We start from the raw sequence: 89,721 nt of genomic DNA on the forward strand, positions 1-89,721 counted from the left end.
CCCATGGCCATTGTAGGGCGACGAAGAGGATTTTCTCCCAGGCGAGAATCTTCGCATTCATCGGTCGCAACAACCCGTCGCGTTTCAGCCCCCGCACGATCACAAGCGGGATCAGCGCCATCGGGAAACCATGGGCGATAAAGGACGGGTACGTGACATCGGCATAAGTGAAATCGAACAGCACCGCCAGAACCGGCGCGACATAGGCCATGGCCATGGCGAGCGCGAAGAACACGTACCAGAGCTGGCAGAGCAGGAAGAGCGCTTTGAGCCGGAGCGGCAGCTTCGGAAGGTAATCGGGCGTATAGCGCAGCAACAGCGAGACGAGCGAGCGCGACCACTGGAACTCCTGCGTCACCAGATCGGGCAGCGTCGCCGGCCCGTCGCCCAGCGCGAAGGCGTCGATGGCATGAACCCCACGCCACCCCGCCGCCGAAATCAGCATGGTGGTGGAGTGATCCTCCGCCAGCTCCGGCCCGAGACCGCCCGCCTCTTTCAGCGCCCTGGTGCGCACCGCATAATGCGAGCCGATGCACATCGGCGTCAGAAGCCGGGTATAGCCCGCCTGAAAGATGCCATGGAAGGCCGCCTCGACATAAAGCCTTGTGCGTGCCGCCCAGTGGCCTTTCGCATTGGCGCCACAGATCGAGGGGGCGGAGACATAGCCGACCTCCGGATCGGCAAAAGGACGCACCATCTCGCGCAGGTATCCCGGCGCAGGGACATGATCCGAGTCGAGCTGGGAGACGATGTCGTAAAGCCGATAGCCCCATGTGTCGTAGAAATAGGCCAGATTGCCCTCCTTGCAGCGCGTCCGGCGCGGCCATTCCTTTTGATGATACGCCTCGAGATCCTTGCGCGAGGAGATATGCACCCCATGGGCGGCACACCAGTCGGTGACCTCGGGCGTCGGGGCTTCATCGGCGAGCCATGTGTCATGCGGATAATCTTGCGCCAACATCGCTTCGAGCGTGGGCCGGATCACCTCGAAGGGTTCCGAGGGCGTCTTGGTCACGATCATCGCCACCCGGTACTGCCCCGGCTCGGGATCGGGCGCGGCGGAGCGATGCGCCGCAAGGAAAATCACCATGAAATAGGCCTGCATGCTCCAGACCCAGACCAGCCCGAGGGTGATCAGCGCAAACCGCCCCACCCCGCCGATATGCGCGGGTTGGAACCACCAAGTCCAGAACCACAGCGAGGCGAGAAACCACAGCCCCGCCAGAAAGCCGTACCAGAGCCTGCGCCGCCGCGAAAACAGCGGGGTCAGCATCGACCGGGGCGCAAGCGCCGGATGACGGCACACACGGCGCTTCGCCTTCGGGGCGACTGGCTTTTCCCTCACGGGCTGTTTCACCACAGGCTTGGTCATCACTCAGGCGACCTTCGGCGCCCCCACGGGCCGTTCGGCAAACCACGGTGCAGCATGGCCGACGATCTCGTCGATATTGGTCCATTGCGCCTCGAAGCCCAGCGCCTCACGCGCCCGGGCCGGGTTGGCCACAAGTTCCGGCGGATCGCCCGCGCGCCGCGGACTGTCGATATGCGGCACCGCATGTCCGGTCACCCGTTCGACCGCATCGAGGATCTCCTGCACGGATGTGCCCTTGCCGGTGCCCAGATTGAGCTTGAGCGGTCCCGCCCCTGCCCGCAGTGCATCCAGCGCCAGCACATGGGCCCGCGCCAGATCGCCGACATGAATGTAATCGCGCACACAGGTGCCGTCGGGCGTCGGGTAATCCGTCCCAAAGACCTGAAGCGGCGCGCCCGTGCCTTCGGCAGCCATCAGCGCCAGCGGGATGAGATGGGTTTCCGGATCGTGACGTTCGGAAAGCTCGAACTCCGGGTCCGACCCCGCCGCGTTGAAATAGCGCAGAGCCGCATAGCTCAGCCCCCAAGCCGTGGCGGCGTCCTCCATCATCCATTCGCAGATCAGCTTCGAACGCCCATAGGGGTTGATCGGCGCCTGCGCCATGGTCTCGTCGATCGGCATATGCGTCGGCACACCATAGGTGGCACAGGAGGAAGAGAACACCAGCGTCTTCACGCCCATCTCCTGCATCGCCCCCAGCAATGCAATCATGCCGCCGACGTTGTTGTCGTAATACATCTGCGGCTCATGCACGCTCTCGCCGACATAGGCGAAGGCCGCGAAATGGATCACCGCGTCGATGCGCTCGTCCCTGAGCACCTGCACGAGCCGCGCACGATCCCGCAGATCGCCCTTCATGAAGGCCCCCCAGCGCACCGCATCGGCATGGCCGCGCGACAGGTTGTCATAGACCACCGGCACCATCCCTGCACGGCTCAGCGCCTTGCAGCAATGCGACCCGATATAGCCCGCGCCACCGGTGACCAGCACGCGTGCGGGTCTGGACGGAAACTGTGTCATGCCGCACCTCCCCCCGCGATCAGGTTGACGACATTGCCCGCATTGGTATGCGCCTGGGACAGTTCCAGTTCCTTGCTGAAATAGCTGACCGTCGGCACCAGCCCCACGCGCAACGACACTTTGGGTTCCCAATTCAACAAGGTGTTCGCCCGCGTGATATCGGGACGGCGTTGCCGCGGGTCGTCTTTCGGCAGATCACAATACACCGCGCCGCCATGTTCCGGGATCATCTTCTGCACCAGACGCGACAGCTCGTTCATGGTGAATTCGCCCGGATTGCCGAGATTGACCGGCACCGCGCCGCAGGTTTCGCATTCCATCAGTGTCATCAGCCCGTCGAGCATGTCGTCGACATAGCAGAAGGAGCGCGTCTGTTCGCCCGTACCGTAAATCGTCATCGGCTCACCCTTGAGCGCCTGCACGATGAAGTTGGAGATCACCCGCCCGTCCTCCGGGTCCATCCGCGGCCCGTAGGTGTTGAAAATCCGCGCCACGCGCACATCGACGCCGCGCGTCACATGCATGTCGTGGAACAGGGTCTCGGCGGCGCGTTTGCCCTCGTCATAGCAGGAGCGCGGCCCCATGGTGTTCACCAGCCCGCGATACTCCTCGTTCTGCGGCGAGACATCCGGGTCGCCATAGACCTCGGACGTCGAGGATTGCAGCACGCGCGCACCTTTTCTGGACGCCAGTTCAAGCAGGTTGAGCGCCCCCATGACCGAGGTCTGGAAGGTGTGGATCGGGTCTTTCTGGTATTTCGGCGGCGAGGCCGGGCAGGCCAGATTGTAGATCCGGTCGACATGCCCCTTGATGCTGAACGGTTCGACGATGTCATGCAGGAAAAACCGGAACTCCGGCTCCGGCATGAGCGCGCCGATATTCGACAGCCGCCCGGTTTCGAGATTGTCGACGCAGATCACCCGATCCCCTTGCGCCAGCAACCGCCGACACAGGTTGGACCCGATGAACCCAGCTCCCCCCGCGACCAGAACGACCTTTTGCGCAGCACGATTTTCATTGGATGCAAGACTGAATTGCGGATCGAACCGCTTCACGTTGGAGCCCATCTCCCCCTCCTAACCCCTGATCCCTATAAAGCCCCCGCAGCAGAGAGATCAGAGCCATTTGTGTTAAACGTCTATATTTTACATCATAGCCCAAAAATCGACGTTGATGTGTCTCAATCTAACCATAATTTGAAATACACCTTTCTGGTTAACATGCTGCAAAGCAGCGTAAAATGGCGCTGCACCGCGTCGAAATTCCGTCGTGAAACCCCGTCCCGGCCCCTTGGTCGCAGCAGGTCCGGGATCGTTCGCGGACCACCCAAAGCGCCCCTCAAAGATTGAGCCAACTCTGTTCCACCACAGCCTCCATGGCAACGTAGCTCGTGGTCGAACTGATATGCGGCAGGGCGGAGATTTTCTCGGCCATGATCTCGCGATAATGTGCCATATCCCGCGAGCGCAACTTGATCTGGTAGTCGAACCCCCCGGCAATCATGTAGCATTCCTCGACCTCGGGAATGCTTCGCACCGCCGCGTTGAAGTCTTCCAAAGCCTTTTGGCGCGTATCCGACACCCGCACCTCGATATAGGTCACATTGGTGAGCCCGAGCTTGAGCGGAGAGAGGATCGCGCGATAGCCGGTGATCAGCCCGACATCCTCCATCTGCTTGATGCGATAGGTGACGGGGGTCTTTGACAGACCTACCTTTTTAGACAGTTCCGTGATCGGGATCCGGGCATTGGCGACGAGTGCCTCGAGAATTTTCTGATTGGTGGCGTCCAATTCGAAATTCATACTAAACTTCCCCTGAATTTAGGTCATATCGTCTATCCATATTTCAAAATTAGAGCCTTCGTCTACAGATTACCCGGTATATGTGGCGAAATTCCAGTTCCAGAGGTCAACATGGCTCTTCCCTCCTTCCCTGCCCTTGGCTTTGCCGCGAAATACGCTTCTGAGAATCAGTTGCTCGATCGGCTGATCGAAGAGGCCGCAATTTCGCCACAAACCCGTGCCGCGATTTCCACCCGCGCCGTCACCCTCGTGAAACGCATCCGCACCGAGGCCAAGCCGACACTGATGGAGCATTTCCTTGCCGAATACGGGCTCTCGACCCGCGAAGGCGTGGCGCTCATGTGTCTGGCCGAGGCGATGTTGCGCGTGCCGGACAGCTTTACCATCGACGCGCTGATCGAAGACAAGATCGCGCCGTCGGAGTGGAACAAACACATCGGCACCGCCGCCTCCTCGCTGGTGAACGCCTCCACCTGGGCTTTGATGCTCACCGGCAAGGTGCTCGACGACAATCAACCCGGTGTGGCGGGAACGCTGCGCGGCGCGGTCAAACGTCTGGGCGAGCCGGTCATTCGCGCCGCCGTCGGGCGTGCGATGAAAGAAATGGGCCGTCAGTTCGTCTTGGGCGAGACCATCGACAGCGCGCTGAAACGTGGCGAAACCCGCGAAAAACAGGGGTTCACCTATTCCTTCGACATGCTGGGCGAAGCGGCCCGGACCAAGGCCGATGCGGATCGCTACGCCAAGGATTACGCCGACGCCATTACCGCCATCGGCCAACATGCCGCTCATGACACGATCGTCGAGAACCCCGGCATTTCGGTGAAATTCTCCGCCCTGCACCCGCGCTACGAAGTGGCGCAGGAAGCGCGCGTGATGTCCGAACTGGTGCCGGTTCTGACCCGTCTGGCCCGTCAGGCGAAAGACGCGGGTATCGGGTTCCATGTCGATGCAGAGGAACAGGACCGTCTGGTCCTGTCCTTCAAGGTGATCGAAGCCGTGCTCTCCGACGATTATCTCGCCGGATGGGAAGGGTTCGGCGTGGTGGTTCAAGCCTATGGAAAACGCGCCGCCCCGGCGATTGATGCGCTTTACGACATGGCGAAACGCTATGATCGCAAGATCAACATCCGTCTGGTCAAAGGCGCCTATTGGGACACGGAGATGAAACTCGCGCAGGTCACCGGCCAGCCGGGCTTCCCGCTGTTCACCTCGAAAACCGCCACCGATGTGTCCTATGCCTGCCTCGTCCGGAAACTCTTCGGCATGGGCGATCACATCTTCCCGCAATTCGCCACGCACAACGCCCATACGGTTGCGACCATCATGGAGCTTGCCGAGGGCCGTCCCTTTGAGTTCCAGCGCCTGCACGGCATGGGCGAGCGTCTGCATGACATCGTGCTGAAGGAAACCGGCGGGCATTGCCGCATCTATGCACCCTGTGGCGCGCACCGCGACCTTCTGGCCTATCTCGTCCGTCGCCTGTTGGAAAACGGCGCGAACTCCTCCTTCGTGCACCAGATCGTCGACGAAAACGTGCGCCCCGAAGACATCGCCAAGGACCCGTTCGACGCCATTGCGACCGCCAAAGCCCCCTCGGGCCTTGTGCATCCGGCGCAGATCTTCGGCGGCGACCGCGTCAATTCGAAAGGCTGGGATCTCACCGACGATGGCGTTCTGGCAGAGATCTTCGCCGCCCGCGATGTGGCCCTGCCCAATGCGCACCCGCTCACCGTCGCCGCCCCCTCTGGCACGGCCCAGCCGGTGACCAACCCGGCCACGGGCGAGACCATCGGCGAGGTGATCGAGGCCGACAAAGCCACCGTCGAGGCCGGCTTGGACAACGCCCGCCCTTGGACCGCCCCCGCCGCCGAGCGCGCCGCCGTGCTGCGTCGTGTCGCCGATCTCTATGAGGCCAATTACGGCGTGCTCTTCGCCATTCTCGCGAAAGAAGCCGGGAAATCCCTGCTCGACGCCGTTGGCGAACTGCGCGAGGCGGTCGATTTCCTGCGCTACTACGCACAGGAAGGCGAAACCAGCCCCCGCAGCCCGCGCGGCATCTTCACCGCGATCAGCCCGTGGAACTTCCCTCTGGCGATTTTCACCGGTCAGATCGCTGCCGCGCTGATGGCCGGGAATGCCGTGCTCGCCAAACCCGCCGAACAGACTCCGATCATCGCCACCAAGGCGGTCGAGCTAATGCATGAGGCCGGTGTGCCGCGTGAGGTTCTGCAACTGCTGACCGGGCGCGGGGCGACCGTCGGTGCGGCGCTGACCTCGGACAAGCGCGTCAAGGGCGTGGTCTTCACCGGCTCCACCGACACGGCCCAGCGGATCAACCGCACCATGGCCGAGCATCTCGAACCGGGCACGCCGCTGATCGCGGAAACCGGCGGGCTCAATGCGATGATCGTCGACTCGACCGCTTTGTCCGAACAGGCCGTGCGCGATGTCGTCGCCTCCGCGTTCCAATCCGCCGGTCAGCGCTGTTCCGCGCTGCGCTGCCTCTACCTGCAAGAAGACAGCGCGCCGCATGTGATCGAGATGATCAAAGGCGCGATGGATCAGCTCACAGTTGGCAACCCGTGGGACCTGACCACGGATGTCGGCCCAGTGATCGACCGCGAAGCACGCGACGAGATCGCGGGCTATGTGGCGCAGAAATCCAACAGCATCATGCACCAGATCGCCGCGCCCTCCGAGGGCACGTTTGTGGCGCCGACGATGCTTAAAGTTTCGGGCATCAACGATCTCGAACGCGAGATTTTCGGCCCGGTTCTGCACATCGCGACCTTCAAGGCCCGCGATCTCGACAAGATCGTCGCCGAGGTCAACGCCCGTGGCTTTGGCCTGACCTTCGGGCTGCACACGCGGATCGACGACCGCGTGCAGAACATCTCCGAGGCGATCCATGCCGGCAACATCTACGTCAACCGCAACCAGATCGGCGCGGTCGTCGGCTCCCAGCCTTTCGGTGGCGAAGGCCTCTCCGGCACGGGTCCGAAAGCCGGTGGTCCGCTCTACCTGCCGCGCTTCTTCGCCCCGGAACCGGGTCTTGCCGAAGCCGGTCGGTTCGAACGCGGGGCCGATCTCAAGGCGCTGCGCGAGGCGCTGGCCAACCCGGTCGAGACCAAGCTCGAAGAGCGTCTGATGCCCGGGCCGACCGGCGAGATGAACCGTCTCGCCTTCTACACCCGCCCGGCCGTGCTCTGCCTCGGGCCGGGGGCGGAAGCGGCCAAGGCGCAGGCTGCGGCGGTCAAGGCTCTGGGCGGGATCGCCATCGCTTTTGGCGGGACGCTTTCGGCGAAAGACCTTGCCGCGCTCAATGGCTTCTCCGCCGCGCTCTGGTGGGGCGATGCCGAGACGGCACGGGGCTTGGCCAAGGCGCTGGCCTCGCGCGACGGGGCGATCCTGCCCCTGATCACCGCGCGGCCCGACAAGGCCCATGTCGCCCATGAACGCCACCTTTGTGTGGACACCACGGCGGCGGGCGGCAACGCAGCCCTTCTGGCGGGTTGAGGCTTTCAGGATTGGAAAACGGAAAAAGAGCGCGGCCCCCCGCGCTCTTTTGATGTTCAGGGTCCGGATTGTCAGCCTCTGGATTGTCAACGACGGGCGAAATAGCCCCCGGGGTCCATCACCGTGATCCGCACACTGGCACGACTGTCGCAAATCGCACTGAGCCGCACCTGCAGGCGCTCGGCCACATCCTCAAGCACCTCGGGGCCGCGCTCCGCCTTGCCCAACACCCGCAGATCGGCATTGACCTGTGACTGATCCGGCAGGCCGAAGACCGGCACAACCGTCAGATGCGCGAAATCCGGCGCGACCGTGAGCCGTTCGCAGAGCATGGCGCGCAGATCGGGCAAGGCCGCCATCAGCGCCTCCTGCCGGGCCTGCCAGAGCGCGTGGTCAATGGCGATGGACAGCAATGGCATCGCACCCTCCTCAGTCTGCAACCATGACGAAATCGAAGGGCGACCGCCACTCCGTCTCGGCTTTGACATGCTCGAACGGCGCGACCAGCGTTTCCTTGACGCCGAACACGCTGTCGTCGTTCAGATAGCTGTCATCGCCCACGAAGGTGTGGGTGACGATGGTCTTGAAGCCGGGGGCCGTGACCATGAAATGCATATGCGCCGGACGGTAGGGATGCCGCCCGAGCTGGCCCAGCATCTTGCCGACCGGCCCGTCATCCGGGATCGGATAGCTCACCGGTTTGATACCGACAAAGCTGTAGGCCCCGTCCGCTTCCGTGATGAACCGGCCCCGATTGTTGAACGCGGGCTGGATGTCGGGCTGCTGCACATCGTAATACCCGTCGGCATTGTCGGACCAGACATCGACACAGGCGCCTTCGATCGGCTCTCCATGAATGTCGATGACCTTGCCGAGGAAGAGGCAGCTTTCCCCCTTGCCGTCGAGAGAAATATTGTCCCCCATCTTGCGGATCGGCGCATCGGCGACGTGGAACGGACCGAACACGGTGTTTTCGGTCGCCCCCGCCGGGCGGCGGTTGTTGATCGCATCGACCAGCATGGAAAAGCCCAGCACGTCGGACAAGAGGATGAACTCCTGCCGCTCCGGGCTGCAGATCTGGCCGGTCTGGGTCAGGAAGTCGATGCCGAAGTCCCATTCCTCCTGGGTCAGGTCGACCTCCTTGGCGAAGGCGTGCAGATGCTTGACCAGCGCCCCCATCACGGTTTTCAGACGCGGGTCGATGTCAGCCCCCATACGGGCATTGACGGCCTCGACGGAGCCTTCCTCGGTGAAATAATCGGTCATGGGTTTCCCCTTTTTCTGTTACAGGATTATCAGGTGTCGGAACGCGGCAGCGCTCTGTGCCGCAGCGGCAGAAGCTCGATCCCCGTCTTTTCGGTGAACATCCCCCAAAGCCCCTTGCGCGCGAACAGCATGATGACGATGCCGATGAGGCCCAGCACGATCAGATAGACCGTGCCGTAATCCGCGAGCGCGCGTTGCAGGATGTAGAAGACGAGCACCCCCACGACCGGGCCGGGCAAGGTGCCGATGCCGCCGATGACGGTGATGAAGATGACGAAGGCGGTCCAGTCCACGACCGAGAACGCCGCATCCGGGCTGACCCGCGTGATCTGGATGAACAGAAGCGCGCCGCAGAGCCCGGTGCCGAAGGCGGTGAGCACGAAGACCAGCGCCTTGAGCCGCAAGGGGTCGACCCCCACCGAACGTGCCGCTTCGACATTGTCGCGGATCGCCTGAAGCCCCAACCCCATGCGCGAGCGCAGGAACAGGTACCCCGCCAGAAGCGTCACCGTCGCCAATGCCAGCGCCAGCCAATAGGTCAGCGCATCGGACGCCGCCGAAGACGAGACCCCCAGAAGCTCCTTGATCTGCGCCACGCCGAGCATGTCCTTGGTGGTGCCCTTGGGCAGAGAGGTGCCGGTGCCGCCGCCCAGTGCTTTCCACTGGGCCAGAGAGAGTCGGACGATTTCGGCCGAAACCCATGTGCCAATGGCGAAATAAGCCCCGTTCAGGCGAAAGGTGAAAAACGCAATCGGAAGCGACAGGAGCATCGCAGCCAGCCCGCCCAGAAGGATCGCGGGCAAAGGGTCCCAGCCCCAGAGGATCACGCCACCGAACATGGCATAGGCACCGACGCCGACGAAAGCCTGCTGCCCCACGGACACGAGCCCCGCGAAGCCCGCCAGCATGTTCCAGTTGAGCGCCAGCACCAGAAGGGTGAGCACCATGAACAGGTCCTGCACCATGGCGCGCGAGCCGATCACCGGCACGCAGACGAGCGCCACGAAAACCAGCGCCATGAACGCGCGTGTCAGGGTGATTTTGGAAGAAGTGGTCATCGTGAACCCTCAGTCATTGGCGCGCGGGAACAACCCGCGGGGACGGATCAGAAGAACGAGCACGAAGGCGACATGGCCCGCGAGGATCTGCCATTCGGGATTGACGGCGGCGCCCAGCGCCTGCGCCACCCCGATCAGAATGCCCCCCGCGAGTGTGCCCCAGAGCGAGCCGAGACCGCCGATGATCACCGCTTCGAAGGCGTAGATCAGCCGTGCCGGACCGATGGAGGGATCGAAATTCGCCCGGATGCCGAGGTACAGAGCCGCGATGGTGGCGACGACCATGGCAATGCCCGTGGCGATGGCAAAAACATTGCGCGGACGAATGCCCATGAGCCCCGCCGTCACCGCATCGTCCGAGGTGGCACGAAAGGCGCGGCCCAGTTTGGTGCGGTAGAACAACCGGTTGAGAGCAAAGATCACCACCACGGCGGAGATCAGCGTCAAAAGCGGCATGACTCCCACGGTGATCGGGCCAAGTGGCAGGGAAGCCGCCTCGATGGGACCGGCGGACAGCTTCTGGCTGTCGGCGGAAAAGCCTTCCAACAAGCCGTTCTGGATCACCACGGACAGTCCGAAGGTCACAAGAAGCGGCGGCAGGATGTCGTCGCCCAGCACACGGTTCAGCACATAGGTCTGAAGCGCCCAGCCGATGGCGAACATCACCGGCACCGCGATCAGCACCGCCACGAACGGCGACAGGCCCAGAAGATTGACAACCGTCAGGATGAGAAACGCCGCCAGCACGATGAGATCGCCATGTGCGAGGTTCACCAGTCGCATGATCCCGAACACAAGGCTCAGCCCCGCCGCGAACAGCGCGTAAAGCCCGCCCAGAAGGATGCCCTGAACAATGGTATCGACCCAGATCATGCGCTCACTCCGAAATAGGCGTCGTGGATCGCATCGCGCGACAGATCTCCGGGTGCACCGCTCAGTGTGATCCGGCCCTCCATCATGCAAAAGACATGATCGGCGACCTTGAGCGCCTGCCCGATGTCCTGTTCGACCACGATGACCGACGCGCCGCTTTCGCGGATGCGCGGGAAAGCGGCGTAGATGTCACGGATGATCACCGGGGCGAGACCCAGAGAGATCTCATCGCAGAGCAGCACGTCCGGGTTGGACATCAGCGCCCGCCCGATGGCGACCATCTGCTGCTGCCCGCCCGACAGGGCCGTGCCGGGATTGTGCCGGCGTTCCTTCAGGACCGGGAAGAGATCGTAGATCGCCTCCAGCGTCCAATAGCCATTGCCAATACGGCTGTGTGCGCCGATCAGGATATTTTCCTCGACCGTGAGCGACGGGAAAAGCCGCCGCCCCTCCGGCACCATGGAAATGCCGGCCTCCAACACCTCCGGCGCCGACAGCGCGCCGATGGGCCGGTCCTTCAGCGTGATCGCCTCGGCCGGGCTCGGCAGAATGCCGGTGATCGCCCGCATCAGCGTCGATTTGCCCGCACCATTGGCGCCGATGATTGCCAGCGCCCGACCGCGTCTCAAAGTCAGATCGACCCCGAACAAGGCCTGAAAATCGCCATAGAAGGCGGTCAGATTTCGGATGGAAAGCACAGTGTCGGTCATACGTCGATCCCCAGATAAATCTCCTTCACCTCGGGCGAGGCCATCACCGCATCCGGTTCGCCGATCATCAGCATCTTGCCGAAATTCAGCACCATGAGCCGTTCGACCACGGAGGTGAGCGCATGCAGCACATGTTCGATCCAGATGATCGCCGTGCCCTCTGCGTGAATGGATGTGATGGTCTCGATCAGCGCGCCGCATTCCGCCTCGGTCAGCCCGCCCGCGATCTCGTCGAGCAGGATGAGCTTGGGCGAGGTCGCCATGGCACGCGCCAGTTCGAGCCGCTTGCGTTGCAGAAGCGACAACCCGCCGGAGGTGGCATCCGCCACACCGCCAAGCCCGGTGCGCTCGAGAATATCCATGCAGAGCGCCGCCGCATGGGGACCGTGATGGCCGCCGCCGAAATTGGCTGCAACCAGAAGGTTTTCGAACACGCTCAGATGGCTGAACGGCTGCGGGATCTGGAAAGACCGCCCGATGCCCGCCGCCACCCGGCTCATCGGCGGCTTGCGCGTGACATCCGCACCGTCGAACAGGATGCGCCCCGCATTGGGCGCGATATTGCCGGTGATCAGGTTGAACAACGTGGATTTCCCCGCGCCGTTCGGCCCGATGATGCCCAGGGCCTCGCCCGGCGCAACCTCGAAGGAGACCGCGTCGGCGACCTTGAGCGCACCGAAGGATTTCGACACACGGTCGAGTGTAAGAAGGGACATGTCTTGCCTCATGTGGGCCTCTTGTGGGAGGGCTGGCGGTCGAAACCACCAGCCGGTTCCGTCTCGGGTCGGGCTCAGCTCAGGGTCTCGAGCGCGCCGGTCAGCGCGATCTCGGGCGCAAGCCCGTTCTCCACGATCACAAGATCGAACCCGCCATCGTCCTGCATCCGCCACTGACCGCCCACGAGCGGGGTTTTCGACACATTGGCCTTGGCGAAAGGCGGCACGTTGTCCCGGCCCCACTGGATTTTGCCCACAGCGCTGTCGATGTTTGTCGTCCCGATCAGTTCCGCCATCTCATCGCCGTCGGTCGGATCGTCCGCGCGCCTGATCGCATCCATCGCCACTTCGAACAAGCTGTGGATGAAGCCCAGCGGCTGGGTCCACTGACGGCCCGCATAGTCTTCGAACTCGCCCGCCAGATCGGCACAGCTCTGACCGGTCAGGGACGAGGTGAACGGGTGCATCGGCGACCACCAGACCTCGCAGGTCAGATTATGCGCTAGCGGCCCGAGGGCGGCGACGCTTTCCGGGAACAACAGCGCCTTGGCGACCGAGACCATCTTCGGCTGGAAGCCCTGCTGTTTTGCCTGAGTCCAGAAGGTGGTGAAATCCGGCGGGATCGGAATTCCGGTCAGGATCTGCACGTCATTCTGTTTGAACGCGTTGATCTGGGCGGAAAAATCGTCCGTCAGGTTCTGATAGCGCCCGGTGTCGGTGAGCGTGTACCCCGCCCCTGCCAGCGCCGGCGGCATCCCCACGTCGGAGGCCCAGGCATTGCCGTCGCCGTCATTGGGCCAGAGCGCGCCGACGGATTTGTTGCTGTCGATCATGTCCCACATGTTCATGAAGACCTGGACGTTGTCCTCGAGCCCCCAGAAGAAATGATGGACGTAATCGAAGTCCTGCCAGCTCGCCGGATCGGCGGGATTGCCCTGCTGCCCGATGAACCACGGCTGCCAGGGTGCGACGGTGGAGATCACCGGCACCTCTTCGGCCTCGGCGATGGTACAGACCGGGTTCGTCGTTTCCGGCGTCGAGGCGACGCAGATCAGATTGACCTCGTCGCGCACGATCAGCTCGCGGGCGACCTCGGCGGCCCGGTTCGGGTTCGACTGGCTGTCCTTGACGATCACCTCGACCTCGACGCCCTGCGCCCGGGCGGTCTTGACGAAAGTCTCGATGACATAGGCATCGGCCGCCGCGAAACCGCTCAAGGGCCCGGTCTGCGGGCTGACATAGCCGATCTTGATGGGGCCGCTTTTGGCCAGCGCCGGCATCGCCAGAGCGCCCGCCGCCGTGGCCGCCCCGGTTTTCAGGAATGTGCGTCGTGAAAGCATGTGTCTCCTCCCTAAGGTTTATGCTTTTCTTATCTTTTTGTTATGTCCCGCTCTCGGGCGGCACCCCCTCCCAGGCCCGCCCCAGAAGAGCCCGGATCGCGTCCCGCTCCACCGGGCGCGGATTCCAGTAAGGGTTCTGCACCGCGAGATCCGCCGCACGGTCGAGATCGGTCTCCTCCAGACCGAGATCGCGCAGGGACATGGGCGCGCCGAGGTCTTTGGCAAACTGCCAGAGCCCCGCTCCCAGATCGCCGCCGAACAGATCGGCGAGCGGTTGCAGGGCCGTCTTCGCGGCCCCGGCATTATAAGCCGCCGTGTGAGGCAGCATGACCGAATGGGTCTCCGCATGAGGCAGATCGAAAGACCCGCCCAGCGTGTGACAAAGCTTGTGATGCAGCGCCATGCCGACGGAGCCCAGCACCGTACCGCAAAGCCAGGCGCCATAAAGCGCAGCGCCCCGTGCCGCCGCATCCGCAGGCGTCCTGACGATCGCCGGCAGCGCATCGCGCAGCGCCCGCACGCCCTCGACGGCCATCATCGCGGCGATCGGATTGCGGTCCTGCGCATAGACGCCTTCGACCGCATGAGCCATGGCGTTGAGCCCCGATGTCACAGACATGCCGACCGGCAGGCCAAGCGTCAGATCGGGATCGTAGATCACCGTTTCCGGCAGGATCGACCCTGCACGCACCGTGGTTTTCACGCCGTTTTCGGTCTGGCCCAGAATGGGCGTCACCTCGGATCCGGCATAGGTCGTCGCCACCACGAGCTGCGGGCAGTCGTTGCGATAGGCGATGGCCTTGCCCAGTCCGATGGTCGAGCCGCCGCCGAGCGCAACCACCCCGTCGGCCCCCGCCGCCGCATAGGCTGCCATGGCGGTTTGCGTCACCTCGACCGGCGTGTGCATGGCCGCATGGGCGAAGACCCCCGCGGCCAGAGCCCCCAGTTCCGCGGCCAGAGCCTCCGCATCCGCCTTCTGAAACGGGGTCGACAGCACCAGCGCGCGGGTCACGCCGAGCCGGTCGAGTTCGGAGGCGACCGCACTGCGTTTGCCAGCCCCGAACACGATGCGCGCCGGGTTAAGCGCACAGGTGAATGTCGTCATGTGATCTGTCATGTTTCGGTCCTCTTCCCGCACTGACGATAGAGAGAAAATCCGGGCAATGGATCGCATGCGCTCAGAATTACATAACATAATGTTAAGTATTCAGACACATATTCCTGACCTCCGAAAGCCCGGTTTTCCGCTATTGCGCCGCCAGATCCAGCGCTCCGACGCCCCCCATCAACCTCATGATATTGCTGAATTTATCCTGCAAATCATCGACATCTCGCGCGGTCAGGGCGACGTAGAAATCCGGCCGGATCAGCACGTAACGTGCCCCGATCGCATTCAGCCATGTTGCGAAGCGACCTTCGGCATCGACCACATCCGCCGCCCCGCCCTCGGCCACCAGCGTCACGCACCTACCGCCGAGCCGGTCGAACTGTGCCCTCTGCGCTGCGCTCAGCCCCGCCGCCGGGTCGGCCTCATAACCGAGGAGCAGCCAGCCCTGTCCGACGACCTGATCGAAACGATCGCGCCGCCCCGCATGTTCGACGATGCCCTGCACCGACAATTCTCCGGCATAGGCGCTGCCCTCGTCCCAGAGCCCCTGCCCGAGCTGGCAGATGTCGGTCGGCACCGGTGTGTGACCGCGCGCCTCCAGATCGGTGATCATCCGGGCGTCGCGGGCGGCGGCCTGCGCCGCGTCGTCGATACAGATGATCTCGCCCAGCATCTGGCTGAAGTCGATGTAATGCCGCACATGCGCCATGCGTTCCGTGGTGTAGCTGGCGAGCACATCCATCGGCAGGCGCCCCTCCAGAATGCCGTTCAGACGCCAGGCCATCGCCACCGCGTCGCGCAGTCCCGCGCACATGCCCTCGCCCGCGAACGGCGGCATGAGATGGGCGGCATCGCCCCCGATCAGACAGCGCCCCTTGCGCCAGTCCCGGGCCCAGCGCGCCTGGAACCGGTAGACGGCAGCGCGCTCCAGTTCGGCATTCTCCGGCGTCAGCCCCCAGGGCGCCATGAGCTTCCACGCCTGCTCCGGCTGTTGCAGCGCCTGCCCGTCCTCGCCGGGCAGCACCATGAATTCCCAGCGTCGCCGGTCCGGCCCGCCGCTCACCGGCCCCGGGCCGCCCGGCACCACGGTGGTCGGCCGCGCGGGATCGCAAAGTTGCCATTGCGCCGGTTGCTCCGGATGGGCGGCGACGTAATCGAACTGCGGGATCATGTCGAGGATCAGCCAGTCGAAGTAATAGCCCTTGTCCTCGCTCTCCAGCCCCAGAGCCTCGCGCACGAAACTGTTCGCGCCATCCGTGCCTGCGACGAATTGCGCCCGAACCTCGCAGGTCTCGCCCTCGGGACCGACTTCCTCGGGGGTACGGCGCAGGGTCAATGTCACGCCCTCCGCGTCCTGCTCAAGCCCCACCCCGCTCCAGCCACGCCGGATCGTCACCTCCGGCAATTCGGCCGCAATCGCCAGAAGCCGCTTCTCCAGCTCCGGCTGATTGAACCAATAACGCACCCGCCAACCGGAGGCCGACTGGCTCTGCCAATCGACGATCTGGATGTTTTCCCCCGCGCGGTTGCGCCAGTAATACAGCTCATCGTGGTAATTGATCGCCGGATCGTTCTCGGCGTCGATGCCGAGGGTGGCGAGAATGCGGGCGATCTCGTGGTCGAAAGTCACCGCGCGCGGCAACGGGTAGTGCTGCGACCAGCGTTCGATCAGCGTGACCCTCCTGCCAGCCTTGCCGAGCAGAATGGCCAGAAGCGTGCCCACAGGCCCCGCCCCCACGATAGCGACATCGGTCCGAAGACCGACCTTTTGGGTCGATGCGGTCATGATTTCCTCCCTGAAGCGGTCTCCCGCTGCGGCCTATGCCGAAATGCGATTTTCCTCCGCCGGCGCCCCGTCCTCCCGTGGGCTTTGCCGACCTATGCCTTTAGCGTTGCAAGAAAATGAATATTCGTCAACTTTGAGTTTTCGTCATTTACTTTCACAACCAGAGGCTTGATCACATTGAGATTTTACCGGCCACGAGGTGGTCGAGACGCGCACCGGAGGCTGCGCCCCGTGTTGAGCGCCGTGTTGAGCCCGGAGGCAAAAGTGAATATGATTCGATTATGAACGGAGAGAGCCGATGCCCGAGACAGACACCGCATCCCCAACGGCCCCGAAGGCAGAGGGCCGCGTTGCCCGACGGCAGAGGCGCAACCGCGCCGCGCTGATCGCAGCGGCACGCGCGATCATGGCGGAAAAAGGCGTCGACGCGGCGACCATGCTGGAAATCGCAGAGCGCGCCGATGTGGGCGCAGGCACGGTATATAACTATTTCAAATCCAAAGATGAACTTGCCCTCGCCGTGCTCGAAAGCCTGATGCAGGAACTGGCGATGCGGATCGAGACGGTCACCGACACGTTCGAGGATCCGGCACAGGTCTACGCTTTCGGCATTCGCACCGTGCTCGACACCGCCACGACCGATCCGCGCTGGCAACAGATGCTGCCGCGCTCCGAGGTGATCGCGGACGCGTTGTTTCGTTGCATGGGGCCATTTGCGATCCGCGATCTGACCAATGCCGTCGCCGCCGGGCGATTTCGCGCCACCGATCCGGCGCTGGTCTGGCGGCTGAGTTGCCATGCCATCATCGGCGTCAGTCTTGCCATCACAGAAGGCCGACAGAGCGCGGACAGCAAGGTTCCGATCATCGCCCGGCTGCTCGCCATGGCAGGGATCGAAGGCGACGGGGCGGAGGAACTGGCCGCCCGGCCCCTGCCCGATTTGCCGTCCATTCAGGCCCTGCCCGTCGGATCGGCACCCTGATCAGGGACGGCGCCTGGAAAGCTGGTTTTCCCGCTCCATCCGCCGTTCCAGATGGTCGCATTCCGAGGCCAGGAATTTCACCAAAGCCTTCCCCACCGGCGCGAGGTTTTCGCCCTTGCGCGTGAGCACGCCAAGAGCCCGGTCCGGGTGTTCGACCTTGATCGGAAGAGAGACGATATTGCCCTGCCCCTGCATCAGGTAGACCACGGAATAAGGCAATACCGTCAGACAGTTGGAACGCGCCAGAAAGGACGAGATCGAAGCCAGCGTGCCGCCCGAAAAGGTGAACTGGAAGTTCTCGCTGCCGATGGAAATGATGGCGCGCTTCAGGTCGCGGAACAGCGGGCTGTCGGCGGGCGGCGCGACCCAGGAATAGGCGTCGATCTCCGACAGGGTGATCGGCCCGCGACGGGTCAGCGGATGGCCCTTGCGACAGGCGATGACATTGCGGCCCTCGAGCAGCGGCTGGAAATCCAGATCGAGCGGCACATGCCGGACCTGCATCGGCAGGATTGCCAGATCGAGCGTCTTATTGCGCAGCTTGGTCACAAGGCTTTCGAAATAGCCATAGGTCTGTTCGAACTGCGCGCCGCCGATCCGGTCCTGAAACTCGGCCAGCATGGTGGTGATCACCCCGTCCATGAACAAGGGCGTGCCGCCGATGCGCAGATGCCCGGCGTGGCCTTTGCGGAAATTTTCGGCCAGCACGCTGGCCTCGCGGTTCAGATTGTGAATCCGCCCCCCGATCTCGGCCAGGCTTCGCCCAAATTCCGTCGGCGTCAGGGGCCTCCGCCCCGGTTCGAACAACGGCATGCCGAGCCGCTTCTCGAAATTGGAAATGGTTCGCGACACGGAAGGTTGGGACTTGCCCATCGCCTCCGCCCCCTCGGTCAGACCGCCTTTTTCGACGATCATGGCCAGGATTTCGAGATGTTCACTGTCTATCTTCATAACAAAATGAGATATTATCCAGATGCAGATTAAAAGCCACAGAAATTTTGCACCCCTAATCTGGCCATAATGAGGTGGATCGACGCTTTCCGGGAAGAGGAGCCCAACCGTCACGAAGGTCCACACCTGTCGCACACCAGCCGCGCATCAGAACCGCACAGACGTCACTTAGGGAGGAGACGCATATGCCCGATTACGAAACGGATGTCCTCATCATCGGCACCGGACCCGCCGGCTCGGCCACGGCCGCGCTGCTGTCGAGCTACGGCATCGAGAACATGGTGGTGAACCGCTACCGCTGGCTCGCCAACACGCCGCGCGCCCATATCACCAACCAGCGCACCATGGAGGTGCTGCGCGATCTCGGGCGCGAGGTCGAGGACGAGGCCTATCTGCACGCCACCCACAAGGAGTTGATGGGCGAGAACATCTTTTGCGAAAGCCTTGCGGGCGAAGAAATCGGCCGCATGAAGGCCTGGGGCAATCATCCGCTCTCGGCGGCGGAGCACAAGATGTCCTCGCCCTCGACGATGAACGACCTGCCGCAGACCTTCATGGAACCGATCCTGTTCAAAACCGCCTGTTCGCGCGGCACGCAGGCGAAAATGTCGACCGAATACCTGCGCCACGAACAGGACGATGACGGTGTGACCACCACCTGCCGCGACCGGCTGTCGGGCAAGGACATCACCATCCGCTCGAAATATCTCATCGGCGCGGACGGCGCGAAATCGCTGGTCGCCGACCATCTCGGCCTGCCCTTCGATGGGCAGATGGGCGTCGGCGGCTCGATGAACATCCTGTTCAAGGCGGATCTGTCGAAATACGTCGCCCACCGGCCCTCCGTGCTCTATTGGGTGATGCAGCCCGGCGCGGATGTCGGCGGCATCGGCATGGGTCTGGTGCGCATGGTGCGGCCATGGAACGAATGGCTGATCGTCTGGGGCTATGACATCAACGCCCCGGAACCCAAAGTGACCGAGGAGATGGCCACCGACGTGGCGCGTCAACTGATCGGCGACCCGGAACTGAAGATCGAACTTCTCAGCGCCAACACCTGGACGGTGAACAACTATTACGCCACCGAACTGTCGAAAGGCCGCGTGTTCTGCATGGGCGACGCCGTGCACCGGCACCCGCCCTCGAACGGGCTCGGGTCGAACACGTCGATTCAGGACAGTTTCAACCTCGCATGGAAACTCGCCATGGTGCTCAAGGGTCAGGCCGGTGAAGCGCTGCTCGACAGCTACACCGCCGAACGGGCGCCCGTGGCGAAACAGATCGTCACCCGCGCCAACAAGTCGATCGGCGAGACCGGCCCGATCTTCGACGCGCTCGGCATGAGCGAAGGCGTCGACCCGGTGCAGATGCAGAAGAACCTAGAGGCCCGGTGCGACGGCACCTCGGCGGCGGAAAGACAGCGCGAGGCGATCCGCAAGGCCATCGCCTTCAAGAAATACGAATTCGATGCCCATGGCGTGGAGATGAACCAGCGCTACCGCTCCGGGGCCGTGCTCACAGACGGTCAGGTGGAGCCGGATTTCGAACTCGATGCCGAGCTGCATCACCAGCCGACGACCTGGCCCGGCGCCCGCCTGCCGCATGCCTGGCTCTATGCCACGGACGGGGCGGAAGTGTCTTCGCTCGATCTTTGCGGCCACGGCAGGTTCACCGTGCTGACGGGATTGGGCGGCGAGGCCTGGTGTGCGGCGGCAGAGGAGCTTTCCTCCGAACTCGGCTTCGAAATCGCCTGCCACGTCATCGGCCCGCGCCGTCCCTACATGGACCACAGCGGCGACTGGGCCCGCGCCAGTGAGATCACCGACACGGGCTGTCTTCTGGTGCGCCCCGACCACCATGTCGCCTGGCGCAGCCACAAGCTTGCCAAGGAACCGAAGGCCGAACTGAAACGGGTTCTGAGCGCGGTGCTCGCGCGCTGACGAAAGACGGCGCCGGGCCTTCCGCTCCGGCGCCTCCCCATTCCACACACACGACGAAGCTGCCCGATCGGCAGAAGCGACGGATGTTTTCCGGGAATTTCGACAAAATTTTCACCAGAGACGCTTTTGAAATCACTCTTGCGAGATCGGGGAAACCATGCTTGTCTCAAGTTTGAGACAACACGTTTGCCGTGTCTTTCCGATCCGGCACGAGACGGTCAGGCAGATTTCAAGCGAGTTCAGAGTGGAAGACACCCAAATCAATTTCCAAGACATCGGCGCACGGCTCAAGGCCCATCGCCTCGGGCGCAACCTCTCGCCGGAAGAGCTTGCGACCCGGCTGAACATTTCCCGCGCCGCGCTTTACCGGGCCGAGAAAGGTGAGATCGCCAAGATCGACATGCTCGCGGCCATCGCCCATGAGCTGCATATGTCTCTGCCGAGCCTTCTGGGCGTCGGCATCGAATATGTCGACAATGCCGTGAGCTTCTTCGAGCGCATGCGTCAGATCGAAGAAGATTGCGAGCAGATCATCGGCCTGTTCAGCCCGATCTCCTATCTGGTGACGACCGGACGCTACGACGCCGTGCTCAAGGATGTTCTGGGCGAATCCGTGCCTGTCTCGGAACATCAGGACATCGACAGAATCCTTGAAATTCTTGAGAGAAGAAAACAGCGTTTTGCGCAAAGGCGGCCTTTGCTCGCCTCGATCATCTCGGATGCGGATATTCGCAAATTCCTGCGTGAGGGCCTTGAGGGACGCCCGGAATTGCCGCAGGAAATCCGCGCACAGCGCCGCAGGATGGCGCTCGCCGAGGTGCGGCACATCGTCGAGATGCTGCGCGCGCCCGACATCGGCATCCAGATCGGCGTCGCCCGCGAACCGATCCCCTCCACCTCCTTTCAGATCATGCGCCAGGCCGGGCGCTCGATCCTCACGATCAGCCCGTTTCGCCTCGGCCACAATCCGAACATTCGTATCGGCGTCGGCCTGATCACTTCCGCCCCGGAAGCGCTCGAACTGCACGAGGGCATCGCGGAGCGGCTGTGGGCCAGCGCGCTCAAGGGGCGCGAGGCGGCGGAACATGTCGAAGACCTGATCGCACGCGAGGGGATCTGACCCGGATTTCAGCCTAAAATTTCATCCAAAAAATAAATCATCTGGTCAAAATCGAATTTCGTCTCATTTTTTAGACTTTTTTATTGACCTGACCTCCGCTTTCGGGAGTCTATGATCTCGAGAACCAAACCAACCGGGAGCGCTACATGTCTCAATCCACCCCCTTTCTGTCCGCCCTGCTGCTGGCCGGGCTCGCCATGGCCAGCCCCGCGCTCGCGCAGGATTACGTGGCCCGCATCGGCCATCTCGAAAGCACACAACAAAGCCGCCACATCCACCTCGAGAAGGTTGCGGAACTCGTCTCCGAGCGCACCGACGGCGATGTGGAATTCCAGATTTTCCCGCAAGGCCAGCTCGGCAACCAGCGCCAGATGAACGAGGGTGTTCAGCTTGGCACGCTTGAGGCGACCGTCGCGCCCGCCGCTTTCCTCGGCGGCTTCAACCCGCTGGTGTCGATCCTCGACATCCCCTACCTCATCCCCGAAGACCCCGACAAAGCCGCCGCCCTGCGCGACGGTCCCTTCGGTCAGGCACTGCTCGACAGCTTCTCCGACAAGGGCATGGTGGCGATTGATCTCTGGCCCAACGGCAAGAAACAGTTCACCTCCAACGAACCGCTCGACACGCTTGGCGATTTCGCCGGTCAGAAATTCCGCGTCATGGACAGCTCGATCCTGATCGAACAATTCAACGCACTTGGCGCCTCCGCCATCGCGCTGCCGTTCGGTGAGCTCTACACCTCGCTGCAAACCGGCGTTGTCGACGGCGAGGAAAACCCGCTCGACACCATTAAAGCGATGAAATTCTACGAGGTGCAGAAGAACCTCGTGGTGTCCGACCACGGCGCGATGGAGGATGTGATCCTCTTCAACCCGATGTTCTGGGACAGCCTGCCGGAAAACTATCAGACGATCATCAAAGACGCCTTCGCCGAGGTGATCCCGGAGCTGACCGCGCATAAAGCCGCCGCTGTCGAGGGCGCGCTTGAGACCATCAAGGAAGCAGGCACCAATGTGCGTGTCGCCGACGAGACCGAGCGTGCGGAATTCCGCGATGTGATGTTTGGCCCGGCCTCCGCCGCCTATGTCGCCAAGACCGGCGACGCGGGTCAGACGCTTCTGGACATCTACACCGAAGCCTACGGCAAGCTCTGAGACCTGACGGACCCGGTTCCCCTTCCGGGTCCTTCCGCTCCGCATTCGCCTCAAACCGGATGCGGAGCCACTTCTTCCACGGTGATCGAAAGCCCCCTCATGCACGCCCTCACTCTGCTCCGAACGGTCGAAAGAACCGTTCTCATCGCCCTTTTCCTGATCATGGTGTTTCTCTACACCGGCTCGGTCGTGACCCGAGAAATCGGCGGCACATTCGCCAGCCGCTTCGCCTGGATCGAAGAAGCGGTGCGGATCATGAACCTGTTTCTGGTGTTTCTGGCCCTCGGGCTGGCTTTGGAGCGAGGCAAACATGTGGGCATCACCAATATGCGCGATCGCCTGCCCGCGCCGGTGTTGAAAGCGCTCTTGAAACTCATTGATCTCGTTGGGCTTTGCGTGAGCCTTTATGTGGCGTGGCTGGCGCTCGATCTTGTGCAATTCGTGCTCAAATCCGGCCAGAAATCCCCCACACTCGGTGTGCCGATGGGCGTGATCTACCTCGCTCCCGTCGCGGGCTTCCTGCTCCTGGGCCTGCGTTATGGACTCAGCCTTCTGGGACTCATCGACCGCTATCAGGAGGCCGCCGAATGATCTTCGCCCTCATCATCCTCCTCGCCGTGATCCTCCTGGTCGCGGGCTTCGAAATGCTCCTCGTGCTGAGCATCCCCGCGCTGGCCTATAAGGAAGCCTTCTACGCCCGCCTGCCCGACGCGGCCGTGGTGCAGAAGATCGTCGGCGGGATCGACCATTCGACGCTTCTGGCGATCCCGTTCTTCATCTTCGCGGCCAACCTCATGGGTTCCGGCCAGATCGCACGGCAACTCATCTCCGTCGTCAAGGCGCTCGTCGGCCACACCAAAGGCGGCATGGGCCATGTCGTCGTCGGCGGGTCCATGGCCTTTGGCGCGGTCTCCGGCTCCGCCCCCGCCACGGTGGCCGCCATGGGCCGCATGGTTTACCCGGAATTGCGTCGCGCAGGCTATTCCGACAAATTCAGCCTCGGGCTTTTGGTCTCCTCCGCCGAAACCGCGCTTTTGATCCCGCCCTCGATCACGCTCATTGTCTATGGCTGGATCACCGGCACTTCGATCTCGAAACTCTTCGCAGGCGGTCTTGCCGTCGGCGTTCTGCTGGGCCTCGCCTTCTCCGTCTATGTCCGCATCCAGGCCGCGCGCGATGGCGTCACGCACGATGAGCGCCTGCCCTGGCCCGCGCGGTTCAAAGCGATCTGGGAGGCGAAATGGGCGCTCGGCATGCCGGTGATCATCCTGGGCGGCATCTATTCCGGCTTTATCACCCCCACAGAGGCCGCCGCCGTCAGCGTCGTCTATGCGATCCTCGTCGAGATGTTCGTGTTCCGCGCCCTTGATCTCAAAGGCCTCGCCAAGATCACCGAAGACAGCGCGGTGAACACCTCGATCATCTTCGTGCTTCTGGCCATGGGCGGGCTGATTTCCTTCTTCGTCACGCTGGCACAGGTCCCGAACGAGATCATCGCCTTCCTTGAGGCGACAGGCGCGGGCAAGATCACCTTCCTCATCGCCGTCAACGTACTGTTCTTCGTGGCGGGCATGTTCATCGATCCGAACTCAACGCTTCTGGTGCTGGTGCCGCCGCTCTACCCGGTCGCCATGAGCTTCGGCATCGACCCGGTGCATTTCGGCATGCTGGTGACGCTAAACGTCAGCCTCGGGATGATCACGCCGCCCTTCGGTCTCGACATCTTCGTCGCCTCCTCGACGCTGAACAAACCCGTGGCCGACATCATCCGCGGCGTCTGGCCCTTTGTGCTGGTGAACCTGATCGTGCTCTTGCTGATCACCTATATTCCGCAAATCTCCCTCTTCATTCCCAAGCTGATCTACGGCTAACCCGAGGCAGACAAATGACCCACATTCCGACCACCGTGTCCGTCCCTGTTCCGCAGGGGCTCCGGCCCCGCTGTGCCGAAGCCACCTGTGTCGTGCGCTCTAATACCCCTGTGAACGGCGAATATCGCCTGCTCACTCTGGATGCGCCCGAGGCCATTCTCGATTGCCAACCGGGGCAGTTTTTCCAACTCTTGTGCCCGGCACCCGAGGGGGAATCCCCCTTCCTGCGCCGCCCGATGAGCATCTACGGCTATGACAAAGCCGCTGGCCGTCTGGAATTCCTCTACAAGATCGCGGGCGCCGGCACGCGCGGCCTTGCCACGCTGCGTCCCGGTGATGCCTTCAACGTGCTCGGACCCTTGGGCCACGGGTTCTCGATGCCCGAAAACTGGCAAAATCTCATGCTGGTCGCGCGTGGTGTGGGCCTTGCCACCCTCGCGCCTCTGGCCCGCATGGCGCAGGAAAAGGACCGCAAGCTGACCGCGATCTGTTCGGCGCGACGTCCGGACTTGGCCATGTCGGTCGATCTGTTCGAAAGCTACGGCGCCGAGGTGATCGTGGTGCATGACGAGGACGGCAGCTCCACCCCCGAGGCCCTGCGCCCGCTGATCGAGGCGCGTATCGCCAAGGGCAAGGTCGACGCCTTCTACACCTGCGGCTCCTCGCGGCTTTTGCGCCTGTTGCAAGACCTCGGCAACGCCCACTCCATCCCCGGCGAGATCGCCATGGAACAGCAAATGGCCTGCGGCCTCGGCATGTGTCAGGCCTGCGTGCGCAGCTTCCGGGTCGGCGACCGCATCATTCAACGCCGCGTCTGTCGCGAAGGCCCGGTGTTCCCGATTTCGGAGGCGATCTAATGAAAGACCTGCACACTCCTGATCTTAGCGCCCGGATCGGTGCGCTGACGCTCAAGAACCCGATCATGCCCGCCTCCGGCACGTTTTCCGAAGACCTCGCCGATGTCTTCGACCTCGATGTGCTGGGCGCGCATGTGCTCAAGACCATCATGCACGGCACCCGTGCGGGCAATCCGACTCCGCGGGTCTGTGACATGCAATCGGGCATGATCAACGCCATCGGCATCCCCTCCAAGGGCATCGACTATTTCCGCGATGAGATGCTGCCCTATTGGGCTGGGTTCAAAGCCCCTCTCGTGGTGTCGATCTCGGCGCATTCCATGGATGAGTTCGCAAGACTGTGTTCCGCGGTCAGCCTGCCGGGCGTCGCCGCGATCGAGGCGAATATCTCCTGCCCGAATATCGAAGCCGACGGCAACGCCTTCGCCATGCGCCCGGACACCACGCATGAGGTCGTCACCCGTCTGCGGGCGGAGACCGACCTGCCGCTCTGGGCGAAACTCACGCCCAACACCGGCGAGCCGGTCGAGGTGGCCCGCGCCGCCGAAAACGCGGGCGCCGACGCGCTTGTCACCGCCAACACCATGCTGGGCATGTCCATAGACATCGGCACGCGTCGCCCGCGTCTCGGCAATGTCATGGGCGGCATGTCCGGCCCCGCGATCAAACCCATCGCGCTCAGGATGACCTATCAATGCGCGCGCGCCTGCGAGATCCCGGTGATCGGTTGCGGCGGGATTTCCACGCGCGACGATGTTCTGGAATTCCTCATCGCAGGGGCGCGCGCGGTGCAGATCGGCACGGCCACCTTCCAGTCTCCGACCGTCATGGCCCGCCTCATCACGGAGCTTGGGGACTGGATGACCGCGCAGGGCATCTCTTCTCTCGATGAGATCATCGGCTGTATCGAAGCCCCCGAGGCCGGGGTGTTCGAATGAAACATCACCGCACAGAGGAGCTTTCGATCTTGGCGGCCGAGATGTTCGAGGACATCCGCGCACTGTCCCGCGACAAGGCGGGCGTCAGCCGCCCGGCCTTCTCCGAGACCGAGACCAAAACGCTGGACTATCTCGCTGCCCGCGCCCGGGCGGAAGGCTTGTGCGTTACAGAAGATGCAGGCCGCAACCTGTTGTTTTCCCTTCCGGAACATGAGATCGCCAAAAGGTTCACGGTGATCGGAAGCCATGTGGACAGCGTCCCCATGGGCGGGAATTACGACGGGCTCTCGGGCGTGATCGCCGGGCTGATCGTCCTCATTGCCGCGCGCCGGGGGCAGCGCCACCTGTCCCGCCCGGTCAAGGTTCTCGCCATGCGCGGCGAGGAAAGCGCGTGGTTCGGGGCCTGTTACATCGGTTCGAAACTTTTGACCGGCACTCTGCCCGAGGGGGAATTCAACGCCGCACATAAAGGCGACGGTCGGCCACTCAGCGCGCATCTCGAAGACCTCGGCATCGACACAGCACCGGTCAAGGCGCATCGGCCGCTCTGCGATCTGAGCCGGATCGAAGCCTATCTTGAACTGCATATCGAACAGGGTCCGCTTCTGGTCGAACGCAACATCCCCGCCGCCGTCGTCACCGGCATTCGCGGCAATTTCCGCTATCGCGACAGTCGCTGCATCGGTCAGGCCGGGCATTCCGGCGCCGTGCCGCGCGCCTATCGCCATGACCCGGTGCTGGCCTTTGCCGAGTTGATGCACCGGCTCGACGGCACCTGGCAGCACCTGCTCAACACCGGTCAGGACCTCGTGCTGACCTCGGGCGTCGTCGGCACAGATCCGACCCGCCATGCCATCGCACGCATCCCCGACGAGATCGGATTTTCCCTCGACATCCGCTCGCAGGATACCGAAACGCTCGACCGGATGCGCGCCTATCTCAAGGGTGAAATGGCCGACATCGCGCGCTCCCGCGGCGTACGCTTCGAGCTTGGCCCGGAGGTCGCCGTCGCCCCGGCGCTCATGGACCCGACACTGGTCAAGGCGCTGGAAAAGGCCATGGCGCGGGTCAGCGGCGAGGCGTTTTCCATGGCCTCGGGCGGCGGCCATGACGCGGCGGTCTTCGCACAGGCGGGCGTGCCCTCCGGCATGGTCTTCGTGCGCAACCGCAACGGCTCACACAACCCCGACGAGGCGATGGAAATTGCCGATTTCATGGTGGGCGTGGACATCCTCGCCACCTGTCTGGAGGCCACCTCATGAAGGACCCGAAATCCATGCCGCCACATATGCCCTTGAGCCCCGAAACCCGTGCCGATTTCGCCCGGCGCACGGCACTTGCCCTTCTCGACATTCGCGCCGTCGAAATCGCGGGGGAGCGACCTTTTATCCTGTCATCGGGCATCGCAAGCCCGGTCTATATCAACGTGCGCAAAGTCATCTCCGTCCCTGCCGTGCGCGAAAAGCTTATGGGATTTGCCACCGAGGTGATCGACGCGGAGATCGGGCGCGACCGGATCGACGCCATCGCAGGTGCCGAAACCGCCGGCATTCCCTTTGCCGCCTGGATCGCCGCCGAGACCGGCCTGCCGATGCAATACGTTCGCAAACGCGCACAGGGGTTTGGCCCCGAAGCGCAGATCGAAGGGCTGTGGGAGACCGGTCAGCGCGTGCTTCTCGTGGAGGACCTGACCACCGACGGCGCCTCGAAACTGCGGTTCTGCGAGGCGCTTCGGGCGGCGGGGCTGGTCGTTGAGGACGTCTTCATGCTGTTTCAGTACGACATCTTCCCCGAAACCCGCGATGCGATGGCACGCGCCGACATTCGCCTTCATGCACTCGCCACCTGGAAAGACATTCTCGACGTGGCCCGCGCTCATGACCGTTTCACCCCGGAACAACGCGATATTATCGCCGAGTTTCTCGATACCCCGCTCGACTGGTCTGCCGCCCATGGTGGCGCACGCAGCCTGACGTTCTAACCCTCTGCGATGTTTTAAGGAGACACCGAATGTACACTTTCCTCCTCGATCTGATCACCGAAAAAGGCCGTGGCATCCACGCCTATGCCGCCGCTTCGAAAGCCGCCTTCGCGCGCGCGCTCGAGGAACCGGATCATGCCACAGCCTTCTATTTCCTTGCCACGACGGCAGAAAACTTCGTCGAGCGGCACGAGCGTCAACCCCTGTCGGGCGAAGAACTCGACCGGAATTTCACCGCCTTTCAGGACGACATTCGTGCTCTGGACGCGGTGGCGCAGGCCGACAAGGCCAAGCAACTCGAAACCCTCAACACCGTCGTGACGGCCCGCATCGCCCGCAACCTCTGAGGGGCGTCAGCGGCGCTCAGGCCTCGGCAATTGCGGCAAAGGCCCCGGCAAGATCGGGGCCCGACAGCCCCTTGCCCAGAAGAGCCGAGAGCAGCAGGCGCGCCTTTACTGCGGAAAGATCCCCCGCCAGAAGCGCGCCTTGGGCCACCAGCATCACGCCACCGCTGTCCTTGCCATAGATCGCCTGCGTGCGCCCCTCGTGACAGCGGGACGCCACCACGACCGGGCATCCCGAGGTGACGAGACGCGCCGTGGCATCGCCAAAGCCTCTGGGGGCATTGCCGCGCCCGAAGGCGGACAACACGACCCCCGTCGCGCCCGCCTGCCCCGCCAGTTCCATCAGCCGGGGCGAAGTCCCGAGGCCCAACCCGATCAACTCGACATCCCGGTCGAGCGCAGGGGTCTCCAGCACCACGCGGGCCTTGGCCGGACGGGTGTAGAGATGGACGATCCCGTGATCGACCTCGCCGAATTTGCCCAAGCCCACGGAGCGGAAGGTGTCGACGCGGGAGGTATGCGCCTTGGTCACATAGCGCGCGCCATGGATGTCGCCCTCGAAGAGGATCACGGCGCCGACACCCGTCAGATCGGCGCAGCCGGCGGCACAGATCGCGTCATGGATGTTGCGCGGGCCGTCTGTGTCTGGCTGACCGGCATGGCGCTGTGCGCCGGTGAAGACCACGGGCTTGTCGCTTTTGACCAGAAGCCAGGCGAGAAACGCGCTTTCCTCCATCGTGTCGGTGCCATGGGTGACGACAACGCCGTCCACATCGTCCCCGGCGAGCACCTCGTCGATCCGGCCACAAAGCCGGTGAATGGTCACCAGATCGAGCGCATAGCTGCCCGCCGCCTCGAAATTCTCGACCGTGACGGAGATGCCTTCAAGCGGCTGGTGCAGGCTTGCCAGCAAGGTTTCACCGCTCAGCCCGGCATTGACGGCACCGGCGGTTTTATCGGCGGCGGAGGCAATGGTTCCGCCCGTGGCGATCAGGACGACATGTTTCATCGGTGTCTTTCCGTGTTCAGAAATTCCAAGAGAGATGCGCTAACTGGCGCGACGTTGCGCACGGCCTTTCGCGGCGGCCAGATCGACCAGCTCGTTCCAGCGGCGCACGACGTAATTATGTTCGTCCATGGTCGAATTCCAGATCGCGATGTGATGCGCGCGGTCCCTGCGTGACCCGCCAGAGCGGGTTTCACCCGCGCGGATCGCCGGACGCCCGGCCACGTCAACAAGGTCTTGCGATGCCGGAAGGCCCTCATACCAATAATCCCATTCCGCCTCGGACATATGGGCTTTCACGCGGTCCGGCACGGACATGTAATAGCCCTGACGCGCCACGACCGACCCCGCGTAGCCATCGAGATACCAGTTCAGCCAGTCATAGGCCCGGTCGAGTTTGTCGTCCTTCAACAGACGCGACAGGCACATGCCGCCATGCCAGGCGCGGTAGCCTTCGAGCGGGCGGGCCTGGCGCACATGAATGCCGCGGCGTTTCATTTCGACAATCGTCGGCGACCAGATCGAGGCGAGTTTCAACTCGCCGCTCATAAACCGCTCGACCGGTTCATCGGCGCGCAGCCAGAAGGGGCTCAAATGTCCGGCATGAATGAGGCTCTTGCCATGCTCAACGAGGGCGTCGATTTCCGCCACGGACATATTGCCCATGTTCTCGAATTCCATCTGCCCCGAGGCCGACAGAGCCAGCGCCAGATCGAAGAGACCGATCGCCGGCTCATCGACCAAAGAAACCCGCCCCGCCCATTGCGGGTCCAGAAGCGCCGCCCAGCTTCGGATGTCGCGGTCGACGTCCAGCCCTTCGGTCTCCACCCCGAAACTGTCGAAGTTGTAGAAAGTCGGCAGCATGGAAATCCGCCCACTCGGGCTGTCCGAGAGCGTCATGTCGTGCTGCACGAAGAGGCGCGAAGCGGGCACATCGCCCAGCGCCTGACGCCCGCTTGTCCCCATGATCCGCGACAGCTCGTCGAGATCGTCCCAATGGGTGATCCGGCGGGTGTCGATGGCCTGCACAGCGCGCCAATACCAGACGATGTCGAGGTTGTGGAAACACTGATCGTAGACGTCATAGCGTGACGGATCGAGCGCGGCCGTGCGTTGCGCACTGTTGAAATCCATCTCGATGAATTCGAGCGGAAAGCCCAGATCCGCCTCGGCGCGGTCCTTGAGAAAGCGCCAGGGCTGAATTTCCGTGGTGAGAATGCGAAGCGGTTCCGTCATCACGCGGCGGCCCGGACGCCGGAGAGCCCCATGAACGCGGCAAAGCTGCGACGGATCTGTTCGGGCGACAGCCCTTCGAGAATAAAGACGATGCGCGACTGGCGCGGCCCGTCCGGCCAGTGCGTCATATGCGTGGGCGCATGCACAAGATGCTGCACGCCGTGAATCGCGATCGGTCTGTCTTCGCCTTCGAGCGCCAAAATACCCTTCACCCTGAAAATCCTATCGCCATGCTTATGCAGCAACAGTGTAAGCCAGGTTCCGAACATAGTCCAATTGATCTCATCTTCGATGACGAGAGAAAAGCTTGTCACGCCAAGGACATCGTCATGATGATGCGCCGCGTGAGACGCATGGTGGTGATGGGCGTGATTGTGGCTCTCATGACCACAGTCCGGCCCGCAGATGTGACCATGTGCTTCCCTGCCGACCAGCCCCTCGGCAAAGGCCGCCGGACCAAAGCCGCCAAGGATCTCCGCCACCGGCGCCTCGCTGTTCACGATCCGCGCCGCCGGGTTGATCCGGGCCAGACGGTCGCGCAGCGCCTGATCCTGCCCCGGTTCCGCCAGGTCGGTCTTGGTCAACACAATGCGATCCGCCGCCGCGATCTGGCGGACGGCTTCGGCGCGATGCTCGACCTGAAGCCGCGCATTGACGGCATCGACCGTGGTCAGCACGCCGCCATTGGTGAAATGCGAGCGCAGCACCGGATGTGCGGTCAGGGTCTGCAACACCGGATAAGGATCGGCCAGCCCGGTGGTCTCGATCACCACGCGGTCAAAAGCGATCTCGCCCCGCGCCCGCAGGCTGTCGAGATTGCCGAGCGCTTCGGCCACCTCGCCGCGCACGGTGCAACAGATACAACCGGATTTCAGCAGGATCACATTGTCGTCGATCCGATCCAGAAGATGGTGATCCAGCCCCACCTCACCGAATTCGTTGATCAGCACCGCCGCCCCCGCCATAGACGGGTCTTGCAGCAGACGTTGCAACAGCGTGGTTTTGCCGGAACCCAGAAAGCCGGTGAGCAGAATAACAGGCGTCATGCGTCACCTCGCGCTTCCATCCAGGAAATCAACGCATCATCAAGCGGATCAAAGTCGCGGCCTGCGAGGGCTTCGGCCTCGGGCCAGAGATGCGACAGCGCCTCAAACACGCTCGACGCCCCGGTCGGAGAGGTCACGACATAGGACCGCCCCTGCCAGACATCGAGTTTGACACGGCGGTAAGAGAGAATGTCATTCGCGGCTTTCATGCGCCGCGCGGCCTCGGCCCGACGGGCGGGCATATCGTGGTTGCGTGTGTAGACGCCCGGCCGCGCAATCGCGTTGGTCCAGTGATCGTCACACCCGAGAATACCGCACAGGGAACACATGCTCCGCTCCTCTCAAAACCGTCGAAAAAGTCGGACGGCACAGGGGTGGCCGTCCGCCCAGTGAACCCACGAGGAGTCAGCCGCGTGGGAATTTCGCGTCGTAATTGTCCGCCATCTCGTTCATGGTGACAAATTTGACGCCCTCATGCGAGGCCATATGCTTGAACAGACGTTCGAGCATCAAAAGCACCTGCGGACGGCCGGAGACGTCGGGGTGGATGGTGATCGGGAAGACCGCGTAATCCATGTTTTCATAGACCCAGTCGAACTGGTCCTGCCACATCTGTTCGATGTCGCGCGGGTTCACAAAGCCATGCGAGTTCGGCGATTTCTTGATGAACATCATCGGAGGAAGGTCGTCGAGGTACCAGTTGGCCGGGATCTCGATCAGATCGGTTTCCTCGCCACGCTCCAAGGGCTTCATCCAGTCTTCCGGCTTGCCCGCGTAGTCGATCTTGGTCCAGCTGTCGCCCACGCGCACGCGGTAGGGTTCGAAATCCTTGTGCATCAGCGAGTGGTCATACTTGATGCCTTTTTTCAAAAGCAACTCGTTGGACACAGGCGAGAATTCCCACCACGGCGCCACATAACCGGTCGGACGTTTGCCGGACAGCTCGGTGATCAGGCCGATGCATTTGTCGAGAACCGCCTCTTCCTGCTCCGGGGTCATGGCGATCGGGTTTTCGTGGCTGTAGCCGTGAATGCCGATCTCGTGGCCGCGTTTGGCGACCTCTTTCATCTGCTCCGGGAAGGTTTCGACGGAATGGCCGGGGATGAACCACGTCGTCTTGATGCCGAGCTTGTCGAACAGGTCGAGCAGACGGATCGAGCCGACCTCGCCCGCGAACATGCCGCGGGAAATGTCATCGGGGCTGTCTTCGCCGCCGTAGGAGCCGAGCCAGCCAGCCACGGCGTCAACATCAATCCCGAAACCGACGAGAATTTCTTTTGCCATTGGATAAGTCTCCTGTTGGATGATTAAGCGTGAATGAGGGTGATGGAGGCTGGGTCGATCCCGAGGGTGACCGGTGCCCCAAGCGTCAGGGCGCGCACTTCGGGGCGATCGGCGCTGACTTCGACGGCGACGTCGCGCTCGCCTGGCAGGCGAACCTTGAGATGCCCGACCGCGCCGACGAGATGCCGTTCGGCCAGAACGCCGTCGATGCGAATCTCGTCCGGCGTGTGCAGCGGCGCGATGCGGAAGGCTTCGGCGGGAACGACCGCGAGGGTCTCATCGCCTTGGCCTACGCCTTTCATCATGCCGTAGGGGGTCTCGATCATACCGAAACCGGTGCCCGCCGCGCCTTTGGCCGTACCTTCGAACACCGTGTTCGAGCCGATGAAATCCGCGACAAAGGGCGTTTGCGGTCGACGATACAGCTCGCGCGGGGCGGAGATTTGTTCGACCACACCGTTTGACATGACGACGACACGGTCCGACAGGCCCAAAGCTTCGGATTGCGCGTGGGTCACGAAGATGAAGGTGATGCCCAGCTCGCGCTGCAACAGCTTCAATTCGTTCTGGATGATCCGGCGCAGGTTGGCGTCGAGCGCGCCCAGAGGTTCGTCGAGCAACAGAATTTCGGGTTCAACCACAAGCCCCCGCGCCAATGCAATCCGCTGACGCTGACCGCCCGACAGTTTGTCAGCCTTGCGATCCGCGAATTGCTCCAGATCGAACATGTCGAGGATGCGATCCACCTTGCGGTTGCGCTCGGCCTTGGGCGTGCCTTTGACGTCGAGGCCAAAGGCGACATTCTCGCGCACCGTCATATGCGGAAAAAGCGCGTAGTTTTGGAAAATCATCGAGGTCGGACGCTTTTCCGGCGGGATGTGGGTCACGTTCTGACCCATCATCATGACCTCGCCATTGGTGATGTCCTCGAACCCGGCGATCATCCGCAGCGTGGTGGATTTGCCGCAGCCCGACGGGCCGAGAAAGGCCACGAATTCGCCCTTTTCCACCTTCAGATCGAAGTCGGAAACAGCAACGGTGCCATCGGAATAGGTTTTGCCGACGGAAATCAGCTCGAGATCGTAGAGCATGGCGATCAGCTTTCGTGTTATATGTTCAGGAAATGGGCGGGCAGCCCGGAAGAGGTGAATGGACCGCCCGCCAACTCGGATCAGGCGTTCAGGAATTCGTCCCAACGCATGATCAGATGGTCGTATTCATCCGGCCACTGGTGCCAGTAAGCGACGTTGGACGCGCGCTCTTCGAGCGAGCCGCCATCGCGAAGATCGCCCGGGTTGATGCCGCGCTCGGCTTCGCCTTTCCACGGCGCCCCTTCGTACCAGAAGGCATAGGCGTCGGGGTCCATCGCCTCTTTGATGTTGGTCGAGGGCGAGTAGTAGCCCTGTTCGGTGACCGCGATGCCCGGCTCGCCCGACAGCCAGAAGTTGGCATAGGCGATGACGGCGTCGCGGTTCGGCGTGCCTTTGAGCATCGACGGCCCGATCGCCCAGCCGCGCGTGCCTTCTTTCGGCGTCGCGTATTTGGCGGGTTTACCTTGGGCTTTGACAGCCATGACGGCGGGCTGCCATGCGTCGCAGACGACCATTTCGCCGGAGGCCATCAGGTTGACGAGCTCGCCGAAATCACCCCAAAGCGCACGGAACTGACCGTCTTTCTTTTTGGAGATCAGGAACTTCGCCGCTTCGTCGATCTCGTCCATCGTCGGGTTGCCGGGGTTCTTGGCTTCCAGCAGACCGAGCGAGTTCATGGCGAGGATGGCCTGACCGATGGCGATGAGCGGATCGACGTTCAGACCGGATTTGCCCTTCCACTTCTCATCGAACAGCGCAGTCCAGGTGTTGGCTTCTTCGTCGGTGAGAACCTCGGGATTATAGCCGATGGAGTCAAAGTTGTAGACCGCCGGCACCATGTAGAGCTGGGTTTTGGCGTCATCCGCCCAGATCTGACCGGAGATTTGCGCGCGCGCATCCCATTTCGGATTGGTGGTGGTGAAGGTGTCGCGGATCGAGGCCCAGTTCGGCAAATCAGCCGCCGGAATGGGTTCGACGTTGTCTGTCGCGATCAGCGCCGGAAGACGTTCGCCGATGATTTCCCAGCAGTCGTAATCAGACGAGCCGGAGAGGATTTTGGTCTGCGCATCCGGGTAGGTGGACGGCGTGCCGGACACGGCACCGACGCCGGTCTGGGCCTTGAACATCTCGAGGATGCGGTCCTGCACCGTGGTCGACAGACCGGTGGTGCGCAGCTCCTGATCGCCGCGGTTGGCGGCATAGGCCATGCGCGACCACGGGTGAAGACCGGAGCCGAGGGCTGCGGCACCCGCGGCGGCCCCGTATTTCAGAAAGGTACGGCGGTTGGATTTCAAAGTCATGGTGTCTTTCCCTGTTGATGACGTGGTGACATTGAGCGAAGTGCGGGGGCGTTCGTCGCCCCTCGTTGGCGACCTCAGTAGCGGCCGGGCGTCAGCCCGCCGTCCACGGTGATGACCTGACCGGTGAGGTAAGACGCATCGGAGGAGGCAAGAAAGGTGATGACATTGGCGATCTCGGCGGGCTCGCCCAGACGCTTCATCGGAATGTAGGGCGAGGCGATCTCGGCGGCGTCCGGGCCAAGGCTGTGGCCCGGGTTGAGAAGCTGCGCAGTGCGGATATAGCCAGGGGCGACACCGTTCACGCGAATGCCCTTGGCGGCGAATTCGACGGCGAGGCCACGGATCATGCCGATCACACCTGCTTTGGCGGTCGAGTAATGCACATGCTCGTCCCAACCGTAGTTGGTCCCCATGATCGAGGAGAGGCAGACGATCGACGCGCCCTCTTTCATCGCCGGAAGCGCCGGACGGATCACCCGCATCATACCGTAGAGATCGACGTCGAGCGTTTCGTGCCAGGTCTCGTCGGTCATCTCCGCCATCGGCACACGCAGCGCGATCCCGGCGTTGGCGACGATCACATCGATGCCACCGAAGCGCGCGTTGAGACCACCAACCAGCGCATCCGCCGCCTCGGTCGAGCGCACGTTCAGCGCATGAAACTCGGCGCTGCCGCCCGCCGCTTCGATCTCGGCTGCGACCGCTTGGCCTTTGTCTTCGAGCACATCGGTGACGATCACATGATCGCCCTTGGCCGCGAAGGCCAGAGCCGCCGCACGACCGATGCCGATGCCCGCACCGGTGACGAGAACAATACGTTTATCCATTTGAGAGCTTTCCATTTTCTGGGGTCACAACATGACGTCGCCGGAGTTCGGCCCGAGCGTTTGCCCGACGAACAGAGCGGCATCGTCAGAGACGAGGAAGGAGACGACACCGCCAATCTCCGCCGGAGAGCCAAAGCGCCCGAGCGGAAGTTCCGCGCGTTTTGCGGTCTTCCACTCCTCGGAAAGCGCCTCCACGAGCGGCGTGTTGATCGGTCCGGGCGCCACGGCATTGACACGCACGCCTTGGGTCGAGACCTCGCGGGCCAGCGATTTCGTCATGCCGATCACGGCGGCCTTGGCACCGGCGTAATGGACCAGTTCGACCCCACCGATTTGACCGAGCTGCGAGGCGATGTTGACGATATGCCCCTGCCCTTTTTCGAGCATCGCGGGCAGGCAAGCACGGGTACAGAGGTAGTTGCCCCGCACATGCACGGCGAAGATTTTGTCGAACATGGCGGGCTCGATCTCGGTGAACCGCGCCTGATGGCCAAAGCCCGCGTTGTTGACCAAAATCTCCGGCGCGCCGAAATCTTCGGTGATCAGATCGACCATCTCTGTGACGGCGACCTCATCGCTGACATCGGCGGCATAGGCGCCTGCGACACCGCCGGCTGCGTGGATTTTCTCGACGGTCGCCTTGGCGGCCTCAAGCGAGAGATCGTTGACGGCAACTGTGTGACCGTCGGCGGCAAGGCGGAGCGCAATGGCCGCACCGATGCCGGAGCCTGCGCCCGTGACGAGAGCGATCATCATGCGTCCTCCTGACCGGAATAACGGGAGGCCTTTGCGGTGAAGCGCTTCATCAGGAGGCCGTAGATCACCAGAAGGGTGAAACTGAACAGCGTCGTGAGCACACCGAAGGCGAAGATGTTGGGATAGATTTCGACCGAGAACGTCCCGTAGATCGCCAGCGGCAGCGTCAGATCGCGACCTGCGGTGAAGAGCGTGCGGGCGAATTCGTCATAGCTGAGCGTGAAGGAAAACAGCATGGCGGAAAGCACGCCGGGGAAGATGATCGGGAAGGTCACGCGGCGGAAGGTCTGTGCCGGGCTTACCCCCAAGGAGAGCGAAGCTTCTTCGACGGTGCGGTCGAACCGGTTGAAAATGGCCAGCATCACGAGGAAGGCGAAGGGGTATGTGTAAACCACATGCAGCACGAAAGAGGTGCCCCACCACGCCCGGGCGATGCCCAGAGTGTTGGACAAAAGCGCCATGCCAAGCCCCACCAAAACGCCGGGCACCATCATGCCGAGGATGATCAGGTAAAACGCCGGACCCGAGCCCTTGAACCGGGTGCGGAAGGCTTCGGCGCTCATGACGCCCAGAACGGTCGAGACCACGGTGGTCATGAAAGCCAGCACGATCGAGCGCAGCAGGCTATCGCCCACCGGAAGCTGCGAGACGCGGGAGGTTTCGGCAAAGCCCAAGAGGTGCTCATACCAGTAGACGGACCATTCGCGGATCGGGAATTGCGGACCGCCATCGGCGCTTTGGAACGACAGGATCGTGAGAACGATCATCGGCCCATAAAGAAACAGCAGAAAGAGGACGGTATAAAGGGCGAGCGTCGGGCGCAGGATACGGGATTCCATGGCTCACATTTCCTTTCGCAGATCGACGAGACGCAGCGCGAGCGCGATCACGGCGGTGATGATGATGGTGAGAACCACACCGGCGACGGCGGCGAAGGCCCATTTGAGAGAGCCCACCTGGCTCACGATGATGTTGCCCAAGAGGTTGGTCTTGCGGCCCGACAGCGAGGCGGCGGTGGCAAACTCGCCCAGCACCATGACGGAGACAAAGATCGACCCGACCATGACCCCCGGCAGCGACAGCGGCAGGATGATGCGGCGGAAAATCGTCCCGAAAGAGGCGCCGAGATCCCGCGCAGCTTCGATCACGGAGATGTCGATCCGGCCCAGCATGAAGGTGATCGGCCCAACCATGAATACGCAGTAGATCTGGGTCATGCCGACGAGGACGGAGAATTCGGAGAACAACAGAAAGGTCAGCGGCTCATGGATGATCCCGAGTTTCATCAGGATCACGTTGATCGCGCCTTCGGTGCCGAGCATCGGACGCCAAGCGATGACGCGAATCAGGAACGAGGTCCAGAACGGGATCACACAGGCCACCAAGAGCGCGGTCTGAAGCGTCTTGTTGCGCACGAAAAGCCCGATGAACAAAGCCACCGGATAGCCCACCACGATGGTCGCGATCAGCACGATGACCCAGATCCGCAAGGTGGTCCAGATCGCGCCCAGATAGGTCGCGGAACTCAGGAACCGCTCCCAGCTGGCCGTGGTCAGGGTCGAGTTTACGGAGAAGGTGGTCTGGGTCCAGAAGGACACATAGATCACCATGGCCATGGGCAGGACCATGAAGAGGGTCATCCACAAAAGCCCCGGCGTCAAAAGCGCGATGGCGCGACGACGGTCCTTTTTCTCGCGAAGCTCAGCGGGGGAATGGGTGGTGGTGGACGGGGTGTCCGTCGTGAGGGCAGTCATCAGGCGGCTCCGTGGAATTGGCGCAGGGCATCGGCTGCGAAATGAAGGTCATAGCCTTGGCCTTCGACCAGATCGGGAAGGCGTGGCTGGCTGAGGTGATCGACGACCTGCAAGAGGGTGCCGTCTGCGGCGCGGAAGAATGACAAGGCGGTCGGCCCGTTGAATTCGCCGGTGAGATAGGTGGCGTGCAACGACGGGCGCGCGGACGGGGCGGTGCCTTTGGCGCTCACGTCGATTTGGTCGAAACGCACGGCAATCGGACCCTGCCGCAAGTCACCACGACAAAGACCGGCGTCGAAAATATTCCAGGCATTGAGGTGGCGCGCGGCCTCGGCATTGCCGGGATGGCTGAACAAGGTGTCCGGCGCATCCGATTGCATGATCCGCCCGTTGGCGAGCACGGCGACCTGATCCCCCATGGTAAGCGCTTCGGTCTCGGAGCCGGTGACATGCAGGAAGCTGACGCCAAGCCGTTCACGGATCGCCTTCAGCTCGTCGCACATCCGCGACCGCAGGTTGGCGTCGAGCGCGCCGAGCGGTTCATCAAGCAGAACGATCCGCGGCTCACACACCAAGGTGCGGGCCAGCGCGACGCGCTGTCTTTGACCGCCGGAAATCGCGCTGACGCCCCGATGCCCAAATCCGGTCAGACCGACCAACTGCAGAGCGGCATCGGTGCGGTCCTTGATCTCGGCCTCATTGGTCAGGGGCGCATGGGCGCGGTGACGCAGCCCAAAGGCGACGTTCTCCGCCACGGTCAGATGCGGAAACAGCGCGAAGTTCTGAAACACGAAACCGATGTCACGCAGATGCGAAGGCTGTCCGTCGATGCGCGCGCCGTTCAGAGAGATCGTGCCCTGATCCGGCTCTTCGAACCCCGCGATGAGACGCAACAACGTCGTCTTGCCTGCCCCGGACGCCCCCAACAGGGCCATGTAGGTGTTTTCCGGAACGACGAAGTCCACGCCATCCAAGGCCGTCGCACCGCCATATCGGCGACTTACCTGATTGAGAGTCAGCACTGAATATTCCCCGCGTCGAGTTTTTCGATTTTCTTGATACAAACATCAATTCATTCGAGTCAGCAAAGCAAAAAATGACTTTTGCATTCCAAAAATCATTTTTACACGCATCGCGCGATAGGGATTTCAGATTTTTGCCCTATAATTAGACAATTTAGCTATTTTTTTGATCAGAAGGAAAATTTGAGACGACGAGTTTTTCAACTTATCGATTTTCTGTATTCAAAAACAAATTGCTTCCAACCATTCCAGCAGCCACCTATTGTCAGGAGAAGATTCACGGAAAGAGGCTATGATGACCGTTACCGAAGCCACGTCCCGCAGCAGCGACGACAGTGACAAGCGCGCGCCTCTTTTCGAACTGGCGGCCGAACTCATTCGCAACAATATTGCCCAGGGCTACCTCTATCCCGGCCTCGTTCTGCAAGAGAGCGCACTGTCCGAACGGCTCGACATGTCGCGCGCGACGGTCAAACGCGCCCTGGAAATCCTCGAGGACGAAGGCGGTGTTCAGCGGTTTTCGGGGCGTGGCTTCGTGGTCTCGGGCACGACACATGACCCCAAACGCGAAGACCTGCGTCAGATCGAACTTGACCTCAGCATGCTCGACGGCAGTGCCGGAAAGCCGAGCTGGCTGCGGGTCTATGACGATGTCGCCTATTACGTCACACGTTGTCCGGTGTTCGGCTGCTACCGCATTGTCGAGGTGCAGATGGCAGAGGAATACGGTGTCTCGCGCACGATCATCCGCGATGTGCTCGGACGTCTCCAGGAGCGCGGCCTTGTCCACAAGAACCGCACCTCGCGCTGGATCGTCGAACCGCTGACCTCGAAAAAGATCAAGGACAAATACGAGTTGCGTGGCATTCTGGAGGTGGCGGCGCTGTCTTCGGCGAAACTTCCGACCAGGCAATTGCGCGACCTGGCGGAGGAAATTCGTGCCCTTTGCGACCAAACCGCACCGACGCCGGCGCAATGGTTTTCACTCGACCGGCGTTTCTTTGAGATGGTGGTGCTGAGCACACCCAACGAAGACCTGGCCAATTACGCGTCGAACAACCGACTGGCGCTGGAGGCCTGCCAGGCCGCGTTCTTTTCGCTCGGACTGCCACCAGACACGCAATCCATCCTGGAGCTTGGCCAGGTGATCGAACTGGCTCTCTCCGGCTCCGTCAAAGCGGCGCAAAGCATGTTGGCGATGCATCTGAAAAAAGCGCGTGACCGCACGATTGCGCAACTGAAGATCACCGCGATCCTGCCACCGCCCTCGGATTTCCCATCCTACCTGCAATTCACATGACCGCGCATCCCGTGCGCCGCGACGAGGACGCTCAGCGAAGGCGCGGGTCTGCACCCGTTCGCGACCTGACACCGCCCCCGAATCTTGCCCCGACCGATGCGCCGCAGCGCCTCAAAACTCGAGGATCAGGCAGGTCGTGGTGCCGAAGGCGACAACCCGGTCCTGCCCGTCGAGCAGCTTCGCCTCAGCCGTCGCGGTGCGGCGACCGGCGGTGAGGATCTTGCCTTCGCAGAGATACCGTTCACCGACTTTCGGCGCGCGCGTCAGATTGGTCTTGACCTCCATGGTCGTGTAGCCGATGCCCGCCGGTAGCATCGAATGCACTGCACAGCCCAGCGCCGTGTCGAGCACCGTCATCGCCCAACCGCCGTGCACGCCGCCCATCGGGTTGACGAAATTCGCAGGCGGGCTGGCCTCCCAAAGCGCACGGCCCTCTTCGATTTCGAGCATCCATTCATTGGCGACACCGCAAACCTGCGGCGCGGGCAGGTCTCCGGCAATGACGCGTTTGAACAGCTCGACCCCGGACAGGGTTCTCAGTTCGTCAATCGGGATCGGAGCCAGACGGCTGGTGTCGATGGTGTGCATGAAATTATCCTTTGATTTTGGCCACACCCGCAGATGTGGCGAACGGGGCCCGCCACGCGCGCCCCGTTTTGTCTCACGTCGCCGTCACAGAGCTTCGATCGCCAGAGCAATCCCCTGACCGCCGCCGATACACATGGTGATCAGCGCGCGTTTCTGGCCGGTGCGTTCCAATTCGTAGAGTGCCTTGATGAACAGGATCGCCCCCGAAGCCCCGATCGGGTGGCCCAGCGCAATCGCGCCGCCGTTCGGATTCACCTTGGCATTGTCCATGCCGAGCGTATTGCTGACCGCCAAAGCTTGTGCCGCGAAGGCCTCGTTCGACTCGATCACGTCGAAATCGGAAAGCGACAGGCCGGTGCGGGTCAAAAGCCCCTGAACCGCCGGGATCGGGCCAGTGCCCATGACCTCCGGGCGCACGCCCGCGACGTGATATCCGAGGATGCGCGCGCGCGGTTTCAGCCCGGCCCCGGACGCGGCCTCTGCCGTCGCCAGCACCACCGCCGCCGCCCCGTCGTTGAGGCCGGAGGCATTGCCCGCCGTCACAGAGCCGTCCTTTTGAAAGGCCGGACGCAGTTTGGCGAGGCTCTCAAGCGTGCTGGCCTTGGGGTGTTCATCGGTGTCGAAAGCCACCATGTCGCGTTTCACCCGAACTTCGACCGGCACGATCTGTGACTTGAAATGGCCTGCCTCGATGGCTTTGAGCGCGCGTTCCTGACTTTGCACCGCAAAGGCGTCCTGGGCCTCGCGGGTGATGCCGTATTCGGAGGCGACATTCTCCGCCGTGATCCCCATGTGCCCGGTGCCGAACGGGCAGCTCAGCGCCCCGAGCATCATGTCGGTCGCGCCCGTGTCACCCATTTTCTGCCCCCAGCGCAAGGCGGGCAGGATATAGGGCGCGCGGCTCATGTTCTCGCTGCCCCCCGCAAGCGCGAAGGAAGCGTCCCCCAGCATCAGCGATTGCGCCGCCGAGACGATGGCCTGAAGCCCCGAGCCGCAGAGCCGGTTGACGTTCATCGCAGGCGCCTCGTTCGGCACGCCCGCGCCCACAGACGCCGCCCGGCTCACATACATGTCGCGCGGTTCGGTGTTGATCACATGGCCGAACACCACGGTTTCGATCTGGCCGCCCTCGACACCGGAACGCGCCAGCGCCTCTTTCGCCACGATGGTTCCCATCTCGATCGGCGAGGTGCCCGCAAGCGATCCGCCAAAGGTCCCGATCGCCGTCCGCGCCCCGTCCAGCACCACGATATCTGTCATTGTCTTCTCCATTGATTGCGCCTGTTGCGCAGGTCAGGGGCGGGCCATGTCCGGCCCGCCCGTCTCATATCCGCCGACACCCCGTCAGCTTTGCAATTCCAGCGCCCGCGCCTGTTCGCGCAGCACGAATTTCTGCACCTTGCCCGTCGAGGTTTTCGGCAGCGGGCCGAAGATCACGGTTTTCGGCGCCTTGAAATGCGCCATGTTCTGGCGGCAATAGGCGATCACCTCGGCCTCGGTCACCGTGGCCCCGGCCTTGAGCGTGACGAAAGCACAGGGGGTTTCGCCCCATTTCTCATGCGGGCGCGCAACTACCGCAGCTTCCATGATCTCGGGATGCTTGAACAGCACGTCCTCGACCTCGACCGAACTGATGTTCTCGCCGCCCGAGATGATGATGTCCTTGGAGCGGTCCTTGAGCTGGACATAGCCGTCCGGGTGCATCACCCCGATGTCGCCACTGGCGAACCAGCCACCCCGGAACGCCTTGTCGGTAGCCGACGGGTTCTTGAGATACCCCTTCATCACGTTGTTACCGCGCATGAAGATCTCGCCCATGGTCTCACCGTCCCACGGCACCGGCGCGAGCGTCTCGGGATCGGCCACCATGAGACCTTCGGCCGCCAGATTGCGCACGCCCTGACGCGCTTTCAGAGCCGCGCGCTCAGAAGCCGTCCGCGCATCCCATTCGTCGTGCCAGGCACAGATCACGGCAGCGCCATAGGTTTCGGTCAGACCGTAGCCATGCGTCACGTCGAAGCCGAGCGCTTCCATCTTCTCGATGATAATCGCGGGCGGCGGAGCCCCGCCGGTCAGCACCTTGATCCCGGCCTGAAGGCCCTTTTTCAGTTCTTCCGGCGCATGAACCAGCATTGCCAGAACCACACTCGCGCCGCAGAAATTTGTGACCTTCTCTGTCTTCATCAACTCGAAAATCGGCTCTTCGCGCACCGCGCGCAGACACACCGCCGTGCCCGCTGCCGCCGCGATGGTCCAGGGGAAACACCAGCCGTTGCAATGGAACATCGGCAGGGTCCAGAGATAGACCGGCGCATTGCCCATTTCCCACATCACGATGTTCGACAGCGCATTGAGATGCGCGCCGCGGTAATGGTACACGACGCCCTTCGGGTTGCCGGTCGTGCCGGACGTGTAGTTGAGCGAAATGGCGTCCCATTCGTCCCTCGGCGGCGCCCACATGAAATCCGCGTCGCCCTCGGCCAGCACATCGTCATAGCTCAGCGCGCTGACCCGCACGCCGCCTTCAAAACTGTCGTCCAGAATGTCGAGCACGAGAATGTCGTCGCGCCCCGTCATCTTGACCGCCTGCGCGGCCACTTCCGACAGTTCCGGATCGACGATGAACACCTTGGTTTCGGCATGGTTCAGAATGAAGGCCACGGCCTCGGCATCGAGACGCGTATTGATCGCATTGAGCACAGCGCCCGCCATCGGGACGGAGAAATGCGCCTCGTACATCTCCGGGATGTTGGTCGCGAAGATGGAAATCGTATCGCCCCGCCCATAGCCGCGTTTCACCAGCGCACTGGCAAAGCGGCGGCAGCGGTCATAGGTTTCCGCCCAACTCCGGCGCACATCGCCATACACGACAGCCGTGCGCTCAGGGTAGATATGCGCCGTGCGGGCCATGAAGCTCACCGGCGTCATCGGAACGTAATTCGCGGGCGTCTGGTCCAGGCCCAGATCGTAAATCGTATCTTTCATTCGGATGTCCTCCTCCGTGGAATTCTCGTAGGGCGGGGCCGTGCGGCCCCCCGTGCTCATATCCGAAGCGGTTTCCCGCTCCGCAGCATGTGCCGGATCCGCGCAAGCGTTTCCGGGGTTTTGGTGAGCGCCATGAAAGCGTCGCATTCAAAGGACGCGAGATCGGCGTCCGACAGCCCGCCACCTCCTCTGGCGAAAATGTCTGCAATGCGGCTCTGAATCTCGAATGCGTTTTGCCTCAGCGCCCCGTCGTCCCGTGCAGTTTTACGGTCTGCGAGCAGGTGGTCCAGAACGGCCTGCGGCTCAAGACGCAACGTCACCGGCGGATGGACGCTCCCGCCCGGCGAGAGCCCATCGAGATGCGCGAGCGCAGCCGCAAAGACGTCGCCCTCATGCATGACCACCGGCTGGGACGGGTCCAGAAGCCCCAGCGCCCCCGCCTCGCGCGCCGAGGCGGCGGGTGTCTCCAGCGTGGCGGCCCGGAAGGCCAGCGCGATGCGATCCGCAAGCTCTGCCTCGCTTGCGACACCGGCGCGTGCCCGGTCCAGAAGACGACGACCCCCCCCCCAGCCCGGCACCAGCCCGACGAGATGTTCCGGCAGACCGATCCGGGTCTCGGCATGGGCCACCGTGCCGGTGCAATGCATCGCCAGTTCGCAGCCGCCGCCAAGCGCCAGCCCGCGCATCGCGGCGACACTGGGCGCGTTGGCCGTCCGCAAGGCCGCCAGAACCGATTGCCCGCGTGTGATAAAGGCCTCGATCGCTGGCCACTTCGCCGCCTCGATCCACGCCACCATCTGCGACAGATCGGCGCCTGCGGAGAACACCCGCGGATTGTGATTGCCAACGATCATCCCGCGCGCAGCGCCGTTCAACCGGCTCACCCCCTCTTCGAGAATGTCGAAGACCTCAGGGCCGAGCGCATGCATCTTGCTCCGGATGTCGAGACAGATCACATCGTCGCCCAAATCCCAAAGCGCGGCGGCGGCATTCCCCGCTAGGGGTGTGCCGGAGGCTTGCGCCCGGCTCAGCCGATCCGTCTCGCCCCCCTGCACGACCGGGGCCGCCAGCGCCCCGAACGGCACGCCCTCGGGCATCTCGGCCCGCAGACGCGCCTGCGTCTCGGGGCTCAGCCCCCGCCACAGCGCCACCGGACCCGCGCGCCAGGCATAGCCCAGCTCCATTCCCAGATCGGTCTCCTTCAGAGAGGGCGCAATCTCCCCGGCATGGGTCAGGGCATAGCCCACCACCTGTGCCAGAACCGCCCGCGCATAGGCACCCGGCGCCGTATCCTCGTTCAGGAGCAGATCGAGATCGCGGCCTTCTCCCGGCAGGTCTTTTTGCGTGAACCCGCTATGGGCGCGGTAGTCTCCTGTGACGAGATCGAGCGCCTCCATCCCACCGCTTTCGGATTTGCGATAGAACCCGGCGCGGCTCTTGCGTCCGAACCGTCCGGCGGCCACGAGGTCCGTGATCACCCCCTGCCCCGGCAAATCGAAACCATTGATCGCATCCGTCTCGAGCAGCGCCGCCATCAGCGACCCCCAGATCGGTTTCACCACATCGAGCCCGATCAGATCGAGCAGGCCGAACACCCCGGTGCGCGGCACGCCAAAGGCCATATGCACCGCATCCGCTTCCTCGACCGTGAGGCCAAGCCGGAGCGCCTCGACCACCGCCACCGAGAGCCAGGTGCAGCCCAGTCGGTTGGCAATGAACCCCGGCGTGTCGCGGCATTCGATCACGGTCTTGCCAAGCGCCCTGCGCCCGATCTCGGCGGCGCGGTCGAATGCCGCCCGGTCGTCACCCCCGATCAGTTCCAAAAGAGCCATGCGCCGCGGCGGGTTGAAGAAATGGCTGATCAGGAAATGATCCTGAAACGCTGCGCTGCGCCCCTCGATCAACCGCTCCCGCAGAATGGTCGAGGTGTTCGACGACACAATCGCGCCGGGTTTGCGCAAAGGTTCGATCCGTTCGTAAAGCGCGCGCTTGAGATCGAGGTCTTCAAGAATGACCTCGACGATCCAATCCGCCTCTGCCACCCGCTCCAGGTGATCTTCGGTGTTACCGACCCGCACGAAACCGACGGGCGCCTCTCCCATGAAGGCCTGTCGCGCAATCTGTTGCGCGAGGCCCTGTTCGGCGGGCGCATTGCGCGCCTCATCCGGCCCCACCCGGTCCAGCAGATCGACGGCAATCCCCGCATTCGCAAACTGTGCCGCGATCCCGCCGCCCATATTGCCCGCGCCGATCACCGCAACGCGCCGACAGTCCAAATCCCCGACCCCGAAGGCCATCTTGATCGTGTTCATAATACGTCCAGAATTCAATATGTTCTGGCGCGGGCGATGTCGCCCGCGCCGAAGGCCTCAGATCGCGAGATCGAAATCCGCCGCCGTGAGCGCAAGCGTCGCACCATTACCGGCCTTGGAAATCGCATGCAGGGCCGCCGCCATTGGAAAGACGTTGCTGGCGTAGAACCGCACCATGCTCAGCTTGGCCTTGGCATGGGTCGTGTTGCGCCCTTCCGCGAGGCGCCTGGACGCCGCCATTGCCGCATCGCCCATCACCCAGGCCCCGAGGCAAATGCCGAAGGTCTCAAGGATATTGACCGCCGCCGACAAAGGCTCCGTGCCGTTCTGCGCCACCAGCCAATCGGTCAGGTCGCTGACGATGCCTGCGGCCTCTTCGACCATCGAGGCGAGCCCCGCCCAATCGGCATCCCCGCCGCTTTGCACCTTGAGCGCCGCGGCGGTCGTTTTCATCTCGACGATCAACTCACGCGCGGCGGTGCCGTTGTCCCGCTTGATCTTGCGTCCGACGAGATCGAGCGCCTGAATGCCGGTCGTGCCCTCGTAGATCGTGGTGATCCGCGCATCGCGCAGGTGCTGCGCCGCACCGGTTTCCTCGATGTAACCCATGCCACCATGCACCTGCACGCCCAGCGATGCCGCCTGCACGGAAAGCTCCGTCGACCAGGCTTTCGCCACCGGGATCAAAAGATCCACGCGACGTTGGTGATGGGCGCGGGTTTCCTCGTCCTCCGAACGATGCGCGAAATCCAGAGACCGCGCCGCCCGGAACGCCAAGGCCCGCGCCGCCTCGGTCCGCGCCTTCATCAGGCCCAGCATCCGGCGAATGTCCGGGTGCCCCATGATCGTGGCTTCCGCGCCCTCTGGCGTGCCTCCCTGTACCCGGTCCATGGCATAGCGCACCGCGTGTTGCGTGGCCGCTTCGGAAATACCGACACCTTGCAGACCGACACCGAGGCGTGCGTTGTTCATCATGGTGAACATGTACGGAAGCCCCTTGTTGGGTTCGCCCACCAGATAGCCGATAGCTCCGCCCTCATCGCCATAGGACATGGTGCAGGTCGGGCTGGCATGGATGCCCAGCTTGTGCTCGATCGACACACAGCGCAGATCGTTGCGCGTCCCCGGTGCGCCCTCGGCATCCGGGATAAATTTCGGTACGATGAAGAGCGAAATACCTTTCACCCCCGCCGGCGCATCCGGCAGGCGCGCAAGCACGAGATGGACGATGTTTTCCGCCATGTCATGTTCGCCATAGGTGATGAAAATCTTCTGGCCGCTGATCCGGTAGTGATCCCCCTCCGGCACCGCCCTGGAGCGGATCGCCGCCAGATCGGAGCCCGCCTGCGGTTCGGTCAGGTTCATCGTCCCGGTCCATTCCCCGGTCACGAGTTTCGGCAGGTAGAGCGCCTTGAGATCGTCGGAGGCGTAGCCATTGATCGCCTCGATCGCGCCCTGGGTCAAAAGCGGACAGAGCTGAAACGCCGTGTTCGCGCCGTTGAACATTTCGAGAATGGCGGCATTCACCACCTCGGGCAAGCCCATGCCGCCGTGATCCGGGGAGGCCGTGGGGGCGTTCCAGCCCATCTCGACCAGCGTGTGATAGGCGGCACTCCAGCCCTCGGGCGTGGTCACCTGCCCCTCGCAAAACCCGAGACCGGACTGATCGCCCACAGCATTGAGCGGCCCGAGCACATCGCCCGCGAATTTCCCCGCCTCTTCGAGGATCGCGCCCACCATGTCGGCGGTCGCGTCCTCAAGCCCCGGGAGCTGCGCGATCTCGTCCAGCCCGCAAAGCTCTTCGAGGACGAACATCATGTCCTCTGTCGGTGCAACATAAGTCATCTGATGTATTTCCTGTTTCTCACAATTTCTCGGTCAATTCTGGCACGGCGTCGAAGAGATCCGCGACGAGGCCGAAGTCTGCGACCTGGAAGATCGGGGCTTCTTCGTCCTTGTTGATCGCGACGATCACCTTGGAATCCTTCATCCCCGCGAGGTGCTGGATCGCACCCGAGATGCCGCAGGCGATGTAAAGCTCGGGCGCTACCACCTTGCCGGTCTGGCCGACCTGCCAGTCGTTCGGCGCAAACCCGCTGTCGACCGCTGCACGCGACGCGCCCACGGCCGCGCCGAGCTTGTCGGCGAGCGCCTCGATGATCGCAAAGCTCTCCTCCGAGCCGACACCGCGCCCGCCCGAGACGACGATCTTCGCGCTGGTCAGTTCCGGGCGGTCGCTTTCCGCCACCTTGTCCTCGACAAAGGCCGACAGGCCGGTGTCCCCCGCGCCCGAGGCCGCCTCGATCGCCGCGGAACCGCCGCTGCCCGCCGCCTCGAAGGTCGAAGTGCGGAAGGAGATGACTTTCGTCGCATCCGCGGATTTCACGGTCTGCACCGCGTTGCCCGCATAGACCGGACGTTTGAACGTGTCGGCGTCGACAACCTCGGTCACATCCGAGATCACCATCACGTCCAAAAGCGCGGCGACGCGCGGCAGAACGTTTTTGCCGGTGGTGGTCGCAGGCGCGATGATGTGGGAATAATCGCCCGCGAGGGACACGATCAGATCGGCGAGGTTTTCGGCCAGACCGTTGGCGTAAGCCGCGTCATCTGCGACCAGAACCTTGGACACGCCATCGAGTTTGGCGGCCGCTTCACCCGCGGCAGAGGGGCCGCAGACCAGCACGGTCACATCGCCCAGTTTGGCACCAGCAGTGGCCGCCTTTGCGGTGGCATCAACAGCGAGCGCACCGCCCGCGACTTCGGCGAGAAGCAGAACAGCCATCAGACCAGACCTCCCTCTTTGAGTTTCGCGACAAGTTCATCGACGGAGCCGACCTTGATCCCGGCTTCACGCGCTGCGGGCTCTTCGGTGGTGACCACCGTGAGACGCGGGGCCGTGTCGACGCCGTAATCGGCGGCGGTTTTCTCATCCAAAGGCTTTTTCTTCGCCTTCATGATGTTCGGCAGCGAGGCATAACGCGGCTCGTTGAGCCGCAGATCGGTCGTCACGATGGCCGGAAGCGCAACGGAGATGGTCTGAAGACCGCCGTCCACTTCGCGGGTCACCACGGCCTTGCCGTCCGCGATTTCCATCTCGGAGGCAAAGGTCGCCTGACCCCAACCGAGAAGGGCGGCCAGCATCTGGCCTGTCGCATTCATGTCGTTGTCGATGGCCTGCTTGCCGAGGATCACCAGCTCGGGGGCTTCCTCTTCGACCACTTTGGCGAGGATTTTCGCAACCGCGAGCGGCTCGATGTCGACGCCCTGATCCTCTTCGATCAGGATGCCGCGATCCGCGCCCATGGCGAGCGCGTTGCGGATCGTATCCACGGATTTCTTCTCGCCGATCGACACCACGACCACCTCGGAAGCCACGCCGGCCTCCTTGAGACGAATGGCCTCTTCGACCGCGATCTCGTCGAACGGGTTCATCGACATCTTCACGTTCGCAAGATCGACACCCGTGCCGTCGGTCTTAACCTTGACCTTCACGTTGTAGTCGATCACGCGTTTAACAGGTACCAATACCTTCATGCGTAAACTCCTTTTCTTCCATGTTCAGCGCGTCGGGACGGGGATGCCGTCCGCGCCGCGATAATCGTAAAATCCACGCCCGGTCTTGCGACCGAGCCAACCGGCCTCGACATATTTCACCAGAAGCGGACAGGGCCGGTATTTGCTGTCGGCGAGCCCGTCGTTGAGCACGCCCATGATCGACAGGCAGGTGTCGAGCCCGATGAAATCGGCCAATTCCAAAGGCCCCATCGGCTGGTTCGCACCGAGCTTCATCGAGGCGTCGATGGAGGCGACATTCCCGACGCCTTCAAACAGGGTGTAGACCGCCTCGTTGATCATCGGCACAAGGATGCGGTTGACGATGAAGGCCGGGTAATCTTCCGACACGGTGCCGGTCTTGCCGAGGCGGGCGACGACCTCTTGCATGGTCTTGAATGTCGTCTCATCGGTGGCAATGCCGCGGATCAGTTCCACGAGTTTCATCACCGGAACCGGGTTCATGAAATGCAGCCCCATAAAGCGTTCGGGCCGGTCGGTATGCGCCGCCAGCCGGGTGATCGACAGCGACGAGGTGTTCGTAGTCAGGAGCGTATGATCGGACAGATGCGGCAGGAGACTCTCGAAAATCGCCACTTTGACCGCCTCCTTTTCCGTCGCGCTTTCGACGATAAGATCGCGGGCCCCGAGCGGCTCGATGGAGGAGCCATAAGAGAGCCGCCCGAGTGTTTCCGCCCGCTCACCGACCGTCATCTTGCCCGAGGAGACATTGCGGTCGAGACGGTCCCTGATGAACCCTTCGGCAATGCCCAGGGCATCGGAGGAGACGTCCTGAAGCATCACGTCATAGCCGGATTGCGCAAAGACCTGGGCAATGCCCCGTCCCATCTGACCCGCGCCAATGACACCTACGGTTTGGATGACGGTCATGGTGTTCCTTTCAAAACGATTTACGGATGAGGGCCTGGATTTCCCCGACCACACCGCGCCGGAAGGCGAGGACGCAGAGGACGAAGATCAGGCCCAAGACGACAGGCACCCAGGATGACAGGGGGCCGGAGGCCAGCGTGTTTTGCAGCGTGACGATGATGCCCGCGCCGATGGCCGGACCCGCGATGGTGCCAAGCCCGCCCAGAAGCGTCATGAGCACCACCTCGCCCGACATGTGCCAATGCGCATCGGTGAGGGAGGCGAGCTGAAACACCACGGTTTTCGTCGCGCCCGCCAGCCCCGCGATGGTCGCGGAAAGGACGAAGGCCAGAAGCTTGTAGCGCTCCACATCGTAGCCCAGAGATTTCGCCCGCGCCTCATTGTCGCGAATGGCCGACAGCACCTGCCCGAAGGGCGAATGCACGGCGCGCGCGATGAGGAAATAGCCCAGCACGAAGACGCCCAGGACAAAGTAATACATCGCCGTGTTGTTCTGGAGGTCCACAAGGCCGAGGAAGCTGCCGCGCGGCACGCCCTGAAGGCCGTTCTCACCGCCGCTGAAATCTGCGCTGATGAAGAAGAAGTAGACCATCTGCGCCATGGCGAGGGTGATCATCGCGAAATAGATGCCCTGCCGCCGGATGGCGAGCAGGCCGATCGCGAGGCCCAGGACACCGGAGGACAAAGCGCCGATGAGGATGCCCAGTTCGGTCGGAAGGCCCCAGACCTTGAGCGCATGCCCGGTGATATAGGCCGCGCCCCCGAAAAAGGCGGCGTGGCCAAAGCTCAGCAACCCGCCGAAGCCCAGGATGAGGTTGAAGGCAGAGGCGAAGAGCGCAAAGCACAGCAGCTTCATCAGGAAGACAGGATAGAGCACGAGCGGCGCCATCAGCAAAAGGGCGAAGGCGATGAGATAAGCAAGTTTGGTGTTCATCTGTCTGCCCCCTTACGTCGCATTGCCGAACAGGCCCGCCGGGCGCAGCACGAGCACGATGGCCATGACGGCAAAGATCACGGTGGCGGAGGCCTCGGGCCAGAACACTTTGGTCAGCCCCTCGATCACGCCCATGGACAGGCCGGTGACGATGGCGCCCATGATCGAGCCCATACCGCCGATCACGACAACGGCGAAGACCACGATGATCAGGTTCGATCCCATCAGCGGGCTGACCTGGGTGATCGGTGCGGCCAGAACGCCTGCGAAGGCGGCAAGCGCGACCCCGTAGCCATAGGCCAGCGTGGTCAGAAGCGGCACGTTCACCCCGAAGGCCTGCAAAAGTTTCGGGTTCTCCGTACCGGCACGCAGATAGGCGCCAATCTTGGTTTTCTCGAAAATATACCAGGTCACGAGGCACATCACGACGGCGGCCAGAACGACCCAGCCACGATACCAGGGCAGGAACATGAACCCGAGATTCACGCCCCCCATGAGCTGGGGCGGTGGCGCATAGGGCAAGCCGGAAGAGCCGAAGAGCTTGACGAAACTGCCCTCGATCACCAGCGCCAGACCGAAGGTCAGCAACAGGCCATAGAGATGGTCCACCCCGCTCAGACGGCGCAGGAGGAAGCGTTCGATCAGCATGCCGATTGCACCGACGATCAGCGGCGCGAGGATCAGCGCCCCCCAATAGCCGATGCCGAAATAGGTGGTCAGCCCGGCGGTGGCAAACGCGCCGAGCATGTAAAGCGCCCCATGGGCGAAGTTCACGATATTCAAAAGGCCGAAAATCACCGCGAGACCGAGCGAGAGCACAGCATAGAATGCCCCGTTGATCAAACCGAGGAGCAATTGGCCAAAGAGGACCTGTGGCGGAAAGCCTAGGAGATCTGTCAGCATGGTCATGTTTCCTGCGTGGTTGATCCCACCGGGTGACCCCGGTGGGACGGTCTCGGGTTATTTCGTCGGACAGGTGCTCTCGGACAGCGGGCCATAGGCCTCTTCGCCGGGAATGGTGCGCACGATTTTCAACAGGTCCCATTCGCCCTCGGACTCGGAGGGTTTCTTGACCTCGGCCAGATACATGTCATGCACCATGCGCCCGTCGGTGCGCAGCGTGCCGCCTTTGGCGAACATGTCCTCGACCGGCATTTCGCGCATCTTCGCGAGCACCGTGTCGGTATCGTCCGTGCCGGTCGCTTCGATGGCTTTCAGGTAATGCAGGACGGAAGAATAGGTCCCTGCCTGAATGCCCGTCGGCATCTTGCCGGTCTTCTCATAGAATTTCTGCGACCAGGCGCGGGTCTCGTCGTCCATGTCCCAATAGAAGGACACCGTCATCTGAAGCCCCTGCGCCACGTCCTGACCGATGGATTTGACGTTCGGCATGAAGACCAGAAGCCCCGCGATCTTCTGGCCAGCGGCGACAACGCCGAATTCATTGGCGGCCTTGATCGCATTCACCGTGTCGGCGCCCGCATTGGCCAGACCGATCACCTTCGCGCCGGAGGCCTGGGCTTGCAAAATGAAGGACGAGAAGTCAGAGGCCGGGAACGGATGTTTCGCCGATCCCAGAACCGTGCCGCCCGAGGCCTCGACCACCGCCGACACATCGCGTTCCAGCGCCTCACCAAAGGCATAGTCGGCAGTCAGGAAATACCAGCTATCGCCGCCTTCCTTCACGATGGCCGAGCCGGTGCCGACCGCCAGAGCGCGGGTGTTGTAGGTCCAGTGCAGACCCGTGGGGATACAGGCCTCATTGGTCAGCGGAGACGAGGCAGAGCCGGAGACCAGCGCGATCTTGTTCTGCTGCTTGGCGACTTCGAACACCGCCAGCGCGACCGAGGTGGTCACCAGCTCGGCAAAGGCATCGACCTGCCCGGTGTCGGCCCATTCGCGCGCCTTGTTGGCGGCGATGTCGGCCTTGTTCTGGTGATCGGCGGTTACGATCTCGATCGGCGCACCGGCGACCGTGCCGCCGAATTCTTCGATCGCCATCTGCGCTGCCACCGCCGCGCCCTCGCCCGCCACATCGGAATAGGTGCCGGACATATCGCTCATCAGGCCGATCTTGACGACGCCGTCGCTGATCTCCGCCGATGCCGCCCCGCAGAGCAGCGAGGCCGCGGAGACACCCGCGATCAAGGTCTTCTTAAGTGTCATGGTTTCCTCCCATTTATCGTTAAACACTGAGATATTCCTCAAAGACGTGCGCTTTCTCCTCCAGCTCGTCCTTGAGAACGGTTGTGGCGATGTGACCGTGATCCATGATCAGGTGACGATCCGCCAAAGGGGCCGCGAACCGGAAATTCTGCTCCACCAGAACCACCGTGTAGCCACGTTGCTTGAGCGTGATGAGAACCTCGCCCAAGGTGTCGACGATCACCGGGGCAAGGCCTTCGGTGATTTCGTCGAGCAAAAGGATGTTCGCCCCGGTGCGCAGAATCCGCGCCATGGCGAGCATCTGTTGTTCGCCGCCGGACAGCAGCGTGCCCTGGCTCTTGCGACGTTCCGCAAGATTGGGGAACATCTCGTAAATCTCTGCGACCGACATGCCGCCCGCGCAGACCTGCGGCGGCAGCATGAGGTTTTCCTCGACGCTGAGACTTGCGAAGATGCCGCGCTCTTCGGGGCAATAGCCGACGCCCAGATGCGCGATCTTGTGCGGGGCCATGCCGATGACCTCTTCGCCCTTGATGTGGATCGACCCGGTGCGATGCCCGATCAGCCCCATGATGGCGCGCAGCGTCGTGGTCCGCCCCGACCCGTTGCGGCCCAGAAGCGTCACCAGTTCACCCCGATACACCGTCATGTCGATGCCATGGAGCGCGTGGCTCTCGCCGTAATAGGCGTGCACATCCGTCAGGCGCAGCTCTTCGATATGCTCGGAGAGGTGCTGGCCGCCAAGCTCGTGATTGTCCATGACTGCCATGCTCATGCCGCTTTCCCCATATAGGCTTCCTTGACCCGTGGGTCGGCGGAGACTTCGGCATAGTTGCCCTCGGTCAGGATCGACCCACGTTGCAGCACCGTGATCGTGTCGCAGAGCGTCGAGACCACGCCGAGATTGTGTTCGACCATGAGGATCGTGCGCCCGGCAGAAACCTTGCGGATCAGCTCTGTGACCAGTTCCACATCCTCGCGCCCCATGCCCTGGGTCGGCTCGTCCAGAAGCATCATCTCCGGCTCGGTCGCCAGCGTTGTCGCGATCTCGAGCGCGCGTTTGCGCCCGTATGACATGTCCGCCACCATCGCATCGGCAAAGCGTGACAGGCCAACCATATCGAGCAACTCATCGGCGCGCTCGTTGAGCCGGTTGAGCGTCTTGACCGAGCGCCAGAACTGGAACGACGTCCCCAGCTTGCGTTGCAGCGCCACCCGCACGTTTTCACGCGCCGTCATATGCGGAAACACCGCCGAAATCTGGAACGACCGGATCACGCCCATGCGAGCGATCTCGGCGGGTTTGGCGGCAGTGATGTCGCGCCCGTTGAACCGGATCGAGCCGCTGGTGGGCGTCAGGAATTTGGTCAAGAGGTTGAACACCGTGGTCTTGCCCGCGCCATTCGGTCCGATCAGCGCGTGAATCTCATGACGTTTCACCTTGAGATCGACATGATCGACGGCGGTGAAGCCACGAAACCCCTTGGTCAAACCTTCGGTTTCGAGGATGTAGGGGGACTGGTTCATGCTTCCCCCTCCCTCAGGTTCCGGGCCTGATCGCGCAGGAGGAATTTCTGGATCTTGCCGGTCGAGGTTTTCGGCAGCGGGCCGAAGATGACCGTTTTCGGCGCCTTGAAATGCGCCATGTTCTGGCGGCAAAACGCGATGATCTCGGCCTGGGTGACGCTTTCGCCGGGTTTCAGATCGACAAAGGCACAGGGCGTCTCGCCCCATTTCTCGTCCGGCTTGGCAACGACAGCCGCCTCCATCACGGCAGGGTGTTTGTAGAGCACATCCTCCACCTCAATGGAGGAAATGTTTTCCCCGCCGGAGATGATGATGTCCTTGGAACGGTCCTTGAGTTCGACATAACCGTCGGGGTGCATCACGCCGAGATCGCCGGAGGCAAACCAGCCGCCGGTGAAGGATTTCTGCGTCGCCGAGGGGTTCTTGAGATAACCCTTCATCACGTTGTTGCCGCGCATGAAGATCTCGCCCATGGTCGTGCCATCCGACGGCACAGGCTCAAGCGTCTCCGGGTCGGCGACCATCAGCCCGCTCAGCGCCACATTGCGGACCCCCTGACGGGCTTTCTTGACGGCCTTGTCTTCGACCCCGAGCCCATCCCAGTCGGCTTTCCAGGCACAGACCACCGACGGCCCGTAGGTCTCGGTCAGGCCGTAGACATGGGTGACCTCGATGCCCATGGCTTCCATCTTGGCGATCACGGCAGCGGGCGGCGAAGCGCCTGCGGTCATCACCTTGACCTCGTGCGAGAAGTCCTTGAGCGCATCGGGCGCGTTGGCGAGCATATTCAACACGATCGGCGCGCCGCAGAAATGCGTGACCTTTTCCTCGCGGATCAGCTCGAAAATCGGCTCCGCCCGCACCGCGCGCAGGCAGACGCAGACACCGGCATTCGCCGCGATGGTCCACGGAAAACACCAGCCGTTGCAATGGAACATCGGCAGGGTCCAGAGATAGCGCGAATGATGCGCCATGCCCCAGGTGACGATGTTCGACATCGCGTTGAGATGCGCACCGCGGTGATGGTAGACGACGCCTTTCGGGTTGCCCGTCGTACCCGAGGTGTAGTTGAGTGAAATCGCGTCCCACTCGTTTTCCGGCGGCTGCCACTGGAACTCCGGGTCGCCTTCGGCCAGCAGCGCCTCATAGCTCAGCGCCCCGATCCGGCGTCCGCCGTCGAAACTCGCGTCCTCGATATCGACGACCAGAACGTCGCTCATCCCGCTCATGTGAAGGGCACGGTCCACCACGTCGGAAAATTCGGGATCGACGAGCACCACCTTGGCCTCGGCATGGGCCAGGATGAAGGCCATCGCCTCCGCATCGAGCCGGGTGTTGATCGTGTTGAGCACTCCGCCCGACATCGGCACGGCGAAATGCGCCTCGAACATCTCCGGGATATTGGCGGCAACAATAGAGACGGTGTCGCCCTTTTGCACGCCACGGCCCTGCAAGGCCGAGGCCGCACGGCGGATCCGATCATAGGTTTCGCCCCAGCTCCGGCGGATATCGCCATAGATCACGGCCGGAAATTCCGGATAGATCTGTGCACTGCGTTCGACGAAAGACAGCGGCGTCAGGGCGTCGTAATTGGCCGCATTCGGGTCAAGCCCGATGGTGTAGATACTTTGAATTGACATGTTTTCCTCCATATCTCATCCACGCCACCTCCTCTGGCGCACATGAGACAGGAGTACCTGCACACAACAGTGTTTCCTAAATTTGCCTGAAATGTATCGAATTGTAACAGTTTCGATTCAGCACTTGGAAAGCGGTCGCATCGGGTCGATGATCGCGACCTGAGCCGGGCATGCCCCGGAACGGGTGTGGGACCATGCAGAAACCGACGACTGTCTACAGAGATATTTTCACGGCAAGCCCGCAGGCAATGGCCATTTTTGACGCAGAGGCGCATTTGCTGGAAACCAATGCCGCGCTGAGCGTCTTCCTGAAAAACCGCACCGTGACGCTCAGACCCGGAATGACATTGTCGGATTTCGTCTCGCCGGATTTCTGGAATGCGCCGGTTCTGCTTCTGGGCGGCTGCGCTCCCGGTTCCGCCACCTGCTCTTATCTGGTCTCCCCGCCGAACGGGCCGAACATCGACCTCCAGATCAGGACCACCGGGCAAGGCGACAGTTTCGTCACCGTGAGCGACGCCTCAGAAGAGGCCGCCGACCGCGACCGGCTGCGCGATCTGATCGCCACACGCACGCAACAGCTCATCGCCAGCGAAGAACGCCTGAGCCTGATCGCCAACGAGGTGCCCGCCGGCATCGCCCATATCGACCGGGATTTCACGATCCTCTACGCCAACAAACGCTTTGCCCGCGCTTACGGCATCACCCCGGCGCAGATGATCGGGAAGAACGCCTATGACGTCCTGCATCCACACACCATGGAGCAATCCTCACGGTTCTTCGAACAGGCGCGGCGCGGCATGCTGGTCGATTTCGAAATGCGCGTCGAACTGCCCAAGCAGAAGTTCAAGGATGTGCGCACCCTGTTGCGCCCGGAAAAACCCTCAAGCGGCGAGGTCATCGGCTTCTATCTCGTCTCGATCGACGTGACCCGGCGCAAGGCCACCATGCGCGCGCTCATGCAATCGCAGAAAATGGATGCGCTCGGGCGCATGGCCAGCGGCATTTCCCACGATTTCAACAATCTCCTGACGGTCATTCTCGGCAATCTCCTGCCGCTGAGCGAACGCCCGGACAGCGCGGATATCACAGAGGAATTCATCATGCCCGCGATCGCCGCCGCGCGGCGCGGCTCGGCGCTCACCAGGCGGCTCGTCTCGCTGGCCCGGCGCGAACAATTCGACGCCAGACCCACGGACATCGGCGAGGCGATCCGGGAAATCTACAGCCTGCTGCAATCCTCGATCCCCAGCACGCTTGCCATCGAACTGCACCAGACCGCCTCCCTGCCCAGCGCGGTTATCGACCGGGCGCAATTCGAAATGGCGCTCCTGAACCTCGTGCTGAATGCCCGCGATGCCACCGGCGGCCGGGGCCGGATCGACATCACGCTGGCCCCCTATGTCCTGCCCGCGACAGAGGCGGAAGTCTCTCGCCTTCCGGCCGGCAATTACGTCAGCCTGTCGATCCGGGACGACGGCTGCGGCATGTCGGAGGATCTGACGGAAAAGATTTTTGAACCCTTCTTCACCTCGAAAACCGGGGGCGGTTCGGGGCTCGGCCTGTCCATGGTCTACGGCTTCGTCGAACAGTCGAACGGCGCGATCTATGTCACCAGCGCCCCGGGTCAGGGCAGCGAGTTCACCATTCTCCTGCCCAGCGTCGATCTGGCGCCCGAAGAATACGGCGCCCCGCTTTTGCCGGACATTCCGACCACCGCGCCGCAGGCCCTGCCCGGCAGCGCGCCGGATCGTGGCATCGCCTTGCTGGTCGAGGATGACGCCGACGTGCGCCGCGCGTTGTGTCGCAAGCTCTCGACCACCGGCTTCACGGTGCTCGAGGCAGGCGATGCCGAAGAGGCGCTCGAGGTGCTCGAGCTGATCCAGGGCATCACGGCGGTCATTTCCGACATCGACATGCCCGGGGCAATGAACGGTGTCGAGCTGGCCCACCATCTGGCGGAACGACACCCGGATCTCGATGTCGTTCTGATGAGCGGCAAGCCCGAACATCTCGAACACGACATCTGGCCCACGGACGTGCCCTTTCTGAAGAAACCCTTCACACAGCAAGAACTGCTCGCCTGTTTCGACCACCGGCCCCGCCAGTCTCAGAGGAATTGAAAACCAAATGACCCGCATTTTCCTTCTCGAAGACGATGTCGACATCTGCCGCCTCATTTCGCGGTCCCTGGAAAGCTACAGCGTCACCGTCGAATGTTTCCAGCTTCAGGCGGAGTTCCTGCGCGCCGTGGAACGCAACGCCCCCGATCTGTGCCTGATCGACCTGAGCCTGCCCGATGGCGACGGTCTCAACCTGTTGCGCCACGGCACCCTGCCCAACGACCTGCCGCGGATCATCGTCAGCGGGCGCAGCAGCATTTCCGACCGGATACTGGGGCTGGAGATCGGCGCGGACGATTACATCGTCAAACCTTTCGAACCGCGCGAGATGATCGCCCGCATCCGCGCCGTGTTGCGCCGCAGCGAAGGCACGATGCGGGACAGCGGCGAGCCCCCGGCCCAGACCGTTGCTTTCGGCGACTGGACGGTCGATTTCGATGCCTGCGTGCTGCATCACAAGAGTGGCGATCTGGTGGAGCTGAGTTCTGCGGAAGCGGAACTTCTCCAGGTCTTCGTCAAAGCCCCCGGACGTGTCCTGAGCCGCAACCAGCTTCTGGATGCGACCACGGGCCGTTCCGCCGACCCGTTCGACCGCAGCATGGATGCCCGGATCAGCCGGTTGCGCCGCAAATTGCGCGACGATCCGCGCTCCCCGAAGATCATCCGCACGGTCTATGGGGCGGGATATGTATTCTCCGCCCCCTCTCCCAAGGGCTGAACCAAACGGCGATGCGCCCTGTCCGAAACAGGGCGCATCTGTCATGTGAAAGGCTGATGGCGCTCAGTTCGCCATGGCCAGTTGTTTCGGCAGTTTAAAGGTCCAGACCGTGCCGCCCTGGTTCAGGTAGTTGACCTTTTTGGCCACTTCCCCGCCCCAGAGCGGAACCGCGCCACCCCAGCCGGACACGATGGTGACATATTGCTCGCCTTCGAACTCATAGGTCACCGGCTGGCCGACGATCCCGGAGCCGGTCTGGAAGGACCAGAGCTTTTCACCGGTCTCGTCATCCAGCGCGATGAACTCGCCCTCAGGCGTGCCAAAGAACACGAGGCCGCCCGCGGTGGTCATCACCCCGCCCCAGAGCGGTGCGTCGTTCTGGAAGTCCCATTTGATCTCGCCGGTTTCCGGCTCAATCGCTTTCAAAGAGCCGATATGGCTTTCAAAGATGGGCTTGATGGTAAAGCCCGCACCAAGATAAGCCGCGCCTTTCTTGTAGGAAATCGGCTCGTTCCAGATGTCCATACCCCATTCGTTCGACGGCACGTAGAACATCCCGGTCTTCTGGCTGTGCGCCATCGGCATCCAGTTTTTGCCCCCCAGGAAGGACGGCACGGAAAACACCATCTGGCCCTTTTCGGCCTCCAAAGGATTGCCTGGACGCGCGTCTTCGACATAGATCGGCCGGCCCGTCTCGTCGATGCCCTCGGCCCAGGTGATGTTGGACACAAACGGCGTCGCATTGACGAAAGCGCCATCTTCACGGTTCAGCACGTAGAAGAACCCGTTGCGGTCGGCGGTCGCGAACCGTTTGTTGCCGTCCTTGTCGGTGAAAGCCACGACCTCGTTCACCCCGTCAAAGTCCCAGCCCTCGCGCGGCGTGGTCTGGAAATGCCATTTGATCTCGCCGGTGGCCGGGTCGATGCCCAGACGCGAGGCGGCATAGAGGTTGTCGCCTTTGTTGCCTTCGGTCGGCGTGCCGGCATTGCGCAGATGCGAGTTCCACGGCGCCGGGTTGCCGGTGCCAAAGACCAAAGTGTCGGTATCGGCATCATAAGAGCCGCCAAGCCATGTGGCGCCGCCGCCGGTTTTCCACATATCGCCCGGCCAGGTGGCATTGAGCGTGCCGGTCATGGTGCTTTCTTCGCCATTGAGCGTGCCCATATGGCCCTCGATCACCGGACGGGTCCACACGAGATCGCCGGTCTCCGCGTCACGGGCCTGCACCTCGCCGACGATGCCGAATTCGCCGCCGGAGTTGCCGGTGATCACCAGCCCGTTCACGATCAGCGGCGCCGCCGTGTAGGAATATCCCTCTTTATAATCGGCGATTTTCTTGTTCCATTTCACATCGCCGGTCTTCAGATCGAGCGCCACGATGCGCGCGTCCAGCGTGCCGAAATAGATGTTATCGCCGTAAATCGCCCCACCGCGGTTGATCACATCACAACACGGCAGAATGCCTTCGGGCAGACGTGCGTCATACTGCCAAAGCTCCTCGCCGGTTTTCAGATCAATCGCATACATCCGCGAATAGGACCCGGTGACATACATGACCCCGTCATAGATCAGCGGTTGGGTTTCCTGACCGCGCTGTTTTTCACCGCCAAAGCTGAACGCCCAGGCCGGGAAAAGATTTTCGATGTTGTCCTTATTGAGCGTATCGAGCGGCGAATAACGCTGAAGATCGCGCCCCATGCCGTTGGTCAACACATCGCCCGGCGTGGTGGCGTCGTTCAAAAGGTCTTCCTCGGTGACCCCGGCAACGGCCCCGCCCGCAAGCCCAAAGCTCATGATGGCCGCCGTCGCAGCCGTTACAAACCTGTTCATTTTGTTCCTCCCATAGAAATCAAGGCACGATCCTCCGAGCTGGACAGGCGCGAAGGACAGGGCTCATACCCCGCAATGATCGGCATGCGGAGGCATCACGCATATTGGCCATTGGTCGTAGGCCCCCTGCGACCTGTCCTTTTCAACAGGTTTTCAAACCGCTCCTGTGCTTTGGTCGTATTTCGCGGTCTCCCGGCCGGGCCTAGACTCAAAATCAGGGAGGACTGCACATGATGAAATTCACCAAAGGGCTGGCCGCTCTGGCGGCGGCGATGTCACTCACGGGCGCTCTGGCCGCCAAGGCCGAAGATCTGCCGACGCTCAAGGCCGCGCTTTACATGTCCGGCACCGTGGCCTGGGAGGTCGACACCATCCGCCACAACGGCTTTGACACCGCACAGGGTTTTACCTTGGAGCCGATGGATGTCGCAGGCGCCGCCGCCTCGCGCGTAGCCCTTGCCGCGGGCGAAGTCGATATGATCGTGGCCGATTGGCTCTGGGTCGCCGCCCAACGCGCCGAGGGCAAGGACTATGTGTTCCTCCCCTATTCCAAGGCCGTCGGCGGGCTCTACGTGCCGAAAGACAGCCCCGCGCAAAGCCTCGCCGATCTCAAAGGCGGCAAGATTGGCATTGCAGGCGGACCCAATGACAAAAGCTGGCTGATCCTGCGCGCCTATGCCGAACAGATGACCGGTCAGGACCTCGCCTCTGAGACCGAACAGGTATTTGGCGCGCCGCCGCTGATTTTCAAATCGACACTCTCGGGTGAATTGGATGGGGCGATCAATTTCTGGCATTTCGGTGCAAAGATGGAAGCCTCCGGTATGCGGCTTCTGGCCTCCACGTCCGAGGCGTCTCTGGCTCTGGGCCTCAATCCCGACACGCCGCTTTTGGGCTATGTGGTGCGCGGCGAGGTGTTGGCCGGACATCCCGAACTTGTTCAAGGTCTGGCCGCCGCCTCGCGGCAAGCCAAGGTGCTTTTGGCCACAGATGACGCGGCCTGGGAGCGGTTGCGCGAGCGGATGAATGTCAAAAACGACGCGCAATTCGAGGCGCTCAAAGCCGGTTGGATCGCGGGCATTCCCGCCGAAGGTCCGGTCTCCGAGGAAGATGCGTCCAAGATGCTCGCGCTTATGGCACAGCTCGGCGGCGAAGAGCTGGTCGGTCAGGCGACCACCCTGCCCGCTGGCACCTTCTATGATCCGGCCTCATGAGACATGACATGTCCATCCTCTCGGACAGTCTCGAGGCGGCTTTCCCTGTGAAGGCCGCCTTGCTGCACCTCGATCTGCGCTCGGTGTCCGCCGGAGGCGCGCAGATTTTAGGCCCCGTAAAGCTCGACATCCGTGCGGGCGAAACCGTTGCGCTGACCGGCCCGTCAGGGGTCGGCAAAACCACGTTACTGCGGGTCATCTCCGGGCTGCACCGCGACTATGAAGGCGAGATCACCCGCCCGCCCCGGCTGTCGGCTGTGTTTCAAAGCCCGACGCTTTTGCCCTGGCGCAAGGCGTGGCAGAACCTCACCCTGACCACCGGGATTTCCAAAGCACAGGCACTCGACTGGCTCACCGCCGTCGGTCTCAACGATCACGCCGATCATTTCCCCGAGCAGATGTCGCTGGGCCAACAACGCCGCCTCGCGCTGGCCCGTGCCTTTGCCGCCTCGCCCGATCTGTTGCTGATGGACGAGGCCTTTGTGTCGCTCGACCCAAAGCTGGCCGATGAGATGATGCAGCTTTTCGAGACTCTGCGCGCGCAGCACGGCACGACGACGCTCTTAGTCACTCACGACCGTACGGAGGCCGCGCGGCTGGCGGACCGGGTGTTGTGCCTCGACGGCCACCCCGCCACGCTCCGCGCCGCTGTGTAAATCACTCGGAAATCGACGCCAGATAGGTGACGATGAAATCCTGCACCGTCGGATCGCTCACGCCGACGTGGCGCATTTTCGTGCCCGGCACGAGCGCATCATTGTCCTCCATCCAGGCCCGGATCGCGCCCTTGGTCCAGACAAAACCCGCGTTCTTCAACGCTTCGGAATAAGGGTAGCCCTCGAACGTCCCCGCCTTACGCCCGACGACGCCGTTCAGAAGCGGGCCATAGCTCGCGCGGTCGGCATCGACGGCGTGGCAGCGGTGGCATTCCTTGTCGAAGAACTCGGCCCCTGCGGCGGTTTTGATGGCATCGTATTCGCCCGCAAAGGCGACGGTTGCAAAGAGCGCCGGGATCAAAGCGGCGGCGAAATATTTGGGTTTCATCGAGTCTCTCCTAAGCGACTGTTTGATGCATCATCGCGCGAGAGCCTCCTCCAAAGTGTTGACCTGCCTCAAGAAAAGCCCCCGACATTGGTCGGAGGCCTTCTACGACTTTGGTCGTAGAGATGCGTTAGAACAGGTTGAGATAGCGCCATTCATCGGCGTCGGGCGTCACCTCGTCGAGATCGTAATCCGCGCGCTGCAACCGCTGTGCCACGGCCAATCCTTGGTTCGCCGCCTCATCGACAAGCGCCCGGCCCGCGTCCTCGTCCCGCGCCACGCCCCAGCCGCGCATCAGGTCGAGCCCGTGGTTGAACTTGCCCACCGGATCGCCCGCCTCTGCCGCCTTGCGGTTCCACTCGGCGGCGGCCTCCAGATCCTGTGGCCCGCCCAGCCCGTTGTCATCGAGCTGGCTCATCCAAGTCATCGCCCCGGTCCAGCCCGCGTCCGCACAGTTGGAAAACAGCTCGCGCGCCAATTCGTGGCGTCCGGATTTCGTGATCAGATAGCCCTGAGAACAGATCACCATCCCCGTGTCGCCCTCGCGGATGTTCTCCATCACCTGCGCCATCGACATCTCATGCGGGTTGAGGGTGCCCTGCTCGTCGACATGGGTGTCGGGGCCAAGCTCCATCGGTAGGTCTTCCGCGAAGAGCGGTGCGGCGAAGGCCATCGCGAACCAAATACGCTTCATATGACAGTCCTCCCGAAGGCGATCATGCCAGAGACGGCCTCGATGCCGAATGAGACAAAGGTCCAAGCCCCCCTGCGACCAAAGTCGCAAGTTCAGAACTTGCGCCCGATCATCCGTTTCGCTGGGTCATAGCCCCAAAGCGCCAGCGCCATAAAAGCAATCGACGCCCCCACACAAACGCCCCAAGCCAGCGGATTGGGCGTCAGATAGAGCGCAAACCTTATGCTCTCTACCCCGTAAGAGAAGGGATTGAGGCGACATATCCATTCCAAAAGTGCAGAAGCCTCCGCCATTTTCCAGAGCGGATAGAGCGCGGTGGAGAGGAAGAACATCGGAAAGATGACGAAATTCATCACGCCTGCGAAATTCTCCAACTGTTTGATTGTGGACGACAAAGCGATGCCAAGGGCGCCGACCATGAGGGCGGTGAGAAACAGCGCCGGCAGGATCGTGACATAGCCCAGAGGCGCAAATGTGATGCCGTAGAGCGCGCAAATGGCGAGGAAGGCATAGGCCTGAAGCACCGAAATCAGCGCCCCCGCGATCAGCTTGCAACTCAACAACCACCAGCGCGGCAGAGGGGCCGTGAGCAACAGCCGCATCGTCCCCATCTCGCGGTCCATCACCAGAGAGAGCGAGGATTGCATGCCATTGAACAGCAAAATCATGCCGCAGAGCCCCGGCACGATGTAGGTCTCATAGGAGATATAGGTCTGATACGGCGGCGTGATCGAGAGGCCCAGAGCGGCACGAAAGCCTGCCGCGAAGACAAAGAGCCACACCAGCGGCCGCACCAGCGCCGCCAGCATCCGCGCGCGCTGACCCAAAAAGCGCAGCGCCTCGCGGTGGCAGATCACCCAGAGTGCGGCCAAGGCATGTCTCATGCGCCCTCGCTTTCGGTCAGTCTCAGGAAATGCGCTGTCAAAGCCGCGCCTGTGACGGGCACTTCGCCCTGTTCCAACACGCGTCCTTTGTGCAAGACAACAAGTTGATCTATGGGCCAAATCTCATCGGTCAAATGCGTGGCCCAAAGCACCGCCAGACCGGTGTCGCGCGCCAGCCCATGCACATGCGCCACCAGATCGCTGCGGGTCTGCGCGTCCAACCCCACGGTCGGCTCATCCAACAGCAACACCCCGGGCCGATGCATCAACGCGCGGGCAATCTCCAGCCGCCGCCGGTGCCCGCCGTTGAGATCACGCACCCGCTCGCGCGCGCGTTCCTCCATGCCAAGACGGTCCAAGGCCTCGGAGGCCGCAAGCCGTGCCGCGCGGCCCGTGATGCCATGAAGCCCCGCGAAATAGAGCATGTTGCGCCAGACCGACAGATCGAGATCGAGCGTCGGCTGTTGAAACACCACCCCGGTTTTCGACAGTGCGCCAAGCGGCTCGCGGGACACATCATGTCCCGCAATTTCGATCCGCCCGGTGCGAGGCGTGAACAACCGCGTCAAAAGCCCGAAAAGCGTCGATTTCCCCGCCCCGTTCGGCCCCAAAAGCGCGCAAAACTGACCCGGCGCGACCGAAAAGCTCACCGCATCCAGAGCGCGTTTCGCGCCCCAGTCGTGGGTGATATTTTCGACGTTTAACCCGGTCATTCTCACGCTCATTCGCCCGCCTATTCAATCGTGATGTCCAACCGTTGCAGATCGCCCGAGGATTGCGGCACACGCAATTCATAGCGCCCCGGTTTGATCGCGACAAAGCCGATCTCCATCGTGCCCGCTTCATCAAATTCGACACTGTCGATGCCCAAAGGCCGGATTTCCAGACCTTCGATCACGATCTCGTCGATCCAGATCGCGCGAAAGAATCCAGCCCCTTCGAGCGCCAGTTCTTGCGAGCCATCGGCCTCAATCTCGATCTCGTAATAGGTACCGGATTTGAGCTTGAGCGGCGCGTCGGCCAAGGGCTGCCCGGCGGAGAGCGTAATCGGCGGCAGGTCTTCGGAATTCGAGGCCGACAGGATGCCCGCGAGGCCGAATTCGGGGGCATCATCGTCGTCAGCAAAAGCGGATGTTGCGGCAAGAAGTGCAGCGGCAATGAGTGCGTAACGCATGAAATATTCCTTTATCTTAGACATTTACGGGCGCATGGCTGCACCCCAAGGAAACCGCCCCACTTTGATGGTCTTGAGCGGTTTGTGGGAAGCGACCTCGATCACGGTGACATCGCCGCTCACCCCGTTGGTGGTGAAGAGCTGGCTGTGATCCGGTGAAAACGCCATGTGCCAGACCCGGCGCCCGACGAGGATGTACTCCTCGACCTCAAGCGTCTCGGTGTTCACGACGGCGACATGATTTGCGGGGCCAAGCGCCACGAAAGCGGTCTTGTGATCCGGCGTCAGCTCGAAGCCGACGGGCTGGATCAGATCGGGGTGAACACCCTGAATTTCAAAGTGAATCTTTCCGGTCTCGCTTTGATCTGCGGTGTCAAACACCGTGATCGTGCCGCCGATCTCTGACGACACCCAAAGCTCGGCTCCTTCCTTGACAAATTCCGCATGACGGGGCCGCGCATCGACCAGCGTGTTGGCGTAAATCTCATGCGTGCCCGTGTCGATCCAATGCGCCATATTCGTCGTCTCCGACGTGGTGATCACCGTCTTGCCATCGGGCGAGACCGCCATGCCTTCGGGCTCGATGCCGACGTTGATCTGGGCCACCACTTTGCGCGTCTCGACATCGACAACCGTGGTCACCGCGTCGTCCTCATTGGCGATCCACAGATGCCGGTCATCCGGGTGCAGCACGAATTGCTCCGGATCCTCGCCCGAGGGCAAATCGTGTAGAATTTCGCCCGTCTCCGGGTCCATCACCTGCACCGCATCGCTGTCGGAGGCGCAGATATAGAGCCGCGAATAATCCGAATTGAAGGTGATGCCGCGCGGGCGTTCGCCCACTTCAATTGTGCGCACGACCTCCAAAGTGTCGATGTCGATCACCGAGAGCGTGTCGTCTTTTTCATTGCTGACCCAAATCTCGGAGGCGGTCGCGGGCAAAGCGAACGCGAGCGCCAAAAGACTGGCAGACATCTTAGTTTTCAAAAGCATGGCAGTCACTTTCCATTTGATCCAATCCCAAAGTGTCGAGCGGATTTTGGGCATGTTCGAACCCGTCCGGCGGGGCCGAGGCCACCTGCGCATGGGCGTTCACCACCGGGATCGGTTGGCGCATCTGGCCATTCCAGGTGCGAAAGCTCAAAGGCCTGCCCTGAAAGGCCGCCAGTTCAAATCCGTCTGACAGAATATAATCGCGCAGCACGTCGGGCTCCGCCGATCCGGTCCGCGTCACCGCCTCCCCGATCACCCGCACGGCGGCCCAGGCGGCGTAATCCTCCGCCGTCATGTCGCGCTGCGCGAGGTCTTCGAACCGGCTTTGCAACTGCGCCGCGCCCCATTGTTCGACGACGGACGCCCAGGCCTCCGCCACCAGCCCCACGGCGCCTGCGACCGGGCGCGGCTCCCATGTGTTGTGTTCGATGTAGCGGGCGAAATCGTCATGTGCGTCGGCGACCAGCACCACGTCATGCGCTTTGAAATCTTGCGTGAACAACGGCACCTCGCGGGCGGCGGCGCGCCGCAGATCGGTGTCAAAGGTCCAGCTCGCTTCGGAGACAATCTTGAGCCCAAATTTCCACGCCGCATCGCGATAGCTTTGCGCCAGCGCCGCGTCCTCCGCGCTTGGCCCCTCGATCAGCGCCAGTTTGGTCCAGCGTTTTCCCATCAAAACCTGCATCAAGGCATCCGCCTCCATGCCCAGCTCCGGCACGGTGTGAAACAGGTTGGCCCGGCAATCCGCACTTCGCAGCGCCGGGGTCTTTTCCGAGACATTGAAGACCAAAGCCGCCTGCGCGACAGGCAGATCCGCCACTTGCAACAGGGCCTCGTCGTCCATGTCGAGCAGCACAAGATCATGGCCCGCGAGCATTGCCTGCGCCGCTGCGGTCACATCCCCTTCTGGCGGCACGGACACAACATCCATCGTATAATGATGCCCCAGAAACCCGCCCGTCGTCTGATTGTCTTTGAGCGCCAGTTCCGCGCCTTCGATGCCACGCGCGGGCGGGATCGGATCGAGCCCCGACAAGACCGGGCGCGACGGGGTCTCCAACCGCAGATAGCCGATTGAAATGTCGATCTCCTCCGCCCGAACCGAGGCAGGCATCGCAGAGACGAAGGCCATAAGCCCTATGACACACCACGTCCTTGTCATCATCGTCCTCCCTCCAAGAAACCCTATGCCGCGCACCGTTGGAGGCGAACCACGACCAAAGTCGCATGCCCATTCGGACAGTGGCACCAAGGTCTAATGGCGCGCGCCTTCGCGGCAGAGATATTCATGGGAAAACGATGGGAGGACCCAATGAAAAACGCTGTAAAACGCACCGCCTTGCTCACCGCACTAACCACAACGCTGGCCGCCGCAGTTGCCACCGCCGCCTTCGCCCATGGCGATGTGACCCCGCAGCCGGTGAACACCGACGCCTTGCCCGATGTGGGCGAAGAATGGTTGACCGAAAACCCCTACCGTGCGGAGGAAGCGGGCGAAGAGGTCTGGCTCAAGGCCATCGAGATCGGCTCCTCGGGGTTCAACCAGAACTGTGCCCGCTGCCACGGGCTTGGCGCGGTGTCGGGCGGTCTGGCCCCCGATCTGCGCTATCTCGAAGCCGAGGAATACGGCGACGAATGGTTTGTCGAGCGGTTCCAGCTCGGCATGACCCAAAACGGCATCACCAAGATGCCCGCCTTCGGGGAGTTGCTCGGTCAAAAAGCCGCCTGGGCGATCCGCACCTATATCGAAACCCGCCCCGACGATGGCGCCTTGGACGATCACATGACGCGTCTGATCGAAATCCGCGATCACCTTCTGGCCGGGGACGTCGACAACCCGACCGGGGTGCAGGAAGAGCTTGCCAACATCGCCGCCGATGTCGAAACCGGCTCCGGTGCGCCGGTCGCCGACAGCGTGGCGTTTGAGGCCGCGCGCAACATGACCGACGATCCCGCGACGTGGAAACACACCGCCGATCTTCTGACTGTGGGCCTCTCTGCGGCGGAGTGAACCATGCGCCGTCACATCACATCGGGCCCTGTCGTGGCCCTGCTCGCCGGTCTCGCTTTCGCGGGACCGGCTTTCGCGCGCTGTGAGGACTATGTCCCCGGCCCGAAACCGCAGAACACTTTTGCGCAGGATGTCGGCCGCGCGTTCGACCGCATCATCGATGAGGGCTGGATCGAGTTCGCCCTCTACGAAGACTTCCCGCCGTGGTCCTATGAAGAGGGCGGCAAGGCCAAAGGCATCGACGTCGAAATCGGCCGGATCATCGCCGAAGATCTTGGCGTCACGCCCCGCTTTCGCCTCGTGCAGGCCGACGAAACCCTCGACGCGGATCTGCGCAACTACGTCTGGAAAGGCGCCACAGTAGGCGGGCGCGTCTCTGACGTCATGCTGCATGTGCCCTATGACAGCGAGTTGACCTGCCGCATCGAACAGGTTGTTTTCACGGGACAATATGCGGGAGAGGCCTTGGCCATCGGCTACAGCGAGGCCGACTATCCCGATGCCAAACCGACGCCTGCCTACTTTCGATTCGACACGGTAGCAGTGGAAAACGATAGCCTGTCGGATTTCTACCTGACCTCTGTCGGACGCGGCGCCATCGGGGACGCGATCCATCGCTACCGCTCTTCGGACGCCGCCGTCGCGGGCATGACTTCGGGCGAAACCATGGCCGTCATGGCGCCTTTGGCGGTGATCGAGGCGGGGCTGAGCGAGGGATTCGGCGTCCATCAACCGCCCCTGCCCGGTCTGGTGCGCAACAGCTGGACCGTGGGCGTCGCCGTCAACCAACAGCACCGCGATCTGGGCTATGCCGTCGATTACGCGATTGAAAAAGCGCTGGCGGATGGGCAGATCGAAGCCATTTTTGTCGAACATGGCCTGAGCTTTCTGCCGCCCGAGCGCTGAGCGTCACAGAGAGCTCAGATTGCCCGCGACATCCACAAGGTACACCCGAGACAGGCCGAGCTTTTGCTTGGCCGTCTCAATCTCAGAGCGCGGCATCAGGCAAAAGGCGGTCGAGGCTGCGTCCGCCAGCGCCGCTTGGCCCGCGCCTTCTGCGACCACAGTCACGGTCGACCACATGGGCGCCCCGCCTTTGGGGTGCAGAATATGGGTCTCGCCCCCCACCGTCATCGCACTTGGACTGGAGGTCGCCATCGCCCCCGCGCTCAAGTGAAGCGCGCCCAGACGTCCGGCTTCGGGGTCAACAAGTCCGAGCCGGAACGGCCCGCCCAAAGCGGCAAATTCCCCCATGTTGATCAGCGCCTCGCCATAGCCGCGCGTTCTCAGAAGAACCGCGATCCGGTCCGTCGCATAGCCCTGCGCGATGCCGTTGAAACTGAGCTTTTGCCCCGCACCCAGCTTGATGTAATCAGCCTCACGCGTGACCCGATCCAGACCGATCAAATCGCGGGCGGTTGTCACATTTCCGCCCTGTGCAAGAGCCTCCCAGAGCGGCTGGATTGTTGGATCGAACAGCCCGCCCGTCACGGCATGAACCCGGTGCGACATGTCCAAAATCTCGCGCAACTCCGGTGATAGAGGCTCCTCCCCACGCGCATTCAGACGCGACAGATCGGAGGTCGGATCATAAAGCGAAAAGCGCCGTTCCAAGGCACGGATTTCCGCGATCACCGCCTGTAAATCCGCCTCGACCAGCCCCCTTGATCCACGCAAATCGAGCGAGACCTCCGCGCCGAAGGCATAGCCTGTCCAACGCCCCGTCACGGCCCGCGCAGGCGATGCCAAGGCACAGGCCGAAAGCGTGAGAAACCGACGTCGCGAAAGTCTCATGCCTCAAATTCCTCTTCTTTGGCCTGTTCTTTGACCTGACGTTTCGCCGCCAGGATCAGCGGCACGCATTGGGTGGGATCGTCATGGATTTTAACACAATCAAAACATTGGAAACATTCATCATATTGGATTTCTCCGGTCTTCTTGATCGCTCCGTAACGGCATTTGACACGGCAGAGCTGGCAGGGGCTGCCGCAGTCCTCGCGCCGCGCGATCCAATCGCGGCCTCTGAGCAGCCCGCCGATCGCCATGACAGCCCCCAAGGGGCAGACATAGCGGCAGAAGCCTTTGAAAAAGACCATACTCGACGCCAGCAAAAACACCGCGTAGACGACATAAATCCACTCGCGCCGGAAATAGACCGTGATGGCGGTTTTGAACGGTTCGATCTCGGCGGCTTTTTCTGCGTAATCCGGGGCCGCGAAGGCCACCAAGATCAGACCTGCCAGCGCGACGTATTTCCCTTTCTTGAGCCGACGATCCCAGAGCGGCGTCGCCTCGCGTTGGCGCAGCCCCAAAGCCTTGCCGAGATGATGCAACAGCTCCTGCATCGCGCCGAACGGACAAAGCCAACCGCAAAACAGCCCCCGCCCCCAAAGCACGAAGCCAAGGAGACTCACCGCCCAGATCATCAGCGAAAACGGGTCATACAACAACACCGACAGACTGCCATCCCCCACGGCGGCGCGCAGCACGGCGAGCACCGTCACGATGGACAATTGCCCCTGTCCCCACCAACCGATGAACCCGATCACCACGCAAAGGATGCCAAGCCGCAGCGCGGTGAAATGACGTTGTGCCGCAAAGCGATGCATCAAGGGGCCGACGAGCACCAAAAGCGTGGTCAGGAACAGCGCCAGAGCGATCAGGTCGGCCTTGCGATTGAACGCCGCCTCAAGCCAGCCGGGCAGCGGTTTGTGGACCTCGGGCACGCTATAAAACCGCTCCGGCGCTTTGTAAGCCAGTTCGAAATGCGTGTCGCCGATCTGCGGCTGGAACATGCCGTGTTCACGCACGGCTTGCACTTTCAGACCCCACTCCGAAATCGGATCGAACCCCAGCCGCCGGTCGGCGCGCAGGATCATCGCAGTCTCGGGTTCGGGCACATCGGGCGCAAGTTCGACCCAGATGTCAGCATCGCGCAGCGCCACGGGAAAGCCGCCCTGCTCCGCCGACAGCCGATCCGGCGCGGTGTTGCGCACGAAGTCATCAGACACCAACCCGTGTCGCCCATAGTCCATGACCAAAAAAGGCTCGGCCTCGGGCGAGACCTCGAGAAAGCGCTGCACCTCCTCGAAGGTGCCGGGGGACAGGACCGCCCGCGCCACCGAGGGCGCGCCGATGTCAATCAGCCAGAGATCGAGATAGCGGCCCTCCGGGTCGGCCTTTGCCTCGGGATCGTCACTGGCCCAAATCGTACCGGCAAAAGCGGCATCCAGTTCGGCGTTGGTGACGGAGAGGCGCCGCGCGATGCCTTGGTCCACGAGATCGGCCCAACTCAGCGCCTCATTGACGTCCGCATCGGCGCGCGCGGGCGTGGATGTCGCCAGCCCCTGCATCTTGTCGCGGGCCACGATCAGCGTGGCAGCAAGGATACTTTCATGCGCGATTCGCACGCTGGCCGTGGCCTTCGTGACGCCGTCGAGATAGACAAGATCGGACCCGCCGCCGCCAGCGCCATAAGGCACGCCGACGACCAGGCTTTGGGTGATCGAGAGACCAGGATATTGCGCCAGAAACTCGCGAAACGGCGCTTCGCCAAGACCCGACACAAAGACCGGCTCATATTGCGACAGCAAGCGCACGTCGATAAAGATGCCAGATTTATCCAACAGAACCAGGGCGTTGATCGGCTTACCTGAGAAGCCGGGCAAAGGCGCGAGAGGGCCGGTTTCGAAGACATAGCCCACTTCGGCGTCGCCGGAATTCAAAAGCTGATAGACGCCCCGGTCGTCGATGTCTTCGCCCAAGGCGTAAGGCGGGACAATCAATTTCGCGATCTCGTCGCGCGGCAAAGGCTCCGGCCCGGCGGCGGCGACCGACAGGGGAAAAAAGTTGAGCACGATCCAAATCAGCGCCCGAAGTGAGACAATGAGCCTGCGCATCTGATCACGCTAACAATGCCCGCGCGCGCGGCGAATACGACCAAAGTCCAGCACGCCCTGCGACCCGCCCCGCGCTACAGTCAATTTGGGAGGACTTCATGGACAAAACGCGGATCACGTCAGTGAGATATACGGCCCTGTCCTTGGGCGGGCTGGTCGCGCTTTGGGCCTTTGCGGCTTGGGTCAAAGCCGACCCGGAGATATTGCCGTCGCCCTTGGCGGTCATGGTGGTTTTGGCCGATCTGATCGCCAAAGGCACGCTCTGGCCGCAGATGCAGGCGACGCTGACCCGCGTGATCCTATCCTTTTCCGCCGCCATGGTGCTTGGCACCGCACTTGGGATTTTGCTCGGGCTTTCGCCGCGTCTCAACCGCCTGTTCGATCCTTGGGTGACGGTGTTTCTAAACCTGCCCGCGCTGGTGGTGATCGTGCTCTGTTATCTCTGGATCGGTCTCAATGAGGTGGCCGCGATCACCGCGGTCACGCTCAACAAACTGGCGCAGGTGACGGTGACGCTGCGTGATGGCACGGGCGCGCGGGATCGGCGGCTCGATGAGATGGCGGGCCTTTACCGGATGCACCGCCTTAGCTACCTGCGCCATGTGGTTCTGCCGCAACTGGCGCCCTATCTGGCCATCGCGGGACGCAACGGTTTGGCGATGATCTGGAAGATCGTGCTCGTCGTGGAATTTCTAGGCCGTTCCAATGGGATCGGCTTTAAAATCCATCTGCATTTCCAGAATTTTCAAACCGCGCATGTGCTGGCCTATGCGCTTAGTTTCGTGGCCGTGATGCTAGTGATCGAGATTGCAGTGATCCAGCCGTGGGAACGTGCTGCGGGTCGGTGGCGGGGTGACACGCGGGGCGATGCGCGCGCCCTCACCCCTCGTCCTGCGGCGCCATGACAAAACGCTCAAGATCCTGTGGCGCGATAGGTTTATAGAGGATTTTGACGCCTGCGCCCGCGCTGTGCTGCACCACCTCGGGAGAGCGGTTTGCGGTCACCAGACGCGCCGGGATAGCGCCGTAGAGACCTCGCATCTGGCGGATCACCTCGATGCCGTCGATGCCCTCGCCAAGCTGGTAATCGACCAGCATGAGATCGGGCACCACATCCAACTCGGCCACCAGAGACAGCGCCTCTTCGCCGTTTTCCACTGCCACCACCGCAAGCCCCCATTTTTCGAGCAAGAGCGTCATGGCGCGGCGTACATCGGCGTCGTTTTCCACCAAAAGCGCGATCAGCCCAAAGGCCTGATCCGGCGCTGACGGGGTCGCTTGAAAGCTCGTGATATTTTGCGCCGCCAGATGCCGGGTCACGGCAAGGTCGATGCCGAACACTGTGCCCTTGCCCAGCTCACTGTGCAGATGGATCGGATGCCCCAATTGCGCACAGGCCCGGTCGACGATGGCGAGCCCAAGCCCCATGCCGACAGAGGCCGAGGCCGAGGTGCCAAGTCGATGAAATTCCTGAAAAATCGCCTGTTGCGAGGCTTCGGGAATACCGGGTCCGGTGTCGCGCACCTCAAGACGCACACGCCCGTTCGGCTTGCGCCGTGCGCCCACCAAAACCCGGCCCTCCTCGGTGTAGCGAATCGCGTTGGACATCAGGTTCTGCAAAATCCGCCGCAAATAAGTCGGGTCGCTTTCGACGATCTTATCGGTGCGCACCACGCGCAAGTCGATCCCCTTGGCGCGCGCGGCAGGCAGATATTCCTCACGCAACTGCATCAGCATCGGCGCCAAAGGCACAGGCATGATGTCGAGCGCCTTGCGCCCGGCTTCGAGTTTCGAAATATCGAGCAACGCAGAGAGAATGTTTTCGACACTGGCCAGCGCGTTTTGCGCCTTGGCCAGGGTTTCTTGCGCCAGCGGGCTGGTCACATCGTCCTCGGCGGAGGCGACAAACAGCTTGGCGGCGGACAGGGGTTGCAACAGGTCGTGACTGGCGGCGGCGACAAAGCGCGAGCGCGCGGCATTGGCGCGTTCCGCCCGGCCCAGCGCGTCCTCGAGATCCAGCGTCCGGCTCATCACCCGCGCCTCCAGCGTCTCGTTGGTGCGAGTCAGCTCCTCCATCGCCCGCCGTTCGGCGGTCACATCGGTGACGGACATCACGAAACCACCATCCGGCAGGTCCTCGGCAGAGACCACCAAAACCCGATGATCGACATGTTTGAGCTCAAAAGTGATCGGCACACGCGGCGCCTGACCATAGACCCAAGCCATCAGCGCCTCAGCCGTCATCCCGTCGCTCAGGGTCAAGGCCGTCTCGGTGCGCTGATACATCGTGTCGAACCGCGCGCCGATCCGCATGAGCGACATCTGCAGGCCCATCAGATAGCCCAAGCGTTGATTGAACCCCGCCAGCCGCGCGTCCTTGTCAAAGATGCACACGCCCAAGGAAACGTGCTCCAAAGTGGCGTGGATCATCTGGGCCTGATCGTCCAGCATCCGCCCGCGCGTTTCGCGTTCGGCATGCACCAGATCGGAGACATCGGTCTGCAAGATCACCGTGCCATCGTCAGGCGTGCGATGTTCGGAAATCTGGACCCAACGGTCGCCCTCGACATGGATGTTGAACACCACATGCCGGTCCTTGTGCCGCTCGACCCGACGCTCGGCCCAGGCATAGGCGGTGTCCGTTTCGGTCAGATCGAGATGCTTGGACCTGCCGACCAATTCGGCATAATTTGAAAAGCTGATCCCCTCATGAAGCGCGGCGCGCACATCCGGCAGAAAGCTCGCGAAGCGCGAATTATACATGACCAGCACATCGTCCGAATCGAACAGGGCAAAGCCGTCCTGCACCGTCTCGATCGCATTGGCGAGGTTGCGCCGCGCGGTATCGAGATCGCGGTTGGCCTCGGCCAGACGCGCGTTCGAGACATTGAGCAGATCGAGCGCATATTCCAGATCGACAGTGCGTTGCCGGACCTGCTCCTCGAACATGGCGGCGCGCTGAAACTGAGCGTAGGCGGCGCTGTGTTCGTTCGAGCGCTGCTCGGTCTGGCTCATCAACACATCGACGATTTTCAACAGCTTCTCACGAGACCGCTCCGGGCTGTCCTCCGGGTTCAGGACGAAATCGGACGGACGTGTCATCTTGGCGTCCCCTCTGCGGGTGTGGGGCCCGAACAGGCTGTCAATTCGCTCTCCACCATCTCCGTGCCCGGCGGATAGATCGCCACGCCGGTGAAGGTCTGGTTGACATGAATTGCACCGATCTGTTCGCCATAGGTGGAGAACCCGCGCACCTTGTGTTTCTGCAACAACGCGGAAACCTCGGCCCTCCTCTGGGTTTGCTCGGCCTCGACCCGGCGAAAGATGCAATCGAAGGCCAGAACCATCTCAGGCGCCGTGGGGCGTGACAGGGTGTCAAGCGTGTTGGTGAGATGGCCCACGATGTCCTTGGGTTCGGCCAAGGTCAGCACCAGCCCCTGATCAATTGCGGCAAAAAAGGACATATCGCCATTGGGTTCCACCGCTTTGATCGCCCGCACATGGTGTTTGCCGCCGACCTGCACCACCAGGGGGTTCGCCGCGAACACCCGGTCGTTCAAAAGCGCCGGGTCCTGACCGATCAGCCGCGCATATTCCATCGCGGCGGGTTCGGCGTTGATCTCCTTGACGACACGCGAGTCCGGCTCCGCCTCGGTCACGACCATACGCTTTTCGGTGACCTGAAGATGATCGCAAGAAAACACCCGCACCGGACAATGGGTGCGGAAAAACGTCAGCATCGCCGCGTTTTCGGTGATCTGGCGACCATTGAGCAAGAAGGTTTCCTTGAACCGCACCCCGTCGCCGGCCGAGCCGCCGAACAGAGGCACCGGCCCCAGCCCCGAGGACAGTGCGGCCGTCAAGGCATCTTCGCGCTCGGACAGCCCGTCGACCAGCAGCATCGCGAACTCATGTTCGAAATGCGGATAGCGCTGCGACAGGAGTTGCCGCGTCCGGATCAAGCCACTCATCAGGTCCTGCGACAGGCAGGACTTGAGATCGGGCACGAGGATGGTTTCCACCCCGAAATGTTCGACCGGAAAGCCGACCGCAACGATCTTGTCCTCGTCATAGCCGCATGAGGTCAATTCGCCCGCGGTCGAACAGCCCATCACCCGTCCCCAAGGCACCTCGGCCTTGATCTGGCGTGCCAGAGCCACGCGGTCCACACTTGGCGCGATGAACATCAGGACGATGGAAAACGGTCCCTGTCCCAAGCCCTTGACGAGTTTGCGAATGGCATCGGGGTCTTGCGCCTCCACCTCGGCGGAGCGCACCACAGGTGTACCTGCACCAAATCCCGCACCGAAAGCTGCGCCCGGTCGTATCATCCTGTCCTCCATCCCTGTCCCAAGGGTGGCGGAAAGTCAGGTGTCAGGCAAGAGGCTGTTGAAATTCGCTTCCTGCGCGATGAGCACGGCCTGGGTGCGGCTCTGCACGCCCAGCTTGCGCATGATCGCGGTCACATGCGCCTTGACCGTGGTTTCGGCGATGGACAGCTCATAGGCGATCTGCTTGTTCATCTGACCCTCGCAGATCAGTTGCAGGATCCGGGCCTGTTGCCGGGTCAGATGCGACAGCCGGATCAGCGCATCCTCGCCCGCACTCAGTGGCATGTTGGCCTCGCTGTCCGCAAAGGCCCCTTCGGGTGTATAGATCTCGCCGTTGGCGATATGTTCGAAAGCCTTGCGAAAGACATCCCGTGGCGAGTGTTTCGGGACAAATCCGGCAGCCCCCACCCGGATGGCGGAGCGCACCACCCTGGGTTCGGCCATGGAAGAGACGATCACCACCGGAGTTTTCGGGCACAGCTTGATCAACCGCACCAGGCCATCGAGGCCGTTGACGTCGGGCAGGTTCAGATCCAGGAGGATCACATCCGGTTTTCCCCCGGCGTCCAGCGCCGCAAGTGCATCTTCCAGCGTCCCGGCAGTTTGCACCGCCTCGATCCCAAGCCCGACTTTCAACGTCATCGACAAGGCATCGCAAAACAGCGGGTGATCATCGATGACCAGAGCGTTCTGCAGGGCACCTTCGACGCGAATAGAGGGCTTGTTGTTCATCTGAAACCCTTTTTTCCAGTTGTTTCCTATCCAGCCTAGCAGAGACGCGCCCGCCCTGACATTGCCGAAAGGTCTATATTTGAGGCCGCCTCCGGTGTCCGTTCCCGATGGATCGCATCACGACGACAAGAACGAAAATCAGAGTAGATGGAGACGTTTGCAGAAAGCATCGGCGTCATAACGCAGGAGGTTTTCAATCGTAAGCGTTGCATCTGGCCCCCAAAACAACCTCTGACGGGAAACTAAACGTCCTGATAGCCTTCCTCCAAACCAGAGGACCGCAGCATGTCAGAACAACCGAGCATCCGAAACCACTACGGCTTTTCCATCGAAGTCCATGCCGGTGGTCGCCGTGTGTGGCCACCCAGCTTCAAGCGGTTTATCCGGACCAAAATCGAAAATGGCGAACTGACGACCGAAGACGTCACGAAAGAATGCCGCGTCTCAAAATCGCTCGTCTACAAATGGCGAACGGATGTCGCGCAGCATCGTGCGACCTTCGGCACGCACCCAGTAAAGCCGACCTTCGCTGAAGTCATGTTGGATCATGTCGATGAACCGTTGACGGAGGAAACAACGCGAGAAGAGCTGATCCGGCTGAGAGGCGATGTCGTAGATCTCACGTTGCCAGCGACCTATCCCGTGGATGATCTTGCGAAACTCGTCCGTGCCCTCGAACAGGCGGGGCGGTGATCTGATGATTTCTCCTGCAGGCAATTTCAAAATCTATCTCGCCAGCGAGCCGGTCGATTTTCGCAAGGGAATGGACGGTCTTGCCGCCATTGTGATGTCTGAGTTTGAACTCGATCCGTTCTCTGGCGCGATCTTCGTCTTTCGCTCCAAGCGCGCTGACCGCCTCAAGCTCATCGTCTGGGACGGAACCGGGTTGGTGATGGCGTACAAACGCATCGAGGGCCGGGGCTTTGTCTGGCCGAATGTGCGAAATGGCGTTGTCAGCCTGAGTAAAGCACAATTCGAGGCCCTGTTCGAAGGCATCGACTGGAAACGCGTCACGACACGACATGTGAGACGCCCTGTGGCTCCCATCGACATTTCTGGACCGAAATCACCCATTGAAGGGGATAGACCATGACAAAGCCTGAAGATGATACACCGAGCAGCGGAAAAACACCTGAAGAGTCGAATTCATCACTCGAAGACGGGATGCAGGAAAGACGGAAAACGGTAGAAACCGGGGCTTCTGGCCATATGACAGAAGCAGAGTTTAAGGCGTTTATGGACGAAAAGTGGGGGGAAGAGGCAGATCAAGGAGATCTAAAAATGGTCGACCTCACAATACACGATATTCCAGACGAGGTTTTGCTCGTGCTCGAGAGGTTGGCTGCGAAACGGGGCATAACAGCGGAAGGTCTCGTGCGCGAGATGATTTGCGATACGTTCCTAGCGTCAAATCCACCAAGACTCGTCGAAATTACCGAGGAGCAATTTCGGGAGAATATCGACGTGCTCATGGCTGCCTATGAACAAGAGCCGATTGTCATAGTCGATGAAAAAGGGTGTCGTTTCGTTCTAATGCCGTTGGACTTGTAAGATAAAAGTTTGGTTTGAGCCCTTCTTGTTTGATGACGTCAGCGCAGAATTTCGAAGATGCAGAAAGGATGCGCAGGTAATCGCGGCCCCAAGCGGCTATTCAGCCCGCCTCTCTGTGGCGATATTGCGGCCCGCCAAAGCTTCCTTTCGCTGCGTGTGCGAAACTAAAATTCGGTCCTATTTACAGATCACGGGACAAAGCAGGCAATGTAGATTCAGGAACCCAGTTCCAGCATGGCGAAGGCAAATGAACTCGGTATCCGAGCGTGCTTCAGCGGAGTCTATTTTGATCCTTTGCTACAGCGACAAACGCGACGACTGCAGGCAACCCCGGCTCGATGACTTGGAGCTTTGGCGCGGTGCTTTCCCCCAAGCATGTTGTACCCACTGCTCGAAAATCTGTGCATTTCAGCCCAGCATTCTCAATCATTCTAAGCTGTTCTTGTTTGCTGTAGACAAAGGACGGCATAAACAGTTTTTCGCCGTCGCCGCGCAGAAACTCAGCAACATCACGGTTATCTTTTGAACGAAACTTCGTGGACCACTCATACGAAGGGGTAGTGAAAACAATTCGCCCGTTCGGTTCTAGAAGCCTTTTCACCTCGATCCAAAATGATTGAGAATTGTAGGGGTCACCGAGCGATGAGACAATTAATGAAGCACAGTTGGAAGGTAGCCCCGTTGAGTCTGCCGGTGCGATCAAAAGGCGGGCTCCAAGTGTTTTCCAGACCTCCGAATATGCTAGCATTTTGGGGGAGCTATCCACCAAAACAGTGCGCTCGAGAGCGCCTTTTTTCCTGCTTATTGGAGCTAGATTCGATTCACCTGCTCCGATCTCGAGTAATTGCCCCGCAGTGGGAAACCTCTGCTCAATTAGTGGTTTCAACAAGCATGCACTCAGCTTGCCTAAATCTCTACAAGTTGGATGCAGTTGTTCGTCATAGTACTCTTCAGCAATTTTCTCGTAGGCTGCGACACTGTGGTGTTTGCTGTCTGTCATCTTAGCTACCAATGATCTTTATGCTTGGAGCAGCTGTTCGAAGCGGCGCCAAGGTGCGAGCAAGGGCCTCACCAAGTCTCTTCACCGACGGCGAAACTGCGATTTCGTTTGCGCGTTCCGTCGCCTGGGTATCATTACCAAATGCATCAGTTGAAGTTGAGTCGACGAAAAGGATACCAACAGGTATTTCTTCGTGTCGCACAACAATACTCATGCTTGACGGGCGGGCGCTGACTTGCCCTTGGGCTTCTTCGTGCGTCATTCCCCAATTCTCTACAAGAGCTTCGACTGAGCCAATTCCTGCGAACGCATCACCGGTACCATGCGACTCGCTTGAACGCCAACTTCTTCCTATGATCCCATACCGTTGTGAATTACGACGATGCCCACCTCCCCCTCGTGGATAGTAGTCGACAAGTTGGTAGAGGTACTCAGGAAAAATAACGTCGTTTACGTGCACGGTTGCGCGCAGATCAGAAACGTTCTTCAATCCATTTTCTACGATCGCGTTTTTTAGGTGCGTTGGGATCTCTTGGATGTCGGCCATCCGCTCGTATTCTTCGGTGGAGCTTTCAATTAGCTCTTGAAAAGTCCCATGCAACTGGCGCTGCACCAGCTGTACTGTTTCAGCGTTAATCTCAATTTGAACGCCTCCAGCGCTAACTTTTTTTACCAGTTTCGTCCCAATTCCCAAAATACGGCCCAGTCGGTCGTTATGGGCGATTAGCATCAACGCCAGCAGGATAGTCAACGGCCACACTAGTGCCTGAATCACAACAACAAAGTTACTAACACCTCCCTCAGAAAGATCATTGGCTGGCGTCTTACTTATTAGCTGATTGCTTTGCCCCTCTGAGGGCTCCTTAGCGTGCCCTCCGGCTTCTGTTTCAGCGGCGGCAACGCTAGTCACCCCAGCTTGATTTTGCGGCACTTTTGTCTGATCCGGTGAGTTAGAAACAAATAGACCTACGATAAAAAGCCCTGCTAAAAAGGAAGATGCCGCAGGTATGAGGCTGATTGTGAAAAGATTTGGTCTCATTAGCGAACTTTCTTGGTAGAAGCTAAATTTGCTGTGTTTTGGTGGGCATCGCGTCATCAAAACCGACAGTCAATCGGTTGGCCAAAGATGAAACGTCACCTTGCCCAACAATAAGAAAATCGATTTTTAGACTGTCTGCGATAAAACTTGCGTGCCTGCGAGACGCGTCCTGGTGCATTTTTAGCGTTTCAATTTCGCTTTTAGGTCGAGAACGGGAGCTATCTCGCGATCGGTTTTGAGCAATGCGAGATGGGTCAGCCTCCAAATGCACCATAGCCATCACGTCGAGCGCTTTGAAAACGTCACTCGAGATCTTTGTCAGGCCTTCTCCAGTATCGACGACAACGTGCCCATCCATAACGATGAGCCCTGCATCTGGGTCACGCGCCCGATAAAAACCTTGAATTAGCAGGCGCTGATTTTCATCCAGATCAGCATGGCGCATCGTATCTCGGCTGCCAGGAGCGATGGCGCGGGCCGCGGCAATTAGGCTGCCGCCTGTGACGTGCTGAAACGTTATCAATTCGGCCAGTTTGCTCAGGAATGTAGTTTTCCCGACGCCAGAAATACCTGTAAATGCAATGACACGCTGGCTCATACTTCAAATTCCAAATCGGCCCGCTCGATGAGACGGGCAATTAAGTCGTGAGAAAGTTTGTAGATTGACTGCTGAGGGTGCCCTCTGACGACACCCATCGTTTTCAACTCGTCAATCGAGACTGCAGGTTCAATGTATGAAACAAGCAGGTAGTTGATAACCTTGACTGGTCTACCTTTATCTTTTGCCTTCTGTTCCCATTCCTCTAGCTCTTCTTCGCTATATACTGACCTGCCGCCAGTTAATTGCATCAGTTCCCTCTTGGAGCCTGCAAGAGTCATGCTCTCCAGTATCCCAAGTGCCGTAATGGCTTGCGAAGGTGGGTCTTTAGAAACGCCCTTGTAGAAAAACAATACCGAACCTGGAGGGCCTAGATTTGATTGTGCCTGACACAAATATACTTTTCGGATCGTGTTGCCGGGTCGAGTTATGCCTTCAGCTCGCGACGCACCGGAGAACAAATCGGGTTGGCGGGGTTTCCAGAGGTCTGGATAAAGCGTGTCGTGGTAGTCTTCTTGAATTGGGATACCAAAGCCGAGTGTTTTTGCGTCGAACACAAATCGAGGGTAGTTTTTTCTCGCCTGTTCAAAGTCCGTCTCATCATCGAGGCGCACATCGGAGACAATTCTCGGTTCCCATTCTGGAGCGCTTAAAAGCATTTTTGGTCACGCATGCAGACCGTCATCTTTCGAAGAACAAGATGGGGCAAGCGATCCGCTATGTGCTGAGGCAATGGGGAGATTTGACCCGATTTGTCGATGATGGGCGGATCGACCTCGACACCAATGCGGTCGAACGCATGTTCAAGCCGACCATCCTTTTGAGAAAAAATGTGCATTTTCTTGGAAGTGACGAGGGCGCAGAGGCATGGGGAATTCACAGCTCGATCATTGAGACCTGTAAGCTCAATGGTGTGAATGCGGAGCCCTATTTGAAATGGGTCTTCGACCAGATCGCGATGAAACTTCCACGCTCTGAATATGAGAAACTACTGCCATGGAACGCTCCACCTGAGTTTTGGATCAAACGCTAAATCTTTTGAGGGCGGCAAAACTGCCGCCCTTTTGGGCCCGCGACGTACCAAATATTTTTAAAATGACGTATCAACCGCCTGATAAATATGAACACCTTTCTCAAGCTAGCCTACCCAAACTTTGCATTACCTTTGGCAACGCCAGCTTGGCACTTAGCTTTCTTACCTCTACTGTGTATTTGCCGCAGCCTTGCTCTGGGCATCAAAACTTTCTAGCCATTTCATAAACCGTCATGCCTCATAAAATAACGTTTCAAAAAGATTTTCTATCAATTCAGTCCCTTGATAACACTGAGTTGCCCGACTTTACGCTCGTTACCGGCATCAATGGGTCGGGGAAGAGCCACCTGCTACGCGCAATATATTCTGGCTCAATTAAAAGCGATGCTATCGCCCAAGCTGGGGTGGGCGAGGTTTCCATGTTCACATGGGAGACGCTTGTTCCAAAAGATCAGGCTGCGGCACAGCCAGGGGGACTGAGCGAGATAGGGAAAAAGATAGAAGAAAAACTTAAGCAACATATCCGCACACCTCACAGTGAAATTGACCGTCTACTATCTATCATTGCTGCAAGCGAGACAGTGGATGCAGAAAGGTTTAGAACTTGCGGTCGGATACGGGAATTCATGATGCCCAATTTTTCTTCTGCTCGTGGTGAGCAACGGCAGAATTTGCAGCAACAGGCGCGTTTGTATATCAACAGTCTAAGCGACCAAAATATTGTTAAACATGCTCCCGCTTTGTTTGGAGAAAACGATTCTGCCAGACATAATGCTCTGCTACTCCTTGATCAGGTGATTTCGCAGGGGTTTGAACAAGATTTAAACCGAATATTTCAACGTCACCGAGACCTCATGAACGGCAATACCATTGCCGAAGCCCATAATCAGCTTGATCGCATTGTTAAGTTTAATGAACCCGCCCCATGGGACTTTCTGAATGAGTTATTTGATCAGGGAAACATAGAGTTCAAGGTCAGTGAACCTGACTATGTGGCCGTAAATTCGAGCGTTCGTGTAACGCTGAAAAAGAATGGGAGCGACGCCGAGATCAGCTTTAATGATCTTTCGTCTGGGGAGCGCATTTTTATTTCCTTTGCCATAGCTCTTTATAATACTGAAAGTGCCAAAGGGACGGCGGTTTTTCCCAAGCTTCTGCTGCTAGATGAAATTGACGCAACTCTTCACCCGAGCATGGTCAAATATGTTCTGCGTGTCATTAAGGATACCTTAGTTGCCAAGCTAGGTATCAAGGTCATAATGACCACTCACTCCCCGACAACGGTAGCCCTCGTTGATGACGATGAAGTATATGAAATGAATAATCAGGCGGGTCAGCTAAGACCTGTCGGCAGGTCGAGAGCCCTTCGCTTACTCACCGAGGCTATCCCCACTCTCGCCATCGACTATGATGCACGAATCCTTGTTATCACTGAGGACGAAAGTGACGCACAGATCTGGAACGATCTTTACCGCGGCCTCAATCAAAAACTTTCATCAGAAAAATCGTTAACGTTTATGGGGTCCGGCGTAAAAAAAGAAACCGGTGAGACTGTAGGCGCGGGCTGCGCTCGCGTCCGTGCCCTCACGAAGCAAATATCCGAAGCAGGTCTTAACCGTGTGGTGGGCCTCGTAGACTGGGATAATCAACACATATGTGCTTCAGATGACAAGTTTCACATTCTGTGTGAAGGTGAGAGATATTCCATTGAGAACCTTATTCTTGATCCAGTACTCTGCATCTTGCTTATGTGCAAATATAAGCCGGACAAGGCAGTCAATGCCGCTCTGATGAATGAAGATGAAGGATTTATGTCGCTTCAAGGTTGGAGTGAGACTGACTGGCAAAACAAGGTAAATACTTTTTGCAGCAAGGTTCTATCCGGTACAGACACGTCATCGGTCGCAAAAATTAGATACATGAACGCTTCAACGCTTGAGATTCCGCTGGCCTACCTCCGCCATCAGGGGCACAACTTGGAGGAGAAGGTTCTTAGCGCTTACCCATGTTTCAAAGCTTATAGTGGACAAGGGAAACTTCTAAGCGAGATTGTCAAACTTGTTACGGTTGGTGATGCGGGGGAATGGTATCCCGCAAGCATCACGACGACTATGGAAGCACTGATGGCACTTGGTGCTGACGATGGTCGCAGGGATGTTACATAAGTTTTTAAAGGTAGGTATTTTCAGACAAGTCGCATCACGGGCACGCCCCTATAAAAATGCTCTGATCACCGATAGATAGCAAAATTTAAGAACTTTGGTTAGGTGAATGACTGATCGAAATGCTGGGGACCCCGTAGCAGCGGGAAGAATGAACTTTCAGGCGGCAGTCACTTCACTGGCTGCGGTTGTGGCCGCCTTGCAGTGAAATAGTGAGATCAAATCTTGGCCTAGGGCCGAAACGGCCTAGCGTGTGGTGTTTTTTCATATTGGCGCTATGCGCCAATATAGAGGCGGTGCCTTGCTCGGAATAGAGGTGAAAATGGGGGGCAGTTGTAACGCTTACGAGCATTCGCGATGAGATGGAGGAGTAGCGGGATGCGCTCGATCCCGCTGCTGGCCGTCAACGCGACGGATGTCTTTGATGAGATTATCCACCACACCGTTGAGCTCGCCCCATTTGCTTCCAGCGTGTTTTTTGGTACGCTACGGCCCAAACGCAAGAAACGCCCTGAAGGCGCCTATTGTTTTGTGTTATATGGGAATTTTGTATTCGACCTTGGTTGCGGGAGTAGGATTTGAACCTACGACCTTCAGGTTATGAGCCTGACGAGCTACCGGGCTGCTCCATCCCGCGACAGGGCCGAATGTGTGTTAAGCATCGTATGAGAGATTAATAAGCTGATTATTAGGTTTGGCGGTGACCTACTCTCCCACGTCTTAAGACGCAGTACCATTGGCGCAATCGTGCTTAACGGCCGAGTTCGGGAAGGGATCGGGTGTTTCACTGACGCTGTGACCACCAAACCGAATAATGAGCTTATGTCCAAGTCAAGTAAGTTTTGTGTATGCTTTTGATTTCGTTCGAGTAAGAGCAGTTTTGCTTTTACTGGATCAAATCAAGCCTATCGGGCAATTAGTACTGGTCAACTGAATGCATTGCTGCACTTACATCTCCAGCCTATCGACGTGGTGGTCTTCCACGGCCCTCAGGGATACCTTGTTTTGAGGGGGGCTTCCCGCTTAGATGCCTTCAGCGGTTATCCTTTCCGATCATAGCTACCCTGCACTACCGTTGGCACGATAACAGGTCCACCAGTGGATCGTTCACCCCGGTCCTCTCGTACTAGGGGCAACTCCTCTCAAGTATCCTACACCCACGGCAGATAGGGACCGAACTGTCTCACGACGTTCTAAACCCAGCTCACGTACCTCTTTAAATGGCGAACAGCCATACCCTTGGGACCTGCTCCAGCCCCAGGATGAGATGAGCCGACATCGAGGTGCCAAACACTGCCGTCGATATGGACTCTTGGGCAGTATCAGCCTGTTATCCCCGGCGTACCTTTTATCCGTTGAGCGATGGCCCTTCCACTCGGGACCACCGGATCACTATGGCCGACTTTCGTCTCTGCTCGACTTGTCAGTCTTGCAGTCAGGCTGGCTTCTGCCATTGCACTCAACGAGCGATTTCCGACCGCTCTGAGCCAACCTTCGCGCGCCTCCGTTACTCTTTGGGAGGCGACCGCCCCAGTCAAACTACCCGCCACACAGGGTCCCGGGCCCAGATAATGGGTCGCGGTTAGACATCAAGCAGAACAAGGGTGGTATCTCAAGGAAGGCTCCACAGGAACTGGCGTTCCTGCTTCAAAGCCTACCACCTATCCTGCACATGTTGTGCCTGATGCCAGTGTGAAGCTGTAGTAAAGGTGCACGGGGTCTTTCCGTCTAACCGCGGGAAGCCTGCATCTTGACAGGCAATTCAATTTCGCTGAGTCGATGTTGGAGACAGCGGGGAAGTCGTTACGCCATTCGTGCAGGTCGGAACTTACCCGACAAGGAATTTCGCTACCTTAGGACCGTTATAGTTACGGCCGCCGTTTACCTGGGCTTCAATTCAAGGCTTGCACCTCTCCTTTTAACCTTCAGGCACCGGGCAGGCGTCAGACCCTATACGTCGTCTTGCGACTTCGCAGAGCCCTGTGTTTTTAGTAAACAGTCGCCACCCCCTGGTTTGTGCCCCCAGCCAATACTTGCGTAGAAACTGGGCCTCCTTCTCGCGAACTTACGGAGGTATTTTGCCGAGTTCCTTCAACATCGTTCTCTCAAGCGCCTTGGTATTCTCTACCAGTCCACCTGTGTCGGTTTAGGGTACGATCTAATGAGAGGCTATTTCCAGGGACCGCTCAGCCGCCCATTCAATCCGATAAGGATGAACGACCTTTGCGATCCGTCACTTCTCTCTGGCCACTGAATATTAACAGTGTTCCCATCGACTACGCCTTTCGGCCTCGCCTTAGGGGTCGGCTTACCCTGCTCAGATTAGCTTTAAGCAGGAACCCTTGGACTTTCGGCGACAGGGTCTCTCACCCTGTTTGTCGCTACTCATGTCATCATTCTCACTGGTGATCTCTCCACGGGATCGCTCACGCGCCCGCTTCACAGAAAGCTTCGAGCCTCCAATGATCCCGAAGGATCTAAGGAGGCATGAAGCTATATCACACCACGCTCTGCTACCATGCCTTACGGCATCCTCGGCTTCGGCTCATGGCTTGAGCCCCGTTACATCTTCGCCGCAGGACAACTTATCTAGACCAGTGAGCTGTTACGCTATCTTTAAAGGATGGCTGCTTCTAAGCCAACCTCCTGGTTGTTTTGGTCGTCCCACCTGCTTTCCCACTTAGCCATGAATTAGGGGCCTTAGCCGGAGGTCAGGGTTGTTTCCCTCTCCACTACGGGCGTTAGCACCCGCAGTGTGTCTGCC

At 61.1% G+C, this 89,721-nt stretch carries 83 protein-coding genes, 1 tRNA gene and 2 rRNA genes (2 of these 86 cut by a window edge); 26 read left to right on the forward strand and 60 right to left on the reverse strand.

Annotated elements, in window-relative coordinates:
* From CEW89_RS05435 to CEW89_RS05450, 4 genes are all read right to left on the reverse strand, one after another.
* Positions 1–1,372 carry the 5' portion of a glycosyltransferase gene (locus CEW89_RS05435; protein ID WP_244906162.1) on the reverse strand. 515 nt of this gene lie to the left of the window's left edge, so 1,372 of the gene's 1,887 nt are visible here — the first part of the coding sequence; it begins with the start codon at positions 1,370–1,372; its stop codon lies off the left edge, out of view.
* Positions 1,373–1,375: 3 nt separating this feature from the next.
* Complete coding sequence (gene galE, locus CEW89_RS05440; protein WP_066704878.1) at positions 1,376–2,392, reverse strand: UDP-glucose 4-epimerase GalE; 1,017 nt, start codon at positions 2,390–2,392, stop codon at positions 1,376–1,378.
* Positions 2,389–3,459, reverse strand: coding sequence for a UDP-glucuronic acid decarboxylase family protein (locus CEW89_RS05445; protein WP_081423813.1), 1,071 nt, complete (start codon positions 3,457–3,459; stop codon positions 2,389–2,391). Before CEW89_RS05445 ends, galE begins: the two co-directional genes overlap by 4 nt.
* Positions 3,460–3,730: 271 nt before the next feature.
* On the reverse strand, positions 3,731–4,195 hold the full coding sequence (locus CEW89_RS05450; protein ID WP_066704876.1) for an Lrp/AsnC family transcriptional regulator: 465 nt from the start codon (positions 4,193–4,195) through the stop codon (positions 3,731–3,733).
* A gap of 111 nt (positions 4,196–4,306) precedes the next feature.
* Here CEW89_RS05450 and putA point away from each other — a divergent pair, with 111 nt between their 5' ends.
* Positions 4,307–7,714 (forward strand): bifunctional proline dehydrogenase/L-glutamate gamma-semialdehyde dehydrogenase PutA, encoded by a 3,408-nt coding sequence (gene putA, locus CEW89_RS05455; RefSeq protein WP_096805195.1) that lies wholly within the window; start codon positions 4,307–4,309, stop codon positions 7,712–7,714.
* Between the two features lie 86 nt (positions 7,715–7,800).
* Here the strand turns inward: putA and CEW89_RS05460 are convergent, their stop codons facing one another.
* The 9 genes from CEW89_RS05460 to mhpA form a co-directional block, all read right to left on the reverse strand.
* Complete coding sequence (locus CEW89_RS05460; RefSeq protein WP_096805196.1) at positions 7,801–8,133, reverse strand: hypothetical protein; 333 nt, start codon at positions 8,131–8,133, stop codon at positions 7,801–7,803.
* A 10-nt stretch (positions 8,134–8,143) separates the two neighbouring features.
* Complete coding sequence (locus tag CEW89_RS05465; protein WP_066704870.1) at positions 8,144–8,980, reverse strand: dioxygenase family protein; 837 nt, start codon at positions 8,978–8,980, stop codon at positions 8,144–8,146.
* A 29-nt stretch (positions 8,981–9,009) separates the two neighbouring features.
* Positions 9,010–10,038: a branched-chain amino acid ABC transporter permease gene (locus tag CEW89_RS05470; protein ID WP_096805197.1), complete on the reverse strand. Its 1,029-nt coding sequence runs from the start codon at positions 10,036–10,038 to the stop codon at positions 9,010–9,012.
* A gap of 9 nt (positions 10,039–10,047) precedes the next feature.
* Entirely contained in the window at positions 10,048–10,911 is an 864-nt protein-coding gene (locus CEW89_RS05475) for a branched-chain amino acid ABC transporter permease (protein ID WP_096805198.1), read from the reverse strand.
* Positions 10,908–11,621 (reverse strand): ABC transporter ATP-binding protein, encoded by a 714-nt coding sequence (locus tag CEW89_RS05480; RefSeq protein WP_096805199.1) that lies wholly within the window; start codon positions 11,619–11,621, stop codon positions 10,908–10,910. The genes CEW89_RS05475 and CEW89_RS05480 overlap by 4 nt, the downstream gene beginning before the upstream one ends.
* Complete coding sequence (locus tag CEW89_RS05485) at positions 11,618–12,337, reverse strand: ABC transporter ATP-binding protein (protein WP_096807137.1); 720 nt, start codon at positions 12,335–12,337, stop codon at positions 11,618–11,620. Before CEW89_RS05485 ends, CEW89_RS05480 begins: the two co-directional genes overlap by 4 nt.
* Before the next feature lie 74 nt (positions 12,338–12,411).
* Positions 12,412–13,677: an ABC transporter substrate-binding protein gene (locus tag CEW89_RS05490; RefSeq protein WP_096805200.1), complete on the reverse strand. Its 1,266-nt coding sequence runs from the start codon at positions 13,675–13,677 to the stop codon at positions 12,412–12,414.
* Between the two features lie 40 nt (positions 13,678–13,717).
* Positions 13,718–14,794: a maleylacetate reductase gene (locus CEW89_RS05495; protein WP_244906163.1), complete on the reverse strand. Its 1,077-nt coding sequence runs from the start codon at positions 14,792–14,794 to the stop codon at positions 13,718–13,720.
* 130 nt (positions 14,795–14,924) lie between these two features.
* A complete protein-coding gene (mhpA, locus tag CEW89_RS05500) occupies positions 14,925–16,571 on the reverse strand; it encodes a bifunctional 3-(3-hydroxy-phenyl)propionate/3-hydroxycinnamic acid hydroxylase MhpA (protein WP_096805201.1) in 1,647 nt (548 codons plus the stop codon).
* A gap of 298 nt (positions 16,572–16,869) precedes the next feature.
* Between mhpA and CEW89_RS05505 the strand changes: the two genes are divergently transcribed.
* Positions 16,870–17,553 (forward strand): TetR/AcrR family transcriptional regulator, encoded by a 684-nt coding sequence (locus CEW89_RS05505; RefSeq protein WP_066704860.1) that lies wholly within the window; start codon positions 16,870–16,872, stop codon positions 17,551–17,553.
* Here CEW89_RS05505 and CEW89_RS05510 read toward each other — a convergent pair whose 3' ends face one another.
* Positions 17,554–18,504: a LysR family transcriptional regulator gene (locus CEW89_RS05510; protein WP_096805202.1), complete on the reverse strand. Its 951-nt coding sequence runs from the start codon at positions 18,502–18,504 to the stop codon at positions 17,554–17,556.
* A 185-nt stretch (positions 18,505–18,689) separates the two neighbouring features.
* Between CEW89_RS05510 and CEW89_RS05515 the strand changes: the two genes are divergently transcribed.
* From CEW89_RS05515 to CEW89_RS05560, 10 genes are all read left to right on the forward strand, one after another.
* Complete coding sequence (locus CEW89_RS05515) at positions 18,690–20,444, forward strand: FAD-dependent oxidoreductase (protein WP_096805203.1); 1,755 nt, start codon at positions 18,690–18,692, stop codon at positions 20,442–20,444.
* A gap of 244 nt (positions 20,445–20,688) precedes the next feature.
* Positions 20,689–21,564 carry a helix-turn-helix domain-containing protein gene (locus tag CEW89_RS05520; RefSeq protein ID WP_198403501.1) on the forward strand — a complete coding sequence of 292 codons (876 nt, stop codon included), beginning with the start codon at positions 20,689–20,691 and terminating at the stop codon, positions 21,562–21,564.
* Between the two features lie 146 nt (positions 21,565–21,710).
* Positions 21,711–22,718 carry a TRAP transporter substrate-binding protein gene (locus CEW89_RS05525; protein WP_096805205.1) on the forward strand — a complete coding sequence of 336 codons (1,008 nt, stop codon included), beginning with the start codon at positions 21,711–21,713 and terminating at the stop codon, positions 22,716–22,718.
* Positions 22,719–22,817: 99 nt separating this feature from the next.
* Positions 22,818–23,309: a TRAP transporter small permease gene (locus CEW89_RS05530; RefSeq protein WP_096805206.1), complete on the forward strand. Its 492-nt coding sequence runs from the start codon at positions 22,818–22,820 to the stop codon at positions 23,307–23,309.
* A complete protein-coding gene (locus CEW89_RS05535) occupies positions 23,306–24,589 on the forward strand; it encodes a TRAP transporter large permease (RefSeq protein ID WP_096805207.1) in 1,284 nt (427 codons plus the stop codon). Before CEW89_RS05530 ends, CEW89_RS05535 begins: the two co-directional genes overlap by 4 nt.
* A 14-nt stretch (positions 24,590–24,603) precedes the next feature.
* Entirely contained in the window at positions 24,604–25,446 is an 843-nt protein-coding gene (locus CEW89_RS05540) for a dihydroorotate dehydrogenase electron transfer subunit (protein WP_096805208.1), read from the forward strand.
* Positions 25,446–26,384 (forward strand): dihydroorotate dehydrogenase, encoded by a 939-nt coding sequence (locus tag CEW89_RS05545; protein WP_096805209.1) that lies wholly within the window; start codon positions 25,446–25,448, stop codon positions 26,382–26,384. The genes CEW89_RS05540 and CEW89_RS05545 overlap by 1 nt, the downstream gene beginning before the upstream one ends.
* A complete protein-coding gene (locus CEW89_RS05550; protein ID WP_096805210.1) occupies positions 26,381–27,646 on the forward strand; it encodes a Zn-dependent hydrolase in 1,266 nt (421 codons plus the stop codon). The genes CEW89_RS05545 and CEW89_RS05550 overlap by 4 nt, the downstream gene beginning before the upstream one ends.
* Positions 27,643–28,365 (forward strand): orotate phosphoribosyltransferase, encoded by a 723-nt coding sequence (locus CEW89_RS05555; RefSeq protein ID WP_217564985.1) that lies wholly within the window; start codon positions 27,643–27,645, stop codon positions 28,363–28,365. The genes CEW89_RS05550 and CEW89_RS05555 overlap by 4 nt, the downstream gene beginning before the upstream one ends.
* Positions 28,366–28,394: 29 nt before the next feature.
* On the forward strand, positions 28,395–28,712 hold the full coding sequence (locus tag CEW89_RS05560; RefSeq protein ID WP_096805211.1) for a hypothetical protein: 318 nt from the start codon (positions 28,395–28,397) through the stop codon (positions 28,710–28,712).
* A 16-nt stretch (positions 28,713–28,728) separates the two neighbouring features.
* On the opposite strand, the gene CEW89_RS05565 is transcribed toward CEW89_RS05560, so the two are convergent.
* The 12 genes from CEW89_RS05565 to CEW89_RS05620 all read right to left on the reverse strand — a co-directional run bounded on the left by CEW89_RS05565 (position 28,729) and on the right by CEW89_RS05620 (position 40,032).
* Positions 28,729–29,718, reverse strand: a complete 990-nt coding sequence (locus CEW89_RS05565; protein WP_096805212.1) for an asparaginase — start codon at positions 29,716–29,718, stop codon at positions 28,729–28,731.
* Positions 29,719–29,757: 39 nt separating this feature from the next.
* Positions 29,758–30,951 carry an ABC transporter substrate-binding protein gene (locus tag CEW89_RS05570; protein ID WP_066704837.1) on the reverse strand — a complete coding sequence of 398 codons (1,194 nt, stop codon included), beginning with the start codon at positions 30,949–30,951 and terminating at the stop codon, positions 29,758–29,760.
* Positions 30,951–31,997: a CobW family GTP-binding protein gene (locus tag CEW89_RS05575; protein WP_066704831.1), complete on the reverse strand. Its 1,047-nt coding sequence runs from the start codon at positions 31,995–31,997 to the stop codon at positions 30,951–30,953. The genes CEW89_RS05570 and CEW89_RS05575 overlap by 1 nt, the downstream gene beginning before the upstream one ends.
* Positions 31,994–32,326, reverse strand: a complete 333-nt coding sequence (locus tag CEW89_RS05580) for a hypothetical protein (RefSeq protein WP_096805213.1) — start codon at positions 32,324–32,326, stop codon at positions 31,994–31,996. Before CEW89_RS05580 ends, CEW89_RS05575 begins: the two co-directional genes overlap by 4 nt.
* A gap of 76 nt (positions 32,327–32,402) precedes the next feature.
* On the reverse strand, positions 32,403–33,281 hold the full coding sequence (locus CEW89_RS05585; RefSeq protein ID WP_096805214.1) for a polysaccharide deacetylase family protein: 879 nt from the start codon (positions 33,279–33,281) through the stop codon (positions 32,403–32,405).
* Positions 33,282–33,304: 23 nt separating this feature from the next.
* Positions 33,305–34,372, reverse strand: a complete 1,068-nt coding sequence (locus CEW89_RS05590) for an ABC transporter ATP-binding protein (protein ID WP_096805215.1) — start codon at positions 34,370–34,372, stop codon at positions 33,305–33,307.
* An 80-nt stretch (positions 34,373–34,452) separates the two neighbouring features.
* Positions 34,453–35,673 (reverse strand): ABC transporter substrate-binding protein, encoded by a 1,221-nt coding sequence (locus tag CEW89_RS05595; RefSeq protein ID WP_096805216.1) that lies wholly within the window; start codon positions 35,671–35,673, stop codon positions 34,453–34,455.
* Positions 35,674–35,747: 74 nt separating this feature from the next.
* Positions 35,748–36,500, reverse strand: coding sequence for an SDR family NAD(P)-dependent oxidoreductase (locus CEW89_RS05600; RefSeq protein ID WP_096805217.1), 753 nt, complete (start codon positions 36,498–36,500; stop codon positions 35,748–35,750).
* A gap of 24 nt (positions 36,501–36,524) precedes the next feature.
* Complete coding sequence (locus CEW89_RS05605) at positions 36,525–37,256, reverse strand: SDR family NAD(P)-dependent oxidoreductase (protein ID WP_096805218.1); 732 nt, start codon at positions 37,254–37,256, stop codon at positions 36,525–36,527.
* Positions 37,253–38,095 (reverse strand): ABC transporter permease, encoded by an 843-nt coding sequence (locus tag CEW89_RS05610; protein ID WP_096805219.1) that lies wholly within the window; start codon positions 38,093–38,095, stop codon positions 37,253–37,255. The genes CEW89_RS05605 and CEW89_RS05610 overlap by 4 nt, the downstream gene beginning before the upstream one ends.
* 3 nt (positions 38,096–38,098) lie before the next feature.
* Positions 38,099–39,010 (reverse strand): ABC transporter permease, encoded by a 912-nt coding sequence (locus CEW89_RS05615; RefSeq protein ID WP_096805220.1) that lies wholly within the window; start codon positions 39,008–39,010, stop codon positions 38,099–38,101.
* Entirely contained in the window at positions 39,010–40,032 is a 1,023-nt protein-coding gene (locus tag CEW89_RS05620) for an ABC transporter ATP-binding protein (RefSeq protein WP_096805221.1), read from the reverse strand. Before CEW89_RS05620 ends, CEW89_RS05615 begins: the two co-directional genes overlap by 1 nt.
* Before the next feature lie 295 nt (positions 40,033–40,327).
* Here CEW89_RS05620 and CEW89_RS05625 point away from each other — a divergent pair, with 295 nt between their 5' ends.
* Entirely contained in the window at positions 40,328–41,332 is a 1,005-nt protein-coding gene (locus CEW89_RS05625) for a GntR family transcriptional regulator (RefSeq protein ID WP_198403502.1), read from the forward strand.
* Positions 41,333–41,443: 111 nt separating this feature from the next.
* Here the strand turns inward: CEW89_RS05625 and CEW89_RS05630 are convergent, their stop codons facing one another.
* The 14 genes from CEW89_RS05630 to CEW89_RS05695 form a co-directional block, all read right to left on the reverse strand.
* Entirely contained in the window at positions 41,444–41,920 is a 477-nt protein-coding gene (locus CEW89_RS05630) for a PaaI family thioesterase (RefSeq protein WP_066704806.1), read from the reverse strand.
* Positions 41,921–42,004: 84 nt separating this feature from the next.
* Positions 42,005–43,180, reverse strand: coding sequence for an acetyl-CoA C-acyltransferase family protein (locus CEW89_RS05635; RefSeq protein WP_096807140.1), 1,176 nt, complete (start codon positions 43,178–43,180; stop codon positions 42,005–42,007).
* An 84-nt stretch (positions 43,181–43,264) separates the two neighbouring features.
* Positions 43,265–44,905 carry an acyl-CoA synthetase gene (locus CEW89_RS05640; protein ID WP_066704804.1) on the reverse strand — a complete coding sequence of 547 codons (1,641 nt, stop codon included), beginning with the start codon at positions 44,903–44,905 and terminating at the stop codon, positions 43,265–43,267.
* Positions 44,906–44,961: 56 nt separating this feature from the next.
* A complete protein-coding gene (locus tag CEW89_RS05645; RefSeq protein WP_096805223.1) occupies positions 44,962–47,217 on the reverse strand; it encodes a 3-hydroxyacyl-CoA dehydrogenase/enoyl-CoA hydratase family protein in 2,256 nt (751 codons plus the stop codon).
* A gap of 57 nt (positions 47,218–47,274) precedes the next feature.
* Positions 47,275–49,062 (reverse strand): acyl-CoA dehydrogenase, encoded by a 1,788-nt coding sequence (locus tag CEW89_RS05650; RefSeq protein ID WP_096805224.1) that lies wholly within the window; start codon positions 49,060–49,062, stop codon positions 47,275–47,277.
* A 19-nt stretch (positions 49,063–49,081) separates the two neighbouring features.
* On the reverse strand, positions 49,082–50,002 hold the full coding sequence (locus tag CEW89_RS05655) for an electron transfer flavoprotein subunit alpha/FixB family protein (RefSeq protein WP_096805225.1): 921 nt from the start codon (positions 50,000–50,002) through the stop codon (positions 49,082–49,084).
* On the reverse strand, positions 50,002–50,754 hold the full coding sequence (locus CEW89_RS05660; RefSeq protein WP_096805226.1) for an electron transfer flavoprotein subunit beta/FixA family protein: 753 nt from the start codon (positions 50,752–50,754) through the stop codon (positions 50,002–50,004). The genes CEW89_RS05655 and CEW89_RS05660 overlap by 1 nt, the downstream gene beginning before the upstream one ends.
* A 24-nt stretch (positions 50,755–50,778) precedes the next feature.
* Positions 50,779–51,663, reverse strand: a complete 885-nt coding sequence (locus CEW89_RS05665) for a 3-hydroxybutyryl-CoA dehydrogenase (protein WP_066706767.1) — start codon at positions 51,661–51,663, stop codon at positions 50,779–50,781.
* A gap of 10 nt (positions 51,664–51,673) precedes the next feature.
* The gene (locus CEW89_RS05670; RefSeq protein ID WP_096805227.1) at positions 51,674–52,597 is read right to left on the reverse strand and encodes a branched-chain amino acid ABC transporter permease; all 924 of its coding nucleotides are present in this window, start codon (positions 52,595–52,597) and stop codon (positions 51,674–51,676) included.
* A 12-nt stretch (positions 52,598–52,609) separates the two neighbouring features.
* Entirely contained in the window at positions 52,610–53,500 is an 891-nt protein-coding gene (locus CEW89_RS05675; RefSeq protein ID WP_198403503.1) for a branched-chain amino acid ABC transporter permease, read from the reverse strand.
* 57 nt (positions 53,501–53,557) lie between these two features.
* Positions 53,558–54,763 carry an ABC transporter substrate-binding protein gene (locus CEW89_RS05680; protein ID WP_066706761.1) on the reverse strand — a complete coding sequence of 402 codons (1,206 nt, stop codon included), beginning with the start codon at positions 54,761–54,763 and terminating at the stop codon, positions 53,558–53,560.
* Positions 54,764–54,782: 19 nt separating this feature from the next.
* Complete coding sequence (locus CEW89_RS05685) at positions 54,783–55,532, reverse strand: ABC transporter ATP-binding protein (protein WP_096805228.1); 750 nt, start codon at positions 55,530–55,532, stop codon at positions 54,783–54,785.
* A 2-nt stretch (positions 55,533–55,534) separates the two neighbouring features.
* Positions 55,535–56,290, reverse strand: a complete 756-nt coding sequence (locus CEW89_RS05690; protein WP_066706754.1) for an ABC transporter ATP-binding protein — start codon at positions 56,288–56,290, stop codon at positions 55,535–55,537.
* The gene (locus CEW89_RS05695) at positions 56,287–57,930 is read right to left on the reverse strand and encodes an acyl-CoA synthetase (protein WP_096807141.1); all 1,644 of its coding nucleotides are present in this window, start codon (positions 57,928–57,930) and stop codon (positions 56,287–56,289) included. The genes CEW89_RS05690 and CEW89_RS05695 overlap by 4 nt, the downstream gene beginning before the upstream one ends.
* A gap of 248 nt (positions 57,931–58,178) precedes the next feature.
* Between CEW89_RS05695 and CEW89_RS05700 the strand changes: the two genes are divergently transcribed.
* Complete coding sequence (locus tag CEW89_RS05700) at positions 58,179–60,053, forward strand: ATP-binding response regulator (RefSeq protein WP_198403504.1); 1,875 nt, start codon at positions 58,179–58,181, stop codon at positions 60,051–60,053.
* A gap of 7 nt (positions 60,054–60,060) precedes the next feature.
* Entirely contained in the window at positions 60,061–60,771 is a 711-nt protein-coding gene (locus tag CEW89_RS05705; RefSeq protein ID WP_096805230.1) for a response regulator transcription factor, read from the forward strand.
* 63 nt (positions 60,772–60,834) lie between these two features.
* Here the strand turns inward: CEW89_RS05705 and CEW89_RS05710 are convergent, their stop codons facing one another.
* The gene (locus CEW89_RS05710) at positions 60,835–62,601 is read right to left on the reverse strand and encodes a PQQ-dependent methanol/ethanol family dehydrogenase (protein ID WP_198403505.1); all 1,767 of its coding nucleotides are present in this window, start codon (positions 62,599–62,601) and stop codon (positions 60,835–60,837) included.
* Between the two features lie 230 nt (positions 62,602–62,831).
* Here CEW89_RS05710 and CEW89_RS05715 point away from each other — a divergent pair, with 230 nt between their 5' ends.
* Both CEW89_RS05715 and CEW89_RS05720 read left to right on the forward strand, forming a co-directional pair.
* On the forward strand, positions 62,832–63,815 hold the full coding sequence (locus CEW89_RS05715) for an ABC transporter substrate-binding protein (protein ID WP_096805231.1): 984 nt from the start codon (positions 62,832–62,834) through the stop codon (positions 63,813–63,815).
* 8 nt (positions 63,816–63,823) lie between these two features.
* Complete coding sequence (locus CEW89_RS05720; RefSeq protein ID WP_096805232.1) at positions 63,824–64,471, forward strand: ATP-binding cassette domain-containing protein; 648 nt, start codon at positions 63,824–63,826, stop codon at positions 64,469–64,471.
* Position 64,472: 1 nt separating this feature from the next.
* Here CEW89_RS05720 and CEW89_RS05725 read toward each other — a convergent pair whose 3' ends face one another.
* The 7 genes from CEW89_RS05725 to CEW89_RS05755 all read right to left on the reverse strand — a co-directional run bounded on the left by CEW89_RS05725 (position 64,473) and on the right by CEW89_RS05755 (position 69,763).
* Positions 64,473–64,859: a c-type cytochrome gene (locus CEW89_RS05725; protein ID WP_096805233.1), complete on the reverse strand. Its 387-nt coding sequence runs from the start codon at positions 64,857–64,859 to the stop codon at positions 64,473–64,475.
* Positions 64,860–64,986: 127 nt separating this feature from the next.
* Positions 64,987–65,550: a tetratricopeptide repeat protein gene (locus CEW89_RS05730; protein WP_096805234.1), complete on the reverse strand. Its 564-nt coding sequence runs from the start codon at positions 65,548–65,550 to the stop codon at positions 64,987–64,989.
* Positions 65,551–65,642: 92 nt separating this feature from the next.
* Positions 65,643–66,434, reverse strand: coding sequence for an ABC transporter permease (locus CEW89_RS05735; RefSeq protein WP_096805235.1), 792 nt, complete (start codon positions 66,432–66,434; stop codon positions 65,643–65,645).
* Complete coding sequence (locus CEW89_RS05740; RefSeq protein WP_096805236.1) at positions 66,431–67,147, reverse strand: ABC transporter ATP-binding protein; 717 nt, start codon at positions 67,145–67,147, stop codon at positions 66,431–66,433. The genes CEW89_RS05735 and CEW89_RS05740 overlap by 4 nt, the downstream gene beginning before the upstream one ends.
* A 20-nt stretch (positions 67,148–67,167) precedes the next feature.
* Positions 67,168–67,608, reverse strand: a complete 441-nt coding sequence (locus CEW89_RS05745; protein ID WP_096805237.1) for a cupredoxin domain-containing protein — start codon at positions 67,606–67,608, stop codon at positions 67,168–67,170.
* A 24-nt stretch (positions 67,609–67,632) separates the two neighbouring features.
* Positions 67,633–68,601 carry a YVTN family beta-propeller repeat protein gene (locus tag CEW89_RS05750; RefSeq protein WP_244906164.1) on the reverse strand — a complete coding sequence of 323 codons (969 nt, stop codon included), beginning with the start codon at positions 68,599–68,601 and terminating at the stop codon, positions 67,633–67,635.
* Complete coding sequence (locus tag CEW89_RS05755) at positions 68,585–69,763, reverse strand: ABC transporter substrate-binding protein (RefSeq protein ID WP_244906165.1); 1,179 nt, start codon at positions 69,761–69,763, stop codon at positions 68,585–68,587. Before CEW89_RS05755 ends, CEW89_RS05750 begins: the two co-directional genes overlap by 17 nt.
* A 150-nt stretch (positions 69,764–69,913) precedes the next feature.
* On the opposite strand from CEW89_RS05755, the gene pedF reads away from it, so the two are divergent.
* Together pedF and CEW89_RS05765 are read left to right on the forward strand one after the other, a co-directional pair.
* Positions 69,914–70,612 (forward strand): cytochrome c-550 PedF, encoded by a 699-nt coding sequence (gene pedF / locus CEW89_RS05760; RefSeq protein ID WP_198403506.1) that lies wholly within the window; start codon positions 69,914–69,916, stop codon positions 70,610–70,612.
* Between the two features lie 3 nt (positions 70,613–70,615).
* Positions 70,616–71,518, forward strand: coding sequence for a substrate-binding periplasmic protein (locus CEW89_RS05765; RefSeq protein WP_096805240.1), 903 nt, complete (start codon positions 70,616–70,618; stop codon positions 71,516–71,518).
* Between the two features lie 3 nt (positions 71,519–71,521).
* Here CEW89_RS05765 and CEW89_RS05770 read toward each other — a convergent pair whose 3' ends face one another.
* Together CEW89_RS05770 and CEW89_RS05775 are read right to left on the reverse strand one after the other, a co-directional pair.
* Entirely contained in the window at positions 71,522–72,406 is an 885-nt protein-coding gene (locus CEW89_RS05770) for an FAD:protein FMN transferase (protein ID WP_096805241.1), read from the reverse strand.
* Complete coding sequence (locus CEW89_RS05775; protein WP_096805242.1) at positions 72,403–74,511, reverse strand: 4Fe-4S binding protein; 2,109 nt, start codon at positions 74,509–74,511, stop codon at positions 72,403–72,405. Before CEW89_RS05775 ends, CEW89_RS05770 begins: the two co-directional genes overlap by 4 nt.
* Before the next feature lie 98 nt (positions 74,512–74,609).
* On the opposite strand from CEW89_RS05775, the gene CEW89_RS05780 reads away from it, so the two are divergent.
* Entirely contained in the window at positions 74,610–75,416 is an 807-nt protein-coding gene (locus tag CEW89_RS05780; protein WP_096805243.1) for an ABC transporter permease, read from the forward strand.
* On the opposite strand, the gene CEW89_RS05785 is transcribed toward CEW89_RS05780, so the two are convergent.
* From CEW89_RS05785 to CEW89_RS05795, 3 genes are read right to left on the reverse strand one after another with little or no spacing between them, the layout of a single operon-like run.
* Positions 75,391–77,613: a PAS domain-containing hybrid sensor histidine kinase/response regulator gene (locus CEW89_RS05785; RefSeq protein WP_096805244.1), complete on the reverse strand. Its 2,223-nt coding sequence runs from the start codon at positions 77,611–77,613 to the stop codon at positions 75,391–75,393. The two genes, CEW89_RS05780 and CEW89_RS05785, sit on opposite strands and share 26 nt — an antisense overlap.
* On the reverse strand, positions 77,610–78,842 hold the full coding sequence (locus CEW89_RS05790; protein WP_096805245.1) for an FIST N-terminal domain-containing protein: 1,233 nt from the start codon (positions 78,840–78,842) through the stop codon (positions 77,610–77,612). Before CEW89_RS05790 ends, CEW89_RS05785 begins: the two co-directional genes overlap by 4 nt.
* 36 nt (positions 78,843–78,878) lie before the next feature.
* Complete coding sequence (locus tag CEW89_RS05795; protein ID WP_066706705.1) at positions 78,879–79,574, reverse strand: response regulator transcription factor; 696 nt, start codon at positions 79,572–79,574, stop codon at positions 78,879–78,881.
* Between the two features lie 285 nt (positions 79,575–79,859).
* On the opposite strand from CEW89_RS05795, the gene CEW89_RS05800 reads away from it, so the two are divergent.
* The 3 genes from CEW89_RS05800 to CEW89_RS05810 are packed head-to-tail and all read left to right on the forward strand — an operon-like array spanning position 79,860 to position 81,125.
* A complete protein-coding gene (locus CEW89_RS05800) occupies positions 79,860–80,267 on the forward strand; it encodes a hypothetical protein (protein ID WP_096805246.1) in 408 nt (135 codons plus the stop codon).
* Positions 80,268–80,271: 4 nt separating this feature from the next.
* Positions 80,272–80,667, forward strand: coding sequence for an IS66 family insertion sequence element accessory protein TnpB (tnpB, locus tag CEW89_RS05805; protein ID WP_096805247.1), 396 nt, complete (start codon positions 80,272–80,274; stop codon positions 80,665–80,667).
* Complete coding sequence (locus CEW89_RS05810) at positions 80,664–81,125, forward strand: hypothetical protein (RefSeq protein ID WP_157779766.1); 462 nt, start codon at positions 80,664–80,666, stop codon at positions 81,123–81,125. The genes tnpB and CEW89_RS05810 overlap by 4 nt, the downstream gene beginning before the upstream one ends.
* 271 nt (positions 81,126–81,396) lie before the next feature.
* Here the strand turns inward: CEW89_RS05810 and CEW89_RS05815 are convergent, their stop codons facing one another.
* The 4 genes from CEW89_RS05815 to CEW89_RS20680 are packed head-to-tail and all read right to left on the reverse strand — an operon-like array spanning position 81,397 to position 84,421.
* A complete protein-coding gene (locus CEW89_RS05815) occupies positions 81,397–82,125 on the reverse strand; it encodes a class I SAM-dependent methyltransferase (protein ID WP_096805249.1) in 729 nt (242 codons plus the stop codon).
* 1 nt (position 82,126) lies between these two features.
* Entirely contained in the window at positions 82,127–83,164 is a 1,038-nt protein-coding gene (locus tag CEW89_RS05820) for an aldehyde dehydrogenase family protein (RefSeq protein ID WP_157779767.1), read from the reverse strand.
* Between the two features lie 22 nt (positions 83,165–83,186).
* Positions 83,187–83,762, reverse strand: a complete 576-nt coding sequence (locus tag CEW89_RS05825) for an ATP-binding protein (RefSeq protein WP_096805251.1) — start codon at positions 83,760–83,762, stop codon at positions 83,187–83,189.
* Positions 83,759–84,421 carry a hypothetical protein gene (locus CEW89_RS20680; protein WP_157779768.1) on the reverse strand — a complete coding sequence of 221 codons (663 nt, stop codon included), beginning with the start codon at positions 84,419–84,421 and terminating at the stop codon, positions 83,759–83,761. The genes CEW89_RS05825 and CEW89_RS20680 overlap by 4 nt, the downstream gene beginning before the upstream one ends.
* Here CEW89_RS20680 and CEW89_RS20685 point away from each other — a divergent pair.
* From CEW89_RS20685 to CEW89_RS05845, 3 genes are all read left to right on the forward strand, one after another.
* Positions 84,307–84,795: an IS66 family transposase gene (locus CEW89_RS20685; protein ID WP_198403507.1), complete on the forward strand. Its 489-nt coding sequence runs from the start codon at positions 84,307–84,309 to the stop codon at positions 84,793–84,795. The two genes, CEW89_RS20680 and CEW89_RS20685, sit on opposite strands and share 115 nt — an antisense overlap.
* A gap of 233 nt (positions 84,796–85,028) precedes the next feature.
* The gene (locus CEW89_RS05840; protein WP_096805254.1) at positions 85,029–86,960 is read left to right on the forward strand and encodes an ATP-binding protein; all 1,932 of its coding nucleotides are present in this window, start codon (positions 85,029–85,031) and stop codon (positions 86,958–86,960) included.
* Positions 86,961–87,335: 375 nt separating this feature from the next.
* Positions 87,336–87,539: a hypothetical protein gene (locus CEW89_RS05845; RefSeq protein WP_096805255.1), complete on the forward strand. Its 204-nt coding sequence runs from the start codon at positions 87,336–87,338 to the stop codon at positions 87,537–87,539.
* Here the strand turns inward: CEW89_RS05845 and CEW89_RS05850 are convergent.
* The 3 genes from CEW89_RS05850 to CEW89_RS05860 all read right to left on the reverse strand — a co-directional run.
* Positions 87,518–87,594: transfer RNA gene (locus CEW89_RS05850), tRNA-Met, on the reverse strand. The two genes, CEW89_RS05845 and CEW89_RS05850, sit on opposite strands and share 22 nt — an antisense overlap.
* A 55-nt stretch (positions 87,595–87,649) precedes the next feature.
* Positions 87,650–87,764, reverse strand: a 5S ribosomal RNA gene (rrf, locus tag CEW89_RS05855).
* A gap of 88 nt (positions 87,765–87,852) precedes the next feature.
* A 23S ribosomal RNA gene (locus CEW89_RS05860) occupies positions 87,853–89,721 on the reverse strand (it continues 957 nt past the right edge of the window).

Source organism: Celeribacter ethanolicus (genome assembly GCF_002407265.1).
GTDB lineage: Bacteria > Pseudomonadota > Alphaproteobacteria > Rhodobacterales > Rhodobacteraceae > Celeribacter > Celeribacter ethanolicus.

Bases quoted from the DNA above. Each gene is read 5' to 3' on its own strand.
- galE (WP_066704878.1), bottom strand. From the start codon at position 2,392: ATGACACAGTTTCCGTCCAGACCCGCACGCGTGCTGGTCACCGGTGGC.
- CEW89_RS05445 (WP_081423813.1), bottom strand. From the start codon at position 3,459: ATGGGCTCCAACGTGAAGCGGTTCGATCCGCAATTCAGTCTTGCATCC.
- CEW89_RS05450 (WP_066704876.1), bottom strand. From the start codon at position 4,195: ATGAATTTCGAATTGGACGCCACCAATCAGAAAATTCTCGAGGCACTC.
- putA (WP_096805195.1), top strand. From the start codon at position 4,307: ATGGCTCTTCCCTCCTTCCCTGCCCTTGGCTTTGCCGCGAAATACGCT.
- CEW89_RS05460 (WP_096805196.1), bottom strand. From the start codon at position 8,133: ATGCCATTGCTGTCCATCGCCATTGACCACGCGCTCTGGCAGGCCCGG.
- CEW89_RS05465 (WP_066704870.1), bottom strand. From the start codon at position 8,980: ATGACCGATTATTTCACCGAGGAAGGCTCCGTCGAGGCCGTCAATGCC.
- CEW89_RS05470 (WP_096805197.1), bottom strand. From the start codon at position 10,038: ATGACCACTTCTTCCAAAATCACCCTGACACGCGCGTTCATGGCGCTG.
- CEW89_RS05475 (WP_096805198.1), bottom strand. From the start codon at position 10,911: ATGATCTGGGTCGATACCATTGTTCAGGGCATCCTTCTGGGCGGGCTT.
- CEW89_RS05480 (WP_096805199.1), bottom strand. From the start codon at position 11,621: ATGACCGACACTGTGCTTTCCATCCGAAATCTGACCGCCTTCTATGGC.
- CEW89_RS05485 (WP_096807137.1), bottom strand. From the start codon at position 12,337: ATGTCCCTTCTTACACTCGACCGTGTGTCGAAATCCTTCGGTGCGCTC.
- CEW89_RS05490 (WP_096805200.1), bottom strand. From the start codon at position 13,677: ATGCTTTCACGACGCACATTCCTGAAAACCGGGGCGGCCACGGCGGCG.
- CEW89_RS05495 (WP_244906163.1), bottom strand. From the start codon at position 14,794: ATGACAGATCACATGACGACATTCACCTGTGCGCTTAACCCGGCGCGC.
- mhpA (WP_096805201.1), bottom strand. From the start codon at position 16,571: ATGACCGCATCGACCCAAAAGGTCGGTCTTCGGACCGATGTCGCTATC.
- CEW89_RS05505 (WP_066704860.1), top strand. From the start codon at position 16,870: ATGCCCGAGACAGACACCGCATCCCCAACGGCCCCGAAGGCAGAGGGC.
- CEW89_RS05510 (WP_096805202.1), bottom strand. From the start codon at position 18,504: ATGAAGATAGACAGTGAACATCTCGAAATCCTGGCCATGATCGTCGAA.
- CEW89_RS05515 (WP_096805203.1), top strand. From the start codon at position 18,690: ATGCCCGATTACGAAACGGATGTCCTCATCATCGGCACCGGACCCGCC.
- CEW89_RS05525 (WP_096805205.1), top strand. From the start codon at position 21,711: ATGTCTCAATCCACCCCCTTTCTGTCCGCCCTGCTGCTGGCCGGGCTC.
- CEW89_RS05530 (WP_096805206.1), top strand. From the start codon at position 22,818: ATGCACGCCCTCACTCTGCTCCGAACGGTCGAAAGAACCGTTCTCATC.
- CEW89_RS05535 (WP_096805207.1), top strand. From the start codon at position 23,306: ATGATCTTCGCCCTCATCATCCTCCTCGCCGTGATCCTCCTGGTCGCG.
- CEW89_RS05540 (WP_096805208.1), top strand. From the start codon at position 24,604: ATGACCCACATTCCGACCACCGTGTCCGTCCCTGTTCCGCAGGGGCTC.
- CEW89_RS05545 (WP_096805209.1), top strand. From the start codon at position 25,446: ATGAAAGACCTGCACACTCCTGATCTTAGCGCCCGGATCGGTGCGCTG.
- CEW89_RS05550 (WP_096805210.1), top strand. From the start codon at position 26,381: ATGAAACATCACCGCACAGAGGAGCTTTCGATCTTGGCGGCCGAGATG.
- CEW89_RS05555 (WP_217564985.1), top strand. From the start codon at position 27,643: ATGAAGGACCCGAAATCCATGCCGCCACATATGCCCTTGAGCCCCGAA.
- CEW89_RS05560 (WP_096805211.1), top strand. From the start codon at position 28,395: ATGTACACTTTCCTCCTCGATCTGATCACCGAAAAAGGCCGTGGCATC.
- CEW89_RS05565 (WP_096805212.1), bottom strand. From the start codon at position 29,718: ATGAAACATGTCGTCCTGATCGCCACGGGCGGAACCATTGCCTCCGCC.
- CEW89_RS05570 (WP_066704837.1), bottom strand. From the start codon at position 30,951: ATGACGGAACCGCTTCGCATTCTCACCACGGAAATTCAGCCCTGGCGC.
- CEW89_RS05575 (WP_066704831.1), bottom strand. From the start codon at position 31,997: ATGACGCCTGTTATTCTGCTCACCGGCTTTCTGGGTTCCGGCAAAACC.
- CEW89_RS05580 (WP_096805213.1), bottom strand. From the start codon at position 32,326: ATGTGTTCCCTGTGCGGTATTCTCGGGTGTGACGATCACTGGACCAAC.
- CEW89_RS05585 (WP_096805214.1), bottom strand. From the start codon at position 33,281: ATGGCAAAAGAAATTCTCGTCGGTTTCGGGATTGATGTTGACGCCGTG.
- CEW89_RS05590 (WP_096805215.1), bottom strand. From the start codon at position 34,372: ATGCTCTACGATCTCGAGCTGATTTCCGTCGGCAAAACCTATTCCGAT.
- CEW89_RS05595 (WP_096805216.1), bottom strand. From the start codon at position 35,673: ATGACTTTGAAATCCAACCGCCGTACCTTTCTGAAATACGGGGCCGCC.
- CEW89_RS05600 (WP_096805217.1), bottom strand. From the start codon at position 36,500: ATGGATAAACGTATTGTTCTCGTCACCGGTGCGGGCATCGGCATCGGT.
- CEW89_RS05605 (WP_096805218.1), bottom strand. From the start codon at position 37,256: ATGATGATCGCTCTCGTCACGGGCGCAGGCTCCGGCATCGGTGCGGCC.
- CEW89_RS05610 (WP_096805219.1), bottom strand. From the start codon at position 38,095: ATGGAATCCCGTATCCTGCGCCCGACGCTCGCCCTTTATACCGTCCTC.
- CEW89_RS05615 (WP_096805220.1), bottom strand. From the start codon at position 39,010: ATGACTGCCCTCACGACGGACACCCCGTCCACCACCACCCATTCCCCC.
- CEW89_RS05625 (WP_198403502.1), top strand. From the start codon at position 40,328: ATGACCGTTACCGAAGCCACGTCCCGCAGCAGCGACGACAGTGACAAG.
- CEW89_RS05630 (WP_066704806.1), bottom strand. From the start codon at position 41,920: ATGCACACCATCGACACCAGCCGTCTGGCTCCGATCCCGATTGACGAA.
- CEW89_RS05635 (WP_096807140.1), bottom strand. From the start codon at position 43,180: ATGACAGATATCGTGGTGCTGGACGGGGCGCGGACGGCGATCGGGACC.
- CEW89_RS05640 (WP_066704804.1), bottom strand. From the start codon at position 44,905: ATGAAAGATACGATTTACGATCTGGGCCTGGACCAGACGCCCGCGAAT.
- CEW89_RS05645 (WP_096805223.1), bottom strand. From the start codon at position 47,217: ATGAACACGATCAAGATGGCCTTCGGGGTCGGGGATTTGGACTGTCGG.
- CEW89_RS05650 (WP_096805224.1), bottom strand. From the start codon at position 49,062: ATGACTTATGTTGCACCGACAGAGGACATGATGTTCGTCCTCGAAGAG.
- CEW89_RS05655 (WP_096805225.1), bottom strand. From the start codon at position 50,002: ATGGCTGTTCTGCTTCTCGCCGAAGTCGCGGGCGGTGCGCTCGCTGTT.
- CEW89_RS05660 (WP_096805226.1), bottom strand. From the start codon at position 50,754: ATGAAGGTATTGGTACCTGTTAAACGCGTGATCGACTACAACGTGAAG.
- CEW89_RS05665 (WP_066706767.1), bottom strand. From the start codon at position 51,663: ATGACCGTCATCCAAACCGTAGGTGTCATTGGCGCGGGTCAGATGGGA.
- CEW89_RS05670 (WP_096805227.1), bottom strand. From the start codon at position 52,597: ATGAACACCAAACTTGCTTATCTCATCGCCTTCGCCCTTTTGCTGATG.
- CEW89_RS05675 (WP_198403503.1), bottom strand. From the start codon at position 53,500: ATGCTGACAGATCTCCTAGGCTTTCCGCCACAGGTCCTCTTTGGCCAA.
- CEW89_RS05680 (WP_066706761.1), bottom strand. From the start codon at position 54,763: ATGACACTTAAGAAGACCTTGATCGCGGGTGTCTCCGCGGCCTCGCTG.
- CEW89_RS05685 (WP_096805228.1), bottom strand. From the start codon at position 55,532: ATGGCAGTCATGGACAATCACGAGCTTGGCGGCCAGCACCTCTCCGAG.
- CEW89_RS05690 (WP_066706754.1), bottom strand. From the start codon at position 56,290: ATGAACCAGTCCCCCTACATCCTCGAAACCGAAGGTTTGACCAAGGGG.
- CEW89_RS05695 (WP_096807141.1), bottom strand. From the start codon at position 57,930: ATGTCAATTCAAAGTATCTACACCATCGGGCTTGACCCGAATGCGGCC.
- CEW89_RS05700 (WP_198403504.1), top strand. From the start codon at position 58,179: ATGGCCATTTTTGACGCAGAGGCGCATTTGCTGGAAACCAATGCCGCG.
- CEW89_RS05705 (WP_096805230.1), top strand. From the start codon at position 60,061: ATGACCCGCATTTTCCTTCTCGAAGACGATGTCGACATCTGCCGCCTC.
- CEW89_RS05710 (WP_198403505.1), bottom strand. From the start codon at position 62,601: ATGAACAGGTTTGTAACGGCTGCGACGGCGGCCATCATGAGCTTTGGG.
- CEW89_RS05715 (WP_096805231.1), top strand. From the start codon at position 62,832: ATGATGAAATTCACCAAAGGGCTGGCCGCTCTGGCGGCGGCGATGTCA.
- CEW89_RS05720 (WP_096805232.1), top strand. From the start codon at position 63,824: ATGTCCATCCTCTCGGACAGTCTCGAGGCGGCTTTCCCTGTGAAGGCC.
- CEW89_RS05725 (WP_096805233.1), bottom strand. From the start codon at position 64,859: ATGAAACCCAAATATTTCGCCGCCGCTTTGATCCCGGCGCTCTTTGCA.
- CEW89_RS05730 (WP_096805234.1), bottom strand. From the start codon at position 65,550: ATGAAGCGTATTTGGTTCGCGATGGCCTTCGCCGCACCGCTCTTCGCG.
- CEW89_RS05735 (WP_096805235.1), bottom strand. From the start codon at position 66,434: ATGAGACATGCCTTGGCCGCACTCTGGGTGATCTGCCACCGCGAGGCG.
- CEW89_RS05740 (WP_096805236.1), bottom strand. From the start codon at position 67,147: ATGACCGGGTTAAACGTCGAAAATATCACCCACGACTGGGGCGCGAAA.
- CEW89_RS05745 (WP_096805237.1), bottom strand. From the start codon at position 67,608: ATGCGTTACGCACTCATTGCCGCTGCACTTCTTGCCGCAACATCCGCT.
- CEW89_RS05750 (WP_244906164.1), bottom strand. From the start codon at position 68,601: ATGCTTTTGAAAACTAAGATGTCTGCCAGTCTTTTGGCGCTCGCGTTC.
- CEW89_RS05755 (WP_244906165.1), bottom strand. From the start codon at position 69,763: ATGACAAGGACGTGGTGTGTCATAGGGCTTATGGCCTTCGTCTCTGCG.
- pedF (WP_198403506.1), top strand. From the start codon at position 69,914: ATGAAAAACGCTGTAAAACGCACCGCCTTGCTCACCGCACTAACCACA.
- CEW89_RS05765 (WP_096805240.1), top strand. From the start codon at position 70,616: ATGCGCCGTCACATCACATCGGGCCCTGTCGTGGCCCTGCTCGCCGGT.
- CEW89_RS05770 (WP_096805241.1), bottom strand. From the start codon at position 72,406: ATGAGACTTTCGCGACGTCGGTTTCTCACGCTTTCGGCCTGTGCCTTG.
- CEW89_RS05775 (WP_096805242.1), bottom strand. From the start codon at position 74,511: ATGCGCAGGCTCATTGTCTCACTTCGGGCGCTGATTTGGATCGTGCTC.
- CEW89_RS05780 (WP_096805243.1), top strand. From the start codon at position 74,610: ATGGACAAAACGCGGATCACGTCAGTGAGATATACGGCCCTGTCCTTG.
- CEW89_RS05785 (WP_096805244.1), bottom strand. From the start codon at position 77,613: ATGACACGTCCGTCCGATTTCGTCCTGAACCCGGAGGACAGCCCGGAG.
- CEW89_RS05790 (WP_096805245.1), bottom strand. From the start codon at position 78,842: ATGATACGACCGGGCGCAGCTTTCGGTGCGGGATTTGGTGCAGGTACA.
- CEW89_RS05795 (WP_066706705.1), bottom strand. From the start codon at position 79,574: ATGAACAACAAGCCCTCTATTCGCGTCGAAGGTGCCCTGCAGAACGCT.
- CEW89_RS05800 (WP_096805246.1), top strand. From the start codon at position 79,860: ATGTCAGAACAACCGAGCATCCGAAACCACTACGGCTTTTCCATCGAA.
- tnpB (WP_096805247.1), top strand. From the start codon at position 80,272: ATGATTTCTCCTGCAGGCAATTTCAAAATCTATCTCGCCAGCGAGCCG.
- CEW89_RS05810 (WP_157779766.1), top strand. From the start codon at position 80,664: ATGACAAAGCCTGAAGATGATACACCGAGCAGCGGAAAAACACCTGAA.
- CEW89_RS05815 (WP_096805249.1), bottom strand. From the start codon at position 82,125: ATGACAGACAGCAAACACCACAGTGTCGCAGCCTACGAGAAAATTGCT.
- CEW89_RS05820 (WP_157779767.1), bottom strand. From the start codon at position 83,164: ATGAGACCAAATCTTTTCACAATCAGCCTCATACCTGCGGCATCTTCC.
- CEW89_RS05825 (WP_096805251.1), bottom strand. From the start codon at position 83,762: ATGAGCCAGCGTGTCATTGCATTTACAGGTATTTCTGGCGTCGGGAAA.
- CEW89_RS20680 (WP_157779768.1), bottom strand. From the start codon at position 84,421: ATGCTTTTAAGCGCTCCAGAATGGGAACCGAGAATTGTCTCCGATGTG.
- CEW89_RS05840 (WP_096805254.1), top strand. From the start codon at position 85,029: ATGCCTCATAAAATAACGTTTCAAAAAGATTTTCTATCAATTCAGTCC.
- CEW89_RS05845 (WP_096805255.1), top strand. From the start codon at position 87,336: ATGCGCTCGATCCCGCTGCTGGCCGTCAACGCGACGGATGTCTTTGAT.